The sequence below is a fragment of the Roseovarius confluentis genome (genome assembly GCF_002917925.1).
Taxonomy (GTDB): domain Bacteria; phylum Pseudomonadota; class Alphaproteobacteria; order Rhodobacterales; family Rhodobacteraceae; genus Roseovarius; species Roseovarius confluentis.
In genome coordinates, this window is record NZ_PPFE01000008.1 from 1 (window position 1) to 112707 (window position 112707).

The window sequence follows — 112707 nt, forward strand, 5'->3', positions numbered from 1 at the left end:
TGATGGAGACGTTCCCGTAGGTGTAATCGACATCCTTCACTTTCGAGTAAGGCTTGATCCAGTCGACGCGCTTGCCCTCCTTGCCCCAGAACGCCTCGGGGTCCTTGATCGAGGCGGCGTACATCTCGTCGTACTTCGCCGCGTCGACATGGGCATTCGCCGCGAAATCGGCACTGGGCGCATAGGTTTTATCGGACATGGTTCCTCCCTCGGTGGTCTTGAATGTCTTGCAGGCCCGCTCCGCCTTTGAGACGGCGGCGGGGCGGGCGTTCTCCTGGCGGCAGCCTAGGGAGGTTGGCGTCAGATGGCCAGATACTCGGCGCGGAGACTTTCGTTTTCCAGCACCTCTGACGCGGTCCCGTCGAAGGCGATGCCACCCGTATCGAGGATGATGCAGCGATCGGCGAGTTCAAGGGCACGTACCGCGTTCTGTTCGACGAGGATCGTGGTGATGCCCTGTTCCTTGATGATGCGCAGGGTCTTTTCGATCTCGTCCACGATGACGGGTGCGAGGCCCTCGTAGGGCTCATCGAGCAGCAGGACCTTGATGTCCCGGGCCAGGGCGCGGGCGACGGCGAGCATCTGTTGTTCACCGCCCGAGAGCGTCACGCCTTCCTGGCGGCGGCGTTCCTTGAGGCGCGGGAAAAGCTCGTAGAGCCGGTCGAGGGACCAGCCGATGGGCGGGGCGATCTGGGCCAGTTGCAGGTTTTCCTCGACGGTCAGGCCGGGGATGATGCAGCGATCCTCGGGGACGAGGCCGATGCCGGCGGCCGAGGCTTCGTGACTTTTCATATTGTGAAGGGGCTGGTGGTCCAGCCAGATTTCGCCGTGGTTGACCTGCGGCGTGTCCATGCGGGCGATGGCACGCAGCGTGGTGGTCTTGCCCGCGCCGTTGCGGCCCAGAAGGGCCAGGATCTCGCCCTCGTGGACGTTGAAGGAGATGTCCTGAACGATGTAGCTTTCGCCGTAATAGGCCTGCATGCCCCAGACCGACAGGAAAGCGGGCGCCGTTTCGGCGTGGTTGCGGTGCTTGGAAAAGTCGGGTTTGACGTTCATTTTTCGTGTCCTCCCGTCCCGGACCTGATCCGGGACCTCTTGCAGTGGGGGCGAGGCCCCGGATCAGGTCCGGGGCAGGCTCCCGGATCAAGTCCGGGGCGTTCGTGGCATGGCGGTCAGGCGCTTTCGCCCAGGTAAGCTTCGCGGACCTTGGGGTGGCCCTTGATCTTGTCCGGTGTATCCTCGACCAGCGGCGTGCCCTGGGCCAGGACGGTGATGCGCTCGGCCAAGGAGAACACCACGTGCATGTCGTGTTCGATGATGCAGATGGTGATGTCGCGCTCGTCCTTGATCTGCTTCAGCAGGTCGATGGTATTGTTGGTATCGGCCCGCGCCATCCCGGCGGTGGGTTCGTCCAGCAAGAGCAGGCGCGGGTTCTGTGCCAGGCACATGCCGATTTCCAGCCGCCGCTTGTTGCCGCGCGACATGGCGGCCGCATGGTCGTGGCGGGCGTCGGCGAGGTTCAGGCTTTCGAGCATGTGCTCGGCCTGCTCGACGATGTCCTTTTCCTTCGTGGCCTGCGCCAGCGCGTGCATGCGGAAGGCGCCGTCGCGCTTGGCGAAGATCGGGATCATCATGTTTTCCAGCACGCTCAGGTCGCCGAAGATCTCGGGCGTCTGGAACACGCGGGAAATGCCCATCTGGTTGATCTGGTAGGGCTTGCGGCCCAGTACCGACTGGCCGTCGAACATGACCGAGCCGGTATCCGGGATGAGCTTGCCGATCAGGCAGTTGAGCAGGGTCGACTTGCCCGCCCCATTGGGGCCGATGATGGCGTGGCAGGTGTTTTCCGCCACGCTGAGGTTCACGTCACCCAGGGCCTGCAGGCCACCGAAGCGCTTGTTGACGTTCTTGACTTCAAGAATACCCATTGTCGTCGCTCCTTATTCGGCCGGTGTGGATTGGGTGGCTTTTTCGTCGTCCGGGTTCGCTTTCTTGCCGCGAAGCAGACGCCCGATGCGTTGTCCGCCCTCGACGAGGCCGCCGGGAAGGAAGATCACCACGGCCATGAAGATGAGGCCCAGGGTCAGGTGCCAGCCCTTGCCGATGAAGGGATAGACGAGGGTGATGACGAAATCCTCGAGCCCATCGGGCATGAAGGCGAACCATTCGTGCAGGATGTCCTTGTTGATCTTGCTGAGGATGTTTTCCATGTACTTGATCGCGCCCGAGCCCAGCACCGGGCCGATAAGCGTGCCCGCGCCGCCGAGGATCGTCATCAGGACGACCTCGCCCGAGGCCGTCCAGAACATGCGTTCGGGGCCGGCCTGCGTGTCCATCGCCACCAGAAGGCCACCCGCGAGACCGGCATACATGCCCGAGATCACGAAGGCCGCCAGCGTGTAGGGCCGCGCGTTGAGGCCGGTGTAGTACATCCGGGTCTGGTTCGACTTCACCGCGCGCAGCATGGTGCCGAAGGGCGAGCGGAAGATGCGGATCGAGAGGTAGAATGCGATGATCATGAAGACCGCCGCGATGTAGTATCCGGCGTTGATCGTAAAGAGCCAGTCACCCATGGAGATGTCGAAGCCCGCCCGCATGTCCATGCCGAACAGGTTGGCGCGGCCGATCTCGCCGTCGGCGAGATTCGACAGCAGCGGGCTGTCGGTGGACTTGATCTGAAGGCCCGTCTCGCCGCCGGTGATCGGCGTCAGGACCGAGTAGGCCAGGGCATAGGACATCTGCGCGAAGGCCAGTGTCAGGATCGAGAAGTAGATCCCGGAACGGCGCAGCGAGATGAACCCCACCGCCAGCGCGAAGAGGCCCGCGATGATCACGCCGAGGATGATCGCCGGGATGACGTTCAGCGTGACCAGCTTCATCATCCAGATCGCCGCGTAGGAACCGACCCCCAGAAAGGCCGCGTGGCCGAAGGAGAGGTAGCCCGTGAGGCCGAAGAGGATGTTGAACCCGATGGCGAAGATCCCGAAGATCACGAAGCGCTGCATCAGGTCGGGATAGCCCGCGTTGAACTGCGCCAGGCCGGAGCCTTCGGGAAAGGGGTTCAGGATGAAGGGCGCCAGCATGGTGATGATCAGCACGATCAGAAGCAGGCGGAAGTCTTTCTTGTCGAGACCGAGCATGGCTTAGTCCTCCATGACGCCCTTGCGGCCCATGAGGCCACGCGGACGTGTCAGTAGAATGATGATGGCAACCAGGTAGATGATGATCTGGTTGATGCCGGGCAGGATCTCGAGCACTTCTCGCATGGAGGCAAAGCTTTCCAGGATGCCCAGGAGGAACCCGGCCAGAACGGCGCCCGGAAGCGAGCCCATGCCGCCGACCACGACGACCACGAAGCTGAGCACGAGGAAATCCATCCCCATGTGGTAGTTCGGCGAGTTGATCGGGGTGTACATGACGCCTGCAAGGCCCGCCACCGCGGCGGCAAGGCCGAACATGATGGTAAAGCGGCGGTCGATGTTGATGCCCAGCAGCTGCACGGTCTCGCGGTCGGCCATGCCGGCGCGGACCACCATCCCGAAGGTGGTGAATTGCAGGAAGGCGAAGACCGCGCCGATGATCACGGCGGCGAAGGCGAAGTAGATGATCCGCCAGTAGGGGTAGATCACCACGTTGGGGTCAAGACCCATCATGGCGCCGAAATCGAGCGACCCGCGGAAGGCATCGGGGGCCGGCGTGGGGATCGGGTTGGCGCCGTAGTAGAACTTGATGATTTCCTGCAGCACGATGGCGAGGCCGAAGGTCACGAGGATCTGGTCGGCATGGGGGCGGTTGTAGAAATGCTTGATCAGCCCGCGTTCCATGATCACGCCGATCAGCATCATCACCGGAATGGCGAAGAGGATCGACAGCGGAACGGCCCAGTCGATGATGGCATCGCCCGTGGCCTGACCGAACCAATCGTAGACATACGGTACCTGGACTTCGAGCGGGTTTCCGAGGAAGTCGGTTTGCGTTTCGTCGACGACGGTGCGGGAGAGCGTGAGTATGCGGCTCAGCGTGACGGCGCAGAACGCACCGATCATGAACAACGCGCCGTGCGCAAAGTTCACGACGCCCAATGTGCCGAAGATGAGCGTCAGGCCGAGCGCGATCAGCGCATAGGCCGAGCCCTTGTCCAGCCCATTGAGAACTTGCAGGATGATGGCTTCCATCGGGGTGCCCCTCGGGTTTGCAGATATACCGGTTTTGATCACGGACGCGCGCGGGGCGCGTGGTCCGGCTTGGTGGTGGACGCGGGCGCGACAAGGGCGCCCGCGTCGGATCTTGTCAGGTCAGACCTGTGCGATCAGGCGCCGTCGTTGCACTCGCCCAGGCTCGCCTCCGCGCCACCCATCTGCGGGTGATCGGGGGCGTAGGTCACCTGGTCGACCGGGGTCACCTCGACGATTTCGAGCAGGTCGAATTCGCTTTCGGGGTTCTCTTTCCCTTTCACGACCAGCACGTCCTTGAAGCACTGGTGGTCGTCGGCGCGATAGAGCGTCTTGCCGTTGCCCATGCCGTCGAATTCGAAGCCTTCCAGGGCCTCGGCGACCGCGCAGGGGGCAAACGAACCGGCACGCTGCACGGCATCGGCGTAGAGCATCGCCTGGACGTAGCAGGTGTGTGCGGCCTGGCTCGGCGGGAAGCCGTACTTGGTGCCGAACGACTTGACGAATGCCTTGGAGCCTTCGTCCTGCAGCGACCAGTGCCAGTTGGTGGAGCCGAAGATGCCCTTCACGTTGGCGCCGGCACCCTTGGCCATCAGGCGGCTGTAGAGCGGAACCACGATCTGGAAGTCCTTGCCGTTCACCTGCTTGTCACGCAGGCCGAACTGCACGGCGTTGGTCAGCGAGTTGACCATGTTCCCGCCGTAGTGGTTCAGGATCAGCGTATCGGCACCCGATTGCAGCACCGGCGCGATGTAGGACGAGAAGTCGGTCTGCGTCAGCGGCGTTTTCACGGCGGCGACGGTTTCCCAACCCATGGCCTCGGTCGAGGCGCGCACGGCTTCCTCGGTGGTGTAGCCCCAGTTGTAGTCGGCGGTCAGGTGATAGGCCTTGCGGTCTGTGCCGTAGGCGTTGGCCAGCACCGGCGCAAGCGCGGCACCCGACATGTACGAGTTGAAGAAGTGACGGAACCCGTTGGCCTTGCGGTCCTTGCCGGTGGTGTCGTTGGAGTGCGTGAGACCGGCCATGAAGATGACGCCGGCCTCCTGGCAGAGCGCCTGCACGGCCACGGCCACGCCCGAGGACGAACCGCCGGTGATCATCACCGCGCCGTCTTTCTCGATCATCGACTTGGCCGATGCGCGGGCGGCGTCCGCCTTGGTCTGGGTGTCGCCGGTGACGTATTCGACCTTCTTGCCGAGGATGCCCGCACCTTCGAGCACCTTGGACGAGAAGGTGTTCATCATGCCGCCGTCGCCGCCACCGTTCAGGTGCTCGACCGCCAGCTCATAGGCGCGCAGTTCGTCCGCGCCTTCGTCGGCATAAGGGCCGGACTGCGGTACGTTGAAGCCCAGCGTGACGGTGTCGCCCGTGGGTTCGTTGGTGAAGGCGGCGGCGGAGCTTGCCGTGAAGATGGTCGGCAGCGCGACGCCGGCGCCGGCGATGGCGCTGGTCTTGAGCAGGCCACGACGCGTGAGGTCAGTTTTGGACATTGAATCCCTCCCTAGAGTTTCTTCCTGGACGGGCCTCCTCAAGCCCGGCCGGATGCACATGTGTGCTATCGGCATTATTGGAGGGGGTCGAAAACCGTTCAACAAGCGCCTTGGGGCAAACGCTTTTTTTGTAAATAAAATCTTCAACGCAGTGCAGAAATCTGTAAATTAGTTTTCAGGCAGAAACGAAGACGATTGATTCAAAGGGCAAGTGCCAATGGCAGAGACCGGTATGGCAGGCACGCGCATCCGCCAACGGCGGCTGGTGGCCGGGTTGAAGCAGGCCGAACTGGCCGAGGCGGCGGGAATCTCGGCCAGCTACCTCAACCTTATCGAGCATAACCGGCGTCGAATCGGCGGGCGCACGCTGTTGCAGATCGCCGAAGCCCTGAATGTCGAGCCCGCAACACTGACCGAAGGCGTGCAATCGCACCTTCTGGCGGCTTTGCAGGAGGCGGCGGGCGAGGCCAAGACCGGCGGCGATTTCTCCGTGACTGCGCCTGAACTGGACAGGGTCGAGGAGTTCGTCGGACGCTTTCCCGGCTGGGCGGGGCGGCTGGCGGATCTTGGCCAGCAGCGCGACGCGCTTGAACGGACAGTCAAGGCGTTGAGCGAGCGTCTGGCGCATGACCCGGAACTGTCGGCAACGCTGCACGAGGTGATTTCCACGGTGACGTCGATCCGGTCGACCGCCTCGATCCTGGCCGAGACGCGGGAACTGGAGCCCGAATGGCAGATGCGGTTTCACCGCAATATCAATGAAGACGGCGCGCGGCTGGCCGAGGGGGCCGAGGCGCTGATGCGTTACCTGGAGGCCGCACCCGAGGCCGGCGCGGAGGTGACATCGCCGCAGGACGAAATGCACGCGTTCCTGGAACGCCACGACTTTCACTTTCCCCAGCTGGAGGGCTGGGGCGCGGAAGCGCGGATCGAGGCGATTGTTTCGGAGGTCGAGAACGAAGCGGCGCGGGCGCTGGCCCGGGTGGCGCTGACGCAAGTGCTTGAGGATGCCCGCGCGCTGCCGCGTGACGAGATGGAGGCGCAGCTGGCGGCCCATGGCCCGGCGCCCGACGCTATCGCGCGCGCCACCGGCAGGTCGCTGGCGCAGGTGTTCCGGCGCCTGGCCTTGCTGCCCGAAGAAATGGTGGGGCCGGTGGGATTGATCGTGGTGGATGGCGCGGGGGCGCTAATTCTGCGTAAGACGGTCATGGGGTTCGCCACGCCGCGCAGCGGGGCGGGGTGTGCCATGTGGCCGCTTTACGAGGTACTGGGTCAGCCCGCCCGCCCGGTGCAGGCGGTGCTGTTGCAGGGCGATTTGCGGGTGAGGGCCTTGGCGGTGGCCGAAGAGACGGTGCCGGCAGGGTTCGATAACCCGCCGCTGACGCGGGCCTACATGCTTTTGCTGCCCGAGCGGCGCGGGCCTGATCGGGCTGAGGCACGGCCCGTGGGGGTGACCTGCCGGATCTGTCCGATCGAAGGCTGCCTGGCGCGGCGAGAGCGATCGGTTCTGAAGAACGCGTTCTAGGATATGTTCTTTTGACAGAGCCAAAGAGTTTCGCAATAGTCGGCGGACGGGAGAGGATATTGATCGGAGGGGAGGCCGGTTGGATGGGCAAGACCGTGCTTCTGATCGAGGACGAACAGAATATCATCGAGGCCGTGAGCTTTATCCTGTCCCGTGACGGATGGGAGGTGAAGACCCACGCCAACGGGCAGAACGCGATGGAGGCTGTCCGCGCGCGCGAGCCGGACGTGGTGATCCTGGACGTGATGCTGCCGGGCAAGAGCGGTTTCGACATCCTGTCCGAGATCCGGGCCGAGGCGCAGTTTGCAAGCCTGCCTGTGCTGATGCTGTCGGCGCGGGGCCAGGCCAAGGACCTCGAGATGGCCGAGCGGGCCGGAGCCAACCGGTACATGACCAAGCCGTTTTCCAATGCCGAGGTGCTGGACGCCGTGCGTGCGCTGGTGCCGACATGAGCCCCAAGCGCGGATCGGTTTTCCTAGCGCGGCGGGCCTACTTTCAACGCCGTGCCATGGATGCCGCCCGGCTGTTGCCCGTGCTGGGCGCGGGAATCTTCGTGTTGCCGCTTCTGTGGAAATCGGGCGACGGCGCGCGCACGGTGATGGTGATGTTCTACATATTCCTGTGCTGGACAGCGCTGATCGGGCTGGGCTGGATCGTGTCGCGGCGGTTGTCGGGGCCCGATGCGGACGTAAATCGAGATCCCGCCGGCGACGCGAACGAGCAGGTGCATGTGTCCCGGGAGGGATGAATGGGTGCTCTGAACGTCATTGTCCTTGTCAGCCTTGTATATGTGGCGATGTTATTCTGCGTGGCGTTCGCCGCGGACCGGGCGGCGGCACGGGGGCGAGGCACCTGGCTGCGCTCTCCCATCGTTTACACGCTTTCGCTATCAATCTACTGCACCGCCTGGACATTCTATGGCGCGGTGGGCTTTGCGGCGCGGTCGGGGCTTGAATACCTGACGATCTATCTTGGCCCGACGTTGGTGATGGTGGGCTGGTGGTGGACCCTGCGCAAGATGGTGCGGGTCGGCCGCAGTCAGCGGATCACCTCGATTGCCGACCTGATTTCCAGCCGCTTCGGCAAGTCCAACGCGCTGGCGGTGTTCGTGACCGTGCTCGCCGTCATCGCGTCGACGCCCTATATCGCCCTGCAATTGCAGTCGGTGACGATATCCTTTGCCGCCTTTGCCGCTGTTGATCCGACCCATACCGGGGAGATCAGCGAAACCGGCGTGGCCCTGTGGGTGGCCATCGGCCTGATGGTGTTCACGATCCTGTTCGGCACCCGGAACCTTGACGCCAACGAGCGGCATCACGGCTTGGTCATGGCCATCGCGCTCGAGGCGGTGGTGAAGCTGTGTGCCCTTCTGGCGGTCGGTATCTTCGTGGTCTGGGGGCTCGCGGGCGGTGTCGAGCAGACGCTGGCCCGGATCGACCAGAGCGCCATCGCACGGTGGGAGGTTCCAGGTAGCCGCTGGGTGGGCCTGACGCTGTTGTCGGCGGCGGCCTTCATGTGCTTGCCGCGGATGTTCCAGGTGATGGTGGTGGAGAACGAAGAGGAGGGGCATCTGCGCACCGCCTCATGGGCTTTCCCGACCTACGTGATGCTGATGAGCCTGTTCGTCGTGCCGATCGCGGCGGTGGGCCTCGACCTCAGCCCGGCGGGCGCGAACCCGGACCTTTTCGTGCTGACGCTGCCGCTGGAGAACGGGCAGGAGGGTCTGGCGGTTTTGTCGTTTCTGGGCGGGTTCAGCAGCGCGACCTCGATGGTGATCGTGGCGGCCATCGCCCTGTCGACGATGGTGTCGAACCACGTGGTCATGCCCGTGTGGCTGCATATGACGGGGGGCAGCGCCGTCGTCTCGGGCGACGTGCGGGCGGTGGCGATCCGGGCGCGCCGGCTTTCGATCATGGTGATCCTCTTCCTGGGGTATCTCTATTTCCGGGTGTCGGGCGGCGGCGCAGCGCTGGCGGCGATCGGGCTGATTTCCTTTGTCGGCGTGGCGCAGTTCCTGCCGGCGCTTCTGGGCGGCCTGTTCTGGCGCGGGGCCAACCGGCGCGGGGCGCTGGCAGGGCTGGCGGTCGGCTTTGCGGTCTGGATGTACAGCCTGTTTCTGCCCAGCTTCGGCGCCTCGGCGGTGATGCCGCAGGGGGTGCTCGAGAACGGGTTGTTGGGCCTGGCGTGGCTGCGCCCGCAAGCTCTGTTCGGTGCCGCGGGGATGGATCCGGTGGTGCATGCCTTCATGTGGAGCCTGTCATTGAACATCGTGGTGTTCGTCTTTGTCTCGCTGATCAGTTTCCCGCAGCCGGTGGAGCGGTTGCAGGGCGCGCAGTTCGTCAACGTGTTCGACCATTCGGCGCCGTCGGGTGGCTGGACCGGGGGCCTGGTCCAGAGCGAGGACCTGATGATCATGGCGCAGCGGATCATGGGCGCCCAGGAGGCGCAGGCGCTGTTCGGCGAGGTGGCGCGCGAACAGGGCATGAGTGGCTACCTGCCGGAACCCACGCCCGATTTCCTGAGCCGGCTGGAGCGGTCGCTGGCCGGCTCGGTGGGCGCCGCGACGGCCCACGCGATGATCAGCCAGATCGTGGGCGGCGCCAGCGTGTCGGTGCAGGACCTGATGGCGGTGGCCGACGAGACCGCGCAGATCATGGAATATTCCAGCCAGCTGGAGATGAAGACCGAAGAACAGGCCCGCACCGCCCGGCAACTGCGGCAGGTCAACGAGAAGCTGACCCAGATCTCGGTGCAGAAGGACGCGTTTCTCAGCCAGATCAGCCACGAGTTGCGCACGCCCATGACGTCGATCCGGGCGTTTTCCGAGATCCTGCGCGACGGGGGCGAGATGCCGCCCGAAGGACAGCGCCGCTATGCCTCGATCATTCACGACGAGGCCATCCGGTTGACGCGGCTCCTGGACGACCTGCTGGACCTGAGTGTGCTGGAGAACGCACAGATCGTGCTGAACCTCGAGGAGGGGAACCTCGGTGCACTGCTGGACCGGGCCGAGACGGCTGCCGGGCTTTCGGACAACAGCATGACGGTCGGCCGCGACGCGGGCGCGGACCAGGTGAGGCTGTACACCGACACCAACCGGTTGGCGCAGGTGTTCATCAACCTGATGTCGAATGCACGGAAATACTGCGATGCCGACGCGCCGCGGCTGGATATCCGCGTGGCCGAGCGTGACGGTATGCTGCTGGTGGACTTCATCGACAATGGCAGCGGTATCCCGGCGGGTCAGCAGGGGACGATCTTCGAGAAATTCTCGCGCGTGAGCGAGAACAAGGCCGGTGGGGCCGGGCTGGGGCTGGCGATCTGCCGCGAAATCATGGCCCGGTTGGGCGGCGGAGTGGAGTACCTGCCGGGGCAGACGGGCGGGGCATTCCGCGTTTACCTTCCGGTGGCCGAAGCGGGCGCGGCGGAGGCGGCGCAGTAGCGCGGCCATAAATCCAATCGTAACCTTCTTGCAGTTAACTGCCGCAAATCGTCCGGACCTGGCCGGGGCGAAACATGGCGCGCGGCCGCGTTTCCCGCGTGGGTGCCGGGCGCAAGAGAAGGGGGCAAAAACAGGTCATGAGCGCAGAGCCCGCCAGCAGCGCATCGGTCATTCATCGCAAGGCCAAGGTGGCCCGTGACGAATTCGACGCGCGCGAGATGTCGCCGACGAAGGCGCTGCGCCTGGCACTCGCCAAGGAAGCGGCGGCGCAGTTCGAACTGCCGCTGGTCGTGCGCATGGTCGAACATGAAAGCGTGGCCCTGACGGGGATCGAGGCACTGGCGGGCGACGACGGACTGCTGATCCTGCTGGACGGGCTGGAGGGACCGCCCGGCGCGATCAAATTGAACCTGCAGTTCGTCATGGCCCTGATCGAGGTACAGCTGATGGGGGAGGTCCGGCAGGGTGAGGCGAAACCCCGCTCCTTCACCCCCACCGACGCGGCCATCGTGCAACCGCTGATGGATGCGGTGCTGGACAGCTATGCCGAGCAGGTGAATGCCTGTGACAGGATGCCGGATGCGGCCCGCTTCCGGTTTGGCGACCGGGTGGAGAACGGGCGCGCGCTGGCGTTGGCGCTGTGGGCCCCGGACTATGACCTGTACCGCCTCAGCGTGGATTTCGGACCTGGTGCAAAGACCGGGATGATGGAACTGATCCTGCCTGAACCCCCACCCGTGCCGGAGGTCGAGGAGCCGGGTGGCAACACGTTGGCGCGAAAGTTGGAAGAAAACGCGATGAACGCACCGGTTATGCTGGATGCGGTGCTTGCGCCGATCCGCCTGCCGCTGAGTGACATCTGCCGCTGGACTCCGGGCACGGTGCTGAAACTCTCACCTGATACGGTGACCGGCGCGCGCGTGATCGGCGCGAAAGGTCACAAGGTGGCCGCGGCCAAGCTGGGCCAGCTCAACGGGTTTCGCGCGGTGCGACTGGTGCTGAAAAGCGATGCGGAGGAAGGCGCGATCAATGGCGCGCGAGGCTCTGCGCCCGAGACAGGCGGCCCGGCCACGCTGTCCGCGCCCTTGGAGGGTGGTATGACGGGGTTTGATGGTTCGGACGGGGCACTGCCCGATTTGCCGGGTGGGGGGATGGACTTGCCGGATCTGCCCGGCATCGAGGGACCGGACCATATGAGCGGTCTTCCCCACCTGCCGGAAATGGGTGGTCTGCCTGATCTGCCCTCGCCGGACGGCGACGATAATGTTGGTCTCGATACGTTGGTGGAGGAGGAGCTTGCCCGCGCCGCCGCCCGGTTCGAGGCTGACGGCGGGGATGAAGACTTGCCGATGCCCGGCGGCCCGAGCCTTGGATGAACCCATTGGGCGCCCGCGCCGTGGGACCCGTTTAGCCATCGCTCGGCCGCGGCGTCGACGTTGTCTCGTGACCAATCGCAGGCGTTACCTTCGCGAACGGGCAGGGGGAAAACCTGCCGTTGCGGCGCTGCTCTGACGTCCACAATCTGACACCCGTTCCGGCGCATTTGCCCAAATACTGCCCAAGACGCGCGGAAAGCTGCAAATACCGTCGATATCGGGTCCGCGATGCTTCTATTGCGAGCCCGCTTCATGTTATGGTTGTGGAGCAAGGCCTGCGGTTACATGGACCGGATGCGGCGGGCTGCACTTGGGAGGAGACGCCATGACCAGTTTGACACAGGAAATCAAGCAGTTGCACCGACAAATCCTGGACCTGAGCGAGTGCGAGCGCTATCGGCTTCAGCCGCGGCTGGCGGGGCTTCTGGGCCAGATGCGCGAGGCCGGTGAGCAGGTGCCTTCGGAGATGCGGCGTTTGAACGAGACGCTTCTGGATGAGGCGATTGAGGCACAGTTCGAGAATATGCCGGTCTGAACGCTGCCGCTTCGGATCAAAACAATTGCGCAGCCCCCCGCCGAGAGGGTCTAATCCGCGCATGGTTTGAGGCGCACCGGGGCGCAAAAGAGCAGTGTCCGAAGTCATTTACGAGCTGGCCGATGGGGTGGCCGTCCTGCGCTTGTCGCGGGGCGAGGCGAACGCTTTGTCACCTGGCATGCGGCGCGACCTGGCCGCGGCCCTGGACCGCGCCGCCGAAGACTCCGGTGCGCGCGCGGTGGTTTTGACCGGGGCCGGAGACACGTTCTGTTCCGGCGTCGACCTCTCGGAATACGATGGCCCGCTGGCCACCCCCTGGATCGATGCGTTGACGCGCAAAATCGAAACCCACCCCAAGCCTGTTGTCGCGGCGCTGGAGGGAATGGCCCTTGGCGCGGGATTCGAGCTGGCGCTGGCGGCACATGCGCGGGTCGCGCGCAACACGTGCCGACTGGCCCTGCCCGAGGCCAGCCTGGGCCTCATGCCGAGCGGCGGCAGCACGCAGCGCCTGCCGCGGTTGCTGGGAGCGCAAGTGGCGCTGGAGTTCCTGTTGTCGGGACGGTCAATCGAAGCGGGGGAGCCGCGCCTGGCCAAACTGTTCGCCGAAGTGACGCAGGAGGCGCCGATGGCAGCCGCGCTGGCCACGGCGCGGCGTTTTGCGCAGGCGCCGGATTTTGCCCGGGCCAGCCAGATCGACCGGGGATTTTCCGACCCGGCCGCTTATCGCGGCGCGGTCGCGGACGTCTCTGCCCGACTGCGGAAGGGTGACACCGCCGAGGCCGACATCCTGCGCTGTGTCGAGGCGGCGCAGCTTTTGCCCTATGAACAAGGATTGCAGTTCGAGACCGCGGCCTTTGAAGCGTGTCTGGCGCGTCCGGATGCGCGCGCGTCCCGGCATCTATACACTGCCGAGCGGCGCGCCCGAGCCTGGCCCGAGGCGCAGGAGGGCAGGGCAAGTGAAATCGGCACCGTTGTGCTGGCCGGATCGGACCCGGTGCTGGCCGAACTGGCGGTGCATTGCCTTGATCGCGGTCAGCGCGTGGCGGTGCTGGCACCCGGCCCGGCGAGCGCGGCGGTCGCGGCGCGTGTGCGGGCCGTTTACGAAGGCGCGGTGGCGCGAAAGCGGATGGCGCCGGACGAGCGCGATGCGCGGCTGGCCCGGCTGAGTCATGGAAGCAATCCGGTCGTGTTGATGGCCGCCGACCTTGTGCTGGACGATGGTGGCGGCGATCCCGGCGCGGCGGCCGTGCGCAAGGGAGCGGTATGGTGCCTGATATCGGGGCGCGACGGCGCGTCGAAGCGACGCGCGCAACTGGGCGCGGCGGTCGAGGTGCTGGCGCTGCGGGCCTATCGCCCGGCCTATGCGCTGCCGCTGGTCGAACTGGCGGTGCCCGACGGCGCGGCGCCGGATGCGGTCATGACCGTCATGCGGTATTTCGCGGGGTCCGGGCGCGTCGTGCTGCGCAGCGCGGACCGTCCCGGCATGATTGGGCACCGCCTGATGGGGGCGGTGCAGCGGGCGGCGTTGGCGTTGATGCGGGCCGGGGCCGATCCGCATGCGGTCGAGGAAGCGGCGCGGCAGTTGGGCTTTGCCCGCGGGCCGCTGGAGCTGATCGAGACGGATGGGATCGGTGTGACGGTTGCGCGTCTGCGTCGGGTTTTCGGCAGCGTGCCGGAGTTGGCCCTGCTGGACGCGCGCGCCGACGCGGTGGCTGCTGGCAAGACACCTGGACAGGGGTTCCATGCCGCCCAAGGCCAGGCGCTGGCCCCTGATCCGGGGCTGGCGAGGTGGCTGGAGGCCTGGCGCGAGGGCCAACGCGACCTGCCCGAGCTGCCGGATGTTGCCTTGGATCGGGCGCTGCACGCGGCGTTGGTGGCCGAAGCCGCACGGATGATCGCCGACGGCACCGTGGCGCGGGCCTCGGACGTGGACCTGTGCATGGTCAAGGGTTATGGCTTTGACATCGCGCGGGGCGGGCCGCTGCTCTGGGCCGATATCGGGCCGGAAACGGGCGGGCCGCTGGGCCTTGTGCGGACGATGAAGGCGCTGGCACCGCTGGGGCCGGAGCTGTGGACGCCGCCCGCGATGCTGGAAGACATGGTCAAGTTCGGCCGGCGCTTTTTCGGCGGCGCAGTCAGCTGAGCACGATCCCGAGCACCACCAGCATCAGCCCGATCACGGACAGGAAGAGCGCCCCGGTATTGACGGGCAGGATCTTTTGCAGCGTGGCGCGCAAATCGTCGTCGGACAACCCGGCGCGACGGGCGCGGATCACGCGCAGGATGCACCAGACAAGCAGGGCCAGACCGGCCAGCGTGACCGCCGCCCCGAGCCAGATAAGCATTTCCATCAGGTGCCTCCGCGATAGACCTTCATGGGTGCGACCGCGGGTAGCGCATCGGGCGTGGCATCGCAAGCGACAGAGCGCGAAAACGGGCTTGCGGGACGACTGACGCGCTTGTAGTCAAGAGGCCCAGCCCAGACCTTGGAGAGCCTTCATGGACGACCAGAACCCCCAACCCGGCCCCGACAGCAGCTACCGTGTAACCGCCGACGAGCTGCGCCAGTTCATCGAACGGTTCGAGCGTCTGGAGCAGGAAAAGAAGGACATTGCCGAGCAGCAGAAAGAGGTGATGGCCGAGGCCAAGGCGCGCGGATACGACACCAAGGTCATGCGCAAGGTGGTCGCGCTGCGCAAACGGGACAAGGACGACATCGCCGAGGAAGAGGCGGTTCTGGAGATGTACAAGGAAGCGCTGGGGATGTGAGTGTTCGGGCCGGCGTGTCGGCGGGTGGGTTTCCACCCATCCTACGATAGCGACACGCGAGACGGCCTCAGGGCGCGATGAAGTTCACGCCCTGGATGCGTTCGATCTCGTAGGCGTCTTCGTCATAGGCCTCGGACAAGGTATCGACCAGTTCCTCGGTCCAGCCGGGAAGGTCCAGTTCCTCCTCGATTTCCTCGTCCTTGACGAATTTGTCGAGGAAGGCCGAGATCACGCGGCGCTTCTGGGTTTCCGTCATGCCGGGATGCGAGGCAAGATAGGCCTCGAAGCGTTTCATGCCGGCGGTCGTCATGATCTCCTGCAACAGTGCGAATTCACCTTCGAACCCGGCATGCGGGTCAAGCCCGGCCATCTCGCGCAGGACCTGCGCCCAGACCAGAGGGCTGTCCTCGTTGCACCAGACAGTGATCGGCATGTCGGGAAAGTTCCGGCGGAAGCGGGCGATCGTCTCGGACCAGCGGAACTGTGCCGGGTCGACGCCATTCAGGAAGTCGGCCATCGTGTCGTGCGGTGTCTTTGCAAAGAGCGCAGGCAGGTGCGTGGCCGGGTCGCGCAGGCCAAGGAACAGTTCCAGCCCGTCATTGGCAAAGATCTGGCGGAACGCCTCGATCCGCATTTCGGCCGCAGGATAGAACATACCCTGACCCACGGCCATCTTGGGCGTGCCGAAAAAGGCCTGGTTGGACAGGACCAGCCGGTCGTTGCCCGCCTCATGGTTGATGGCCGAGAGCACGTCATCGCGGGTTTCCGGGCTGATCCCGCTTTCGGTCACGTCGTTTAGGATGTCGCGCAACAGCTTGCGATAGGATTTCGGTTCGGGCACGTCGGTGCCGATTTCGGACAGCAGATCGTGGTTCGCCAGCAGGGTATTTATCAGACGATCCTCGTCCGTCATGTGCGCGCCGGCGTGGATAACGACCTGCATCCTGAACACTCCCCTTGTTGCGTTCGCGGGCGCAATATAGAGGCTTTCTCCGGCAGTTAAACCGCTTTCGGTTACGCAGGGTCGAGTCCAGATTTCATCTTGCGGATCGTGCCGGGGATGCGTAATCAAGCGGTCAGTGCCCCTATAGCTCAGCTGGTAGAGCAACTGATTTGTAATCAGTAGGTCCGCGGTTCGAGTCCGTGTGGGGGCACCATTTTCGACGGGCCTTTCGTTCTCGGCGATTTCAGGCCGGTTTGGCACGAATTTGATACTTCCACCTGCAACGTTCTGCATTGGCAATTCTCGGCAAGAGTCTCGAAGCATGCGTGTGGCAGGCCCGGCCGCCGCCGCATTTCACGCTGTCCCAAAAAAACGTGATTGGACCTGTGATCGGCGCTCGGGGCTTAATCGCGGCATCGGATAAGAAAGTCATTTTGCAAAGGATCAAGGGATGGGACGAATTTCACGACTTGCGGCGCTGGCCGGCCTGTTGCCGGGCGTCGGGCTGGCGGCCGAGGGCGAACGGATCGAGGTCAGGGGCGAGATCATCGACACCTGGTGCTATTACTCGGGTGTCATGGGCGGGCCCGACGCGGTGGTGGGCACTGCACACCACACCTGTGCGTTATGGTGTTCGGCGGGGGGCATCCCGGTGGGCCTGTTGGGCGAGGATGGCGAGGTCTACATGGTGCTGAAGATCGAAGGTGACGACCAGTCGGCCAGCGGGGACACGCAGCTGCGGTTGGCCAGCCACGAGGTGACGGCGGACGGAATGCTGTATCGGCGCGACGGGCTGAATTACCTGGTGGTCGAGGAGGTGGTGACGGATCACGGGATCACCAACCTGAGCCACGACATCTATGGCCCGGTGCCGGGCTTTGCCATCCCCGAACCTGCGGAATGAGGAATGTGACCATGAAACGGATTGCCATGACAACGGCCGCACTCTGCCTCTGCCTGCCGGCGGCGGCGCAGGACTTCTCGGAAGGCTCCGAGGCCAAAAGCTGGAACCTGGCCGCCGAGAAACCGGCGCGGTTCGAGGCGACGGTGGTGGACATGCTGTGCGAGTTGACCGGCGACTGCGCCGAGGATTGCGGCGGGGGCAAGCGGCAGCTGGGGCTCTTGCGCGCGGCTGACGGCGTGCTGGTCTATCCCAACAAGAACAGCCAGCCCGCCTTTACCGGCGCGGCGCTGGAACTGGCGCCCTATTGCGGGGCAGAGGTCGAAGTGGACGGGCTGATGATCGAGGACCTGGAGCTGGGCGCCACGAATATCTACCTTGTGCAGAAGATCCGCGAGGTGGGCGAGAGCGAGTGGGTTACGGCCAACAGCTGGACCAAGAAATGGGCTGAAGCTAACCCGAATGCGGATGGCAAGGGCCCTTGGTTCCGACGCGATCCGCGGGTGAACGGCATGATCGAGGAGAGCGGGTACCTGGGCCTCGGGCTCGAGGCGGACGCGGCCTTTATCGAGGAGTGGTTCTGATGCGGGGAAAGCTGGCAGCCGCGGTGTGCCTGCTGGCCGGAGCGGCGCTGGCCCATGACGGAGAGGATCATGGGCAGGACGCGAAGCCTGTTTCCGATGACAGACTTGCGGCCGCGCTGAAAGACGCGCCGACCGCTCTGCCGTGGGAGGTTGGCGGGCCGTTCGAATTGACCGATCACATGGGCCGAACGCGGACGCAGGCGGACCCGCAGGGCCGGCATCAGTTGCTCTTTTTCGGCTATGCCAACTGTCCCGGCATTTGCAGCGCGGCGTTGCCGCTGATGGCCGATGCTGTGGCGCAGTTGGAGGCGGACGGCGTGGAGATGTCGGCGCTGGTGGTGACGATCGACCCCAAGCTGGACACTGTCGAGACGATGGGGCCGTCGCTGGCAGAGGTGTCGGATGATCTCTTGGGGCTGACCGGCACGCCCGAGGCGCTGGACGTGGCCTATGACGCGTTCCAGGTGGAGTTCGAGCACCTGTTCGACGACCCCGAACACGGGCCGATCTACAGCCATGGCAGCTTCATCTACGTGCTGGACCCGGAGGGCGAGGTGCTGACGCAGGTGCCGCCCGTCCTGCCGCCCGGGCAGGTGAGTGCGATCGTGCGGAAATACGTGGGGGGCTAGGAGGTCCCGGATCGAGCCCGGGACGGGTGGTGCAAGGTGGCGGGGAGGTCCCGGGATCGAGTCCGGAACGGATGGTGCTGGGTTGCCAGGAGGTCCCGGGTCAAGCCCGGGACGGAGTCTTGGCGCGGATGCGCCAAGACTCCGCTTGCACGCCCCAGCCTCCATCAATAGATAGCCGGAGTGATTTTGACCGCCGCGGACGCCTCCGCGGCCTTTTTGCAATGGAAGGACGAACATGCAGGTCACAGAGACGCTCAATGAAGGGCTGAAACGCGGCTACACGATGAAACTGTCGGCCCAGGAGCTGGACGACAAGGTCATGGACAAGCTGAAGGAAGCGCAACCCGATGTCGAGATGAAGGGGTTCCGCAAGGGCAAGGTGCCGCTGCCGCTGCTGAAAAAGCAGTTCGGCGAGCGTGTCATGGGCGAGGCCATGCAGGAAGCCGTCGACGGCGCCATGAGCCAGCACTTTGAAGACAAGGGCGAGCGCCCTGCCGCAGAGCCCGCCGTGAAGATGGTCAACGAGGACTGGAAACCGGGCGACGATGTCGAGGTCGAGATGACCTACGAGGCGCTGCCGGACATCCCTGATGTGGACCTGTCCAAGGTGAAGGCCGAGAAACTGGTCGTGAAGGCCGGTGACGCGGAAGTCGACGAGGCGCTGCAGAACCTGGCGTCCAGCGCGCAGGACTTCAAGGACCGCAAGAAAGGCACCAAGGCCAAGGATGGCGATCAGGTCACGATCGATTTCGTGGGCCGTGTCGACGGCGAGGCGTTCGAGGGCGGCAGCGCGGAGGATTATCCGCTGACGCTCGGTTCGAACAGCTTCATCCCCGGGTTCGAGGAACAGCTGGTCGGCGTGAAGGTGGACGAGGAGAAGGTGGTCAAGGTCAGCTTCCCCGAGGAATACCAGGCGCCGCACCTGGCGGGCAAGGACGCCGAGTTCACCTGCACCGTGAAGGCGGTGAAGGAGCCCGTGGCGGCCGAGGTCGACGATGCGCTGGCCGAGAAGTTCGGGGCCGAAAGCCTTGACGCGCTGAAGGAACAGATCGCCGAGCGTCTGGAAGCCGAGTACGCCGGTGCGGCCCGCGCGGTGATGAAGCGCGGCATCCTCGACCAACTGGACGGGCTGGTCAGTTTCGAGCTGCCGCCGAGCATGGTCGAGGCCGAAGCGGGCCAGATCGCGCACCAGCTGTGGCACGAGGAAAACCCCGACGTCGAGGGCCACGACCACCCCGAGATCGAGCCGACCGACGAGCACAAGACGCTGGCCGAGCGCCGCGTGCGTCTTGGCCTGCTGCTGGCCGACCTGGGCCAGAAGGCCGAGGTCGAGGTGACCGACCAGGAAATGACGCAAGCCGTCATGGAGCAGGCGCGGCAATACCCGGGGCAGGAGCGTGAATTCTTCGAGTTCGTGCAGAAGAACCCGCAGATGCGCCAGCAACTGCGCGCGCCGATTTTCGAGGACAAGGTCATCGACCATATCGCCGATCAGGCCGAGATCACCGAGAAAGAGGTGTCCAAGGACGAGCTTGAGAAAGAGGTCGAGAAGCTGGAAGACTGATGTCTGCCGGTTTTCGCTTTAGGGAAGGGGCCGTCCGGTGGGGCGGCCCTTTTTTCTGGGGCAGGCGACGGGTCTGATAGCGATGGCCGCTTCGAGCCCAACTCGGTCGTTGCTTCAGGTTGCAGCATCCGTCGCGAAGGGCGGGAATCTGATATTCTCTGCACGTGCGGAATCACAGGGTGACTTCTGTGGAAGCCGTCATTCAACTCGATCAAACCATAGTTTGAACCCAGTTCGATTGGGAGGAAGGGAAGCGTGGCCTACGCGGTGTAAGCAAAAACCGAATATGGGACTGCCTCACTTTCCTTTCTGAGTGGGGTTGGCATGGATACCCGAACCGTCGCCGTTCGGACGCAAGCTCCTTCATCCTGGCGCGCAACGAGGTGCGCCAAGCCTATGCGCGTGGCGCGTTCTGAGATGAACGGGTGGAGATGGCCCAAAGGTGGGCTGACTTGCTTGATGACTTGCAATGGGGTGCAAGTAGATGAACCCCAGTCTTTCGACCGAAGATGACGTCAATTCATCGGCTTGACGCCAATGTTCAAACTTAGGTTGCGCCTTGAATTTATGAGTAATTTTTCAACAGCGGCTCCAGTTTTCTAAGCCTGTTGAATAGACCAACGCGCCCGCATATCGCGCGGTCCTTCGAGTATGCGTCGGCTGCACAATCCCCAAAAAACATTGCCGAGAGGCGTTCGCGTCTGCATGATGCGGTCCATCTAACTCAACCTCGGAGAAAATACCTGTATCGAAACACATCCCGCTGGGAGGACCAGAAATGACCTACACTATAGATTGGAGTTTAAAACAGGATTTTGGTGGCGGTGAAAGCAGCTTGACTGCAATAGCGCCTGACGGAACTGAATTTTTAATCGAGGACCCTGATGGCGTCCTGCCGCCGGGTTTTCTGCGCGTTATGTTTGAACTGGTGATATCCGGCTACACCGATGGATTTTCCATCGAGGTCGACGAAAACGGCGACTACATGACCTTCGAGTTGGAGCAGGTAATTATCGCGTCTTATGATACCAGCGGCGGCAGCACCGAAGGCGACACCACCGTTGGAATAAATGTAAACTACGGGTTCGATATTGTTCCGGTCGGCGATTACGACGTCGACGAAGCCGGTGCATCGGGCTTTGCCGCAGCTTTAGACCAACTTGACGCGCTGCTCGCAGACATAGCCAACGAGCCCGACGGTTCAGACGATGGCACCACGGACAAAACCCCGTCCACTGGGCCAGAAATCGAGATACTCAGCTGGAGTTGGGGCGCCACCAGTGGCAGTACGCCGGGCGGCTTTGACGTGGATCTGACGGCTGAGACCGATGGCGGCACAAAGGTTGTTATGGACTACGACGAGGTAGACGGTGCTGGCATACCGCTATCGCACCTTGTCGCGCTCGACGCTCTGATTGATCTAGACACGCTGGCCTTTCATCCGAGCATTCATGGAGGCTTGGACCCGGTGGACGTGGAGACGATCGAGATCAGCCGTCAGCCGTTTTCCGCTAACCTCGACGAGTACATCTGGTCTATCGAAATGGCCGCGGCGCCGACGGCGGACGGCTCCGTAGTGAGTTCTGGCTTAAGTTTTTCTGAAAGCCTTGCCAGTGGTACGGGACCTATCGTTCCGCAGGACCTTGCCGAGATATTGCTTGCTGAGACCGGGGCTGGCGCTGATCTCGAGGCGAGCTTCTTATAACACCCCCGCCGACAGGCGCGACTAAAGTTGACGAAATACGGCGTTTGAACGCGGCGTTATGAGGTCGTGAGTGATCGGTTTAAATAACTGAGTCTCCCCGGCGATGTCATCCTTCTGGCTTGCAAACGAGGTAACAGCGCGGCGGACGTGTTGTCAGCGGCGCATCAAAGCGCTGAAGAAAAAGCCCGACGTGACGCAATAAGCTGTCTAACGTCAGCACATACCGGACAGATTTAGGTTTTTGAGTAATGGAGGGTTTCTGGTTGCTTGCACCATTTGAATAAATCTTCTGCGCGACCGCTTTGTCCTGCCTTGCGGACCTTCGTGCATCTTGCGGCGAAGGTCCGGACTGAGCCCATGGCCGAAGTGCTGCGGCGCACAGGTTCGGTGGAGTAAGAAACCGAAAAAACCTAAGAATTGTGAACGCCATCACAGCGAGTCACCTGTTTTTCATTAATACTAGAAAATAGAACGATGGTGTCTTTCTCTTGGTTCTCTTGTTTGGGCTCTAAGATTTATGGCGGCCTCGAACCAAACCAAATAGGCAATAATGACCATCGTTCACGCGTACTGTTTTCCCAGTTTGGCGTGAAGACTCTCTATCGTACGCCCGTTTAAGACAATTTTTTCAAAACTCAATTCTAGGAGGAGACGTACAATGCACACGTTAAGTATTTTAAGATTCATCGGAACAACTTTCATTGCCGCTTTCGTTTTCTTTGGCCCCACCCAGTTGCTGGCCGAGCGCGATTCTGGAGTGGAAGCCCTGCGCTCGGGGTCAACCGCCGGACATCACAAAGGCGAAATCTGTGACGTAGACATCAAGCGTCCGCCGCTGAAAACAAAGACCGAGCGCGATAAAGGGGACCTCTGTGATAACGTCCAAAATTTTCCGAGGCTTAATGCGGAGCGCGACCCCGGCGATAATGCGGGCCCCGAAAACCCTCAGCCTTGGATGACAACCGAACGCGACCCCGGCGATAATGCGGGCCCCGAAAACCCTCAGCCTTGGATGACAACCGAACGCGACCCCGGCGATAATGCGGGTCCCGACAACCCTCAGCCTTGGATGACAACCGAACGCGACCCCGGCGATAATGCGGGTCCCGACAACCCCCAGCCGTGGCTGACAACCGAGCGCGACCCCGGTGATAATGCGGGTCCAGACACCCGCCAGCCGTGGCTGAACGCATAATATTAGACCCGTGCATACGACTCAAAGAGACTGAAAGATGCGGCGCCGTGTCAGGCGCCGCGTTTTTCTTTCGGGCTGGTATTCTTCTCTCTTCTGGGCGGACAATCTTGACCAAAGGTTTTGATGTTTGGGCTCCGCATGTCGGCCGCTAGCTGCCGTCACAACATCGCGAACCCAAGCTTTGAAACGAAGCAAACTCGGTAATCTGCAAGACCTTCTCTTTAGAACAAGACCTTTACCGTCTTCCTATGTTGTTTCATTTTCTGAGCCAGTTTCGTCAGAACTCTCTATTTTCCGATGCCCTTCGAGGAACCTGCCGATATTTGCGGTTCCAGGATTGGCGTCCAGCAACCGCTTGACGACAATAAGTATCGGGATGGCGACGATCATGCCAATGAATGACCAGATCCAAGCAAAGAACGCGACCGCGATGAAGACGACAGGCGCATTCAGCCGAAGGCGGCTTGCAATCACATAGGGGGTTATGAATTGCCCTTCGAGAGCGGTGGCTCCGTAGTACGTCGCAGCTACCCCGAGAGCGGGCCAGATGTCGTAGAAGGTGCCGTAGCCATGAAGTCCGGCAATCGCTGCCCCTGCGATTGCACCGAGATAGGGGATGAAGTTCAGCGCGAAGCCGAGGAAACCGAGCACGAGATATTCCGGGATACCCCATAAGTACATCAAGACCGCGATAGTGGCACCGAGGCAAATGTTAATTAGTGTGATTGCGCCTAAGTAGTTGCCAAGATCGTCTTGGGCTTCATTCAAGAGCTTAAGCGAGCGTTTTTTGTCCTCGAAGCGGTCGAAACTCTCGACGATCTTTCGCGAGAAAAGGTCGCCGGACGCGAGCAGAAAGAAAAGCAGGGCCAGCGAAAGCACTACCTGCCCAAGCAGGGACGGTCCAATGCTTACCAACTGCTCGACCGTCCTATCCTTTTCAACGACTTCCACCTTTAAAGCCTTACTTTCCTCCGTTTCATCTGCGTTGCCTTCCTCGACCGCTTCACGTGTTTCCTCGGCCGCCTCAGCAATCTCAGAAAAGATGCCGGGCGATCCGCTGCGCATGACCGACTGCGCATCGCGGATGGCCGTCGGAAGAAGTCGCACGCTTTCAGACACAGGCCTCGACAGCCACGCGGCCCCCACAAAAAGAAGGACTGAGACGCCGACGATTACGAAGGCAGCAAATATTCCTCCGCCCACGCCGCGACGGGCGAGCCACTTTTGCGGCGGTCGAAGAGTGAGATAGGAAAGGAGTGAAGCGACGACGGGAATTAGAAAGTCGTTAGCTGCGATCAGCATGTGAACGAGCAGTATCAGGAATATCCCGACGACCGCTCTTCGAACGACCTTTTCTGCGATCATATCCTTACCCCGACCTTGTCGACACAAAGACCTCGTATCTAAAACGGTTCACCTTGGACCAAGCCAAGACGAAGAACGACGCGATACATTGCGTGATGCGATGCAATACAACACTTCACGACGTTTGAAACTTGAGAATGATAAGACCAGATCGGATTTTCTCATACGCAGCGCTCGGTTTCTTCAAACGCCGAGGGGCCGATGGAAGGCAGCGAACGGCAACTTCGTCCCGCCGAGCCGACCTTGCGAACGAAGCACCCGCGCGGAACCAAGGTGCAGCTTGCTGCACCGCCGCGCATCGACGGGCCGCCCCACCGGCACGTCGATTTGGTGAGGCCGGGAGCGCCGCTCGGAGGTTTTGCGGAGTTGGCGGGAATAAAGTGCTGTGGAACCGTCGTTGAATCGCCGCGCCACGGCCCGTCGATGCGCGGCGATTCAACGAACCACCATCAACTTCTTCCCTCACTGCCGACCCGTCCCGGACCTGATCCGGGATGACGCCCGGCTTTCGCCTCAGGGTCCGCGCAGAACCCGACCATCGACGCAAAAGGCCGCCCACACGCGGTGGGCGGCCCTGGGTCGCGGCGATGTGCCTGCGATTACTTGTCTTCGCTCTCGTCGTTCGAACCGGCGTCGTCCGACGCGGTCTCTTCCTCGACGGCCTCGGCGAGATCGTCGTCTTCCGAAGCGGCGGCGCCGATGTCGTCGAAAAGCTCGGCGATCTCGAAATCGGCGGCTTCTTCTTCCTCGGCGGCCACGTCCTGGATGGTGCGGCCCGACGCCTGAAGCTCGGCCTCTTCGGGCGAGCGGGCGACGTTGAGGACGATATGCGCCTCGACCTCGGGGTGCAGGTGCACCTCGACGTCATGCAGGCCCAGCGTCTTGATCGGCTGACGGATCAGGACCTGTTTGCGGTCGACCGAGTAGCCTTCCTCGGTGGCGACGGCGGCGGCGTCACGGGTCGAGACCGAGCCGTAGAGGTTGCCGCCATCGGAGGCTTGGCGAATCACGATGAACTTCTGTCCGTCGAGACGGGCCGCTAGGGATTCGGCTTCTTTCTTGGATTCGAGATTGCGCGCTTCGAGCTGGGCCTTCTGGTCTTCGAAAGAGGCGATATTCTCTTTCGAGGCGGTCAGCGCCTTGCCTTGCAGCAGCAGGTAGTTGCGGGCGAAGCCGGGCTTCACCTCGACCACATCGCCCATCTGGCCCAGCTTGGCCACGCGTTCGAGAAGGATGACTTGCATGGGTCTTTCTCCTTATTTGACGGCGTAGGGCAGCAGGGCGAGGAAGCGGGCGCGCTTGATGGCGCGGGCCAGTTCACGCTGCTTCTTGGCCGAAACGGCGGTGATACGGGAAGGCACGATCTTGCCACGCTCGGAAATGTAGCGTTGCAGGAGCTTGGTGTCCTTGTAGTCGATCTTGGGTGCATCGTCGCCCGAGAAGGGGCAGACCTTGCGACGACGGAAAAACGGTTTCGCAGCCATGGTTTAGTGTCCTTTCTTCAAGCGATCAGGGGCGACGTTCGCGGCGGTCGCCACGCTCGTCACGTTTCTGCATCTGGACCGAGGGGCCTTCCGCGTGCTCGTCGACCCGGACGGTCAGAACGCGCATCACGTCCTCGTGCAGGCGCATCAGGCGTTCCATTTCCTGCACGGCTTCCGACGGGGCGTCGGTGCGCAGGAAGGCATAGTGGCCCTTGCGGTTCTTGTTGATCTTGTAGGCCATCGTCTTGACACCCCAGTACTCGGATTCGACGATCGTGCCGCCGTTATCCGTGATCACGGTGCTGAAATGTTCGACAAGGCCTTCGGCTTGCGTGTTGGACAAGTCCTGACGCGAGATAAAAACATGCTCGTAGAGCGGCATGTGAGTTCCACTTCTGTCTGGGCGCATTTCAAAGGCGGGCCTTGGATCCTTTCGCGGCCCGTCCACGAGAGACTGCGCGGTTCGATATACGTGCGAAAGGAAGTGGGCGTATACGACGCATCCCCATGTTTGGCAAGGGGTGTCGGGGGCCGTGAAATTGCCCGCGCGCCGCCCCGGTGCAGTCCCCGGTCCGCCGCATTTTGGTCTCGATCGCTGCGCAGTCTGGGCACAACCGAAATCGGGCGAGGAACTAGCAATGGCACATGCATTCGATGGGCGTTTTCAGAACACCAAGCTGACCGACGACACCGTGGCGGTTGATGCCCCTCAAAGCGCGCCCCGCCGGGCGCTGATCGCCTGCGCCGGGGCGGCGCTTTGCATGTCGGCGGGCGGGCTGTGGCTGGTGCCGTCCGAGGATGCGGCAATGCAGTTGATCAAGCTCTTCGCGTCGGTCGTTCTGCTGCTGGGCGGGCTGATCCTGTTCAACGGACTGAACCGCGACGCGCCCGCGCCAGAAGTGCAGATCGACCCGGTAAAGCGCCAACTGCGGGTCTACGAATATGACACGAAGGGCCGCTCGACCTTGAAAGCCTGCCATGACATCGACGCGTTGCAGGAGCTTTCGGTGAACAAACGCCAGCTGCGCGCCAAGGATGCGTCCGGCGTGCTGGTGCTGGAAATGCCGCTGGGGTCGGACGAAGAGGCCAGTGCCATCCGCAGCGCGATGCCCCGGACCAGCTAAGCCGGTGTCAGCCCGCGCAGGGTGGGCTGTTCATCGCTCAACACGATCTGTTCAATTCTTGCAACTTGCTCGATGCGAGAAATGCATCATCTTCCGTCGGGAGCGATTAACGCACCACGGAAGGATTACATTCATGAAAACCATCGCATTCGCCACCTCGATGGCCCTTGCCGGCTTGTCGACCGCCGCACTGGCCGCGCCGGAGCAGTACAACCTCGACCCCAGCCACAGCCAGGTCGTATTCACCTATGAGCACCTGGGCTTCTCAACCACCTACAACGTCTTTACCGGGTTCGAAGGTGAAATCATGTTCGACCAGGAAGAGCCGGCGAACTCCAGCGTGTCGGTGTCTATCCCGGTCATGTCGATGTACACGGGCTGGGAAAAGCGGTTCGAGCACTTCATGAGCGAGGACATGTTCGGCGCGGCAGAGGGCGACATGATCACCTTCACCTCGACCGGCATCGAAGTTACCGGCGATACGACCGCCGAGATAACCGGCGATCTGACGATCAACGGCACGACCAAGTCGGTGGTTCTGGATGCCGAACTGAACAAGGCGGACGCGCACCCGATGCAGGAAAAGCAGTGGGTTGGCTTCGACGCGACGACGACACTGCTGCGCTCGGATTACGGTCTGGACTACGCCGCGCCGGCGGTAAGCGATGAGCTTCAGGTGATGATCTCGATCGAGGCTGAGAAGGCCGAATAAGCCTGAGCGACGTTCGTCGAATTCAAAGGCCCGCATTCCGAGATGCGGGCCTTATTTGTGCGTGGCGCTTTTGACGGTCGGAGGTCCCGGGTCAAGCCCGGGACGAGTGAACCGACCCGTCCGGCCCTAGCGCTCTGCCGTCAGGTCGAAGCGGATATCTACCGAGGCGCCGACATTGCCTTCGCTTTGTCCGCCCACACCGAAATCGCGCCGGTCCACCGTCAGCCCGCCCGATGCGGTGGCGGTGTCGCCGTCGATGTTCAGGTCAAAAGGCATCTCGACAGGGACCGAGTTGTCCTTGATCGTCAGCGTGCCGGTGGCGACATGGCCGCCGTCGCGCGACACGATGTCGGCGGAGAAGGTGGCCGTGGGGTGGGTCTCGGCGGCGAGATAGTCCGATCCCTTGGCGTCCTTGGTGACCGATCCCAGCGTCAGCGAGGCGATGGTGACGGTCACGTCGACGCTGCCGTGTTTGCCGGCGCTGTCGGCGGCTTCGTCATAGATGATATCTGCGGTCCAGTCCTCGAACTGGCCTTCGACCTCCGACCCCATCTGGATAACGGTCAGGCCAAGCGTCCCGTCCGTGACGGTCCAGGCGTTCTCGGTCGGGGCGGTGGTTTCCGCGGCGGCCGTTTCCGTGGCCGGTTCGGCGATTTCGGCATCTGCTGTCGGCGCGCCTTGGGTTTCGTGCGAGAAATAGCCCAATGCGCTTCCGGTGCCGAGGGCCGCGGCCCAGATCACCAGCGCCGCAACGGCGGGGAGGACATGTCCGGGCTGACGCGCCGAGGGTTCCGCTGACGTTCGGCCGGGCAGCATACGCCGCAGGGTGGCGTCGCGGTCGATGACGTGATGCTTGAGCGCCCCGGCGACATGTGCCGCAAGGCTGAGCCACAACACCCAGTTCAGAATGTAGTGTAGAGAGGCGAAGGTGTGCGCGAGCCCCTCATCCTTGGGAACGAAGGGCAGGGATTGGCCGAACGGCCACCAGATCGGGGCAAAGCCGGTGGTGGCGGCATGATGGATCCAGCCGGTCAGGGGCACCAACAGCAGTGAGCCGTAGAGAAGCCAGTGCACGGTTTCGGCGGCCCGCGCCTCGAGCGGCTTGTCGCCGTTCAACAAGCCCGGCTTGGACTGGCCCATGGCCCACAGAATGCGCAGCAGTGCCACGAAGAACACGGTCACGCCGATGGTCTTGTGCAGGGAGAACAGGAAGGCCGCACGCGAGACGTCGGCCTCGGTCGTGACGATGTCCGGGTTGCGGACCGCGTGGGCGATGTCATTGGCGAAGAGACCGAGCGGAATGGCTGAGAGAATCAGCAGCGCGGTCAGCCAGTGAAAGCTTTTGGTGACGGTGCCGTAACGGTCGTGGGCGTTGGCGAGGGGCATTGTGCAGGCTCTGATGTGGCGAAAACTTGCGCTGCAATTTAGCCGAGCGCGTGGCCGGGGCAATATCCGCCTGCGCACAGGGGGCGTGCGGCAAGGGCGGTTTTTCGGCCCCCGACATTGCACCGCCCGTCGCGTCACGCTATCCGAGGGCATTGAATGGGAGGGGCAAGGCACCATGAGCAAGGCATTCGTATTTCCCGGGCAAGGGGCCCAGACGATCGGGATGGGCAAGGCGTTGGCCGATGCCTATCCGGCAGCGAAGGCGGTCTTCGACGAGGTCGACGAGTCGCTGGGCGAGAAGTTGAGCGACCTGATCTGGGAGGGCGATCAGGAAACACTGACGCTGACGCAGAATGCGCAGCCCGCGCTGATGGCCACGTCACTCGCCACGATGCGGGCTCTGGAGGCCGAAGGCGTGAGCATCGAGGCGGCGTCGCTGGTGGCCGGGCATTCGCTGGGCGAATACTCCGCGCTGGCCGCGGCCGGGGCTCTGAGCGTCAGTGACTGTGCGCGCCTGTTGCGCACGAGGGGTCAGGCGATGCAGGCTGCCGTGCCGGTGGGCGAAGGCGCAATGGCTGCGATCCTGGGACTTGATTTTGCCACTGTGACCGAGGTAGCCCTGGCCGCCGCAGCGGATGGCGGCGTGGTGCAGGCCGCCAATGACAACGACCCGGCGCAGGTGGTGGTCTCGGGCAATGCCGCCGCCGTGGAAAAGGCGGTGGAACTGGCCAAGGAGAAGGGGGCCAAGCGCGCGATGCTGCTGCCGGTCAGTGCGCCGTTTCATTCTGCCTTGATGGCGCCCGCCGCCGATGTGATGGCGTCCGCATTGTCGGAGGTTACGATCACGGCGCCGCGCGTGCCGGTGGTCGCCAACGTGACCGCCAGCGGGGTGCAGGACCCGGCGGAGATCCGCGCGTTGTTGGTCAAGCAGGTGACCGGGTCCGTGCGCTGGCGCGAGTCGGTGGAATACATGGGCGCGCAGGGCGTGGACGACGTGTGGGAAATCGGCGCAGGCAAGGCGCTGATCGGCATGGTTCGCCGCATCAACCGCGACATCGCCACCCGCGCAATCGGCACGCCCGAGGATGTGAAAGCGGCCGCCGAGTCGATGGCCGGCTGAGACGGGGCCAGGAAAATGGGATTTTCTTGTCAAATTTCTTCGCAAAGAAATTTGGCGCCAGACGAGAAGGATCAAGATACATGTTCGACCTGACGGGAAAGATGGCGCTGGTGACCGGCGCATCCGGAGGCATCGGCGGAGAGATTGCCAAGGCGTTGCATGGCGCGGGCGCGACGGTGGGCCTGTCGGGCACACGGGTCGAGCCGCTGGAGGCGCTGGCCGGGGAGCTGGGCGAGCGGGCGCATGTACTGCCCTGCAACCTGAGCGATCCGGAGGCCGTCGACGCACTGCCGAAACAGGCCGCCGAGGCGATGGGCGGGGTCGATATCCTTGTCAACAACGCCGGGATCACCCGCGACCAGATCTTCATGCGTATGTCCGACGAGGAATGGCAGAGCGTGATTGACGTGAACCTGACTGCCACCATGCGCTTGTGCCGGGGCGTGATGCGCCCGATGATGAAGGCGCGCTGGGGGCGGATCATCAACATCAGCTCGATCGTGGGCGCGACGGGCAACCCCGGACAGGTGAACTATGCCGCCTCCAAGGCCGGGATGGTGGGCATGACCAAGTCGATCGCCTATGAGGTCGCCAGCCGCGGGATCACCGCCAATGCTGTGGCACCCGGCTTCATCGCCACGGCGATGACCGACAAGCTGACGGACGACCAGAAGGACAAGATCAACGCGCAGATTCCCGCAGCCCGCATGGGCACGCCGGAGGAAATCGCGGCAGCGGTCCTATACCTCGCAAGCCCCGAGGCGGGCTATGTCACGGGGGCGACGCTTCATGTCAACGGCGGCATGGCGATGCTTTGAGGCATCGCGCCGCGTTGAAGAAACAAGGGCAGGGGAATCCATTTGCCAATCGCGTCGCATATGCTATAGGCGGCGCAGTTTACGCGGGGGTGATACTGTATTACCCCGTAAATGCCCGTTATACGGGTCATGCAAGCCGCCCGGTCAAGGGGCACATTTAGCCGCTAGTCCAAACGGGCGAGGGCACAGAAAACGGGCGAATGACCCGGCTGAAGATGAGGAACGAAACATGAGCGATATCGCAGACCGCGTAAAAAAGATCGTGGTGGAACACCTGGGCGTCGAGGAAGACAAAGTAACCGAGAACGCCTCTTTCATTGACGACCTGGGCGCGGACAGCCTGGACACGGTCGAACTGGTCATGGCGTTCGAAGAAGAATTCGGCATCGAGATCCCCGATGACGCCGCCGAGAACATCCAGACCTTCGGCGACGCGGTGAAGTTCATCAAGGAAGCGTCGTAACCACGACGACGCACAAGAGATTTTCGAAAGACCCTGCCGGCGCGGCGGGGTCTTTTCATTTGCGCGGTCGAAAATTTCGGGAACAGACTGTATCATGCCGATTTGAGACCATCGTCAACGAAGCAGGGGTCTAAGAAGGGCAGACCCCGCAAACAAGGCGGAACCAGCCCGAATCAGAAGGTGACTGTCGCATGATCATCTACCCCACTCTCGAACTGCGTAACGGCAAATGCGTGTCCCTGACGCGCGGTCGGCTCGAAGAGCCCGTCATCTGGCATGTCGACCCTGTCGAGACAGCGAAATCCTTTGCCGCCGCCGGCGCATCGTGGATGCATCTGACCGACATCGACGCGCTGGCCGGTGACGGCGACAACAGTAGCCTGATGGAAGAGATCATTCGCACTGTCGGGATCCCGGTCCAGCTGGGCGGCGGTTTCCGGTCGCGTGACAGCGTTGCAAAATGGATCGACAAGGGCGCGGGCCGGATCGTGGTTGGCACCATGGCCGCCTACGACCCCGATACCCTGCGCGAACTGGCCAAGTTCTATCCCGACCAGATCGTGCTGGCCGTCGATATCTTCCAGGGTTCGGTGATGACCGAGGGCTGGCGCACGAAAAGCGCGTTCTCGCCTGAAAGCTATATCGCCGCTTTCGATGATGCGCCGCTGGCTGGCATCATCCTGACCGATATCGACGCCGATATCGAAGACAGCGACGGGACGCTGGGCGTGATCAGCGGGCTGGCCGGTCTGACCCGGCATCCGGTCATCGCACGCGGTACCGTGCGCAGCGTCGATGACGTGTCGCGTCTGAAATACGTACCCAACATTTCCGGCACGATTATCGGCCGGGCGCTGTTGTCCCGCGACGTGTCGCTGCAAGAGGCGCTGGAAGTGGCACAGGGCGACCGCGAACCGATCGCCGAGTTCCAATAAGCTGAATGACAGGCTTGAAAAAAGGGGCGCGGAAGACCGCGCCCCTTTGCCGTTGGCCTTGCCCCCGATAGGCAAGGCGCGGTATGGAAGCCGACGAAGGTAGGACAAGAGGGCAACATCATGCGTCGAGTGGTTGTGACGGGTCTGGGTCTTGTGACCCCGCTGGCATCTGGCGTGGAGGAGAGCTGGAGCCGCATTCTGGAAGGGAAGTCAGGAGCGGGCACCATCACGCGGTTCGATCCCACGAACGTGGCCACGAAATACGCCTGCGAAGTGCCCTTGGGCGACGGCAGCGACGGCACCTTCAACTCCGAAGATTACATGGAGCCCAAGGAGCGCCGGAAAGTGGATGATTTCATCCTCTATGGCGTTGCGGCGGCCGAACAGGCCGTGCGGGACGCCGATTGGCTGCCCGAGGACGAGGAAAGCCGCCTGCGCACTGGTGTTATGATCGGGTCCGGCATCGGCGGGCTGCGCTCGATCGAGGAGACGACGCTGCTTATTCGCGACCGTGGCGTGCGGCGGGTGTCACCCTTCTTTATTCCCGGCGCGCTTATCAACCTGATCAGCGGGCAGGTCAGCATTCGCTACGGCTTCAAGGGGCCGAACCACGCGGTTGTGACCGCCTGTTCGACGGGGGCGCATGCCATAGGCGATGCGGCGCGGTTGATCCAGCACGGGGACGCGGACGTGATGATCGCGGGTGGTGCCGAAGCGGCGATCTGCGAGATCGGTATTGCCGGCTTCAACGCCTGCAAGGCACTGTCCACAAAACGCGCCGACGACCCGCAAGGCGCCAGCCGCCCCTACGACGCCGACCGCGACGGCTTCGTGATGGGCGAGGGGGCTGGCATGGTCGTGCTGGAGGAGTACGAGCACGCCAAGGCGCGCGGTGCCAAGATCTATGCCGAAGTCCTTGGCTATGGCCTGTCGGGTGACGCCTATCACATCACCGCACCCGCAGAGGATGGCGATGGCGGGTTCCGCGCCATGCAGGGTGCGCTGCGCAATGCCGGGATCGAGCCTGCCGACGTGGATTACATCAACGCCCACGGCACCAGCACCATGGCCGACACTATCGAACTGAAGGCGGTTGAGAAACTGCTGGGTGATGCGGCCTCGAAAGCGACCATGAGTTCGACCAAATCCTCGACCGGGCACCTGTTGGGTGCGGCCGGGGCGATCGAGGGCATCTTCTCGATCCTGGCCATTCGTGACCAGGTGGCGCCGCCGACGATCAATCTGGACAATCCGGCAGTGGAAACGCCGATGAACCTGGCCGCCAACGCCAAGCATGAACGCGAGATCAAGGTGGCACTGTCCAACAGCTTCGGTTTCGGCGGCACCAATGCCTGTCTCTGCATCGGGGCCGTACGCTGATGTGGCGGCACATCGCGTCGAATTTCCTGACGTTTCTTGTTGTCGTGGTCTTCCTGTTGGGCGGGGTAATCCTTTGGGGCCAGAACGAATACCAGGCCACGGGTCCGCTGGAAGAGCCGATCTGCCTTCAGGTACCGCGCGGCAGTTCGATGCGCGGTATCTCGGCCGATCTGGCCGAGCAGGGCGCGATCACCAGCGAGCGGATCTTCCGCATCGGTGCGGACTACACCGACAAGACGCAGCTTCTAAAGGCTGGTAGCTGGCTGATCCCCGAAGGCTCCACCATGGGCGAGATCACCGATATCGTGACCCGAGGCGGGGCCAGCACCTGTGGCACCGAGGTGGTGTACCGCATCGGCGTCAATGCGAGCGAGGTCGAGGTGCGCGAACTGGACCCGGCCACCAATCGCTTTGTCGAGGTTGCGGCCTTCGATCCGCAGGCCGAGGAGGTCACTCCTCCCGCCGAATTCACCGAGGTGCGTGATCAGGCCGACACCCGCTACCGCGTGGCCGTCGCCGAAGGCGTGACCAGCTGGCAGGTGGTGAACGCGCTTGGTGCGTTCGACGCGCTGGATGGTGAGGTGGCGGCGGTGCCGCCCGAGGGCAGCCTTGCGCCGAACAGTTACGAGTTCAGCGTGGGCGACACCCGCGAAAGCATTCTGACCCGGATGCGCGAGGCGCAGGAATTGATCCTGACCGAGGCCTGGCAGAACCGCGCGTCGGACATTGCCGTCGAGACGCCCGAAGAGGCGCTGATCCTCGCCTCGATCATCGAGAAGGAAACCGGCGTGCCCACCGAACGCGGGCAGGTTGCGAGCGTCTTTACCAACCGGCTGCAAGAAGGGATGCGGCTGCAGACCGACCCCACCGTGATCTATGGCATCACGAATGGCGAGGGCGTGCTGGGCCGCGGCCTGCGCCAGAGCGAGCTGCGTGCCGAGACGCCCTACAATACCTACGTCATCGACGGGTTGCCGCCGACGCCCATCGCCAATCCCGGCCGCGCCAGCATCGAGGCGGCGGTAAACCCCGAGGATACTGACTATGTGTTCTTCGTGGCTCGCACGCTGGACCCGCGCGACGGGCACCTCTTCGCTGAAACGCTCGAAGAGCATAACCGCAACGTCGCGGCCTACCGCGCGCTGGAGGCCGAACGCGCCAACCAGTAGGCGCACGAGGCAAGCTGCCACGGCACCGCACGATGCCGCGACGAATGCTTAACCGAGATCTCTGAAACTGCAGGCGACCCGTGGGATGACCACCGGTCGCCTGTTTGCTTTCTGAGATGAATCTTCCGCGATGCAAGAACTTCGAGGTGTTGGCCCGCATGCCATTGATCACGCAAGATCGGACCCCTTCCCAGGTCACGCTGTCGATAGACGCGCTCGAGAAGCAGCTGTCGGCCATGCGCGCCGATCTGGAGGCGGTCTACGCCCAGATCAGGCGTGGGCAATTCGGTGACCTGAAAGACGCCAGGCGCGCCACGTCGGAAATACGGCAATGGCTGAAGATCGCGATAGATGCGGAGACACAACTTGCAAAAAGAAGAGAAAAAGAGCTTGGCGTCGCGGATGGATACGCCCTCGACCTCGAAGAAGCCCGGGAAAGTATCGGATGTCGACTGGCTCGTCTCCGCAGGGCCCGAGACGCAGAAAGAGTTTCTGGACAGCCTGAGTGACGGCGAAATCCTGTCGCTGCCGTACCTGTTCGATTTCTGGGCGATGGAGCACCAGCGCCCGCCCGAAGGCGACTGGCGCACATGGGTCATCCTGGGCGGGCGGGGCGCGGGCAAGACACGCGCAGGGGCCGAATGGGTGCGCGGCCAGGTCGAGGGGGCCAGGCCGCTTGACGCGGGCCGGTGTCATCGCCTGGCCCTGGTGGGCGAGACCATCGACCAGGTGCGCGACGTGATGATCTTCGGTGAAAGCGGTATCATGGCCTGCTCGCCGCCCGATCGTCGCCCTGTCTGGCAGGCGACGCGCAAGCGGCTTCAATGGCCCAACGGCGCAGTCGCGCAGGTTTTCTCGGCACATGACCCGGAGAGCCTGCGCGGGCCGCAATTCGACGGCGCCTGGGTGGACGAGTATGGCTGCGCAGCCGTGGACAAGGGCACCAACCAGCCCAACAAGTTCCTCGATCCGAAATCCTCGGAATCCACCCTGCCGCATTTCTCGGACGGGCGCCGCGACGAGCTGATACAACAGCAATACCTGCGCGCTTTTCTTGGCTATTGGAACGATCCCGCCAACAACCCGCAATCGGACGTCTACGACGGCGCGATGCTGGACATGGATCACGCATATGCCTGGGCCTGGGACATGCGGCCCTATCCGAATTTCCCAAACAATCGCGACTTATGGAGCGATGGCGCCAATTACACACGAGGTCACTGGCTCAACGGGCGCATCTCGTCCCGCACGCTGGCCTCGGTCATCGAGGAAATTTGCCTGAGGTCAGGCCTGAACGCCTGTGACACGTCCGGGGCCCACGGGTTGGTGCGCGGCTACACGGTCGACCAGGTATCCGAAGCCCGCAGCGCCCTGCAACCGCTGATGCTGCGCTATGGCGTCGACGCGGTGGAACGGGACGGGCGTCTGCGTTTCATCATGCGCGACGGCGGGACCGATCGCGTGATCGACCTTGATACGCTGGTGCGTGACCCCGAGATGGACAGCGTCCTGGAGGAGACGCGCGGCAGCACCGTGGAACTGGCGGGCCGCGTCCGCCTGCGCTTTATCGAGGCTGACGGGGATTTCGAGGTCATCGCCGAAGAGGCGATCCTGCCCGACAACGCCACCAATGGTGTTTCGATTTCGGAATTTCCGCTGGCCATGACCCGCGCCGAGGGCCGCCAGACCGTTGAACGCTGGCTGTCCGAGGCGCGCCTCGCCACGGACACCCTGCGCCTGACCCTGCCGCCCTCGCAACTCGAGACCGGCGCGGGTGATGTCATCGCGATTCCCGAAGGACAGGGCAGGGGACTTTTCCGCATCGACCGGGCCGACCAGATGGCCGGGGCGCAAAAGCTCGAAGCGGTGCGGACTGAACCCGAAAGCTATCGCCCGGCCGAATTCGAGGACGAGGCCGTGACCCTGCGTCCCTTCGTGGCGCCGTCGCCGGTGGCACCGTTCTTTCTCGACCTGCCGCTTTTGACCGGCGACGAGGTGCCTCACGCACCATATCTCGCGGTCACCGCCAACCCCTGGCCCGGCTCTGTCGCACTGTATGCCTCGGACGAGGATTCGAACTATGCCCTCAACAGCCTTGTGACGGCCCGCACCCCCGTGGGTGTGCTGGAAACGCCGCTCTTTCCGGCCCACGCGGGCCGCATCGACCGCGGACCCGCCGTGCAGGTGCGGATGCTGGGCGGCAGTTTGGAAAGCATCAGCGACCTGGCGCTCTTTAATGGCGGCAACCTTTGCGCCATCGGCGACGGCACCCCCGACGCGTGGGAGCTCATCCAGTTCCGTGATGCAGACCTCGTCGACATCGACACGTACCTGCTCAGCCACCGCCTGCGCGGACAGGTCGGCACCGAGCGTGCCGAGGCCTGGCCACAAGGCAGCTATCTGGTGCGCCTCAATGGCACCGCCAAGCAGATTGAGCTGTCCAAGGCCAAGCGCGGGCTGGCGCGCTACTACCGGATCGGCCCCGCCGGGCGCCCGGTGGACGACCCCAGCTTCAGCGCGGTGCGGCTGGCTTTCGACGGGCTGGGCCTGAGGCCGCTGTCGCCGGTGCATCTGAGGCTTTCGGCGGGCGCGGGCGGCGCCCTGTCGATCAGCTGGATCCGGCGCACCCGGATTGACGGTGACCGCTGGGACACCGCCGATGTGCCGCTGGGCGAGGACCGCGAGGAATACCTCGTGCGCGTGGTGCAGCAGGACGCGGTGATCCGCCAGACCAGCACGACGTCGCCGGTCTGGACCTACAGCGCGGCGGATCAGGCCGCCGACGCACTGTCAGGTCTTTACGAGATTCAGGTCGCGCAGGTTTCCGCGCGCTTCGGGCCGGGCCGCTTTGCGCGGATCGAGGTGACCGCATGATCCGTCCCGCCTGAACGCGAAGCCTCAGCCGCGCGCGCACTCCACGCAGCGCGTCGCGGCCGGGTCCAGTTTCAGGCGGCCAAGGACAATCTCCTCGCCGCAATCCTCGCAATAGCCGAACTCGCCCTCGTCCATCCGGGCAAGGGCGGAGGTCAGCCGCGCCCGCTCCCCGGCGCGGCGCGCATCCGTGGCCCTGGCCATCGCCTGGTTCTGCAACGCGTCCATCCGGCTCAGACGACCGACCGATTGCTGGTCCAGCTCCACCGTGGCCTTGCCCGCCGCGCCACGGACGTCTTCGTCGTCGAGTTCCGCCAGACGCGTCTCGATCAGTGCGCGAAAATCCCTGATATCTGCTTCATTCATTTTCGTGAACCCACCCATGACGCCTTTGCATTTTACGGATCGAGCTTATCTGGTATAAGCGATACTCGCACCAAGGAGCATGCACATGGCGAACACACATGCAAAGCTGGCCGAGCTTGACCCGGTCTGGGCCCGGATCAACACCGAGGCGGAGACCGCGATAAAGGACGAGCCGCTGCTTGGCGGGCTCATCCATTCGTCGATCCTGCACCACAAGACCATCGAATCCGCGTTGGCCTACCGCACGTCGATGAAACTGGGCTCGCACGAGATGCCCGAGCAGCTTCTGCGCGAAATCTGCGACATGGCCTATGCCGACGACCCCGAACTGGGGCAGGCCGCGCGCGCCGATATCGTCGCCGTCTATGACCGTGACCCGGCCTGCGACCGCTTTATCCTGCCGATGCTGTTCTTCAAGGGCTTCCAGGCGGTCCAGGCCTACCGCGTGGCGAACTGGCTGTGGCGCACCGATCGCCGCGACATGGCGCGTTTCTTCCAGATGCGCTGCTCCGAGGTGTTCGGCGTCGATATCCACCCCGCCGCCCGCATCGGCAAGGGCATCATGATCGACCACGCCCACTCCATCGTGATCGGCGAAACCGCCGTGGTGGGCGACAACGTTTCGATGCTGCACTCCGTGACCCTCGGCGGCACCGGCAAGGAAGAGGAAGACCGCCACCCCAAGATCGGCGACGGCGTCCTGATTGGCGCTGGTGCCAAGGTCCTTGGCAACATCAAGGTCGGCCATTGCAGCCGCATCGCCGCCGGTTCGGTGGTGCTGCAGGAGGTGCCGCCCTGCAAGACGGTCGCGGGCGTGCCGGCCAAGATCGTCGGAGAGGCGGGCTGTGATCAGCCCTCCGTCGCGATGGATCAGCTTCTGGGCGTTCGCTGAACGTCCCCGCCTCGGCAGTCGAACCCTGGATTCGCCCGGTCCGCACGTCGGTCCGGGCTTTTCTTTGCCCGGATTGGTGCAAAAATGCTGCAACCGACAGCCATAGCCGCGCGTTACTCCGCTTGTTCAGGTCGACAACCCGAAAGGGCAGGTCTAGATACGCCTGACAAGTTAGAACAATTCGCGACTGTCTGCCCGGGGGGCCACGCTCCATGCGATCACAACTGCTGAAACTTCTTCCGTGCCTTGCTCTTGCCGCCCTCACAGGTTGCACGGAGGTTTCCGATGACGGCAGCTCGCAGTCCTTCGCGTCTTCGCGGAACGCAACCGCCAACATCAGCCTGCCGCCCGGTGCCCTGGCCGAGGCCATTTCCATGCCCGACGCCGTCTGGCAACGCTCGGCGCAGCTGGCCCGCTATGGCCACCGCTTCGACAAGGCGTTCTACCAGGCCGCGGCACAACGCGAGGCGGCCAACATCGCCGCGCTGAAACAGGCTTTCCTCGACCTCGGCCCCGGCGTCGACCCCGAGGAAGCTGGACGCGCCGCCTACGTCGCCTATACCTACGTCGCGCAACTGGTTGTAGAGTACGAGATCGACAGCGGCCCGCTGGCGCATAACACCGCCGTCAACTTTGGCAACAAGCCGCGTGGCCTGTGCTGGCACTGGGCGCATGACATGGACGCCCGCCTGCAACGCGAGAACTTCAAGACGCTGCAAATTCACCGCGCCATCGCCAATTATGACAGTATCCGGCTGGAACACAGCACAACCATTCTCGGCCGCCGGGGTGACTCGATGGAAGACAGCCTCGTCTTGGACCCGTGGCGCGACGCCGGCGACCTCTACTGGAGCCTCGTGCGCGAGGACGGCCGCTACGACTGGACCGAACGCAGCAAGGTTTTCGCGTGGAAAAAGGCGCAGAAGGCCAAGCAGACCGGCACGCCATCGTTCTGATCTGATCGCGCGCCGGAACAGGCGGCAAACCCGTCGCGTTGACCACGCAAGTGGGAACCGACGCGATGAATTTCTTTCAAACCTGGGCCGACGCGGCCCTGACCACACTCGGATATTTCTGGGTGGCCTTCTGGGCCTTCGGACTGGGTTATCTCGTCAGTGCGGTCATCCAGCTTTTTGTCAGCCGCGACCGGATGCGGCATGCGATGGGGGATGAGGACCTCGGATCCATGTCGCTGGCCGGGTTCTTCGGTTTCATCTCGTCTTCCTGCAGTTTCGCGGCCCTCGCCACGACGCGGGCGCTCTTCGCCAAGGGCGCGGGCTTCGTTCCGTCGATGGCGTTCCTCCTGGCCTCCACCAACCTTGTCATCGAGCTCGGCATCGTCATCTCGGTCTTTCTCAGCTGGCAGTTCGTGGTCGCGGAATACGTGGGCGGCCTCATCCTGATCGTGGTGATGTGGGGCCTCGTGGCTCTCTGGCGGCCGCAGAGGCTGATCGAGAACGTGCGCCAATCGCTCGAAGCGGGAGAAGAGGACGATCCCGAGGACCCCGCCGACCTCACCCAATCGCCCGCGCTCTGGTCCAAGATGGCCAAGGCATACCTGATGGAATGGCAGATGGTGTGGAAAGACGTCACCGTCGGCTTCACCATCGCCGGAATCATCGCCGCCTTCGTGCCGGCCGAATTCTTCACCTGGCTTTTCCCCGGCACCGGCGAGGAAGGCGCGCGCAGTTTCTTCGAGGTGCTGTCGCACACCGTCATCGGCCCCATCGCGGCCTTCTTCACCTTCATCGGCTCGATGGGCAATATCCCCCTCGCGGGCCTGCTTTTTGCCAACGGGGTTAGCGTGGCGGGAATCATGGCCTTCATCTTCTCCGACCTCGTCGTGTTTCCCGTGATCCGCGTGAACGCCCAGTTCTACGGCTGGAAGATGGCGCTCTACATCGCCGGGCTGTTCCTTGGCGCGCTGATCCTGACGGCCCTGGCGATTCATTACGGCTTCGCCCTGCTGGGGCTTGAACCTCAAAGTGCTGCCAAGGGTATGATGGAGCCGTCCGAGCGCTTCAAGATCGACTACACTTTCTGGTTCAACATGGGCTTCCTGGCCCTGACGGCTGCCTTCGGCTGGCTCGCCTGGCGCGGCTCGGGCGGGCACGAGGGGCATGACCACGATCACGGCGGCTGGCTCGACCGGGTGCTCTTCTGGCTGGCGCTCCTGGCCTATGGCTGGTTGGCCGTGGGGCTGGGGATATACGCGCTGTCGTAAGTGCGGGGCGCTGCGCGACGAGACGTTCGAACGGACCCGTAGGGTGGGTGACAACCCACCCCTCGCAACGAAAAAGGCCGGGGAAATCCCCGGCCCTAACTATCGCAACGCCAAAACCCTCAGGCCAGCATCACCATCGGGTTCTCCAGGTTTTCCCGGATCTTGTCCAACAGCTCCGCCCCAAGCGCCCCGTCGATCACCCGGTGATCCACGCTCAGCGTCACCGACATCACAGTGGCCACGGTCAACTCGCCATCGTCACCCACGACAGGCTTCTTCACGCCCGCGCCCACGGCCAGGATCGCGCCATGCGGCGGGTTGATAACCGCGTCGAAATTGTCGATCCCGAACATCCCGAGGTTGGAAATGGCGAATGTCCCGCCCTGGTATTCCTCGGGCGACAGCTTGCGCTCCCGTGCGCGGGTGGCAAGGTCCTTCATCTCCGCCGACAGGGCCGACAGCGACTTCATTTCGGCATCCTTCAAAACAGGCGTGAACAGCCCGCCTTCGATCGCCACGGCCACCGCCACGTCCGACGGTTTCAGCTTCAGCACCCGGTCCCCGGCCCAGACCGCGTTGCAATCGGGCACCGCCTGCAAGGCCAGCGCGCAGGCCTTGATGATGAAGTCGTTCACCGACAGCTTCACGCCGCGCCCTTCAAGTTGCTTGTTCAGCTGTCCGCGGAATTTCAGCAACGAGTCCAGCTGGATATCCCGCCGCAGGTAGAAATGCGGAATGGTCTGCTTGGCCTCGGTCAGGCGGGCGGCGATGGTCTTGCGCATCCCGTCGAGCTTCACTTCCTCGAACTCGCGGTTCTGGTACATCGCCACGACCGCGTCGGTGCTGGGGCCCGCCGGGGCAGGGGCCGCCTGTCCCGCACTCGATGCGGGACCTCCCGCCGCGGTCTCCTCGGCAGGCTTCGCCGCTCCGGCCTTGGCACTCTCCACGTCCGCCTTCACGATCCGCCCATGCGGGCCCGAGCCCTTCAGCTCGGTCAGGTCGATGCCCTTCTGCTTGGCGATCCGCCGCGCCAGCGGCGAGGCGAAGATGCGCTCGCCGTCCTTCACAGGCGCCGCCGGGGCAGGGGGCACGTCGCCGCTCTCGGGCTTGCTGGCTTCGGCCTCTTTCTTCGGGGCCGCATCCTGCTTGTCTTCCTTGGCTTCGGCCTTGTCGCCTCCACCGCCGGAGCCGCCGGACGCGCTCACGTCACCGATATCGTCGGCGCTCTCGCCTTCCTCCAGAAGGACGGCAATCGCGGTGTTCACCTTCACGCCTTCGGTGCCTTCCTCGATCAGGATCTTGCCGATCGTGCCTTCGTCGACCGCCTCGAACTCCATCGTCGCCTTGTCGGTCTCGATCTCGGCCAGAAGGTCGCCGGAATTCACCGTGTCGCCTTCCTTGACCAGCCATTTCGCCAGGGTGCCTTCCTCCATTGTCGGGGAAAGGGCGGGCATGAGTATTTCCGTGGGCATCGCGCTCTCTCCTTACCGGTAGGTCACTTTGTTGACGGCCTCGATCACTTCCTTGGTCGAGGTCAGCGCCAGTTTTTCAAGGTTCGCGGCATAGGGCATCGGCACATCCTTGCCCGTGCAGTTGATCACCGGCGCATCGAGATAGTCGAATGCCCGCTCCATGATCACCGCGCTGAGATGGTTGCCCATGCTCGCCACGGGGAAGCCTTCCTCGACCGTGACGCAGCGGTTGGTCTTCATGACGCTCGCGAGCACCGTGTCATAATCCAGCGGCCTCAGCGTGCGCAGGTCGATCACCTCGGCGCTGACGCCCTCTTCGGCCAGCTTGTCGGCGGCCTCCAAAGCATAGGTCATGCCGATTCCGAAGCTGACGATGGTCACGTCGTCGCCGGGCCGGGCAATCCGCGCCTTGCCAAAGGGAATGGTGAAATCATCCAGCACCGGCACCTCGAAGCTGCGCCCGTAAAGGATCTCGTTTTCGAGGAAAATCACCGGGTTCGGGTCGCGGATCGCGCTCTTGAGCAGGCCCTTGGCATCGGCCGCCGAATAGGGCTGCACCACTTTCAACCCGGGCACGTGGGAATACCACGCCGCGTAATCCTGGCTGTGCTGCGCGGCCACCCGCGCGGCGGCGCCGTTCGGGCCGCGGAACACGATGGAACAGCCCAGCTGTCCGCCGGACATGTAATTCGTCTTGGCGGCCGAGTTGATGATCTGGTCGATCGCCTGCATCGCGAAGTTCCAGGTCATGAACTCCACGATCGGCTTCAACCCGCCCCAGGCCGCGCCCACGCCGATCCCGGCAAAGCCGTGCTCGGTGATGGGCGTGTCGATCACCCGCTTGGCGCCGAACTCGTCCAGCATGTTTTGCGTTATCTTGTAGGCGCCTTGGTACTCGGCCACCTCCTCGCCCATGATGAACACGTTCTCGTCGTTGCGCATCTCTTCGATCATGGCGATGTTGATCGCCTCGCGCACGGTCATATTCTGCATCTCGGTGCCCTCGGGCCAGTCGGGGCTGGCGTCGGGCTGCGGCACGGGCGCGGCGGGCGAGGCGGCAACCGGCTCGGCCTTGCCGCGGCTCTCGTCCCCATCGCTGTTATCATCGTCTTCCTTGGCAGAAGTGGCACCGCCGCCCGACGAGCTTTCGCCGATATCGTCCGCGCTTTCGCCCTCTTCCAGCAGCACCGCGATGGGCGTGTTCACCTTCACCCCCTCGGTGCCTTCCTCGATCAGGATCTTGCCGATCGTGCCCTCGTCGACGGCTTCGAATTCCATCGTGGCCTTGTCGGTCTCGATCTCGGCCATGATGTCGCCCGAGTTGACGGTGTCCCCTTCCTTGACCAGCCACTTGGCCAAAGTGCCTTCTTCCATCGTTGGCGACAGGGCAGGCATCAGAATTTCAGTTGGCATTGTCGGCTTTCTCCCTACTGGCTCGTGCCCTGGCACAGTGCCGCCAGGTTGCGGAACGCGTCAGTGGCCTGTTTGGCCTCGGACGCGGTCATGATGTCTGTGACTAAAAGTCGAAAAAAAGGTTGGTCCTCGTCATCGCGGACCAGTCGTGTCATTTCGCAGCCCTGCGCGGTGCACGTGGCAGGCATCAGCGGGCCGAAGGTTTCCGGGTTGGACACCAGTTGGTCGTAAAGCGCATTGCCCGCCGCGATCCGGGTCGTGGCCTGCCAGTTCGGCACAGGCGGCGTCAGGTCGAACCGTATCGCGACGGCCTCGCTTTGCGTCTCCAGCGAGATATCCCCTGGCGCCACGCTGCGAAGGTCGCCAGACATGACAACGCGTGCATTGACGCCCTGCATCGTGCCCTCAGCATTCTGGGCAAAGGTACAGTCGGGGCGGATATCAAGGCTTGTTTGCGTCAGCCCAGCCGCGGTCGGCGGACCGTCATAGCGCACGAGCGCGCGCAGCGCCGCCGCCTGATCGGTGAAATCCGTCGCGGCCACGGACGGCGCACCGAGGGCGGCCAAAAACGCGCCAATCAGCATCGGTCGCTTGCGCATCAGGCGTCCTCACGCGTGTCTTCGACGTAAATGTCTGTCCAAAGCTCGGACACGTCCGGCTCTGCGCTTTCCTTGGCGAAATCGGCGGACTTGTTCACCACGTCCTTGATTTCCTTGTCGATCGCCTTGAGGTCCTCTTCGCTGGCGTGCTTGCCCTCCAGAAGCAGCTCGCGCACGTGCTCGATACAGTCCTTCTCGTCGCGCATCTTCTGCACTTCCTCGCGCGTGCGGTACTTGGCCGGGTCGGACATCGAGTGCCCGCGATACCGATAGGTCTTCACTTCCAGGATATACGGCCCGTCGCCCTTGCGGCAGTGCGCCACCGCCTTCGCACCGGCCTCCTTCACGGCCAGCACGTCCATCCCGTCGACGGCCTCGCCGGGGATGCCGAAAGCCTCGCCGCGGGTGTAGATGTCGGGGGTCGAGGTCGAGCGTTTTTGCGAGGTGCCCATGGCGTACTGGTTGTTCTCGATGACGAACACGACCGGCAGTTTCCACAAAGCGGCCATGTTGAACGTCTCGTAGACCTGGCCCTGGTTCGCCGCGCCGTCCCCGAAGTAGGTGAAGGTCACGCGGTCATTGCCCTTGTACTGATCGGCCAGCGCCAGCCCCGCACCCAGCGGCACGTTCGCGCCCACGATCCCGTGCCCGCCATAGAAATCCTTCTCGCGGCTGAACATGTGCATCGAGCCGCCCTTGCCCTTGGAATAACCGCCCTCGCGGCCCGTCAACTCGGCCATCACGCCGTCGGGGTCCATGCCACAGGCCAGCATGTGCCCGTGGTCGCGATAGGTGGTGATGCGCTTGTCACCCTCTTCGGCAGTGGCTTCCAGCCCCACGACAACCGCTTCCTGTCCGATGTAGAGGTGACAGAACCCGCCGATCAGGCCCATCCCGTACAGCTGGCCGGCCTTCTCCTCGAATCGACGCACCAGCAACATGTCGCGGTAGTACTTTTTCAATTCATCGGCGGAAACGTTTGGTTTCTTTGTGGTTTTTCTGGCAGCCATGCGGGCGGGCTCCTGTGCTGAAAAAGGTAGTTTAGCCTTAAACTATCTTATACAGGACTCGCCCGGATTTTTCGAGGGGGATTTTGACGCAGCGTCAGATCACGCCGGCTGACCAGGTCAACGCTGCTGTTCGGGGGAACCGCTAGGCGCGGTCGTCCTCCTTGATATCCGGATCGTTGTAGTTGCTGGGATCGAACTCTTCGGGATCATAGGCTGTTTCGTCTTCGCCGATGCCGGTCACGTGGGTCGTGCCGCTCTCCTCGTCATAGGCCAATCCATAGGTCGCCCGGCCCTCGGACTTGTAGCGCGAATACTCGTGATATCCCGCATAGACGAAGGCCAGCGCGAAGGGCGACACGATAAGGGCTGCCACCAGTTGCGCACTCATGATTGCACTCCTCTCCTTGCCGTTCTTGCGCACGGGCCGGTCGGACCGGCCCGACATGCGCTCTTGCTCGTACCAAAACACCTAGCCTAGGTTTGCGGCACGTCCAACAATCGGCCGGGTCCGCACACCGCTCAAGCCACACCGAAGGTGACATCATGTGCCCATCCTCCGCAAGCCCCGACGGCGCAGAGGCGCCCTGCGGTCCGGACGAACATGTCGTTTTCCTTGGCCGGCTTGCCGAAACCGGGGAAACGCTCTGCGTCTCCCTGCAACCGGGTCTCTTCTACGGCTTTCACCTCGGCGCGCCGGATCAAGTGCCGCGTGTCGCGTTCAGCGTTGACGCAATGCAGGTTACCGGCGATTTCGACTGGGTGCGGAGCGATGGCACCGCGTCGGCGTCCCTCTCGCTTTGGCATGCAGGTGTGACCTACCGCATGGGCGTCAGTCGTGCCGAGCCCGGAGCGGCGCCGCCAATGGGCGTGCTGGAAATCGAGGGCGCCAGCCGGGAAACCCTTGCGCTCGTGCCCGCCTCGATCATCCATGATCTGCCGCTCGCGTGAAGCCCTCGCCAAGATTGCCCGGACCCGGGGGAGGGGGGCTCAGCGGATGACGATCTCATCGGCGCGCAGCATCCCCAGAACCTCGCGCGCCTGCTGGTCCAACAGGTCGAGGTCCAGGTAGGTGTCCGACAGACGCCGGGTCAGGTTCTCCATCCGGTCCACCTGTCCGTCCAGCACCGCCAGTTGCTTGCGAAGTTCGGCCTCGCCCGATTCGATCTCGGCGCGGCGGAACAGGCCATAGTCGCCCTGCACCGCGGCAAAGGTGAAATACGCCCCCAGCCCAAAGGCTATGGCGAAATAGATCAACACACCGAATGCGGGGCGCTTGCGCGATTTCATGACTGCTCTTTCTGCCTCTGCCGCCCGCCTCTTTTCGGGCGGTGCCCGCTCACAATGACACAGGCGATTCGCTTTGTGAATCCCCTTTCACATCAAACCTCTTAAAGGCTACTACTCGTCCTCAAGGAGAGTCATTCATGCCACAACTGCCCCCCGACGCCGCGCTGCTCACCCATGACGTGACCAATCAGCCCGACGCCCGTGGCGATGTGGACCTTTATGCCACCGATCCGGCGCTGGCCGACCATGCCGGCGCGGCGGGTGCGGACACCGCGCATCTTGCGGCCTACGGCGAAACCATTGGCACCGCCGCCATGGCCGAGGCGGGCCGCGCGGCCAACCGCAACCCGCCTGAATTGCTGCTCTTCGATGCCGGTGGCCGCAGGCTCGACGAGCTGCGCTTTCACCCCGCCTATCACGACCTCATGCGCAGCGGCATCGGCGCGGGCTATGCCGCCATCGCGTGGGAAGGGGCGGCGGGCGGCCACGCCACCCACGCCGCGATGGTCTATCTGACATCGCAGGTCGAGCCGGGCGTATGCTGCCCCATGACCATGACCTACGCCGCTGTCCCCGCGCTACAGGCCGACACCGCGCTCTTCGACACGTGGGCGCCCAAACTGCTCAGCCGCGCCTACGACCCGTCGCCGAAACCGCTGGCGCGCAAGCCCGGCGCGACGCTTGGCATGGCCATGACCGAGAAACAGGGCGGCTCGGATGTGCGCGCCAATACCACCCGTGCCGCGCCCGATGGCGACACCTATGTGCTGCGCGGTCACAAGTGGTTCTGCTCGGCGCCCATGTCCGACGGCTTCCTGACGCTGGCGCAAGCGCCCGGAGGCCTGACCTGTTTCCTCGTGCCCCGGTGGCTGGAGGGATGGCGCAACACGATCCACATCCAGCGCCTCAAGGACAAGTTGGGCAACCGCGCCAACGCGTCCGCGGAAATCGAATATGCCGACGCGGTGGCCTATCGGCTGGGCGACGAAGGCGAGGGCGTGAAGACCATCGTCGAGATGGTGCACCACACGCGCCTCGACACCGCCATGGCCCCCGCGGGCCTGATGCGCGCCGCCCTGGGCCACGCCGCCCATTGGGCCCGCCGTCGCACGGCCTTTCAGAAGACACTGATCGACCAGCCATTGATGCGGTCGGTGCTCTCGGACCTGGCACTCGACTGGGAAGGCACGCTGGCGCTGGGGATGTTCGTCGCCGGGCAGTTCGACCGCGACACAGACGAGGCCCGCGCCTTTTCCCGCGTCGCCGTCGCGCTGGCCAAGTACATCGGCAACAAGCTTTGCCCGAACGTGGTCTACGAGGCGATGGAGGCGATGGGCGGCATGGGCTATGTCGAGGACACGCCCCTGCCGCTCCTCTACCGCGAGGCGCCGCTCAATTCGATCTGGGAAGGCTCGGGGAACGTGATCTGCCTCGACATCCTGCGCACCCTGCGGAAAGTGCCTCTGTCGGGCGAGGTGCTCAGCCGCGAGTTGGGCGCCGTGGCCGGGCAATACCGGCACTACGACGCGGCGCTCAATGCCCACATCACCCGTTTTCCGCGCCTGCCGGACGAGGCGCAGGCCCGCTGGTATGTCGAAAGCCTCGCCACGCTGCTGACCGCCTCGGTGCTCATCCGTCACGCGCCGCCTGATGTGGCCGAAGCCTACGTGGCCACGCGACTGGCGGGCGAACGGGGCCGCACCACCGGTGCCATCGGCGCTGTCGACACCGACGCGATCCTGTCGCGGTTATAGAACGTCGCGCGGCCCAGCATGCCGCCCGTCCCGGGCCTGACCCGCGACCTCTACGCCTTCAGATGAATCGCGAACTTCCGCCGTATCTCCGCATCCAGCATCGGGTTCAACCGGGCCGCCGACGCCTGAGCCAAAATTTCTTCTTTCCGCGCCACGGCCTTCTCCACAAGGTCCGGCTTGCCCAACTCCACCCATTCCTTGGGCGACGACCTGTCCCCCAGCGTGGGGTAACAATGATCCCGCTGCATCCGCGCCAGCGTCGCTTCGGTCCCCAGGTAATGCCCCGGCCCGCCGATACAGACCGCTTCCATCTGGTCCAGCGCCAGCGTCTCGTCATCCACCTCGATCCCGCGCACGCAGCGCAGCGCCTGACCAATGAGGTCATCGCTCAGGATCAGGCTCTCGTGACAGAACCCCAAGAGCGAGGCGTGCATCCCCGCTGCCTCGTAGATCATGTTCACGCCCGCAAGCCCGGCCATTACGTTCGAGCACATCTGCTCCCACCCGGCCTGCATATCTGGCAGCTTGGCATCCGACGCACCGCCCGCCGCCCCGCCGGGCAACCCATAGAACTGGTGCATCTGCGCGCAGCCCGCGCTTAGCAATGCCTGCTCGCCCGACCCGATCGACATCGCGCCGGTCCGCAGATCCAGCCCGAAGGGCCAGGTGCCAAAGATCGCCGGATGCCCGGGCTTCACCGCGTTCACGTAAACCAGTCCCGCCAGGCATTCCGCCGTGGCCTGCATGATCGCCCCCGCGATGGTCGACGGCGCGGTGGCCCCGGCCATTCCGGCCGACAGCAGCAGCACGGGCATCCCGCCTTCGATGCACCGCTCCATTACCTCGCAGGACTCGGTCGCGAACCGCATCGGCGGCACCACGAAGCAGTTTGAGTTGCTGACGAACGGCCGCGTGCGGAATTTATCCTCGCCGCCCGCGATCATGTAGAGCATCTCCAGCGCCGGACCGACATGATGCGGCTCGGTAAAGGATGTGCCCACATGCTTCGTCGTGCCGGTGCAGCAAGCATAGACGGTGTTCAGCTCCATCTCCATGTTGTCGGGAATGTCCCGCGCCACCATGGGCCGCTGACAGAAATGCACGTTGTCCAGGACGTCGACAATGCGGGCGGCATCATGCAAATCCTGCAGCGTGCTTTCGCGGTAATTCCGCCCGTTCACATCCACCATGTTCACGGCGGCTCCGGCCGTGCCGTAATGCACCCGGGCGCCGCCAAGACGCAGGTCGTTGACCCCGTCGCGGCTATACAGGGTGATCTCCCGGTTGGCCCGCGCGATGGTCTCCTCCACCAGCGCACGGGGAAAGCGCAGGCGCCCGTCTTCGCCGAGCTCGGCCCCCGCGTCGGTCAAGTAAGCGATCCCGCTCGGCGGCGCGCCCGACAACCCGATGCGTTCCAGCGCATCGAGCGCCGCGTCGTGGATGCGCCCGATCTGCGCGTCCGTCAGCACCTTCAGCGTGCCGCCCTCCATACCGGCGCGGACCGGGCGGATCGTGGCATCGAGCGGGGCCGCCCGGTTGGCGCGACGCGCGGCGCGGCCTCCGGTACGGCGAGGGGAAAGATTGTTCATGTCGGGGTCCTTGGATAAAGGGAAAGGGCAGGGGGGAGCGGTGTCTCAGCCCCGTCCCGGCCGCCCCCGCGCGGCCCGCCCTCGGTCAGCCCCGATCGTGCGGACCACCCGTGTTATCTTGCAGCGCTGCGCCATGCGCGGCCCTCCATCGCCAGCCCGCATGCGCTTGACCGCATCGCTGGGCCCAATGGTCGATTTAAGGCCGCGCGCCGGCGTCCGATCTGTCCCGAAAGCGACGCATTGTCCAGAAACGACAAAATCTTACGCCGCAGGGCAGCGAACGTAAAAAGGCCCGCGTGCGTGTCGCGGGCCTTTATATCGTGTGTCTGGTCTCTTACAGCGCCGCCAGGATCGTGGCCGGCAGACCGACCATGCCTCCAAGGATAAGCGCCATGGACAGTCCCAGTCCCTTGAACATCTCTTTCCTCCTGTTTGCTTTTGTTGCAGGCAGGAAATGTGTTGCATTGTAAGGGCTTCGACGCGACCGGCGGTCGCAGAGGCGCGTTGGTCAGAGCGACGCGCGCCGTCCGGCCCGACCGCGCGGCAGTTCAATAGCCACCCGTCCCGGGCCTGACCCGGAACCTCTCACCCCTCCGTCAGGCCGCCACGCCCGCCAGCTCCGCGGCCATCTCCACCAGCCGCGCCAGCGCCTCGCTCAGCCGGTCGTCCGGCACGGTCAACGCGACGCGCACATGCCCCGCCGCGGCTTTCCCGAAACTCTCGCCCGGCATCACCGCCACCTTGTGCCGGTCCAGCAGGCGCAGGGCAAACTCTTCGCCCGACAGCCCCGTCGCCCGCACGTCCAGCATCACGAACATCGCCCCCTGCGCCGGGATCGGGCGCACAACGTCCTGGCCGTCCAGAAGCCCCAGCACCAGGTCACGTCGCCGCCGGAAAGGGGCCGCGACCTCTTCCTCGAAATCCGCGCCTTTCCCAAGCGCGTAACAGGCCGCCTCCTGCACGAAGCCCGCCACGCCATAGGTCGTATGGGTCGACAGGTTGCCCATGTGCAGAATCGCCTCTTCCGGCCCCACGACCCAGCCGATCCGGCTGCCGGTCATCGCGTGGCTCTTGGACAGCGAACCGATCACCATCGTGCGCTCGGCCATACTGTCCAGCATCCGGGGGCTGACATGGTCGCCCTCCCAAAGCTGCGTGTCATAAACCTCGTCCGAGATCAGCCACATATCGTGATCCCGGCAGACCCGCGCGATCCCCTCCAGCGTCTCACGGCCATAGACCGCGCCGGTCGGGTTGTTCGGCGTGTTGATCAGCAGGCTTTTCGCGCCCTGCGTCGCCGCCGCCGCGATATCCGCGGGGTCGGGCTGGAACATCCGTTCGGGCCGCGCGGCCACCGCCACGTCCCGCGCGCCCACGGCCCGGATCGTGCCGGGGTAGGTGGCATAGAACGGGTCGATATAAAGCGCCCGGTCGCCCTCGTCACAGGCGGCATGATGCGCCGCAAAAAGCCCCGCCTGTCCGCCCGGCACCACCAGCACGTTGTCCGGCGTCGTCGTGATACCTGTTCGCGCCGTCACCCGCTCGGCGACCGTCTCGCGCAGGTTCAGGTTGCCGTTGAACATGGAATAGCCCACGTGCCCCGCCTTCGTGGCGGCGTGCATCGCATCGAGGATGCTGTCATCGGTGCCGACATCATGCTCGCCGATCGTCAGCATGGCGACATCCTCGCCCGCCTCGATCATGTCCTTGGCCTTGTAATAGACGTCCCAGCCGTCCGACCCGCCGCCCGTCAGCCCCGTGATCCGCTTCGACAATGCCATGCCTGCTCCCATTACCAGTCTGGGCCACTTGGCCGAGAGGGCAGGGGACTGTCAAGCGGACCGGCGTCAGAACACGCGCACGCTGTGACACGAGAAAGAGAAAACTTCTATGCGTCGTAGGTCAGCCCGCGTCGTTGCTCGTGGGGCGCGCTGCATTTGTGTTGATCACGATCGGGTCCGAATGCCCGATCCCGAGGGCCGTGCGCAGGTTGATATGGGCAAGCGCAAGGTCGCGCAAATCCGCCGCAAGCGTCGCCCGCGCAGCGGAGAGCGAGCGTTCCCGGTCGATAACGTCCAGAACAGTAGCGTTTCCCCCCTGAGTGAGAAGTTCCCGCGAGACGGACAATGCTTCCTGGTTCAGCGCAACCAGTTGACGCGAGGCGGCCACCGCCTGGCGGGCGGCCCGCAGCGCGGCAAGCTCATTTTCCACCTGCTCCACGGCCTCCAACACCGTGCGGAGCCATTGCAGATAGGCTTGCCGTGCCCGCGATTCCGCGGAATCGGCCGCAGCGGCCAGCCCCGGCTGGTCAAAGACGGGCAGGACCAGCCCGGCGGCCAGGCTTTCGGTCGAGGACCCACCACTCAATGGAGCCGTGATGGCACCCGACAGCGACAGGCTGGGATAGCGCGAGGCCTCGGCCACACCCAGGTCGGAGACGGCGGCGGCATATCGACGTTCGGCGATGCGGATATCCGGCCGCGCTCGCAGCAAATCCGCAGGCACACCGGGTTGCGTTGCTCCGATAGGGCGCGGTTGCGAGCCTGTATGGCTTAAATCAATTCCCAGGCTGCCGACCGGTACGCCCAGCAAGGTCGAGATCCTGTTGCGCTGCTGCACGATACGCGCGCCGACCTGCGGGATATCGGCCTGTGTCTCTAGAATCAGTGCTTCTGCGCGCAACGTATCCAAACGTGTTCCCTCGCCAACTTCCAACTTGGTGTTGAGATCGCGCAGCGTTCTTCGGCGAGATGCCATGTCCTGGTTCCGGTATGTCAGGCTTTCCTGCAGGAACCGTAGCTCGATATATGCTGATCCCAGCTCCGCCAAAAGCAGGCGCCGGGCCTCTTCCACGCCGATTTCGGCCGCGTTGAGACGCTGGCTTGCAGCGCGACCCGCCCAACCAGCTCTGCCGGCCAGGTTATATTCCGCCGACAGTCCGGCAGAAGCCGTGTCTGATCCACGGCTGTTGTCGCGGATTGTCGCCGTGGCGTCCCCCGACAGAGGGACACCGGCGCGTCGCGCCTCCGCCTGTGCTTCCGCCACCCGTTCACGGGCCTCGGCAATGCTGATGTTGTCGACCATCGCGCGCGCGATCAGCCGATCCAGAACCGGATCGTTGAAGTCACGCCACCACTCAAGGTCGCTGGTGCCGGCCTTCGTAACCGGCGCAAGAAGGGAATAGCGATCTGGAAGATCGGTCGAAGGAGGTCGATAGTCAGGTCCGACCGAGCAGGCGGTCAAAAAAAAGCCCGCTAAAATAGAAGACGTTACCCGCATAATAAGGTTTCGCTCGCTGCCTCTTGGACCGTTTATTATTCGCGCTCTTCGGCGCTTTCGGCCCGTCGAGACGAAGTATTACCAGAAAAATGATGAATTTTCTCGATCTACCTAACTTCCGGTACGTCAACAGGCAGCACTGTGGCGCATGGGTATCAGTGCGCAGTGCATCCGATGTTTCGGCAAAAGCCACGTTTTGCTCCGTCCGCAATGGTTCGCCGGCTTATCCCATCGCGCTTGACCATGCCGGGGGCCGTGGGTAATGCTCAGCGGCATGACGACGACCTGCACCATCATTTGCTGCATTACCCGCTGACATCTTCAGGCGGGCCGGTCTTCTATTCCATCCTTGAATGTTAGTTGCTAAGCCCGCCGCGGGACCACGCGCGCGAGGACGCCATGACGACTATAAAACTGCACAACACCCGTACCCGGAAGAAGGAGGATTTCGAGCCTCTGAAAAAAGACGATGTGCGCATGTATGTCTGCGGCCCCACCGTCTATGACCGCGCCCACCTGGGCAACGCGCGTCCCGTGGTGGTCTTCGACGTGCTTTACCGGCTCTTGCAGTATGTGTATGGGCCCGACCACGTCACCTACGTCCGCAACTTCACCGACGTCGATGACAAGATCAACACCCGCGCCGCCGAGACCGGGCGCGATATCTCGGACATCACCGCCGAAACCACCCAGTGGTTTCTCGACGACATGGGCAGCCTCGGCGCACTGGAACCCGATCAGATGCCCCGCGCCACGCAATTCATCCCGCAAATGGTGACGATGATCGAAAAGCTCATCGCCGATGGTCACGCCTACGCGGTCGAGGGCCACGTCCTCTTCCGCGTCCGCTCCTACCAGGACTACGGCAAGCTTTCCGGTCGCTCCGTCGACGACATGGTCGCCGGTGCCCGTGTCGAGGTCGCGCCCTACAAGGAAGACCCGATGGACTTCGTCCTCTGGAAGCCGTCGGACGAGACGCAACCGGGCTGGGACAGCCCGTGGGGCCGGGGCCGGCCCGGCTGGCACATCGAATGCTCGGCCATGAGCTATGAACTACTGGGCGACAGCTTCGACATCCACGGCGGCGGGAACGACCTGATGTTCCCGCACCACGAGAACGAGATCGCCCAAAGCTGCTGCGCCCATCCCGAGGGAAACTTTGCGCAGGTCTGGATGCACAACGAGATGCTCCAGGTCGAGGGCAAGAAGATGTCCAAGTCGCTCGGCAATTTCTTCACGGTGAAGGATCTGCTCGATCAGGGCATTCCCGGCGAGGTGATCCGCTTCGTGTTCCTCAGCACGCATTACCGCAAGCCGATGGACTGGACGGCGGAAAAGGCGCGGGAGGCAGAGAAAACCCTGCGCAAGTGGTACGCACAGGCGGCGCAAGGCACCGGAACCGGAAAGCCTTATGAGGCTGTCGTAACCGCGCTTGCGGACGACTTGAACACGGCACGCGCAATTTCCGAATGCCACCAGTTGTCGCTTGCCGACGACATCGCCAAACTGCGGTACACGCTTCAATTTCTGGGCTTGATGAAAGACACCGTCCCGGATTGGGTTTCATCCTCACAGGTGGACCTCTCCGGCATCGAAGAGAAATTGATGTCAGCGCGTGAAACCGCGATGCAGACAAAAGACTTCTCTGAAGTTGACCGCATGAAATCGCACCTGAGCGATGCCGGGGTGGAGGTTCGCATGAGCAAGACGGCTGTGGAACTCGTGCCGACCGTCGACTTCGATCCTTCCAAACTGGAGGCTCTCAAATGATCCTCCTCTCCTTCTGTTTCGCCCGGCCTCAGGCCGGGCCGCGCCCGACCCTCCCCCCGGGAGGGCGCTTTGCCGACGTCACGCGCCGAACCCGTGTGCGACTTGATTGCGCCGCCTCGCACCGCTCGAGCCAGGCACATGCCCTCCCAGGGTCCGGCGCGGCCCTTCCCTCCAAGGGAAAGAACCAATGACCAAGACCCGCCTCAGCCTCTACGACACCACGCTGCGCGACGGCCAGCAAACCCAGGGCGTCCAATTCTCCACCGCCGAGAAACAGGCCATCGCCACCACGCTCGACCAACTCGGCATCGATTACATCGAGGGCGGTTGGCCCGGCGCCAACCCCACTGACAGCGCCTTTTTCGACGCCGCCCCCGAAACCCGCGCCCGCCTCACCGCCTTCGGCATGACCAAGCGGGCCGGGCGAAGCGCGGAAAACGACGACGTTCTGGCGGCGGTGATGAACGCCGGCACTTCCTCGATTTGCCTCGTCGGCAAGACCAACATCTTCCATGTCGAAACCGCGCTGGGCATTACGGCGCAGGAAAACCTCGAAAACATCTCCGCCTCCATCGCCCATATTGTCAAACAGGGCCGCGAGGCGCTTTTCGACGCCGAGCATTTCTTCGACGGCTACGCCCGCGACCCCGCCTATACGCTCGACTGCCTGAAGGCGGCGCATGACGCCGGCGCCCGATGGATCGTGCTGTGTGACACAAATGGCGGCACGCTTCCCCATCGCATCGCCGAAGTTATTTCGGACGTCATCGCCGCGGGCATTCCCGGTGAGCGCCTCGGCATCCACACCCATAACGACACCGAGAACGCTGTCGCGGGCAGCCTCGCCGCCGTGGATGCAGGTGCGCGCCAGATCCAGGGCACCCTCAACGGCCTCGGCGAACGCTGCGGCAACGCCAATCTTACGTCTCTCATCCCCACGCTGCTGCTCAAGGAGCCTTACGCCAGCCGCTACGCCACCGGCGTCACGGCGCAGGCGCTGGAAGGCATCACCATGGCGTCGCGCCAGCTGGACGAAATCCTCAACCGTGTCCCGATGAAGCAATCCGCCTATGTCGGCGCCTCCGCCTTTGCCCACAAGGCCGGTCTGCACGCCAGCGCGATCGTCAAGGACCCGACGACCTACGAGCATATCGACCCCGCCAAGGTCGGCAACGCCCGCATCATCCCCATGTCAAACCAGGCGGGCCAGTCCAACCTGCGCAACCGCCTTGCCGAGGCCGGGCTGGAGATCGAAAAGGACAACCCGGCGCTGCCCCGCATCCTCGAAGAGGTCAAGACCCGCGAAAACCGCGGCTACACCTATGACATGGCGCAGGCCAGTTTCGAACTGGTCGCCCGCCGCGAACTGGGCCTTCTGCCCGAGTTCTTCGAGGTCAAGCGTTACAAGGTCACGGTCGAGCGCCGCAAGAACAAGTACAACAAGATGGTCTCCCTGTCCGAGGCCGTCGTGGTGGTCAAGGTCGACGGCGAGAAGAAACTGTCGGTCAGCGAGTCGATGGACGAGACCGGCACCGACCGTGGCCCCGTGAACGCCCTGGCCCAGGCGCTGGCCAAGGACCTCGGCCGCTATCAGGATGCCATCGCCGACATGCGGCTGGTGGACTTCAAGGTGCGCATCACGCAAGGCGGCACCGAGGCCGTCACCCGCGTCATCATCGATAGCGAGGACGGGCAGGGGCGGCGCTGGTCCACGGTGGGCGTGTCGGCCAACATAGTCGACGCGTCGTTCGAGGCGCTGCTCGACGCCATAAACTGGAAGCTTTTGTGCGACGGCGGAGAGGTCTGAGCGGTGGACGAGGCTTTCCTGACGCTCCACCGCGAGATGACCCGGCAGGGCCCCGGCACATCCGAGGATGTCCGCTGGGCCCTCAGCCAGCTTGACATGCCCGACGCGCCCCATGTGATCGACGCCGCCTGTGGGCCGGGCGCCGACCTTGTGACGTTGGCCGAGTGCCTGCCCCGGGCGCGGATCGAAGGCATCGACCAGTTGCCCCACCTCGTCGAGGAAGCCCGCACGGCCACCGCCCACTTTACCAATGTCACCGTCTCCACCGGCGACATGGCGCAGATCAGTGGCTTTTACGACCTCATCTGGTGCGCCGGTGCGCTCTATTTCCTTGGCGTGACCGAAGGGCTGACGCTCTGGAAACGCGCCCTCACGACCGATGGCGCGGTCGCCTTTTCCGAACCCGTGCTGCCCCCCGACGCCCCGCAGGCCGCCGGCGATTTCTGGGCCGATTACCCGGCGATTTCCGACCTCGACGGCATCACCGCGCGGGTCGAGGCGGCCGGCTACGTCGTGCAGGATCACCGCCTCATCACCGGCATGGCCTGGGCGGATTATTATGCCGAACTCGGCGGCCGCATCGCCAACCTGCGCCCCGGCGCGGACGACGCCCTGGCCCAAGTGCTCGACGACGCCGCCCGGGAAATCGCCCTCTGGCGGCAAGCCCCGGGTGATATCGCCTACGCGCTCATCCTTGCGCGCCCCGGTTTTGGGCCTACCTGACCGGCATGGCGCTCGACCCCGACATCATGGCCTGCGCGGGCCTCGTGCAGCGCGGCGACCCCGAGCGTTTCGCCGCTACCATGGCCGCCCCGGTGCCCGTGCGCGAAAAGCTCTTTCCACTTTACGCGTTCAACGTCGAGGTTTCCCGCGCCCCGTGGGTGACACAGGAATCCATGATCGCCGAGATGCGCCTGCAATGGTGGCGCGACGTGCTGGAGGAGATCCGCACGGGCACCGACGTGCGCCGCCACGAGGTTGCCACGCCGCTCGCTTTGGTGCTGGACGCAGAGATGGCAGAACGGCTCGACGCGCTGGTCGAGGCGCGCCGTTGGGACATCTACCGCGACCCGTTCGAGGACATGAGCGCCTTCCGCACCCACCTCACCAACACCTCCGGTCTGTTGTTGCTCGCCGCCACACGTACCCTCGGCGACGCGCCCGAAGCACCGATCCTCAAGGCAGGCTACGCCCAGGGCGTGGCCAACTGGCTCCGCGCCGTGCCGGAACTGGAACGCCAGGGCCGCATCCCGCTGGTCGAAGGCACGCATGCCGCGATCCGCGCGCTGACCGACGACGCTCTGACGGCGCTGACCGAGGCCCGCCGCACGCGCCTTGCACCCAATACCCGCCCCGCGATGCTCGCCCTCTGGCAGACCGAGGCGATCCTGAAAAAGGCAAGCCGAGACCCTGCGGCCGTCTCGGAAAATCGCCTTGCGCTTCCGCCTTTCCGCTCCCGCCTCGGGCTGATGCGCCGGGCAATAACCGGACGCTGGTAAGCGGAGCGCCTGCGGCGCGCTCTTCAAGCGCGTTGGGGGTTTCACCCCCAAACCCCCGAGAGTATTTCCGGCAAGAAAAAGCCGCCGTCAGACCAGCTCGTTCGGCGGGCGTTCAAGCTTCCGCCGTCAGCTAGGGGCAATGCCCCTTGAACTCCCCGGAATATACCCGGCCGAAAAAACCTCAAGCCTCCTTCGGCCGCATCACCAGCCAGATCAGCGCTCCGCCCGCCAGCGTCAGAAGCGGCACCATGGCCAGGTTCACCGCCGTCCACCCGGCCTCCGCCGTGCCGCCCGAGCAGTTCATCAACCCGCCCGAGGCCAGCGACGCCAGCGTCACGCCGCCAAAGACCAGAAGGTCGTTCATCCCCTGCATCCGGCCGCGTTCATGCACATCATGCGCACCGGCCAGCATCGTGGTCGCCCCGATGAATCCGAAATTCCACCCCAGCCCCAACAGGATCAGCGCGATGAAGAAATTCTCGATCTCGACCCCCTGCAGCGCCACGACCCCCGCGGCGGCTAGGATCACAAGCCCCGTGCCCACGATCTTCTCCACCCCGAACCGCGCGATCAGGTGCCCGGTAAAGAAGGACGGCGCGAACATGGCCAGCACGTGCCCGGTGACGATGTCCGCGGCGTTGCCTTCGGTAAACCCGCAGCCGACCACCGCCAGCGGGGTCGAGGTCATCACCAGGTTCATCAGCGCATAGGACACCATCGCGCAGATGACGGCCACGGCGATCCGCGGCGTGGTCAGCAGTTCCCACCGCGTGCGTCCCCTGGGGCTGTCGGGTGCCGGCGGCGGCGGCCTGGGGATGTCCAGGAAAAAGAACAGCAGCGCACCGAGCAAATTGATCGCGATAACCGCCAGGTACGTGCCCAGGAACGGGACCACCATCGCCTGGCTCGTGACCTTCACCAGTTGCGGGCCGATGATCGCGCTCGCCAGCCCGCCCGCCAGCACATAGGAAATTGCCTTGGGTCGGAAATCATCGCTGGCCGTGTCCGCGGCGGCGAAGCGATAGAATCCCTGCGCCGACATGTAGATCCCCGTCAGGAAACTGCCCGCCAGGTACACAGGAAAGGACGCAAGATAGAGGCCATAGCCCGCAATCGCCGCCCCGGCGGCGCCGCCCATCGCCCCGATCAGGAACCCGGCCTTGCGCCCGAACCGCTGCATCACCATCGAGAGGGGATTGGCCGAGATCATCGACCCTAGCACGATCAGCGAAATCGGCAAGGTGGCGAAACACACGTTGCTGGCAAGGCTCTGCCCAGCCAGCCCGCCCACCACGAAGATCATTGCCATCTGCGCGCCCAGCACCGCTTGCGCCAGCACCAGCACGGTCACGTTCCGTTTCGCGCGGCGGTCGTTGTCATAGGGCAGGGCGGTCTCACTCATGCCGCCTTGCTAGACCCCTCTTGAGAGGCCCACAAGACCCCAAATCGCCACCACGGCATGCTTTTCCTCTGGCCATAAATATCCCGGGGTGCGCGAGGGGCGGCGCCCTTCGCATCGGTCGTATGGCGCAAGGCGCAATGCGAAATTGCCGATTGGCGCGAAGGGCTTGCCCGCCTATAGTCCGCCCGACCATGTCCAGACGACCTTTCCTCCTGTCTCCAAGGCCCGCCCCGTGACCATCCTTCTTCTTGCCGGAACGGGCGAGGCCAAGGCCATCGCCACCCAACTGCATGAAGAGGGCATCTCGGCCACCGCGTCGCTCGCCGGCGCGTCCCGCGCGCCTTCGCCGCTGGCACTTCCCACCCGCACCGGCGGCTTCGGGGGCGAGCCCGCGTTCCGCACCTACCTTGCCGAACACGCGATCACTGCCGTGCTCGACGCCACGCATCCCTTTGCCGACAGTATTTCACAGCGCACCGCCCGGGTCTGCGCCGACCTTGGCGTTCCCTATTGCCAGCTTCTGCGCCCGCCATGGACACCGGGGCCGGGCGATAACTGGACCCTGATCGACCGCGAGGAGGAGGCCGCCGCCCACATCGCCCCCGGCTCCACGGTCTTTCTCGCCACCGGCCGCCAGACGCTCGACCGTTTCGCCAACCTCTCGGACTGCACGGTGATCAGCCGCCAGATCAATGTCCCCGACACGCCCTTTCCCTTCTCGAACGGCCGCTTTCTGCCCGGCAACCCGCCGTTCTCTGAACGCCAGGAATACGACCTTTTCAAATCGCTCGGCGTCGACTGGCTCATTGCCAAGAACGCCGGCGGCCCCACGCCCCGCACCAAGCTCGACGCCGCGCGCCGCCTCGGCGTCCGCGTGGCGCTCATCAACCGTCCGCCCCAGCCGGACGCCCCCCGCGTCGAAACCGTGGACCACGCCCTTGCATGGGTCCGCGCCCTGTGACCGGGCGTATCATCGAAACCCAAGACGACGTGGCAGAAGGCGTGGCGCATCTTACCGCCCTCTGCCCGCGCATGGCCCATGCCCACGCCCAGACCGGCCCGCTTCCCCTGCGCCGCAAGCCGGACGGATTTGCCGAGCTCCTGTCGGCCATCGTCAGCCAACAGGTCTCCACCGCCTCCGCCGCCGCCATCTGGGGCCGTATGAAAACCGCAGGCCTCACCGGCCCGCGCAAGATCAAGTGGGCCTCGGATGACGACCTCCGCGCCGTGGGCCTCAGCCGGCAGAAGATCCGATACGCCCGCGCACTCTCGGACGCCGGGATAAACTTCACGGCCCTCCGCGGCGCGCCCACAGACGAGGTCATCGCCACCCTCACGCAGGTGCCCGGCATCGGCACCTGGACGGCCGAGATCTATGCCATGTTCTCGCTCGGCCGCGCGGACGTCTTCGCCCCCGGCGACCTCGCCCTGCAAGAGGCCGCGCGCCTCCTCTATGACCTGCCGGAACGCCCTCGCGACCGCGCCCTGCGCGAGATGGCCACGGCCTGGAGCCCGTGGAGATCGGTTGCAGCCCGCCAGCTCTGGGCCTACTACCGTGTTGCGAAACAAAGGGAAGGCATCAGATGACCCGCGTACTTCAGGCCGGCCGCAAGGAACCCATGTCGGGCACGACCCGCTCCGTCGTCGTCTTCCTGCACGGCTACGGCGCCAACGGAGCCGACCTTCTGGGCCTCGCCGACCCGTTGGCCGAGCACTTGCCGGATACACTCTTCGTGGCTCCCGACGCGCCCGAGACGATTCCGATGATGCCCACCGGCTACCAGTGGTTCCCGATCCCCTGGATCGACGGCTCGAGCGAGGAAGAGGCCCACCGCGGGCTCGTCGCGGCCGCCGAGGACCTCAACGCCTTTCTCGACGCGCTGATGGTGGACGAGGACGTGCTGCCCGAACAGGTCGTGCTCTTCGGCTTCTCGCAAGGCACCATGATGGCCCTTCACGTGGCCCCGCGCCGCGAGGACGAGATCGCCGGCATCGTCGGCTTCTCGGGCCGCCTGCTACAGCCCGAACTCCTCGCCGACGAGGTCGTTAGCCGTCCGCCGGTACTGCTGGTTCACGGCGACGCCGATGACGTCGTCCCGCCGCAGTCGCTTCCCGAAGCCGCCGAGGCGCTGCAATCGGCCGGCTGGAAAGAGGTCTATGCACACGTGATGAAAGGCACCGCCCACGGCATCGCTCCCGACGGCTTGTCCGTCGCGCTCGCCTTCCTGCGCGACAAGCTTAGCCTTTGAACCAAAGGTGGTTCCGCCAATTCCCGCGTAGGGTGGGTGAAAACCCACGCGCCCCCCGGTCACTTCACCGGGCATGCGTTCGCCGCCCACATGCCGAGGCCCGGCCCGGTATGATGCGCCACCGGCACGGCGAAATGCCGCGGCAATACTGCGGGTGCGTCCCTACCCAGCCAATGATCCCCCTGTCGCCAGCAGGAACATAAGGTTAACGATAGGCTCCATACCTTTCCCCGTGGTCTCAAGCCCGTCACGGACGCCAGGCGGGCCGACCCATTTTGAGGCGCGATTGCGGTCAGTGCATGGAAATCGACACCACGAAATTTGATATCCTGTCCCAAGGCTACGTGCGCGACGCCGACACGATCTACCTCGTCATGGCTCGCAAGCTAAAGCCCATCAAGTCCGCCGACGCCGACAGCTTTGCCGCCCTTGGCACTTCTCATGGCCGGGACGCCACCACCGGCTATTTCCGCGACAAGCGGATGCGACTGGCAAAGGGCAGGGGGCCTGCGGACCTGCGCCCACTGGGCCATGTCTACGCCACCGACGGCACGCAGCTTTATTTCACCACCCAAAAGGTGCCGCCCCCCGACGGCATTGACTTGTCCGGGCCAGGCCTGCGCCTGCGCTGGTTCGACGAGAACGAGGTGAACATGCCCCATGTCGCGCTGACCGACGGGGCAGGGGTCTGGATGTCGCTGACGACCGGCCCTGATCGTTGGGTCCGCCTCGACGGCGCGGATTTCGACACGCTGGCACCCCTGGGCGAGGACGTGACGCTGCCCTGGTGCGCGCCCTATTTCCGCGATGTGTCACGCGTCTGGTACCGGGGCTTGCGGCTGCCCGATGCGTCCCCCGATGCGGTCCGGGTCTGCGGCGCCCCGATGCTGACCGATGGCACCCGTGCCTGGGTCGGCGCCCGGCTGTTGGACGCGCCTGCCACCGGCCTCGCCTATATCGACCGATATCATCTGCGCGAAGACGCCGGTTCTGACGGTGTCCTTCTACATCACGGCGACCGCGTCGCTTTTCACGCCGAGGCGGACATGACCCGCACGCTCGCCACCGCACGCTCCGCGACCGAACGCGCCGACCTCACGCAGATCCTGCGCGATCTCTTCACCACCATGGCCACGCTCTTTGCGCATTACCCGCCTCTTGTCAGCCGGGTCGGCAAGGCGCTCTCGCACATGCAGGAAAACACACCCCCGGCGCCGGACCTGCCGGATTTCACCGCGAGGCTCACCACCGAGGGCCAGATCGCGCTCGATTTCGCGGACGGCACCACGCTCAGCCAGCCCGCGACCGCGTGGTACACGCTGGGCTGTCACCTCTGGGCGCACACCACCGGGCGCCCCGCCGCCCTGCTGCCCTATCCGCCGCTCGGCACGATGCTTCCGCGCAGCACCGACGCCCAAACGCAGCTGATCACGGCGCATAGCGCGGCTTTTCACGCCCTGATCGCCCGACTTTGGCAGGCAGGCCATACCGATGCGGCCCGCACGCTGGCGCATTTCACGCTCTGCCTCGCGCGTGATTATCGCGACCTGACCGAAGATGCCCTGCAACACCTCGCCGACCTGCCGCGCGACCTCATGTCTTCGCTGCACTACCGTCCCGCGCATTATCACTTCGGCTCCACCACCAACCTTGCCGTCGCGCGCCTGATCGTCGCCGATGGCTGGCTCGATGCGCCGGATATACGCGACCGTATCGACGTCACCAGCACCCTGCACGGCGCGCTTCTGTCGACCAGCAAGACCGCGCTTTTCTTCAAGGTAATTCTGCACGCGGTGCAGAACCGCTTCACCGCCGAACCCGACGCTGCCGTTCGTGAACAGCTCGCCACGCTGCTCGACGCCTTCCTCGTCAAGGGACAGGTCGACGCCGAGGTGAACCGCGTGATGCACCACGCCGCCATGCTGCCCGTCATTGAGTTCTGCATCGCCAACGCCATCAACACGGTCTTCAACCGTGCCCGCCTTGCCGAAACCCTCTGGGCGCTGAACCGCGACCCCGAGGCCGAGGCCACAGCCGAAGCCCTCATCGCCGAGATCGGTGAGGATGCGCACCTGCCGGGCGTCTATGCCAACCGCCACATCTATCGCACGCCGCGCCTGTGGTTTCTGCGTGGCCGCGTCGACGCAAGCTGGCGCAAGGCTCCCGATCTCGATACCCACAAATCCCGCCTCGACACGCTCGAAGCGGAGTATTCCGCGCTTCTCGACCGCTACGGCAAAGACGCCGCGCAATGGCCCGAGATGCAGGACATCCGCGCCGCCATCGACCGGTATGCCGCGGGCATCCGCGCCGCGTAGGGTGGGCGAAAGCCCACGCGCCCGGATCGCTAGAACTTGTTCGCCGGGATCTTGAAGTAGCTCTTTCCGTCTTCCTCCGGCTCGGGCAAGCGCCCACCGCGCAGGTTCACCTGCAACGCCGCCAGCATCCGGTCGGGCAGGGCCAGCGTCGCATCCCGCTTCTCGCGTCGCGCCACGTACTCGGCCTTGCTTGCGCCGTCCTTCAGGTGGATATTCTCGCGTTTCTGCTGGCCCACCGTGCTCTCCCACGCGGGCTCTTCTCGCGTATCGGTGCCGTAATCGTGTCCGATGAAGACACGCGTGTCGTCCGGATGCTCCAGTATGCGCATGATGCTGTCATAAAGCTCCGCCGCCGTCCCGCCGGGGAAATCCGCGCGCGACGTACCGGCATCCGGCATCATCAGCGTGTCATGGGCAAAGATCGCGTCGCCCACCACGTAGGTCACGGACCCCAGCGTATGGCCCGGCGACAACATAACCTCCACCTCCAGATTGCCGATCTTGAACGTGTCGCCCTCCGCGAACAGCCGGTCGAAATGCGGATCGACCGGAAAGGCGTGCGGCGCGTTGTAATAGCCGCGCCAAAGCTCCGCGATCTCGTGAACCTTTTCACCGATGCCCGTGGGCGTGCCGGTCTGCTCCTTCAGCCACGCCCCCGCCATCAGGTGATCCGCATGCGGATGCGTATCGAGGATCCACTCCAGTTCCAGCCCGCGCTCCGCGATGACGTCCAGCGCCCATTGCGCGGGCGCGAACCCGGTGGCGAAGGATTTGGGGTCCAGCGTCTGCACCACGTCGATCAGCGCCGCTTTCCGGGTCTCGGGGCAGATGCAGATATACTGGCAACTGCCTGTATCTTCGTCATAAAACCCGATCACCTCGGGGCTTCCCGCGCCGGTCGAGGCCGAAGTTTTGCTCAGGATGTCGTCGCGCATGCGATCCCTCCGAATGCTTTTGAATGTGCGGTGCCTTACAGCCCGTTAACCGGCACCTTCAGCACCGGGTTCCCGTCCTTGTCCGTCGGCACCTTGCCGGCCCGCATGTTCACCTGCAGCGACGGGATGATCAGCTTGGGCATCGCCAGGGTCGCGTCCCGCTCGGTGCGGAACTTGACGAACTCCTCGCGGCTCTTGCCGCCGCCGACGTGGATGTTGTGCGCTTTCTCGTCGCCGACACTGGTCTCCCACGCGATATCCCGGCCATTCGGTCCGTAGTCGTGACACATGAACAGGCGCATGGCGTCGGGCAGGGCCAGCACCTTCTGGATGCTGTCGTAAAGCTGCCCCGCATCCCCGCCCGGAAAATCCGCCCGGGCCGAGCCACCGTCGGGCATGAACAGAGTATCCCCCACGAACGCCGCGTCGCCCATCACATGCACCATGCAGGCCGGCGTGTGGCCCGGCGTGTACATGGCGAAACATTCCATCTCGCCCACGCGGTAGGTATCGCCGTCCTCGAACAGCGCGTCGAACTGCGACCCGTCGCGCTGAAACTCCGTGCCTTCGTTAAACACCTTGCCGAACGTGTCCTGCACGACCATGATCTTCGACCCGATCCCGATCTTGCCACCCAGCTTCTCCTGGATATAGGGCGCGGCGGACAGGTGGTCGGCATGGACATGCGTCTCGATGATCCATTCCAGCCGCAGGCCCTGCTCCTCGACCTGCCGGATCAGTTCGTCGGCATGGTCATAGGTGATCCGCCCGGCGGCATAGTCGATATCCATCACGCTGTCGACGATGGCACAGGCGTTACTGGCGGGGTCCTTCACGATATAGCTGATCGTGTTGGTGGCCTCATCGAAGAACCCCTGCACCTGCGGGTGAACACTCATATTCACGGGATAATCGGTCATGTCATGCCTCCTTTACGCCTCGGCCTTTCGTGGGAACAGCGGCAGCCCCTTGGCCAGTCGCGCCAGCGCCAGCCCGACACCCACCGCGGCCAGAAACAGGATAACCTCCCAGCGGCCCGTGCCAAGCGCCGGAATGGCCGCACCAGGGCAGAACCCCGCGATCCCCCAGCCGATCCCGAACAGGGCCGATCCTCCCACTAGTCTGCTGTCGATCACCGTCGAGCCGGGCACCTGGAACCCCCCGGCGAAAAGCGGCGCGGACCGCCGCCAGACCAGCCGATACCCGACAAAGGTCACCATGACGGCGCCCCCCATCACGAAGATCAGGCTCGCATCCCAAGTCCCTGCGATGTCCAGAAAATTCAGGACCTTCGCCGGGTTGATCATCCCCGACAGCGTGATCCCTGCGCCGAACACCATGCCCGTCAGCACCGCGAACAAAAGCTTCATCGCTCAGCCTCCCACCACATGACGGATGATGAACACCGTGATCGCCGCCGTGCCCATGAAGACCGGCACCGCCACGATCGAGCGCCGCGACAACCGCGACAGCCCGCAGACGCCATGCCCCGAAGTACAGCCCGACCCGAGGCTCGCGCCGAATCCCACGACGATTCCTCCGATCACGATCATTGCCGGACTGACTGGCACGTCGATCTGCGGCCAGCGCCCGGTCGTCAGAAACATCAGCCCGGGCACCAGCACCATGCCCAGGATCAGCGCCGCGCGCCACGACAGCTCTTCGCGCCCTTCGGCAAAGACGACCCCCGACAGGATGCCGGTCGCGCCGAAAATGCGCCCCAGTCCCAGCATCAGCAGTACCGCCGCCAGCCCAATGAGTGCCCCGCCGCCCAGCGACGCGAATGGTGTAAACGCCGTCTCCATGATTTACCGCGCGCAGGTCCGGACGCCGAGGATGGAATAAACGGGGCAGACCCGCACCGCCGCGACGATCAGCATCACGACGCCCACGAACGCGGCAAGATACCTCCAAACCGGGGCTTCGAACGCGGGCAACCCGCTGAAAAACGCAAGATACAGCAGCACGACGCCCAGGGCGGCGCGCAGGATACGGTCGATGGTGCCGACATTGACAGTCATGGTGTCCTCCATGGAAAGTATGCCCCGATCCTGCACCTCGGACCTTGCTCATGTCAGTGACATTGTCACCCAGCCTGCACAATTCGGTCCGAAGACAGGGCGACTTTCATGATCAAACCGGACACGCGCACGCCTCCGGGCCACACAGCAAAACAGCCGCCGGTTCCCCGGCGGCTGCGTCTTCAATCATGGATATCGCCACTTGGCCTCAAAGAACGGCGCGTGCGACGCGCAGCAGTTGCAGCAACTCGTAATTCTCGTTGTTCATCTGCACCACTTGACCGTTTACCACGGCATAGTTCCGGTCGTTCCCAAGCTGTGGCAGGCGGTACAGGTCGATCAGTTCGCGCTGCGTCAACGCCGCCGTCGGTGAAACCGGCACGCCCCCGGTCACGTCGGTCACCTGCGCCAACTGGTTCACCAGCATGAACGAGCGGTAATCGTCATCGCCCAGCAGAACCGGCATCCCGTCGATCAGCGCATAGCGCTGGCCGCGCGGCGCGGGGTCAAGGCCGTAGAGGCGTGCAATCTCGTCCGATCGCAGCAGCAGGTAGCCGGGGTCGGGCTCCACGTCGTACCCGCGGCCCAGCCAATCGTCGCGGCGGTCGATCCAGATACGGTCATAACGGTCCCGGTCATAAGACACCCATTCGTCGTACCCGATGCCGTCCCGCGCCAGGCCCGGCGGCACGCAGGGCGGGTTTTTCTTGGCCAGCCCCGGCGGGCAGTTGGCATAGGTCACCAGCTCGTTACCGGGGATGTTCGACACCGCCATGTCCGGCGTCAACAGCGCAAGGCCCGCGCCGGTCAGGATCCGCGTCATGTCACGTCCGTCCGGGGCAGGGGCCTGGAAAATGCGCTCCACGACGTTTTCGCGCTCTGCCGTGGTAAAGACCTTGCGAGCCTTGTCGGGCTTACCGTTGGCCTTCGCCGCGCGTTCCGCACCGTTGCCGTTGGAATTGCCCTTCGGTTGGCTGTTGCCGGCCTTTTTGGCGTTCCCGTTGCCCTTGCCGGGATTGCCATTACCAGCCTGCTTATTCCCCTTGTCGGGCTTAGCCTTTGCATTGCCTTTGCCGGCGTTGGCATTCGCGTTGCCGGCATTGCCTTTGCCGGCATTGCCCTTGGCCTTTTTCTGTGCGTTGCCGCCGCCCTTGGCCTTGCCGTTGCCCTTGCCGCTGTTGCCCTGCGCCAGCCAGACCTGTGCGTCGGGCGCGGTACCAAGGCCCGTGGCCGTACCTGCCCCGTGTATCGGAGCGGCGGTCAGGGATGTCGAGGAAAGCGCAAGCGCCAATGCGCCGCCGATGAAGAAATTGGTCATGTCATGCACCTCTTGTTTCGCTGTCCAACGCCGGAATCAAGCGCCCCGTTCCATCGCTCTACTCGGCCGGACCTTGGACTGCATCGCGGTGGCACATCGTATCGCCGATATTGTCGTGCGCTTTCAGGTGCTTGGCTGCCAATTGGCGGAACGCCGCACGTTCCGGTCCAGCCCGGTCCACTGGATTCAGACCCGCGCCCGGATCAGCAACCACAGGCACAGCGCACTCTCGGCGACCATCGGCACCACGTAGGCGGGCTCAATCACGGCCATCCACTCAGGCGCCACAAGCCGCGCAAGGCTGCCTGCTCCGTAGACAACGCCGGACACCGCAATACCACCCGCGATCACGTTCGGCACCGCCGACCGCCACAACAGGACGGACATGATCGCGCTGTTCACCGCGAACAGGATCAACCCGACATCATACCCGATCGCGTGCAGGTCGGTCATATGCACCGCGAGGCGCGGCGCATCGGCCAGCACCATCGGCACGCTGCCAAGCGCCATCAGGCTCGCGCCGATCAGCACCGCCTGTCCCAGGCGGAATACCATCGCGGCCAGAGCCAGCGAGGCCGAAATATGACGCAGCAGGCCAAAGAACACCAGCGCAAGCGCCACATCCGCCAGCAACATCACGGTATCGGCCAACAAACTGAGCCGCAGTTGCGAAATACCGGCGCCGAGCGCCCGGACGACCTCTTCGGGCGATCCCGCAAGCAACGGACCACGCAGCATCAGCTCCGCGGTCAGCCCACAAAGGATGATTACGAGATACAGCGCCCCGGCAAGCCGGACGAGACGGGGGTCATCATGCGATGCCGCCATGCCAGCATCCTTTCATAAAAACGCGCGCGTTCCGGCGTCTATATCATAAAACTTGGCATCGGGACGGCGTGCGACTTGCACCTCACGCGCTCTCCGCCAGCGCCCGCAGCCCGGCTTTGTCTGCCAACGTGATCCGTCCCCGCGATTGCTGCACCAGCCCGCGTTTCTGGAAATCCGCCAGCACGCGCGAGATCACCTCGCGTGCTGTCCCCAGCTCGCTCGCCAGGTCCTGGTGCGTGGCCGCGACCTCCTTCATGTCGCCCGCCAGTGCCAGCAGCCGCTCGGCCAGCCGCACGTCGATCCGGCCAAAGGCCACGTCGTCCACCACCCGCAGCATGTCGATCAGCCGCCGCGAATAGGCATCGAAGACGAATTTGCGAAACGGCTCTTCCTCGGCAACCAGCCGGTCGAAATCGGGCTTGGGCAGGACCACGGCGGTCACGTCCGTCTCGGCGATCCCTTCGGCGTTATAGGCTTCCTCGGCCAGCATGCAGGCGGTGGTCAGCACACAGCTGTCCCCGGCCTCCACGCGGTAAAGCACGATCTCGCGCCCGCCTTCCGACGTCTGCGAGACCCGGATGCGCCCGTCGTACAGGAAAAACAGCCGGTCCGGCACGTTGTCCGGCCCGAAGACCTGTGTGCCTTTCCCGATCCGCACGATCCGCGCCGCCCGGATCAGCCGGTCGCGCACGGCGCGGGGCAGGGCGCGTGTCCCTTGGAACCGCTCGGTCCAGTCCTCGATCCGTGTCGCCCCGTCCGCGCTCATCTATTCGCCTCTTGCGTGACTTTGTCACCGACACCGCACCAGACCCCGCCTAGCCTCGGGGTCACTCCCTGCCGGGCTCGCGGCCGGTTCCGCCACCAAGTTGCGCATGGCGGCGCGGCGCTGCAAGCCCGACGGAAAGCAAGAGGCGGGGCCACGCATCCCGGCCCCGCCTCGAAATCACCCCAGCTTGCGCAGCCGCTTGATCAGGCTCGACGTGTCCCAACGTCCGCCGCCCATATTCTGCACGTCCTTGTAATACTGATCCACCAGCGCCGTCACCGGCAGGGACGCACCGTTCTCGTCCCCGGTCTTCAGGCAGATCCCGAGGTCCTTGCGCATCCAGTCCACGGCAAAGCCATGCTCGAACTGGTCGTCCAGCATCGTCTCGTAGCGGTTGGCCATCTGCCAGCTTCCGGCCGCCCCCTGGCTGATCACCTCGACCACCGCGCGGCCGTCCAGCCCCGCCTTCTCGGCGAAATGCAGCGCCTCGGACAGGCCCTGCACCAGCCCGGCAATGGCGATCTGGTTGCACATCTTGGTCATCTGGCCCGCGCCGCTCTCGCCGATCCGGCGGCACAGCTTGGCGTAGATTTCCATCACCGGCTCGGCCTTGGCATAAACCTCCGCGTCGCCGCCGCACATGATCGACAATTGCCCGTTCTCGGCCCCCGCCTGACCGCCCGAGATCGGCGCATCGACATAGCCGATCCCGGCCTCCTTGGCGGCGGCATAAAGGTCTTCGGTCACCTGCGCCGACACCGTCGTGTGGTCGACAAAGGTCGCGCCCTTCGCCATACCCGCGAACGCCCCGTCCTCGCCCAGACAGACCGACCGCAAATCGTCGTCATTGCCAACGCAGGACATCACGAACGCCGCGCCTTCCGAGGCCTCCCGCGGGGTGGGCGCGTGGCGCCCGCCATGCTCCTTAACCCAGGCCTCGGCCTTGACCCCCGTCCGGTTGTAGACGCAGACGTCATGGCCCGCCGATGCCAGGTGCCCGGCCATCGGATACCCCATCACGCCCAGTCCCAGAAATGCCAGCTTCGTCATCGTGATCTCCCTCGTGCCTTCGGGCCGCATTGTGAAGATCGGCCCATTGTCTATACCGGGATTTGTGACTATCCCCACCGGAATGGCAACCTAACGTGGGTGGGGCATGGCGCAAGTGTTCAAATGGCTGGTGCGGATCGCGGGCGGGATGATCCTGCTCGGTCTGGTCGCGCTGCTGGGCGTCTATTTCCTGCTGTCGCGCTCGCTGCCCGACTATTCCAAGGATCTCGAGGTCATCGGCATCCTCGAACCGGTCGAGATCGTGCGCGACAACGCCAACGTGCCGCACATCTTCGGCACCAACGACCCCGACACGTTTTATGGCCTGGGCTATGCCCACGCGCAGGACCGGCTGTGGCAGATGGTGATGATGCGCCGCACCGTGCAGGGGCGCCTCTCCGAGGTGTTCGGCACCCGCACCGTCGAGATCGACAAGATCCTGCGCCGCTTCGACCTCTACACGCTGGCCCAGCGGTCGGTCGAGGCGCAGGACACCCAGACACTCGCCGCCCTGCGCGCCTATTCCGCCGGGGTGAACGCACGTCTGCAGGAAATCAACGAATCCGCCCTGGGCCGCGGCGCGCCCGAGATGTTCCTGTTCAACAATCCCGTCTCGCCCTGGACGCCCGCCGACTCCATTGCCATCGTCAAGCTGATGGCGGTGCAGCTGTCGGCCCACCTGGAAGAGGAAGTGCTTTACGCCCACGCAGCGCTCGAGCTCGACGATTCCGACCGGATGGAAGACATCATGCCGCTCGCCCCCGGCACCGGCATCGCCGCGCTGCCCGATTACGCCAGCCTCTTCCCCGAGGGTACGCAATTCGCCCACAGCACAGGCGCAGGCATCCCCGACCACCCGCTTTCGCCTTTCAAGAAGCGCGCCTTCGCCGGCGCCTCCAACGCCTGGGCCGCCGCGCCCAAACGCTCGGCCTCGGGGGGCACGCTGCTGGCCAACGATCCGCATCTCGGCCTGACCGCGCCCGCAATCTGGTACCTCGCCCGGCTGGAGCTTCAGACCGGCGGCGTGATCGGCGCCACCATCCCCGGCGTGCCCATCGTCATGGCCGGGCGCAGCGCCGACCTGGGCTGGGGGGTCACTTCCTCCTACCTCGACGATCAGGACCTGTTCATCGAGCGCCTCAACCCAGACAACCCGCAGGAATACCTCACGCCCGACGGATACAAACCGTTCCGCACCGAAAGCACGATCATCCGCATCGCGGACAACGCGCCCATCACGCTCACCCTGCGCTGGACCGACAATGGCCCGGTGCTGCCCGGCTCGCATTACAACCTCGCCGATGTCACGCCACCTGGCCATGTGGCCTCGCTCAGCTGGACGGCGCTGTCGGACAGCGACACGACGCTGTCCTCGGCCATGGCCCTGATGCGCGCGGCCTCGGTGGACGAGGCCATCGCGGCGGGCGAAAGCTACATCGCGCCGTCGCAGAACCTCACGCTTGTCGATCAGTCCACCATCGCCATGAAGACCATCGGCGCCATGCCCCGCCGCGACGCCGAGCATGAAACGCGCGGTCGCTACCCTTCGCGCGGGTGGGAAGACACCAATCGCTGGCAAGGCACGCTGGCCTATTCCGCCAACCCCGAGTTCACGGCCCCGGCCGGCGGCGTTCTGGGCAATACCAACAACAAGGCGGTGGACCGTCCTTTCCCCAACCATGTCAGCTACAAATGGGGCGACACGCAGCGCGTCTTCCGCTGGCGCCGCCTGATGCAGAACCGCGAGGTTCACACCCGCGACAGTTTCATCGAGGCGCAGCTCGACACCGTCAGCTTCACCGCCCGCTCGCTGCTGCCGCTCATCGGCAAGGACCTGTGGTTCACCGGCGAGGCCGCGCCCGAGGGCACGCCCGAACGCCAGCGCCAGCGCGCGCTCACGCTGCTGTCGGAATGGAACGGCGAGATGAACGAGCATCTGCCCGAACCGCTGATCTACGCCGCCTGGCTCCGCGAGTTGCAACGCCGCCTGATTGTCGACGAACTCGGCCCGCTGGCCGACGACTTCACCCATCCCGACCCGGTTTTCATCGAGCGCGTCTACCGCGACATCGACGGCGCGTCCGCGTGGTGCGATATCCGCCAATCCACGGCCCAGGAAACCTGCTCGGACATCGCCCGCATCGCGCTCGATGCGGCGCTCATCTGGATCGACGAACGCTATGGCAGCGCGCTGGAAAGCCTGCGCTGGGGCGACGCGCACCAGGCGACCCACGATCACCAGACCCTGGGAGAGGTGCCGTTGCTGCGCTACTTCGTCAACATCCGCCAGTCGACCTCGGGCGGCGACAACACGCTCCTGCGCGGGCGCACCAAGGGGCAGGGACCCGACCCGTTTCAGAACGTCCATGGCGCGGGCTATCGCGGGGTCTATGATTTCGCCGACCCCGACAGCAGCGTCTTCATCACCGCCACCGGGCAATCGGGCCACTTCCTCAGCCGGCACTATGACGACATGGCCCAGCTCTGGCGCCGGGGCGAATACATCCCCATGTCGCTCGACGCCGATTTGGCGCGCGCCGCCTCGGTCGGAATCACCCGCCTGACCCCCGCCGCGCCCTGAACCGGGGGCGGCATTTTCCGGCTCCAGAATTTTAACAAACTCTGGCCACCACCGTCCGGTCCGTTCATTCGGGACGCCTGACAGGAACACCGTCGCGATACCGTAGCACATACCGACGCGATACCGACGCGGTTTTCAGCCACCGATTCGCCGTTAACCTTTGCCATTTGACCTCGCCGGACGCGGCGGGTTAACTCGGTTTCATGCGCGATATGCCCTTGGCCCGGATCGAAAACCTGCGCGTCTCGTTCCGCACCGACGCGGGCGATATCGACGCCGTGCGCGACGTCTCCTTTGAAATCGCACCTGGAGAAACCCTTGCAATCGTTGGAGAATCCGGCTCCGGCAAGTCCGTCACCTCGCTGGCCCTGATGCGCCTCGTCGGCTTCGACGGCGGACAGATCACCGACGGGCAAATGCTCTTCGACGCAGGGCAGGGTCCGGTCGACCTTGGAAAACTCACGCAAAATCAAATGCGTGACCTGCGTGGTGCCCGGATCGGCATGATCTTCCAGGAACCCTCCACGGCCCTCAACCCGGTTTTCACCATCGGTTTCCAGCTGGCCGAGGGCCTGCGCAAGCACCGCCGTCTTTCGCGCGCCGCCGCGCGGTCGAAGGCATTGGAATTGCTGCACGAAGTCCGGCTGTCCGAACCCGCCCGCCGTCTCACCCAATACCCCCATGAACTCTCGGGCGGCATGCGACAAAGGGTCATGATCGCCATGGCGCTGGCTTGCGAGCCGCGCCTGCTGATCGCCGACGAGCCCACCACCGCGCTCGACGTCACCACCCAGGCTGAAATCCTCGCCCTGATCGACCGCCTGCGCCACGACTTCGGCACCGCCGTTCTGTTCATCACCCACGACATGGGCGTCGTGGCCCAGGTGGCCGATCGCGTCGTGGTGCTCAAGGATGGCGAGAAGATCGAGGAAGGTACTGTTTCAAAAGTGTTTTCCGCGCCGTCCCATCCGTACACGCGGCACCTCCTTGCCGCTGTTCCGCGTCTTGGCGACATGCGTGGCAAGCCTGATCCCGAGCCATTCCCGCTCGACCCCGATAGCCCATCGAAACCGATCCCGGGGCAGGGCACCGAGCTTCTTCGGGTCGAGCACCTGAGCACCCGCTTTCCTGTCAGAGGCGGCCTGCTGCGCCGTACCATCGGACATGTTCACGCGGTCGAGGACGTGTCCTTTGCGATCAATGCGGGTCAAACTCTTGCACTTGTTGGTGAATCCGGTTGTGGCAAGTCCACCGTAGGCCGCTCGATTTTGCGGCTGGTGGAGCCGGACAGCGGGCGCATCATGCTGGACGGCCAAGACATCACGGCTTTTCAATCGGCTCAACTCCGTCGCATCCGGGCGCAGATGCAGATGATCTTTCAGGATCCTTACGGCAGCCTAAACCCCATGCTGCGCCTGGCCGAGCAGGTCGCCGAGCCCTTGCGAAACTTCACCAATGAAAACAAAGCGCAACGCACCGAACGCGTGGCGGCGCTCTTTGACCGTGTCGACCTGCCGCGCAGCTATCTCGACCGCTACCCGCACGAACTCTCGGGCGGACAGCGTCAACGGGTCGCCATCGCCCGCGCGCTTGCGCTTAACCCGAAATTAATCGTCGCCGATGAAGCTGTTTCGGCGCTGGATGTCAGCGTCCAGGCGCAGGTTCTGAACCTGTTGATGGAATTACAGGCCGACTTGGGGCTTTCGTACCTGTTCATCAGCCATGATATGGCGGTGGTCGAACGGGTCAGTCATCACGTCGCGGTCATGTTTGCCGGGCGCATCGTCGAACGCGGCCCCCGCGCCGCGGTGCTGGAAAACCCCCAGCACCCGTATACCCGCGCCCTCTTGCGTGCGGTGCCGGTCGCCGACCCTGCCCATAGGCACCGAATAAGTGATTTGAGTTTCAAACCGATCCCGTCCCCTATACACCCCAAGGGTCACGCGCCCGGTCCGTCGCTCTATCGCACCGTCGCGCCGGATCACGTCGTTCTGACCTCGGATTGTGGATACTGAAAGGACCGCCCATGCCCATCAAGAATCGCTTTGCAGAAATGCAGGATGAGATCACCGAGTGGCGCCGTGACATCCACGAAAACCCCGAGATTCTGTTCGATACCCACCGCACCAGCGCCCTGGTCGCCGAAAAACTGCAAAGCTTCGGCTGCGACGACGTGGTCACAGGGCTGGGCCGCACCGGCGTTGTGGCGGTCATCAAGGGGCACGAGGCAACGTCTGGCCGTACGATCGGCCTGCGCGCCGACATGGACGCGCTGCCCATTCACGAGGCGACGGGTCTCGACTATGCCTCGAAGACTCCGGGCGCCATGCATGCCTGCGGTCATGACGGGCACACCGCCATGCTGCTCGGCGCCGCCAAGTACCTTGCGGAGACGCGCAATTTCAACGGCACAGCCGTGATCATCTTCCAGCCCGCCGAAGAAGGCGGCGGCGGTGGCAAGGAAATGTGCGACGACGGGTTGATGGAGCGGTTCGGCATCCAGGAGGTCTACGGCATGCACAACTGGCCGGGGGTGGAGTCGGGTCAGTTCGCCATCCGTCCCGGCCCGTTCTTCGCCGCGACCGACAAGTTCGACATCGTCGTCGAAGGCAAGGGCGGCCACGCCGCCAAACCCCATGAAACCATCGATCCCACGGTCGTCACCGGCCATCTGGTGACTGCGCTGCAAACCATCGTCAGCCGCAACGCCGACCCGATCCAGCAGATCGTCGTGTCGGTGACCTCGATGGAAACCTCGTCGCACACCTTCAACGTCATTCCGTCGCGCGTCACGCTGATGGGCACAGTCAGAACGCTCAGCAATGAAACGCGAGAGCTGGCCGCGACCCGGATGAAGGGCATCTGCGACCATATCGGCGCGGCGTTCGGGGCCGAGATCTCGCTGGACTACGAATACAATTATCCGGTGATGGCCAACCATGATGAACAGACGGACTTTGCCGCTGAAGTGGCGAAATCCGTGTCAGGTCAATGTGATACAGCACCCCTGGTGATGGGCGGAGAGGACTTTGCCTTCATGCTCGAGGAACGCCCCGGCGCCTATATCCTCGTCGGCAACGGCGCCTCGGCCCCGGTGCACCACCCCGAGTACAACTTCAACGACGAGGTCATCCCGGCGGGGTGCAGTTGGTGGGCCGGGATCGTGGAACAGCGCATGCCGGTCTGACGCGGTCAGTCCGCGCAGGACGTGCAGAACGGGGTGTCCGGAAGAAATTCCAGCCGGGCCTCCGTGATAGGGTCGCCGCAAATGGTGCAGGTTCCGTAGGTGCCTGCTTCGATCCGCGCCAGCGCGGCGTCGATGCGCCGAACTTCGGCCAGCTCCGTCAGGCCGAGCGCTTCGAGCACCTCGTCGCCCTGCCGTTCCGACGCGCGGTCTTCCCAGTCCTTGGACGGCGCCTCATCCAGCGTATGCTCGACTTGGGTCATATGCGTGGTCAATGCCTTGCGCCTTTCGATCAGGGCGGTCTTCTGGTGAGCGAAATTCATGTCGGCCTCCTGTTGCTGCGCCGTCAGCCTATCAGGCCGGGCAGGGCGTTCCTTGATCGGGATCAAAGCGGCGCCGCGCGTCCGCGCAACTTGGGATCAAGCGCATCGCGGAGGCCGTCGCCCATGAAATTCACGCTCAGCACCGTGAGCGAGATCATCACGCCGGGCCAGAACACCCGCCAGGGAAACTCGGACAGATAGACAACCCCGTCGCTCAGCAAACGACCCCAGGTGGGAAAATCGGACGGGAAGCCAAGCCCTAGAAAGCTGAGCGCGCTTTCGGTGATGATGGCGTTGGCGATGCCCAGCGTGGCTGAAACGACGATCGGCGACAGGATGTTGGGCAGGATATGCCGCGTGATCTGGCGCAGTTGCGTGGTGCCCGAGGCGCGCGCGGCCAACACGAACTCGCGCTCCCGCACGCTCAGGACATCGCCGCGCACGATCCTGGCGACCGGCATCCAGCTTGTGACGCCAATGGCCGTCACGATCAGCAGGAAGATGCCCGTGTTGGTGCCGACGGCACTGCTCAGCGCCTCGCGGAACAGCATCATGATGACCAGCAGTAGTGGTAACAGGGGCAGGGACAGGAACAGGTCCGTCAGCCGCATGAGCGGCCCGTCGAGCCGTCTGAAGACCCCGGCCGCCACGCCGACAAGAGTACCAAGAAGGACCGACAGCACCATCGCCGTCAGTCCCACGGCAAGAGAAATGCGCCCGCCCGCCAGTACTGGGCAAGCAGGTCTCGGCCCAGTTGATCGGTGCCGAAGGGATGCGCCATGCTCGGTCCTGCGTTGAGCGACGAAAAGTCTGGCGTATCCGGCGGAACGCGCCACAGAAGCGGGCCAGCAAGCACGGCAAAAATGATGACTGCGAACAGGCCGGCGCCGAACACCGCGCCCTTGTGCCGCATGAACTGGCGCCACATGTCGCGCCAGGGACCGGAGGAAACGACGCGCCGCTCAGCCATAGCGGATCCTCGGGTCGAGCAGGCCGTAAAGCAGGTCTGCCAGCAGATTGGCCAGCACGATCAGCACCGCGAACAGGAAAGTGAGCGTATGCACAAGCGGTACGTCATTCGCCTTGATCGCGCTGATCAGCTGCGCCCCGATCCCGTTGATCGCAAAGACCTGTTCGGTGATGATCGCCCCGCCGAAAATAGCCGGTGCTCCCAGTGCAATCACGGTCACCACAGGGATCATCGAGTTGCGCAGGACATGCACCATCAAGACGACCCATTCGCTCATGCCCTTGGCCCGCGCCGTCCGTACGTAATCCTGCCCCAGGTTGTCCAGCACCGCCGATCGCATGTAGCGGCTTATCTGCGCCGTGGTTTGGACCGACAGTACCATCACCGGCAGGACCATCTGACGGACCTGATATGTGAAGCTTTCCCAGTCGGTGACACGATGCGTGGTCTCGTAGATGAATGGAAAGACGTCCAGTTGAACGGAGAACACGTATATCACCAATGGCCCGGTCAGGAACGGTGGCAGGGAGTAGCCCAGCATTGTCACCAGGGTTCCTGCGTTGTCGAACACCGAATACTGGCGGTAAGCCGAGTATATGCCGATGGGCAGAGCCATCAGTATCCCCACGACATAGGCCGTCCCGACCACCCAAAGCGTTTGGGGCAGGGCCTGCGCGATCTCGAACATCACTGGCGCACGGCTTTGCCAACTCAGAACGCGCGGCTTGTCGACAGCCATGGAGGTGCCGAAGATGTTGTCGATCAGCACCTGCGGCTCGACCCAGAAAATCTGCACCATCCAACGCCAGAACCGCACATGCAACGGCTCTCCAAGGCCGAGCGCCTCGCGCATCTGGGCCTTCACCTCGGGCGAAATCGTCTGCGGCAGGTTTCCCATCGGATCGCCGGGCGCGAGGTCCAGCAAAAGGAAAATGATCAGCGCTATCACGATCAGCAGCGGGATCGAAACCAGCAGTCGGCGCAGCGCGAATGTCAGCATTCCACCCGGTCCATTTACGCCACGCCTATCCCGGTTGCCGGATCATTCGGCCGATAGGCGGTGCCAGTCTGCCACGTTCCAAAGCTCGCTGTCCCATGTGTTAAGAACGACGCCACCAAGCGAATTGACATGCGCTGATACGCGACCGCGATGAACAAGCGGCAAGATAACGAAGTCCTGCACCAGCATGTCGTTCATGGCGCGGGCCAACTTCGCGCGCTCGTCACGACCGCCGGTCTCTCGCAGCTCGACCGACAGCGCGTCGAAAGCCTCGTTGCAGTAACGGGGCATGTTGGTGCCCTGCCACTGGTTCTCTGGTGTTGGGATGCGCTCACAGGTCCAACTGGCCATGTACGCCTCGGGATCTGTTCCATCGAACATCTGGGCGTACATTTGAACGTCGGCATAGAATTTCTGATAGGTGTACGGGCTGTTCGCGTCGCTACCGAAAAAGATGTTGCCGTCGATATTGCGCAACTCGGTTTCCACGCCCAACTGGGACCACCAGCTTTTGATCGCGGCCTGGAAGGTCTGTCTCACGGCGTTGGTGGAGGTCTGGAAGATCATGCGCAGCGGCACGCCGTCCTTGTCGCGGACACCGTCGCCATCGCTGTCGGTCCACCCGGCACTGTCCAGAAGTGCCTTGGCGCCTTCGATATCCTGCACCTTGCAGGCCTCGTTGGCGTCGGAGGCATAGACCTCGGGGGCGGGCAGGATGTTGCAGGTAACGCGCCCGGCCTCGCCATAGCCGATCTGTACCAGGATTGACCTGTCGATGGCCATGCTCAGCGCCTGACGCACCGCGATGTCGTCCAGGAACGGATGCGGATGTGCGAGGGTCGAGCGTTCTTCGCCAAGATCCGCATCGGGATTTGTCATGTTGATCACGATCCGTTCGACCAGCGTTCCGAAGGCCGATACCACCTCCCCATTGCCGGCCGCCTGCATGCCGTCCAGCACTTCGGGGGGCAATTGCAGGTTCCAGGCATAATCGTAATCCGCGGTTTCGAGCACGGCGCGAGCAGCATTTTCTGCCGTGCCGCCGCCTTTGATCAGGAGGCTGGCAAAGGCGGGCTTGGCGGGGTCGCGATAATTTGGATTGGCCGACATCTTGACCGTATCGCCGGTGCGGAACTCGTCCACCACGAAGGGACCGGTGCCGATGGGATAGAAGTTGGCATCGGTACAGGTCGGGGCCCGCTCGCCCAGGCAGTCAGCGAATTGGTCGGCCTGCAGGATGGGGGAGGAGGCGCCGACGAATGCGTCGTAGGGAAACGGCTTTGGCTCGTCAAATCGGACAACGACGGTGCGGTTGTCGGGCGTTTCGATATCGGTAATGCCCGCGAACTTGTCGACATGCGCACAGCCGCCGCCCTCGGCGGTGCAATAGGACCATGTGAACTTGACGTCTGCCGCAGTCACGGGCGTGCCATCGGACCATGTGAGGTCGTCGGAAAGACGCCAGGTGATCGACTTGAAGTCGTCGCTCACACCGCCGTTTTCGACCGTTGGGATCTCGTCCACCAGCCATGGCACCATATCGCCGGTCTCGTCGTATCGAGCCAGTGGTTCAAGAACGAGGCTGGCTGACTCGATATCCTTGATGCCGCCGGAAAGATAGGGGTTCAGGATCGACGGTGCTTGCCAGAAAATCAGGTTGACCTGGCCGTCGCTCGCCCGTTCGGCAAAGGCGCCCTGTGCGACAGTACAGGCAAGAAACCCTGCGACCACAAGCCGTCCACACTGCATCCCCAAGTCCCCTTTTGATCCGTATCACCACGCACGACGTCGGCTACTATGGCGTATCGTGAACCCTTGATTTTTGTGAGTGACGGGTTCCGGGCGGGTGATCCAAATGTCATCAGACCATCTGACCGCCAGAAAATCAAGCGATCAGACTGGCCCGGTCAGACCGCGCAAGCGGCTGACCCCGGCGGCACGAATTCTGACGGTCTACTTGGCTCCCGGGGCGATGATCATGATCATCTGGCGGCCTTCCATCTTCGGCATGTTCTCGACCTTGCCGATTTCCTTGATGTCCTCGGCCACCCGCTGCAACAGTTCGCGGCCCAGATCCTGGTGCGCCATTTCGCGACCGCGAAACCGCAGGGTAATCTTCACCTTGTCGCCATTCTCCAGAAAGCGGAACACGTTGCGCATCTTGACGTCGTAGTCATGCGTGTCGGTGTTGGGGCGGAACTTCACCTCCTTCACCTCGATGACCTTTTGCTTCTTGCGCGCCTCGGATTCCCGCTTTTGCTGTTCGTACTTGTATTTGCCATAGTCCATGATCTTGCAGACCGGCGGGTTGGCGTTCGGCGAGATTTCCACCAGGTCCAGACCGGCCTCTTCTGCCATGCCCATGGCGCGTTCGGGCGTCACGACGCCGACGTTTTCACCTTCCGCGCCGATCAGGCGGATTTCCGGAACGCGGATCTTGTCGTTGATGCGGGGGCCGGTGTCGCGCGTCGGGGGCGCGTTGTGTGGTCTGCGAGCTATGGTTTTTGTCCTTCGATCGTTCAGCGAGTTTGAGGTCGCAAGGTAACCGCGCGTAGGGGGTGTTTCAAGCGGCAAAATCGGGGGTCAGAGCCTTGACCGGCGGTAATTTCCCCTTGCATGCACCGTTTTTACGCTTCATCTCGAAGCAACTGTGAGGCAGGCTGTGAAAGTCTTCAGAAACCTGCCAGTTGAGAGGAATACCAATGAGAAACATTTTGTGGCTGATCGTGGCCCTTGTCATCCTTGCCGGGGGCTACATGCTCTTCACCGGCAAGTCACCGCAGGAAGTCGTGGACGAGGTGTCCGAAACTGTTTCCTCGCCCGAGGAACTGGAAAGCGCCGCGGATGCCGCCGGCGAGGCAACCGAGAATGCCGTTCAGGAAACCGGCGAGGCCCTGGAGGCTGCTGGCGACGCAACGGCCGAGGCCGCCGAGGATGCCGGTGAGGCCGCGGAAGATGCCGTTGAAGCGACCGGGCAAGCCGCCGACGAAGCAGCGCAGGAGGCCGTGGAGGCGGCCGACGATGCGGCCAATTTCGCCGAAGAGACCGCTGCGGATGCAGCCGACACGGCCAGTGACGCCGCAGGTGCTGCTGCCGAAGCCGCGGCGGACGCAGCAGATGCGACCGCAGAGACAGCCGAGGAAGTGGCCGAGGAAACCACGCAAGCCGCTTCTGACGCGGCGGACGCGGCTGCCGATACGGCCAGCGATGCGGCGGATACAACCGAGGCTGCCGCCGAGGACGCGGTTGAGGAGACCGCGGATGCCGCGGGCGATGCCGCGACCGCAACTGAAGATGCGGCCGAAGATGCGGCACGCGCGACCGAAGAGGTGGCAGACGACGCTGCCGATACCGCCGACGCCGCAGCCGACGGCACCGAAGCCACAGCGGAAGAGGCTGCGACTGAAGCAGCGGAGGCAACGGACGAGGCCGTCAATTCGACTGAAGCGGCGGCATCCGAGGCTTCCGAGACCCCCATCACCGAGCTGCTGACACCCGAGGGGTTCGATTACGACAAGGTTACCGAGTACATCGACAACTCGGACCTCGGGACGGTGCAAAAAACGGGTCTGAAGTCGAGCCTGCAAGCCGCACGGGACAATCCCGATATGCTGGAAAGCGCGCTGGATGCCGTACGCGAGGCGCTGAACCTCTGATCGGATCGGACTTGCTGCAAAGACAAAACCCGCGCTGCGATCAGCGCGGGTTTCTTATTTGAGGCTCGAAAGAGGGTCAGTCGAGAAACGCTTTTTCGACCACGTATTCCTTGGGATCGGAATTGGCCCCCTCGCGCAGGCCGTATTCCTCGAGCATCTCCTTGATCTCGAGGTTGAAGGCCAGGTTGCCGCAGACCATCGCGCGGTCGATCTCGGGAGTAAGGGGCTCGACGTCCAGGTCCTCGAACACTTCGCCCTTGCGCATCAGGTCGGTGATCCGGCCCATCTTGGCGCTCTCTTCGCGGGTCGTCGTGGGATAGTAGCGCAGTTTCTCGTGAAAGCCTTCGCCGATCAACTCTTCCAGCAACTCGTCTTTGCGGATGCCGTCGATCATCTCCTTGCCATAGGTCAGTTCGCCCACCTCGCGGCAGGTGTGGGTGATGATGACCTCGTCGTAGTCGGTATAGGTCTGCGGGTCGCGCAGCAGCGAGGCGAAGGGCGCAAAGCCGGTGCCCGTTGCAAAAAGCCACAGCCGCTTGCCCGGCAGCAGCGCGTCATGCACCAGCGTGCCCACGGGTTTGGGGCGAAGGATAATCTCGTCTCCCGGTTCGATATGCTGCAGGCGGCTGGTCAGGGGCCCGTCCTGCACCTTGATCGAATAGAATTCCAGTTCGTCGTCCCATGACGGCGAGGCGATGGAATAAGCCCGCAGGAGCGGCTTTTCCTTGCCGGTCTTCTCGTCTTTCTGCATCAGCCCGATCATCACGAACTCGCCCGAGCGGAAGCGCAGGCTGGCAGGGCGGGTGGTGCGGAAGGAAAACAGCCGGTCGGTCCAGTGTTTGACCGCCGTCACTGTCTGGGCGTCGGGCAGGGTGGGGACTTTGACGGGTTTCGCTTCGGTCACGCTTACGGTCTCGTTCATCAGAAATCATCGTCCGGGGTCTTAATCCGGGCGTCTCCTCGTATACTTTGATTCAGGTCAGATTACAGGGGTCATTCGGCGGGAATCTTGCCGCGCCCGGTGCCGCGCAGACGGGCCTGGTAGTCATGCGCCTGCCAATTCGCCCGGAACAGCCACTGGTCCTCGGGCTGCCGTTCCGCCAGATCGTCGGAGATTTCCACCTCGTCGAAGCCGGACCTGCGTGCCATCGCATATTGATCGGCAATGACGTGGCCGCGGGCCCGCAGGCGTCCCTTGAAGCCCATCAGTCGCAACTGGCGCGCGATGGTAAAGCCGCGCCCGTCGGAAAAGCTGGGAAAATCGACACGGATCATCGGGATGTCCGAAATCCGCCCGGCCAGCTCGTTCGGGTCGTTGCTGGACGCAAGATCGATGGCGCAGCCCGGATGCGCGTCGTTCAGCGCGGCGATGGGGCCGTCCCAATCGTCGTTTGCAAAGCCTTGATCGGTCACGATAACGCTCATGCCGTTTCTCCTGTTCTGACGGGTTTTCCGTTGACGAAATGAATGCCGCATTCGGACTTGTCGGTTCCGCGCCAGCGGCCCGCGCGGGAATCTTCACCGGCCGCCACGCGGCTGGTGCAGGGCTGGCAGCCGATCGAGGGGTAGCCCTGTGCCACCAGCGGGTGACGGGGCAGGCGGTTTTCTTCCATGTAGGTCTGCACGTCCTGACGCGTCCAATGCGCCAGCGGGTTGACCTTCATCCGGCCTGTGGCCTCTTCGGTCTCGAAAAAGTCAAGCGCAGCCCGGTCGCCGCCGTGATAGCGTTTGCGGCCCGTGATCCAGCCATCAAAACCTTGTAACGCGCGTTGAAGCGGCACGGTTTTGCGCAGTGTGCAGCAAGCATCGGTGTCGGACTGGTGCAGGTCTCTGTTGGGGTCCTGTTCGGCTACCGCGTCGGCGTTGGGGCGAATGATCCGCAGGTCCTTCAGGCCCAGTCGCTCGGCCAGATCCTGTTGGTAGACCAGGGTTTCGGCAAAGAGCATTTCGGTGTCGAGAAAGATCACCGGCGTGTCGCGCTTCAGCACAGAGATCATGTGCAGAAGCACCACGGATTCCGCGCCGAAACTTGACACGAGGGCCAGTTTTCCGGCGTCCGGGCTTGCTAGTGCATGGCTCAGAACGGCGGTCGCCGAATTCAGGCGATACCACTCGTTGAGGCCCGAGACGCGGGTCGGCAGGCTGGTGTCTATCTTACTCTGCAGCATAGGATTTCTCCTGCTCGTAGAGTGCGGTTTTGAACGGCGCCATGCCGACGCGGCGGTAGAATTCCAGGAACGTCTCGTCCCGGTCCTGCCTTTGATCGAGATAGGCCTCGACGATCCGCTCGATGGCCGGAATGATCTCGTCTGCCGAAAAGCCCGGTCCGGTACGGTCGCCGATGGTTGCGTTCTCGGTATGGTCGCCGCCCAGTGTGATCTGGTAGTTCTCGACGCCGGCACGGTCGAGGCCAAGGATGCCGATATGGCCTACGTGATGGTGACCGCAGGCATTGATGCAGCCCGAAATCTTGATCTTCAGTTCGCCGATATCATGCTCCAGCTTCAACTCGTCGAAGCGGGTTGCGATCTGCTGGGCGATCGGGATGGACCGCGCCGTGGCCAGCGCGCAATAGTCCATGCCCGGGCATGCGATGATGTCCGAGATCAGGCCGATATTCGCCGTGGCCAGACCGTGCTTTTTCAAAATGGCGTGCAGCGCGGGCAGGTTGGACTTGTGCACATGCGGCAGGATCACGTTCTGCTCGTGGCTGATGCGCAGTTCGTCATGGCCGTAGAATTCGGCAAGGTCGGCCATCACCCGCATCTGGTCCGCCGTGGCGTCGCCCGGCGTGGCGCCGTGGGCCTTGAGGCTGATCTGCACGATGGCGTATCCCGGCGCCTTGTGGGCGATGAGGTTGGTGTCGGCCCAGGACCGGAAGATCGGGTCGGTCTTGTACGTGGTCTCGAACACCTCGGTGCCGTCCTGCCGAAAGGCAGGCGGTGCGAAAGCGGTCTTGATGTCTTCGAAGAGGGCAACGTCGATGCCGCTGAACGCGGGGCGGATAACCTCGAACCGCTCCTGCACCCGGGCGCGGATGTCGTCGATGCCGTGTTCATGCACCGTGATCTTGATGCGCGACTTGTACTTGTTGTCGCGCCGTCCGAGCAGGTTCCAGACGCTGACCGTGGCCTCGACATAGGGCAGCAGGTCTTCCTGGCTGACGAAATCCGACAGTACCTTGCCGATCATCGGCGTCCGGCCAAGGCCACCGCCGACGAGAACGCGATAGCCGATCTCGCCATCACGCTCGACGATCTGCAGGCCGATGTCGTGCGCCTTGATCACAGCGCGGTCGTTCGGGCTGCCGGTGACGGCAATCTTGAACTTGCGCGGCAGGAACTGGAATTCCGGGTGATCGGTGGTCCATTGCCGCAGCAGTTCCGCCACCGGGCGCGGATCGGCAATCTCGTCCTCGGCGGCGCCCGCGAAATGATCGGCCGTCACGTTGCGGATGGTGTTTCCGCTCGTCTGGATGGCGTGCATCTCGACCTCGGCCAGCGCATCGAGGATTTCCGGCACATCGCGCAGTTCCGGCCAGTTGAACTGGATGTTCTGGCGGGTGGTGAAATGGCCATAGCCCTTGTCCCACGTCTCGGCGATATGGGCGAGCTGGCGCATCTGGGCCGCGTTGAGCGTGCCATACGGGATCGCCACGCGCAGCATGTAGGCGTGCAGTTGCAGGTAGAGGCCATTCAACAGGCGCAGCGGCTTGAACTCGTCCTCGGTGAGGTTGCCGGCGATGCGGCGCTCGACCTGGGCGCGGAACTGGTGGTTGCGCTCGGCCACGAAGGCGGCGTCAAATTCGGAATAGGAATACATCAGTTTACCTCGGCTTGTTTGCCATGGTGATAGTTGGACGGGCCAGTGCGGCGGAATTCCTCGCGGAAATGCGTCGGCTGGGGGCCGTCATCAGAGGGTTTCGCATCGGCCAGGTACGGCCCGACGACCAGTTCAGGCTGCCCTTCGGCCTGCGCCAGCCGCAGCTTGGCGAGCGCCTCGTCGCTGATCAGTTCAGCCTCGGAAAGATGCCGCGACCAGCGGTCATCGACAGTCTGGTAGACGACGTCGCCTTCCAGCAGGGCGTTGGCGGTGACGACCTTGGGGGTGAATTCTTTGGGCATCAGGCGAACTCCTGCGACGTAAGGGTCAGATTTGCCTCTGCGGCACGGGGCGCGAGGCCGATGAAGGTCAGGGCAGGGCCGGAAAGATCAGACGCTTCCAGGTCCTGCGCCATGCGGGCTACGGTGGTGGCGACGATGCGCTGTTCTGGGCGCGACGCATTCTCGACGATGCTGACGGGGGTGGCGCGGTCCGCGCCGTGCATCAGCAGGCGGCCCTGGATGAACCGGCTGGATTTTTTGCCCATGTAGATCGCGGCGACCTCGCCAGGTTGGGCGAGGGCGGTCCAGTCCTGCTCGGCATAACCTTTCATGTCGTGGCCAGTGACAAAGCGGACAGCGGCGTTGCGCTCGCGCTTGGTCAGGCTTTGACCGATGGCGGCCACTCCGGCAGATGCGGCGGTGATCCCTGGCACGATGTGCCAACCGACCCCGGCGGCGTTGACCGCGTCCACCTCTTCGTCAAGCCGGCCAAAGACGGTCGGATCGCCACCTTTCAGGCGCACGACCTGCGCACCGGTGGCGGCGTGTTCGACGATCAGCGCGTTGATAACCTCCTGCGACATCGCGGGACCGAAACCGGTCTTGCCCGCGTCGATCAGTGTCGCCTCGCGGCGGGCCAGCTCAAGTATCTCGGGCGTAACCAGGCGATCGTGGATGACCACATCGGCGGCGTCGAGCGCCTTGCGGGCCTTGAGTGTCAACAGTTCGGGGTCGCCGGGGCCCGCGCCGACGAAGGCCACGTGGCCTTGGCGTTCTTCGGCGTTCACATGGCTGTCCAGAAGCTCGGGAAGAATCTCGTTGACGGCCTCTTCGCCGCCTTCATCCATCGCGCGCGGGCCGGCTCCGAAATAGTACTCCGACCAGAAATCACGGCGCTTGCGGCCCATGGGCAGCACCTCGACCGCCTTGCGGAACGCTTTGCCAATGCGGGCGAGGGTGCCCAGCGTGGCGGGCAGGCGTTCTTCCAGATCGGCCTTGATCGCGCGGGCCAGAACAGGGGCCGCGCCCTCGGTACCAATCGCGACAGTCACCGGGTCACGATCGACGATGGCCGGCGTGATGAAGGCACTGTCCTGAAGGTTGTCGACGATGTTCACCAGAGCGCCGTCCGCGCGAGCGATGGCGGAGGTGCGCGCGTCCTCGGCCTCGTCCTCGTCCGCGGCATAGAACAGCACGGCACAGGTCGTATCGCCCGGTTCCATCGCGCGGCGCACGAGGCGCAGCTTGCCGGCGGTATGCCAGTCCTCGATCTCTTTCGCCGGCGCTGGTGCGAAGACCGTCAGTTGCGCTTCGGTTTTCAGAAGCAGGCGCAGCTTGGCGAGTGCGGCGTCGCCACCGCCCGAAAGCACCACGCGGCGCCCTTCCAGTGCGACGAAGATGGGAAAATGTTTCACGGCGGCTTGCCTCCGGCTGCGATTGACTTGTGTAATAATATAGAAAATATTCCCGGTATTGCGCCACCTGACGGCGTGAATAAGGACGCTTGTTCCAATTTGCTTTCGCTGAGTTGGGAATGTCCCGGGAAAAGGAAAAATAGAGAATGAGTGTTCGCCTTGACGAACTGGACCGGAAAATCCTCTCGGAGCTTCAGAAGGACGGGGGGCAATCGCTGGACGATATCGCGAAAACAGTCGGCAGTTCCAAGACCCCGGTGTGGAACCGGATTCGAAAAATGCGCGAGGGCGGCGTGATCCGGCAGCAGACCTTTCTGCTGGATCCCGAAGCCCTTGGACTGGAGGCGTGCTTCTTCGTCCTGATCCGAACGTCTGAACATGACAAGGAATGGCAGGACAGGTTTCTCGATGCGCTGAGAACACGGCCGGAAGTGATGGAGGCGCACCGGCTGGCGGGCGATATCGACTACATTCTTAAAGTCGTGGTCAGCAACGCGCGCGCCTATGACATCTTTTACCAGGCACTGATTTCAGAGGTGAAAGTGCACAACGTGACGGCGCTGTTGTCGATGGAAGAGATCAAGTCAACCACGATGCTGCCAGTCTAGGCGCCTACGCTTTGCCCTCCAGCGCCTTGATAATGGGGGAAAAATCCGTGGCCTTGAGGCTGGCGCCTCCGACCAGCGCACCGTCGACATTGTCGGTGGCGAAAATCTCGGCCGCGTTGTCGGGTTTGACCGATCCGCCGTAGAGCAGCGGGATGGCGCGCCCCTCGTTTTCTCCGAAGCGACGGATCATGCGGGCGCGGATGAAGTCGTGCACCTCGTCGATCTGCTCGGTCGTGGGGACCTTGCCGGTGCCGATGGCCCAGATCGGCTCGTAGGCGACGACCGTGTTGGCAGCGGTGCACCCATCGGGCAGGGAGGTGGCCAGCTGTTCACCGATGATATCGAGCGTATTGGCCGCCTCGCGCTGAGACAGCGACTCGCCCACGCAAACGATGGCGACAAGCCCTGCGGCGTGGGCCGCGCGGGTCTTGGCGTTGACGTCGTCGCTGCTCTCGCCGTGGTCCTCGCGCCGTTCGGAATGGCCGAGAATGACGCTGGTGGCGCCGGCGTCGAGCAGCATCTCGGCAGAGATGTCGCCGGTATGGGCGCCACTGGCCTGAGCGTGACAATCCTGTCCACCGATCTGGATGGGCCCATTGGCAACGGTTGCCGCCGCTGTCTGAACCAGTGTTGCGGGCGGACAGATCAGGATATCAACGCTGGGGTCGGGATGCGCCTGTGCGAGCGCAGACAGTTCTTCCAAGGCAGCACGTGTGCCGTTCATCTTCCAGTTACCTGCCGCCAGTTTGCGCGCCATTCGTTACCTCCGGGTTAATTGACCGGAGTGGTAGCGGCTCGCGCAGGGCGGGGCAACGTTTACATGCCTTCGAACTTGATCGACTCGCCGCAGCCGCAGGCCTCGGTCACGTTGGGATTGTTGAACACGAAACCCGATTCCAGAAGCGAGGTCTGATAGTCGATTTCCGTTCCGAACAGGAACATCTGCGCCATGGGGGCGATCATCACGCGCGCACCGTCCTGCTCGACCACCTCGTCATTGGGGTCGACCTCGGTCACGTAATCCATGGTGTATTCCATGCCCGCGCAGCCGCCTTTCTTGACGCCGATGCGCAGGCCCTGGTGGCCATCCTTGTCCATCAGGCGGGCAATCATCGACGCCGCTTTCGGGGTCATGCTGACCGCCTGTTTGCCTGGAATTCCGAACATGGTGCTGCCTTTCTCGCTGCGATGTCCCCAATCTATGCAAGCCAAACGGCAATCTCAAGCGGGGGCAGCAAATCCATCCAGGCGCGCGTGGCCTCGGACACCAGGAACGCCCATGCAAAGGAGGCCAGCGTGCCGATGATCACGTATTCCGCCGTTTTCTGGTCACGCGCGGCGGTGCCGAAGCGCAGGATGGATTTCGCGGTGATCAGGAAGCCCACGCCAAGCGGTTGATTTGCCATGACGAAAAAGAAGATCAGCCCACGCTCGATCAGCCCGATCTGGCGGCCGCCGTTGCGCAGTCCGCGTTGCTGGATCAGCACACCGTGCGAGCGCATCAGCAGGCCGACGGCGTACTGACCGGCGACCAGGGTGGTGACCAGCCCGGCCAGAAGCGCCATGAGCGGCAGCAGGGTCGGCGTGTCGGCCCATGCGCCGGTGGCCCAAAGGGTGGGGGCGTGGAACGCGACGGCGATGATCACCAGAAGATGCAGGGCCTGATCGGCGAGAAACGCGGTCAGCCCCTTGAAATTGCCGTAGGTTTTCGCGCAGTCGATGGCCACGTGCGCGGCGGCGAGGGCCAGCACGGGCAGCGCGGCGACCTGGCCCAGCGCGGCCAAGGAGGCCACCAGTACCAGCGCCCCGTGGAGGAGCATGACGCCGAAGTGACGCTTGTTGCGGTGAATCCAGTCCGTTTGCAGGACGAAATCGGACAGGACATGGGCGAAGAGGAGGGCGGTGAAGGTCTCGATCATTCCGACGCCTCCAGGAGTGTCAGGGCATCATGCAGGGCCGGGTAGCCGGCGGCGTGCAGGGCCTGGTCAATGGCTTGGCGGGAGATGCCGAGGCGGTCGGCGGCGACGCGGCGCGGCCCGGTCCCGGGGGGCAGCATCGCGGCCACGGCGCGGGCCTGGGCCTGTGTCCAGCCCTGCGCGATGTGGTCGGCAAGGCGGTAGGTGGCATCGAGCGGGCCACCGGCGGCGTGCGCGAGAAGCGTGTTGCCCGTGAGCGACTCCAGCAGGCGGCCCGAGGCGCTGAACGCGGGGCCGTGGGCGCTGTTGGGGTTGGCGTCAGGCCCGTCGGGCAGGGTGCCTTCGCCGATCGCCACGGCGATGCGGGATTGCACGGCCGGGTCCAACGCCATCAGGCTGGATTGCAGGTAAAGCGTTGATCTGAGGTCATATTCGGATGCGTTGACCGCCAGTTGCCAACCGTCACCTCCGCGCCGTCCGAAGGCCGCACTAGCGTCTTGGCTCCAAGCGGAAATGTCATCTGACAGCCGATCGAGGCAGGCCATGACATCGTCGAGACGCTTTGCCGAAAGGGCAGTGGAATCGACGATATCGCCGGTGAAGACGGTCCAGATCATGTGCAAGTAATATTACTTGCTTTTGCAAAATGCAAGCGCTTTTGCTTGCCTTACATGAATCCGAGTTCGAGGCGGGCCTCGTCGCTCATCATGTCCATGCCCCAGGGCGGCTCCCACGTCAGATCAACATCAACTTGTTTCACACCTGCTAACGGCTCGATCGCCTCGGCAACCCAGCCCGGCATCTCGCCGGCAACGGGGCAGCCCGGGGCGGTCAGGGTCATGATGACGCTGACCTCGTTCTCGGCGGTGATGTCGATCGTGTAGATCAGGCCCAGATCGTAGATATTCACAGGGATTTCAGGGTCATAGACCGAGCGGCACGCCTCGACGATCTGATCGTAAAGCGGGTGATCCGTGCTGGAGGGCGCGATCAGCGGCGCGCCTTCGAGGGGTTCTGGCTGCTGGGTCATGTCACATCCTGTGCGGTTATCCGACTGAATATATAAGGATACGAGAGCGGCGCGTCCAGAGGGCGCGCGGTGGATTAACACCTCGATTTCGGCCGGAAGGGCGGGGGTGACACGCGTGCACCCCCCGTGCACCGGGCGTGCACCGCCCCGGCGCGCCACCAGACGGCGCGCATTGCTTAACGCGCGGCGGATGACGTTGCGTGGCCGGCCCTATTTGCCGGAGCGGCGGCGGCGGATCGGGGCGGGGCGCACGCGGCTTTCGATGTCGTCGTAGAGCATGCCGACGATGTTCTTGCCGGTGGAGGTCTCGATGCCTTCCATGCCGGGCGAGGAGTTGACTTCGAGCACCTTGGGCCCGGCCTCGGCCCGCAGAAGGTCGACGCCCGCCAGCCCCAGGCCGAAAGCGCGGGCGGCGCGCAGGGCGGTCTCGCGCTCGGTCTTGGTGATGCGCACCGACTTGGCCGAGCCGCCACGATGCAGGTTGGAGCGGAAATCGCCCTCGGCCCCGGTGCGTTTCATAGAGGCGACGACCTTGCCGCCGATCACGAGGCAGCGGATATCCTCGCCCGCGGCCTCCTTGACGAAATCCTGCACGAGGAAGTTGGCCTTGAGGCCGCGGAAGGCGTCGATCACGCTCTCGGCGGCCTTCTTGGTTTCGGCGAGGACAACGCCCTTTCCTTGCGTCGACTCCAGCAGCTTGACGATCAGGGGCGCGGTGCCCACGAGGCCGATGAGGTTGCCGGTGTCCTGCGGCGAGGCCGCGAAGGCGGTGTTGGGCATCCCGACCTTGGCGCGGGCCATCAGCTGATGCGCATAGAGCTTGTCGCGGCTGGAGGAGATGCCGGCCGAAGGGTTCACGCAATAGGTGCCGATGGTCTCGAACTGGCGCACGACGGCGGCGCCGTAGGACGTGATCGAGGCGCCGATGCGCGGGATGACGGCGTCGTAGCGGGGCAGGCGCTTGCCGTCGTAATGCACTTCGGGTGCCAGCGTGTTGATCGCCATGTAGCAGCGCGTGGTGTCGATGACCTCGACGGAATGGCCGCGCTTCTCGCCCTCCTCGACGAGGCGGCGGGTGGAATAGTTGTTTTCCCGCGACAGCACCGCGATGCGCAGGGAGCGGTTGGGCTGGGCCTCGCGCATCTTCTTGGTGTGATAGACCTCGTAGTTCAGTTCGGGCTGAAGGAAGCGGTCGGTGGCGACGATCGAGATGTGATCCTTGAGCGCCGTGCGGCCCAGCAGCATCCGGCTGTTCATGGTCGAGCGGTTGGTCAGCGTGATCTCGATGGGCCAGGACTGGCCCGCGACCTCGAGCTTGCTTTCGATGACGTAGCGCAGTTCCTTCTCGCCGTTCGAGGACGCCACCTCGCGCCGGTCCACGATGGGGGCGGAGCAGGGGATCACCAGGTCGTCGCGGCCCGGGATCGGGTGGACGGTGAAGCGAACCTTGGGTTTCGAGGACGGCCCGAAGGTTTCGATGTCAAAGGCGTGCAGCGCGGAGGTGCGCGCGCCGGTATCCACCTTGGCCCGCAACGCCGGCACGCCCAGTCCGGGCAGGGAAATCCATTCTTCCCAGCCAAAGTTCAGGATCTCGGGGCTGTCGGCGGAGTCTGTCATGGAACGGCCTTCTGGTTGTGGATCGGTCGGCGGTGGAACTGTAAGTTTCACCACGTAATGCATGTCGGCACAAGGTTACGGTAAGGTGACGGTCGCGGGGGCGGCGCGTGGAGCTACTTGTTGATGTCTTCGTCGAAATAGCGGGTCTGGTCGTCAGACGCCCGGAAGACGCGGCGCAGTATCAGCCATGCCACCAGCGAGATCCCCGCGAAGAGGGCGAGGAGCGTCGGCGGCGCGAAGGGGCCGAACAGGGCAACCAGCGGGGCCATGACCGCGGCCCCGACCGCGATGCCGAGGAAGATGTAGCCCGGCATCAGCAGTTCGAGAATGGCGATGGCAAGCGCGGCGCAGAGCCAGACCCACCAGTGCGACAGCAGGTCGATCATGGCTTGCCCTTGAGCATGGTAAAAGCGTTGGCGAAGGCCTCGACCGCGTGGGCGGGCACGATGACGGTTTGAGATGACGGTCCCTGGCCCAGGGCGTTGAGCGCCTCGACCTGCTTCAGGGCGACCTGGTATTGCGCGGCTTCCAGCCCGTTATCGGCGATGGCGCGGGCCACGACGCCGGTGGCGTAGGCCTCGGCGTCGGCCTGGATGCGGCGGGCCTCGGCGGTCTTCTCGGCGGCGTAGAGATCGGCGTCGGCGGCCAGTTCGACGGCGCGTTTCTGGCCCTCGGCCTCGGTCACCTGCGCGCGGCGGGCGCGCTCGGCGTTGAGCTGTTGCAGCATGGCTTCGCGCGTGGCCTGGTCGAGGTTGACGTCGAGGATCTCGGCCCGGGTGACCTCGATCCCCCAGTTGTCGACGGCGTCCTCGACATGCTGCTTGATCGTGTCGATCAGTTGCGAGCGGTTGGCCTGCACGTCGTCCAGATCCATCTTGCCGATCTCGGCGCGCACGATCCCGGCGACCGTGGTGGCGATGGCGGCGTCCACGTCGCGTATGCGGTAGACGGTCTTTTCGGGATTGGTGATGCGGTAGAAAACGGAGGTTTCAACCTCGACCAGCACGTTGTCGCGGGTGATGGCGTCCTGGCTGGCATTGGGCAACTGGCGTTCGAGGATCGAGACGCGGTGCCGGATCTTGTCGAGGAAGGGCACGATGAAATTGATCCCCGGCCCCAGCACCGAGCGCAGGCGACCGAAGCGTTCGACGACATGCTGTTCGGATTGCGGAACGATCTTCACGCCCTGGAAGATCACGATGAACAGCAGCAGCGCGAGCAGGATGTAGGACAGGTTGGAAGAGAGCAGGTCGATAATCTGGTCTTCGGTCATCGGGATCCCCGTTGAAAAGGTCCCGGTTTAATAGGGCCAGCGCGCGCGCCAATGCAAGGCTTTGGTGGCGGTGTCGGGCGCGCGGGATCAGCCGTCGGGGTAATCCTGCGCGGGGCCTTGCGGCAGGAACGGCTTGCCGGTTTCCTTTTCCAGCTCGGCCGCGCGGGCCAGCAGGCGTTCGCGGCAGGCGGTTTCGAGATCCCAGAAGGTGGACTGGTCGGGCGTGGGCAGGCCGAAGAGGACCTTCTTGCCGAAGACGTCCTGGTCGGCGACCCAGACGCCCGCGTCCTCCTTGGACCCCAGCGTGCCGTCGTCGATCTCGTCCATGATCTCGAAGAACGCCTTGCGCAGGGCCTCGACATCGGCGGTCTGGGCAAAGGTCATGCGGATGGGGCGGGTCATCTCGCGGTCGCCGGCGGAGAGGTTCTCGAAAGGGTGTTTGACGAAGTGGCTGACCGGCACGATGAAGCGGTTGCCGGTCCAGATTGCCAGCTGGACATAGGTGAAGTGGATGCGCTCGACGGTGCAGAAGCGGTCCTCGAAGATGATCTGGTCGCCGATGCGGGCCGAGCGGTTCAGCGCGATCTGCACGGCGGCGAGCAGGTTGCCGAGCACTTCGCGGGCGGCGAAACCCAGCACGATGGTGATCGCACCCGCGCCGGCCAGAAGCGTGTAACCCAGCGAATTGAAGACCTGCACAGAGCTGAGCAGCGTGGCGGCGCCTGTGATCACCGCCAAGATGATGACGAACTTGCGGAAGCCCGACAGCATGGTGGCCATGTTGCGATAGTGCGAGTTGCCGGGGATGGCCAGTTCCTCCGGGCTGTTGAGGCTGACACGGTCGAAAATCTCGTCGGCGACGCGCACGGCGGCCAGGGACAAGCCCACGACGTAGCCCAGCAGCACCAGCGGCCCGACGATGACGCTGATCGGGCCGGTGACCACCAGAAGGCGGTTGGTGGCAAAGCCGATGATGGCGGAGATCACGATGATGGTGGCGGGCAGGCGGAAGGCGCGCACGCAGGCCTGAACGATCCTGCGGCTGGAGAACTTCCCGAGCCAGCCGACGAGGTGATACGCGAGATAGCCCAATAGGAAGGCAATGACGGTGATGACGGGCAGCACCAGCCATTCCCAGACATACATCCCGAAGGGTCCGCGTTCACGCGCCCAGGGGGGCATCGCCATTTCCAGCCTGGTCGGCTTGAACCGTTCGTAGAGCGCCGGGATATCGCGCACGCTTTGGCGCGAGATGACCCAGACGGGATCGCCGTTCGCGGGTTTCACGCGGTTCAGGCGCAGGGGCACGGGCCGCTTTTCCAGCTCCAGCATGTTGAGCAGGATCGAGCGGCGCACGCGGCCGGCACCGGGGTCTTCCTGGGCGCCGTCAAGCCAGCCGTCGGGCCGGTCCGAGAGGTCAGTCCACGGGATCAGCACCTGCCGGTCGATGATCATCTTCAATTGCCGCGCGAGGTTCGCGCCGCGGTTGGCCTGCGCGTCGAGTGGCAGGTCCCCGAGGTCCAGCAGGTGGGCCGCGGCGCCGTACTGGTCGTCGTCGAAGAAAGACAGAAGCGATTCCATCGCCGAGCGGGGCGTGTCGCGGTCGAGCGCCGCGGGAGGCTCGGGCAGACCGGGGTTCAGCAGGTCGATCTCGAAATAGGGCTCTTGCGCCAAGGCCGCGGATGCGCCGGACAGTATGACAAGAAGCGCCGCCAAGAGGCTGCGCAACGAGGCGGCGATGTTGTGCATGTGTATCTTCACGTGTCCCGTCGTTTTTGTTTCACCATAACCCAGCCTGTCTCGGTTTGGTTCATTTTCTTCTGCGTGCCGTGGCGTCGGGCCCATATGCGGGATGATTGAAGCTTTCGTCAAAGGCGTTATGGAGGGCGCATCGAGGTCAAAGGGTGATGACATGACGAACGGGGTCGCATTCGAGTTGGGCGGAACGGACGGGCAGGCGCGGACGGGGGTGATCCGCACGCCGCGGGGCGAGGTGCGCACGCCGGCCTTCATGCCGGTGGGGACCGCCGCCACGGTCAAGGCGATGATGCCCGGATCGGTGCGCGAGACCGGCGCGGATATCCTGCTGGGCAATACCTATCACCTGATGCTGCGCCCCACGGCAGAGCGGATCGACGCCCTGGGCGGCTTGCATCGGTTCATGAACTGGGAGCGGCCGATCCTGACAGACAGCGGCGGGTTCCAGGTGATGAGCCTTGCGGGGTTGCGCAAGCTGACCGAGGAGGGTGTCACGTTCAAGAGTCACATCGACGGGTCGAAGCACGAGCTGACGCCGGAGCGGTCGATGGAGATCCAGCGCCTCTTGGGCAGCGATATCGTGATGTGTTTCGACGAATGTCCCGCGCTGCCGGCGAGCGACGACGAGGTGGCGCGGGCGATGCGCCTGTCGATGCGGTGGGCGGCGCGGTCGAAGGACGCGTTCGGCGACCGGCCGGGGCATGCGCTGTTCGGGATCATGCAGGGCGGCGTGACGCAGGAGTTGCGCGAGGAAAGCGCCAAGGCGTTGGTCGAGATCGGGTTCGACGGCTACGCCATCGGCGGGCTTGCGGTGGGCGAGGGGCAGGAGGCCATGTTCGGCGTGCTGGATTATGCCACCGGGTACCTGCCGCAGGACAAGCCGCGCTACCTGATGGGGGTGGGCAAGCCTGATGACATCGTGGGCGCCGTGAAGCGTGGCGTGGACATGATGGATTGCGTTCTGCCGTCGCGGTCGGGGCGGACGGGGCAGGTGTTCACCCGGCACGGCGTGCTGAACATCAAGAACGCCCGGCACCAGGACGACCCGAGGCCCCTGGACGAGGCCTGCACCTGTCCGGCATGCAGAAACTATTCCCGTGCCTACCTGCATCACGTGTTCCGCAGCCAGGAGATCATCAGTTCCATGCTGCTGACCTGGCACAACCTGCATTACTACCAGGAGATCATGGCGGGGATGCGCGAGGCGATCGCCGCCGGAGCGTTCGACGCGTGGGAGGCGGAGTTTCATGCCCGGCGGGCTGAAGGGGATATCGCGCCGATTTGATAAAGATCTCTGATGTTTAGCCAGGGCGCCGGTTTTCGGACCCAGATTGTTTCCAAAACGTGATCTAAATTCGTTAGGCGGTGGGCGGATTTTCGCTTATACTGGTTCTATCATTTTGGGAAGTGATATATATTACAATGACTTACGCTGCCTTTACTTTTAGCTGGATGTTTGTCGCACTTTTCGCGGCAATGTTGCTCGCCTGACTTGAATCACGCGTCAGGCATGTTGTGTGCCATGAAATGTACCGGTCCCGTAGCAGGGGCCGGTACATCTTTTTTGAACCCGGCGGCGGTAGAGCGCGACCCAGAGGCATCACGACACTGTGACAGACTGGGAGCAATGAAATGACCTATGCCGCATTCACCTTCAGCTGGGCCTCGGTGGCTGTTCTGGCCGCGATTTTTCTGGCCTGAAGCGCTGTCGATTTCAGGGCCAGGTCGTGGGGGGGGGGCGAACCTCGGACTTCGACCTTGGCCGCCCAGCCTTTTCCAGCCCGTCTCTTCAGGGTGGGGACGTGCAGGCCGGGGCCGCCACCTTGTCAAATCGAAGCGTTCTAGAAGGCCTTCTTCGCGGCGCCAGCGGTAAGACTGCGCATATTTGATGCTTGTACCCTTGCGTGGCGCAAGGCATTCTGCACGCGACCTGGCCGGGGGCGAGGTTGAATCCGGGCCGCGAGCGCCCAGATTAACAGTATCGAAACGGAGAAGGACGGTGGTTGCCGCAATGTCGGGACCGGAGCCTTCTTGCCAATACAGGATAACGAGCATGTTAGAACCCCTTAACGCCTCTTACCCGGTCTTGCCGCTACGCGACATCGTCGTGTTCCCGCACATGATCGTGCCGCTTTTCGTCGGGCGCGACAAATCCGTGCGTGCGCTTGAAGAGGTGATGCAGGACGACAAACAGATCCTGCTGTCGAGCCAGATCGACCCGGGCGAGGACGATCCCAATGCCGACGGTATCTACAATTCCGGCGTTCTGGCGAACGTGCTCCAACTGCTGAAGCTGCCCGACGGCACCGTGAAGGTGCTGGTCGAAGGTGTGGCGCGGGTCAAGATCACCGAGTACCTCGAGAACGAGAATTTCTTCGAGGCGCGGGCCGAGTACCTGTCGGAAATGCCGGGCGACGCCGCGACGATCGAGGCGCTGTTGCGCACCGTGTCGGACGAATTCGCACGCTATGCCAAGGTCAAGAAGAACATCCCCGAAGAGGCGCTGGCCGCCGTGACAGAGGCCGACGATGCCGCCAAGCTGGCCGACCTGGTGTCGGGGCATCTGGGCATCGAAGTGGCGCAGAAGCAGGAACTGCTGGAGACGCTGAGCGTCAGCGAGCGGCTCGAGAAGGTCTATGGCCTGATGCAGGGCGAGATGAGCGTTCTGCAGGTCGAGAAGAAGATCAAGACGCGCGTGAAGAGCCAGATGGAGCGTACGCAGCGCGAATATTACCTGAATGAGCAGATGAAGGCCATTCAGAAGGAGCTGGGCGATGGCGAGGACGGCGAAGGCGAGATTGCCGAGCTGGAAGAGCGCATCGAGAACACCAAGCTGTCGAAAGAGGCGCGCGAGAAGGCCGAGGGCGAGCTGAAGAAGCTCAAGAACATGAGCCCGATGAGCGCCGAGGCCACGGTGGTGCGCAACTACCTGGACTGGATGCTGTCGATCCCGTGGGGCAAGAAATCCCGCGTGAAAAAGGATCTGGGCCGGGCGCAAGACGTGCTGGACAAGGATCACTATGGCCTTGAGAAGGTCAAGGAGCGGATCGTCGAGTACCTGGCCGTGCAGCAACGCTCGAAAAAGCTGAAGGGCCCAATCATGTGCCTTGTCGGCCCGCCGGGCGTGGGCAAGACGAGCCTTGGCAAATCCGTGGCGCGGGCGACGGGCCGCGAGTTCATCCGCATCAGCCTGGGTGGCGTGCGCGACGAGTCCGAGATCCGCGGGCACCGCCGGACGTACATCGGCTCCATGCCGGGCAAGATCATCCAGTCGCTGAAAAAGGCGAAGACGACCAACCCGCTGATCCTGCTCGACGAGATCGACAAGATGGGCCAGGATTTCCGTGGCGACCCCGCGTCGGCCATGCTGGAGGTGCTGGACCCCGAGCAGAACGGGACCTTCGTGGACCACTACCTCGAGGTCGAGTACGACCTGTCGAACGTGATGTTCCTGACCACGGCGAACTCCTACAACATGCCGGGGCCGCTGTTGGACCGGATGGAGATCATTCCGCTGGCCGGTTACACCGAGGATGAAAAGCGCGAGATCGCCAAGCAGCACCTTCTGGCCAAGCAGATCAAGAACCACGGTCTGAAGCAGAAGGAGTTCAGCCTGGACGACAGCGCGCTGACGGCGATCATCCGGCATTACACCCGCGAGGCGGGCGTGCGGAACCTCGAGCGCGAGATCAGCAAGGTGTGCCGCAAGGCGCTGACCAAGATCATCAAGAAAGAGGCCGAGCGCGTCGACGTGACATCGGAGAATATCGACGATTTCCTTGGCGTGAAGAAGTTCCGCTATGGCCTTGCTGAAGAGAAGGACCAGGTCGGTGTCGTAACCGGGCTGGCCTATACCTCGGTCGGTGGCGAGCTTTTGAACATCGAGGCGCTGCGCCTGCCGGGCAAGGGCCGGATGAAGACCACCGGCACGCTGGGCGACGTGATGAAGGAGTCGATCGATGCCGCGTCTTCCTATGTGCGGTCGATCAGTCCTCAGATCGGGGTGAAACCGCCGCGGTTCGAGAAGTGGGACATCCACGTGCACGTGCCCGAAGGCGCGACGCCCAAGGACGGGCCGAGTGCGGGTCTGGCGATGGTGACGTCCATCGTGTCCGTTCTCACCGGTATTCCGGTGCGTAAGGACATCGCCATGACCGGCGAGGTCACGCTCCGTGGTAATGCGCTGGCCATCGGCGGGCTGAAGGAGAAGCTGCTGGCGGCCTTGCGTGGTGGCATCAAGACGGTGCTGATCCCGCAGGAGAACGAAAAGGACCTGGCCGAGATCCCCGACAACGTGAAAGAGGGGCTGGAGATCATCCCCGTCGAACACGTGAGCGATGTTCTGAAACTGGCGCTGGTGGACACGCCCGAGCCGGTGGAATGGGACGAGGCAGCCGAAGAGGCTGCCGCCGCGGAAGCTGCGCGGAAGTCCGGCGAAGACGGGGCAGGGGCCGTGACCCACTGAGCCTGCCGCACCCGTCGAACAAAGGGCGCCCAGAGTGACGCTAGTCCCTTACCGGACGTGTTGAGGACGCAAGCGCGATCTTGGGCGCACCACGGCACTGAAAATGCGAATGCCCCGCAGAGACCTGCGGGGCATTTTCAGGTTCCGGAGGTCGGCATTGCGGGACTTTGCTGCCGTTCCCGACGGCGGCAAACGCCAGCCCGAAGGCGGGGCTGACGATCGCCGGGCCGCTGCAAATGACGACTAGACTGTGCCCCTCGCGGTCTGCATCAACGCGCTTTGGCTGCTCCCGCACCAATCGAGAACAGCGCGCAAACGGGCGGTTTGGGGGAACTCGGGATGCATCGGCGACCAAAGGTCGATAGCGAGTCCGCCCAGGCGATCTGCGGAACTGTCTGGCACTTGTTCCAGTCAAGCGTGCTGTTCATCTGTGCAAGATTCATTTTCATTAATGTCTGATGAAGTATCAAAAATGAAAACCTATTCTCAGACACGACCGGAAATAAGCACGGAGAGCAGCGCACATGCATACCCATATCGTTCATGCCCATCCCGAGCCGTTATCCTACAATGGCGCCCTCACGCGCGCCGCCGAAACCCAGATGAAAAAGCAGGGCGGTACCGTCACGACGAGCGATCTCTACGGCGCGGAGTTTGATCCGGTCGAGGCGGGCCGGCATTATTCGAACCGCGCCGAGCCGGAGCGCTTTGTTCCCCTCGCGGAGCAGCGCCACGCCTGGCGCAGCGATACCGTGCCCGAGGATATACGCACGGAGATCGCCAACCTTGAACGCGCGGACCTCGTGATCCTTCAGTTTCCGCTATGGTGGCACGGTCCGCCGGCAATCCTTAAGGGCTGGATGGACCGGGTCTTCATGAATGGCGGTCTCTATACCAGCCGGATGCGCTATGGCGCGGGATATTTCAAAGGGCGGCGCGCTCTCGTTTCGGTGACCACAGGCGCGCCCCGCGCAGCTTTTGGCCCGAAAAGCCGGGGCGGCGATTTCGAGACCATGTTATGGCCCGTTCAATACTCGATGCACTACATGGGTTTCGCGGTCCTGCCGCCCTTCATCTCGTATGGCGTGCAGGGGCATGGCTACAGCTACGAAGATCGGGAAACGCTCGAAGAGAGATTGAGCGACAACCTCGGGAACTGGGCGTTACACTTGTCGAGGTTGGACGACGCAGAGCGACTTCGCTTTCCTGACTGGCCGGATTGGGATGAGGATGGACGCGCGACTGGATAGACGGGCCGGTATCCAAACCCGAGTGATGGCGCGCGCGATGCGGTCGCCGACATGGGGGGGCGCGGGCTGCAAGCCGCGCGCCGTCAATCCGGTTGTTTTCGTTCGCTGAGGTGCGGCTTAGAAAGCGCCGCCGGCGATCGCCATGGTGAACACGTAGATCAGCGTTATCATCAGGATATCGATTTTGGCCGTGGAATCCTCGACAGCGGCGTCCATGACGATCTGCTGATCGAGAACGGGGTCCGAGAGGTTTCCGGCGACGGCGGGTTCGATCAGGACAAGCGATGCGAAGGCGGCTGCGGCAATGATTTTTTTCACTTTGCAATCCCCGAATTTGAGATGACCGAATCTTATGCGTCGAAGCCGAACAAAGGTCAACTCGGCGGTAGCAATCGCCGCATTTTCAGGTATCGTGTTGCAAAACTTCACTGAAAGAGGCCCAAAAATGGCATCGCGCAGTACAGCCAGCACTAAATCCGGAGCGTCCACGAAGGAAACGGACCCCGCGGCCAAACCGGAGCTGGAACTGGTCACCGAAACCTCCGGTGCCGATATCCTGTCGACCGAACTCAAGAAGCAGGAACTCTTCCAATTGGTGGCAGAGCGGGCCGATCTGAACAGGAACAAGGTCAAGCCGGTGGTCGAGGCCATGCTCGAGGTTCTGGGCGAGGCGCTCGCTGAGGGGCGGGAACTGAACCTCAAGCCATTCGGCAAGGTCAAGATCAACCGGCAGAAAGATGTTGGCAACGCGCGCGTCACGGTCGCCAAGATCCGTCAGGCCAAATCGGACAGCCCGGCTGACGGAACCTGACGCTACGGGAGGCGTAAGCCGACGTGGCGAGAAGTCGATCGCCGATCGGATTTCCGTGCAGCTTTGCTATTGCACCGTTGCGAAAGGGGCGCTAAACAGCGGCTCCGGCGGGCGATTAGCTCAGTGGTAGAGCGCTTCGTTCACATCGAAGATGTCAGAAGTTCGAATCTTCTATCGCCCACCATCTTCCGCCCGGAAAACCGCAGCGTCAGAGCGTTACCATACGCCAGACGCCGAAGCCGATAACCAGTAGCGTCACAAGCACCACGGCTGGCCAGCTCCATCCCGGCCAGTGCGGGGGGAAGCTGCGGCGCAAGACCTGTAGCGACGTTGCGAGGAACCACGCGAGGCTGAGCGCCAGGAGCATGAGGAAGGCCCTGATCTGGGCCGTGTCCTCGCCGCGCGCGCGGTACCCCAGAAGGTCAAGGTAATGCACAAGCCAAAGACATACCAAGACGCCGGCCGACAACAGCGCGGCCGTCAGCGCCTTGCGTCCATAGGGAAGCAAGGCCAGGGAAAGGAACAATGCCGCGGGAACGGCGGCGGCCAGAAGGGGTGTTGCCATGCTTGGGGGCCGGTTGTCTTTCGTCTGTTCGAGACACTATTCCTGATTGTCGCGATCCGGATACCTTTTCAGGCAAACACGACGCGATTGACCAGAGATGTTGCGTAAAAGTTATGTTTGAGGTCGCGGCAGGTCGGGACCTGCTGCAGAATGCCGTGTCGCGGGCGCTGATGCGTCTTGCAAGGCGTTGAAGGTGTTGCTAGAGGATGCCGGCGAGGGGCGGTTAGCTCAGTTGGTAGAGCGCTTCGTTTACACCGAAGATGCCGGGGGTTCGAGTCCCTCACCGCCCACCATTCCTCCTTGCTTTCGCGCTTTTTCTTGATCCGGGACAACTGTTTCTTTGACAGAAACATACCGTTTTTGAGGATCGGAGTCATTTTAACCTGCATTCCGGGCTGCTAACCATGTCTGGCAGCCGGGAACGAACCCGACGCGGGGATGTAGGTTGGCGCGGGGAAACAAAGCCAGATGCTGAATTCACTTGATGTCATCAAAGTCGGTGGCGCCTGTGTCGCCGGGCTTGGCCGCAACGGCTATCGCATTGAGACGGTTTCCGACTTCGAAGAGATGGAGCAGCTGGTGCGCACGCACGGAAAAACCAGCGTGACCGCGAAGCTGTCGTCCCATTACAACGACTTCACCGAAAACTCGGGCTTCTGGCTGGTGCTTTGGGAAGGCGAGACATTCGTCGCAGCGGTCGCCACGCGGTACGACGATGTCGGTCGCGAAAGCATGGGAGACTACATGCGCCGCACCATGCGCCGGCATTATCCCCATCCCTCCGGCGACACGTTGCTTCAGTTCACCACGGCGCTGCCGCCGGGGTTTCACGGACGCATGGCCTATATCGGTGAGCTGTTCGTGGCGCCGGGGCAGCGCGGATCACGGCAGCGGCTGCGGCAGATGATGTTGCTTTTGCATTGCTGCATCGCCACCAAGTGGCCGATCGACTGGACCTACGCGATGATGCGGGACCGGGACGTCATGGCAGGGTTCGCCACGACATACGGTTTTACCGTGCAGCTTCCCGGCGTTGCGAAATGGGCCGACCCGGCGCCGCCGGGACGGGCCGACAGCGAATGGCTCGTGGCGCTGTCCTCCGAGCATCTTGCCCACATGATGTCGTATTACGCCGGCTCACTCGAGAGCTTGTGAATAGTTCAGCACGAACTTGTTGCCCTGTCCGTCACGCACCGGCAGCAGCAGGCGCTTGTAAGTGAACCGCGGCGGAAAGCTGTGGCCGGGCAGCATCACGTCGATCTCCTCGATCGTCAGCTTGGGTTCGCCGCGCGTCGCCTCGACATGGGCCAGCCGGACGCTTTCGCAGAGATTGTCGTCGAAGGTGGTGAAGAGATAGCGCAGGTGCTCGGCCGTCTGGATGCCGAAGCTCTGGGCGGCAAGGCTCTGGTGGCCGATCTTGTAGGGCTCGGGCAGGCGGGAGTGTTCGTCGGGCGCAAGGTAGAGATCGACATGTTCGCTGAGCGTGTCGAAATTGGTCAGGACGCCGCCTTGCTGGTGCCACCAGGTCAGGACATCGTCAAGCAAGGGCCGCGCGCCACGCTGGGACAGCTTGCGGTGCGCCTCGCGGGTGACGGAGGTCAGGATGCGTTCGGCCTGAGCGGTGACGATACGGTTGTCGATCTCGCCGCCGGCCAGAGTGATCTGGTCGTTGAGGCCTGCGATCTGGTTCGGCGTGATCCCGAGGGCCGAGCAGATTTTGACGACGCTGGAGTAACCCGGGTCACTTTTCGATGACAGGAGGTTGGATATGTAGCGTTCACCCTGACCGATCTCGAGCGACAGGCCTTTGTAATCGTAAGACGAACCTTTGATGTATGTTTTCAGTCGGTCATGAAAATCCAGCACGGGGTCAAAATCCTGTTTTACGGATCAGTAGTCACATATAAGAGGTCGCTCGCATTCTCGTCAAATAGCGATTGACCTTGCACCAGTAAAGGATCTTAGACCCTTTCACCGCTCTACCTGTGCGGGAATCGGGGAAAAACACTGTTTCCCGGAACTGACGCAGCGTCACATAACCGGATGAAAGCCATGCCGGCAGCGCCCCGGAAAAACCTGTAGCTTTGGCGCGGTGACCGCTTGACGAGGCGCGGCGTGCCGCCTAAACAGCACCTCACGCTCGGGCACGGTTCCGGGCTTGCAGCGGGCGGTTGTAGCTCAGTTGGTTAGAGTGCCGGCCTGTCACGCCGGAGGTCGCGGGTTCGAGCCCCGTCAACCGCGCCACTGCTGCAGAATAATACGACCTTTGCGCGGTTGTAGCTCAGTTGGTTAGAGTGCCGGCCTGTCACGCCGGAGGTCGCGGGTTCGAGCCCCGTCAACCGCGCCACGTATCCCCCTTGAATTCAAAGAAAGAAATTGCGCAGCGCCGCAATGGTCGCGTCGGGCGCGGTGTCGATGAAAAAGTGCCCGCCCGGTATGGTGTCCGCCCGCATGTCGGTGCATTTCGAGGCCCAGGTGGCCGGCACGTCATAGGCGCGGGCCATGGCGCCGCTCGCACCATAGAGAATCAGCGTGGGGCAGCTGACGCGGGCCCCCAGATCATCGGCATCGTCATGCACGTTATGGGCAATGGCGGCGCGGTAATCGTTGCACATGCCCCGGATCGTGTCGCGCCTGCGCCAGCTGTCGCGATAGGCGGTCAGCTGATCGGGATCGAAATCCGACAGGTCGGCAGCACCCCAGCCAGTGAGGCAGGAGTGGAAATAGGCGTCCGGGTCGGCGGCAATCATGTCCTCTATAAGGGCACCGGGCTGGGCCAGGAAGAACCAGTGGTAATAGGCCTGCGCCACGTCCATCCGCAATTCCGTCAAGAGCGTGTGGGTGGGGACGATATCCATCAGGCAGGCAGCGGTGACGGCCTGGGGCGCATCGAGAGCCAGCCGGTGCGTCACGCGGCCGCCCCGGTCATGCCCGGCCACCGCGAACTGCGCATGTCCGAGGCTGGACATCAGCGCAACCTGATCGCGCGCCATCTCGCGAAAGCTGCAGGCGGCGACATCCTGCGGCTTCGCGCTGTCGCCGTAGCCGCGCAGGTCGGGGCAGACCACGGTGTGGGTTTCCGCCAGCGCCGGGGCCACGCGGGCCCAGAGCGCGCGGGTCTGCGGGAAGCCGTGCAACAGCAGCAGCGGCGGGCCGGAGCCGCCGATGCTGTAGGCGATGTCTATGCCGTTGACCTGCGCGGTCGCGTGGCGAAAGCCGGGGATGGGCATGGTCTAGCGCGACAGCCGGTCGAGCACGCGCGCCCAACTGCGGATGCCCTTGTGAAAGCTTTCGACGTTGTATTTCTCGTTGGGCGAATGGATGGCGTCGTCTTCCTGGGCGAAACCGATCAGCATGGAATCGAGCGACAGGATGTCCTTGAAAAAGCCTGCGATGGGGATCGAGCCGCCCATGCCGACGAACACGGCCTCGCGGTCCCATTCATCGGACAGCGCCTGGCGGGCGGCCTCGAATTCGGGGCGGTCGATGTTCATCACCGCCGCAGGCGAGCCGTCGAGGTCGTCGTTCCAGGTGACGCGGGCGTCGGGTGACAGGCGGTCCTCGACATGTTTGCGGATGTTCACGCGCAGCGCGTCGGGGTCCATGTCGTCGACCAGCCGGCAGGTCAGCTTGCAATGCGCCTCGGCGGGGATGACGGTCTTGGTGCCCGCACCCTGGTAGCCACCCCAGAGGCCGTTGATTTCCAGTGTCGGCCGCGCCCATTGCTGGACGAGGGTGCTGTAGCCATTCTCGCCGTGGGGGCGGGTGAAGCCGACCGAGGACAGGTATTCCTCTTCATCGAAGCCGCAGCCTTCCCATTGGCGCAAAAGCTCTGCCGGGACCTCGCGCACGCCGTCATAGAAGCCGTCGACGGCGACGCGGCCGGTGTCGTCGTGGAAGGAGGCGATGATGTGCGAGATTTCCTTGAGCGGGTTCAGGGCCGGGCCGCCGTAATGGCCCGAATGCAGGTCGATGCGGGGGCCGTGGATGGTGAACTCGTCCTTCATCATGCCGCGCAGCTGCGAGGCGATGGAGGGCACGCCGGGCGCGACCATCGAGGTGTCGCAGATCAGGGCGAGGTCTGCCTGAAGCTCTTGGGCGTTCTCTTTCATGAAGGGGATGAGGGACGGCGAGCCCGATTCCTCTTCGCCCTCGAAGAAGAAAGTGATGCGGCAGGGCAGTTCGCCGGTGACGTGCTTGTAGGCGCGGCAGGCCTCGACAAAGGTCATGAGCTGGCCCTTGTCGTCGGAGGCGCCGCGGCCGCGGATGACCTGGCCTGCATCGGTGTCCTGAATTTGTGGATCGAAGGGATCGGTCTTCCACAAGTCGAGCGGGTCGACGGGCTGGACGTCGTAATGGCCGTAGAACAAGAGGTGCGGGCCGGTGCCGTCCGAAGGCCCGTCGACGTGGCCCACGACCATCGGGTGGCCGGTGGTGGGGCGCTTCTCGGCCTTGACGCCAAGGCTTTGCAGGTCGGCAACCAGCCAGTCGGCAGCGTCTTCGGTGGGTTGCTTGAAGGCCGGGTCGGTGGAAATGGAGGGGATGCGCAGAAGTTCCTTCAGGCGGTCCATCGCGTCGGGCATTTGAGCGTCGATACGGGTGAGAATGGCGTCGAGGGACATGCGCGGGCTCCGGTCTGAAGGGGTTGTTGCGCGGACCCTACCACCGCGCGCCGCACTGTCCAGTGGGATCGGGGCGGGGCCGTGCCATTGCGACCAAAGGAGGGGCCGGGCCGCTGTTGCCAGTCGGGCAGGGGCGTGGCAATTTGTAACCTGTTGCGCGGGATGGCTTAAACTTATATCCGGCGCACCAAAGGCGAAGCTGGACGCCTCCGCGCCGCGCTCTCGTCAGACTGCCAGGAGGGGATCCGCGTGGATTACACTGCCAAGCTCGACGCCGCATTGAGCCGTCTTCACGAGGAAGGGCGTTACCGCACCTTCATCGATATCGAACGGACGAACGGCCAGTTCCCGCACGCGGTGTGGAAGCGGCCCGACGGGGTCGAGCAGCCCATTACCGTGTGGTGCGGCAACGATTATCTCGGCATGGGTCAGCATCCTGTCGTGCTGGAGGCGATGCACGAAGCGCTGGACGCCACCGGCGCGGGATCGGGCGGCACGCGCAACATCTCGGGCACGACGGTCTATCACAAGCGGCTGGAAGCGGAGCTTGCAGATCTGCACGGAAAAGAGGCAGCGCTGCTTTTTACGTCGGCATATATCGCGAATGACGCGACGCTGTCGACGCTGCCCAAGCTGTTCCCCGGGCTGATCATCTATTCGGATTCGCTGAACCACGCCTCGATGATCGAGGGCATCCGCCGCAATGGCGGCGACAAGCGGATCTTCCGGCATAACGACCTGAACCACCTGCGCGAGATGATGGCGGCGGACGACCCCGATGTGCCGAAGATGATCGCCTTCGAGTCGATCTATTCGATGGACGGCGATTTCGGCCCCATCGCCGAGATCTGCGACATCGCCGACGAGTTCGGTGCGCTGACCTACCTCGACGAGGTACACGCGGTTGGTATGTATGGCCCGCGTGGCGGCGGCGTGGCCGAGCGTGACTGGCTGATGCACCGGATCGACATCATCAACGGCACGCTGGCCAAGGCCTTTGGCGTGATGGGCGGCTACATTGCCGCAAGTGACAAAATGTGTGACGCCATAAGGTCTTATGCGCCGGGCTTCATCTTCACGACATCGCTTCCGCCGGCCGTGGCCGCAGGAGCAGCGGCGTCCGTCGCGCATCTGAAGCGTGACCAGGATCTGCGCGAGCAACACCAGACGCAGGCGAAGATCCTGAAGCTGCGCCTGAAAGGGCTGGGGATGCCGATCATCGACCACGGCACCCATATCGTTCCGGTGATCGTCGGGGATCCGGTCCACACCAAGCAACTGTCGGACATGCTGTTGGACGGTTACGGCATTTATGTCCAGCCAATCAACTTCCCGACCGTGCCGCGTGGCACGGAACGTTTGCGGTTCACGCCGTCGCCCGTGCATGGTCCGAACGAGATGGACCACCTCGTTAACGCGATGGATGAGCTTTGGAGCCATTGCGCGCTGAATCGTGCCGAAATGTCAGCATAATGTCGTCACAGGTGCATTGTTTCTTGTGCTGTGATAATACAGCGTAAACAAGAAGGGCATCGTGCGAATCGGACAGACCCGGAATAGGGTTTTCGCGCGGCGGGACAAACACAGGCACGAAGTTAGAGGGCAGAACCTGATGATAGGGTTCCGATCCAAGCGGAGTACGGACGAGACCGGGGGTGAGCCGCGCGGCTTCGACGCCTTCGAGCTTCGTCTTGGCGACCTCATGCGCGGCGAACGCGCGACCATCGGTAAATCCCTTCTCGACGTGGAGCGCGAGCTTCGCATCAAGGCCTCGTATATCGCGGCGATCGAGAATTGTGATCCGGACGCTTTCGACACGCCGGGGTTCATCCCCGGGTACGTCCGGTCCTACGCTCGTTACCTGAACATGGATCCCGACAGGGCCTTTGCGGGCTTCTGCGCGGAAAGCGGCTTTTCCATTGCGCACGGCATGTCTGCCGAGGCCAGCAGTATCCGCCGCCCGGATGCAGGGCCGCTGCGCCGGCAGCCGCGCAAGGAAGACCCCATCGCCCTGCCCAAGACACCCTTCGTGCCGGCCACGGAATCGTTTCTGGCGCGGATCGAGCCCGGTGCGATCGGTTCGGTCATGGTTCTGGCCCTGCTGATCGGTGGGCTGGGATATGGCGGATGGAGCATTCTGAACGAAGTGCAGCGCGTCCAGTTCGCGCCGGTGGAAAATACGCCCGCGGTTCTGAGCGACCTTGACCCGCTCGACGGGGCCGGTGTCGCGGCTGCGGACAACAGTGGCGAGACGCAGGAGAATGACCCTGCAACGACCGCATCGGTGTTCAACGCCCCGCGGGACGAGCGGCTGGATCGGCTGTACCGTCCCGAGGCGCTTGAGGTTCCGGTCATGATCGCGCGGGATGCGCCGATCTCGACTCTCAACCCGGCCGAAATGGGCGCGTTCAGCGGCGACCTGCCGGAAGCGGACCGGACATCGCCCGACTATGCCTCGGCAACGGCGGGCGCGACCCAGGTCACCGAAGTTCAGGAGCCTCAGCCTCAGAACCAGCCGCGTCAAAGCCCGCAGGTCCTGGCCGAACAACCGGCGGGCGTGAAGATGGTTGCCGTGCGCCCCGCCTGGGTGCGCGTGCAGGCCCCGGACGGCAGCGTGATCTACGAAACGATCATGAATGCGGGCGACACGTGGGATGTGCCTGTGATGGAAGACGCGCCGACGATCCGGATCGGCGAAAGCGGTGCCATATATTTCGCGGTCAACGGCGTGCATCACGGCCCGGCCGGGCAACGCGGGCAGGTGACATCCGGTCTTCCGCTCGATTCCCAGATGCTTGCAGATGCCTTGCCTGTTGCAAACCTGGAGGCGGACCAGGACCTGTCGCGTTACGTCGCCGAGCTTGAGGCCCGCGCCGAGACGCCGATCCAGGATTGATCGCGCAGGGGCGGCAAATCTTGGCGACCGCATTGTCATCCACGATCGGCCTGCTTACGTTTGGCGTGACAAGCACACTTGGCTGAAGGCGCAAAGATGTCCCTGAACCACATTCGTCCATGGCGTAACATTTACCGTCGCACAAGCCGCCGGATCATGGTGGGCGATGTCCCCGTCGGGGGCGATGCGCCGATCAGCGTGCAGACGATGACCAATACCGCCACGACGGACATCCCGGGCACCATCGCGCAGGTTCAGGCCGCCGCGGATGCCGGTGCCGACATCGTGCGTATCTCGGTGCCGGATGAGGACAGCTCGAGGGCTTTGAAGGAAATCGTCCGCGAAAGCCCGGTGCCGATCGTGGCGGACATCCACTTTCACTATCGCCGCGGCATCGAGGCGGCCGAGGCGGGTGCGGCCTGCCTGCGGATCAACCCCGGCAATATCGGCAGTCAGGACCGTGTGCGCGAAGTGATCAAGGCGGCGCGCGACCACGGCTGTTCCATGCGCATCGGCGTGAATGCCGGGTCGCTGGAAAAGCACCTGTTGGACAAGTATGGCGAGCCCACGCCCGAGGCGATGGTGGAATCGGGGCTGGACCATATCAAGGTTCTGGAAGACAACGATTTTCACGAGTTCAAGATCAGCTGCAAGGCGTCGGACGTGTTCATGGCTGCCGCCGCCTACCAGGCGCTGGCGGAGGCGACCGACGCGCCGATCCACCTCGGGATCACCGAGGCGGGGGGGCTGACCTCGGGCACGATCAAGAGCGCGATCGGTCTTGGCAACCTGCTGTGGATGGGCATCGGCGACACGATCCGGGTCAGCCTATCGGCCGATCCGGTCGAAGAGGTCAAGGTCGGCTACGAGATCCTGAAGTCGCTGGGCCTGCGGCATCGCGGGGTCAACATCATTTCCTGCCCCAGCTGCGCGCGGCAGGGCTTTGACGTGATCAAGACGGTCGAAACGCTGGAACAACGGCTGGAGCACATCAAGACGCCGATGAGCCTGAGTATCATCGGATGCGTGGTCAACGGGCCGGGCGAGGCGCTGATGACCGATGTCGGCTTTACCGGCGGCGGCGCGGGCAGCGGCATGGTCTACCTGGCCGGCAAGGCCAGCCACAAGATGTCGAATGACCAGATGATCGAGCATATCG

At 63.7% G+C, this 112707-nt stretch carries 106 protein-coding genes, 5 tRNA genes and 1 pseudogene (1 of these 112 only partly in view); 54 read left to right on the forward strand and 58 right to left on the reverse strand.

The window, feature by feature from the left end; genetic code table 11:
- From C2I35_RS16200 to C2I35_RS16225, 6 genes are all read right to left on the reverse strand, one after another.
- On the reverse strand, positions 1 to 199 hold a 199-nt coding region (locus C2I35_RS16200; protein WP_281255074.1), incomplete at its 3' end, for an acetyl-coenzyme A synthetase N-terminal domain-containing protein.
- 101 nt (positions 200 to 300) lie between these two features.
- Positions 301 to 1056, reverse strand: coding sequence for an ABC transporter ATP-binding protein (locus C2I35_RS16205; protein WP_103764110.1), 756 nt, complete (start codon positions 1054 to 1056; stop codon positions 301 to 303).
- Between the two features lie 116 nt (positions 1057 to 1172).
- Complete coding sequence (locus C2I35_RS16210) at positions 1173 to 1928, reverse strand: ABC transporter ATP-binding protein (protein WP_103764111.1); 756 nt, start codon at positions 1926 to 1928, stop codon at positions 1173 to 1175.
- Positions 1929 to 1940: 12 nt separating this feature from the next.
- Positions 1941 to 3140, reverse strand: coding sequence for a branched-chain amino acid ABC transporter permease (locus C2I35_RS16215; RefSeq protein ID WP_103764112.1), 1200 nt, complete (start codon positions 3138 to 3140; stop codon positions 1941 to 1943).
- A gap of 3 nt (positions 3141 to 3143) precedes the next feature.
- Positions 3144 to 4175 carry a branched-chain amino acid ABC transporter permease gene (locus C2I35_RS16220; protein ID WP_103764113.1) on the reverse strand — a complete coding sequence of 344 codons (1032 nt, stop codon included), beginning with the start codon at positions 4173 to 4175 and terminating at the stop codon, positions 3144 to 3146.
- Positions 4176 to 4309: 134 nt separating this feature from the next.
- Positions 4310 to 5662, reverse strand: a complete 1353-nt coding sequence (locus C2I35_RS16225; protein ID WP_103764114.1) for a substrate-binding protein — start codon at positions 5660 to 5662, stop codon at positions 4310 to 4312.
- Between the two features lie 217 nt (positions 5663 to 5879).
- On the opposite strand from C2I35_RS16225, the gene C2I35_RS16230 reads away from it, so the two are divergent.
- The 7 genes from C2I35_RS16230 (at position 5880) to C2I35_RS16260 (ending at position 14683) form a co-directional block, all read left to right on the forward strand.
- Entirely contained in the window at positions 5880 to 7187 is a 1308-nt protein-coding gene (locus C2I35_RS16230) for a helix-turn-helix domain-containing protein (protein ID WP_103764115.1), read from the forward strand.
- A gap of 83 nt (positions 7188 to 7270) precedes the next feature.
- On the forward strand, positions 7271 to 7639 hold the full coding sequence (locus C2I35_RS16235; protein ID WP_103764116.1) for a response regulator transcription factor: 369 nt from the start codon (positions 7271 to 7273) through the stop codon (positions 7637 to 7639).
- On the forward strand, positions 7636 to 7935 hold the full coding sequence (locus C2I35_RS16240; RefSeq protein ID WP_103764117.1) for a hypothetical protein: 300 nt from the start codon (positions 7636 to 7638) through the stop codon (positions 7933 to 7935). Before C2I35_RS16235 ends, C2I35_RS16240 begins: the two co-directional genes overlap by 4 nt.
- The gene (locus C2I35_RS16245) at positions 7936 to 10629 is read left to right on the forward strand and encodes a sensor histidine kinase (protein ID WP_103764118.1); all 2694 of its coding nucleotides are present in this window, start codon (positions 7936 to 7938) and stop codon (positions 10627 to 10629) included.
- 137 nt (positions 10630 to 10766) lie between these two features.
- Positions 10767 to 12005, forward strand: coding sequence for a FliM/FliN family flagellar motor switch protein (locus C2I35_RS16250; protein ID WP_170067243.1), 1239 nt, complete (start codon positions 10767 to 10769; stop codon positions 12003 to 12005).
- 325 nt (positions 12006 to 12330) lie between these two features.
- Positions 12331 to 12540, forward strand: coding sequence for a hypothetical protein (locus tag C2I35_RS16255; protein ID WP_103764120.1), 210 nt, complete (start codon positions 12331 to 12333; stop codon positions 12538 to 12540).
- A 94-nt stretch (positions 12541 to 12634) separates the two neighbouring features.
- Entirely contained in the window at positions 12635 to 14683 is a 2049-nt protein-coding gene (locus C2I35_RS16260; RefSeq protein ID WP_103764121.1) for an enoyl-CoA hydratase/isomerase family protein, read from the forward strand.
- Here the strand turns inward: C2I35_RS16260 and C2I35_RS16265 are convergent.
- A complete protein-coding gene (locus C2I35_RS16265) occupies positions 14676 to 14891 on the reverse strand; it encodes a hypothetical protein (protein WP_103764122.1) in 216 nt (71 codons plus the stop codon). The genes C2I35_RS16260 and C2I35_RS16265 overlap by 8 nt on opposite strands.
- Before the next feature lie 148 nt (positions 14892 to 15039).
- Here C2I35_RS16265 and C2I35_RS16270 point away from each other — a divergent pair, with 148 nt between their 5' ends.
- The gene (locus tag C2I35_RS16270) at positions 15040 to 15309 is read left to right on the forward strand and encodes a DUF2312 domain-containing protein (RefSeq protein WP_103764123.1); all 270 of its coding nucleotides are present in this window, start codon (positions 15040 to 15042) and stop codon (positions 15307 to 15309) included.
- 67 nt (positions 15310 to 15376) lie between these two features.
- On the opposite strand, the gene C2I35_RS16275 is transcribed toward C2I35_RS16270, so the two are convergent.
- On the reverse strand, positions 15377 to 16252 hold the full coding sequence (locus C2I35_RS16275) for a hypothetical protein (RefSeq protein ID WP_103764124.1): 876 nt from the start codon (positions 16250 to 16252) through the stop codon (positions 15377 to 15379).
- A 138-nt stretch (positions 16253 to 16390) separates the two neighbouring features.
- Here C2I35_RS16275 and C2I35_RS16280 point away from each other — a divergent pair.
- The 7 genes from C2I35_RS16280 (at position 16391) to C2I35_RS16310 (ending at position 22830) form a co-directional block, all read left to right on the forward strand.
- A tRNA-Thr gene (locus C2I35_RS16280) sits at positions 16391 to 16466 on the forward strand.
- 237 nt (positions 16467 to 16703) lie between these two features.
- Entirely contained in the window at positions 16704 to 17156 is a 453-nt protein-coding gene (locus tag C2I35_RS16285) for a hypothetical protein (protein ID WP_103764125.1), read from the forward strand.
- A gap of 11 nt (positions 17157 to 17167) precedes the next feature.
- A complete protein-coding gene (locus C2I35_RS16290; RefSeq protein ID WP_245890520.1) occupies positions 17168 to 17737 on the forward strand; it encodes a hypothetical protein in 570 nt (189 codons plus the stop codon).
- Positions 17737 to 18366 carry an SCO family protein gene (locus C2I35_RS16295; RefSeq protein WP_103764126.1) on the forward strand — a complete coding sequence of 210 codons (630 nt, stop codon included), beginning with the start codon at positions 17737 to 17739 and terminating at the stop codon, positions 18364 to 18366. Before C2I35_RS16290 ends, C2I35_RS16295 begins: the two co-directional genes overlap by 1 nt.
- A gap of 235 nt (positions 18367 to 18601) precedes the next feature.
- Positions 18602 to 19930 carry a trigger factor gene (gene tig, locus C2I35_RS16300; RefSeq protein ID WP_103764127.1) on the forward strand — a complete coding sequence of 443 codons (1329 nt, stop codon included), beginning with the start codon at positions 18602 to 18604 and terminating at the stop codon, positions 19928 to 19930.
- Between the two features lie 778 nt (positions 19931 to 20708).
- Positions 20709 to 21635 (forward strand): hypothetical protein, encoded by a 927-nt coding sequence (locus C2I35_RS16305; protein WP_103764128.1) that lies wholly within the window; start codon positions 20709 to 20711, stop codon positions 21633 to 21635.
- A gap of 658 nt (positions 21636 to 22293) precedes the next feature.
- On the forward strand, positions 22294 to 22830 hold the full coding sequence (locus C2I35_RS16310) for a hypothetical protein (protein WP_146050057.1): 537 nt from the start codon (positions 22294 to 22296) through the stop codon (positions 22828 to 22830).
- Positions 22831 to 23076: 246 nt separating this feature from the next.
- On the opposite strand, the gene C2I35_RS16315 is transcribed toward C2I35_RS16310, so the two are convergent.
- From C2I35_RS16315 to rpsF, 4 genes are all read right to left on the reverse strand, one after another.
- Positions 23077 to 24195: an AI-2E family transporter gene (locus C2I35_RS16315; RefSeq protein ID WP_103764130.1), complete on the reverse strand. Its 1119-nt coding sequence runs from the start codon at positions 24193 to 24195 to the stop codon at positions 23077 to 23079.
- Positions 24196 to 24794: 599 nt separating this feature from the next.
- The gene (gene rplI / locus C2I35_RS16320; protein ID WP_103764131.1) at positions 24795 to 25439 is read right to left on the reverse strand and encodes a 50S ribosomal protein L9; all 645 of its coding nucleotides are present in this window, start codon (positions 25437 to 25439) and stop codon (positions 24795 to 24797) included.
- Positions 25440 to 25451: 12 nt separating this feature from the next.
- Positions 25452 to 25679 carry a 30S ribosomal protein S18 gene (gene rpsR / locus C2I35_RS16325; protein WP_093029287.1) on the reverse strand — a complete coding sequence of 76 codons (228 nt, stop codon included), beginning with the start codon at positions 25677 to 25679 and terminating at the stop codon, positions 25452 to 25454.
- 25 nt (positions 25680 to 25704) lie between these two features.
- Entirely contained in the window at positions 25705 to 26061 is a 357-nt protein-coding gene (gene rpsF, locus C2I35_RS16330) for a 30S ribosomal protein S6 (protein WP_103764132.1), read from the reverse strand.
- 256 nt (positions 26062 to 26317) lie between these two features.
- Between rpsF and C2I35_RS16335 the strand changes: the two genes are divergently transcribed.
- Together C2I35_RS16335 and C2I35_RS16340 are read left to right on the forward strand one after the other, a co-directional pair.
- A complete protein-coding gene (locus tag C2I35_RS16335; protein ID WP_103764133.1) occupies positions 26318 to 26803 on the forward strand; it encodes a hypothetical protein in 486 nt (161 codons plus the stop codon).
- 133 nt (positions 26804 to 26936) lie between these two features.
- Complete coding sequence (locus C2I35_RS16340; protein WP_103764134.1) at positions 26937 to 27515, forward strand: YceI family protein; 579 nt, start codon at positions 26937 to 26939, stop codon at positions 27513 to 27515.
- A 126-nt stretch (positions 27516 to 27641) separates the two neighbouring features.
- Here the strand turns inward: C2I35_RS16340 and C2I35_RS16345 are convergent, their stop codons facing one another.
- Positions 27642 to 28901: a cytochrome b/b6 domain-containing protein gene (locus tag C2I35_RS16345; protein WP_103764135.1), complete on the reverse strand. Its 1260-nt coding sequence runs from the start codon at positions 28899 to 28901 to the stop codon at positions 27642 to 27644.
- A gap of 175 nt (positions 28902 to 29076) precedes the next feature.
- Here C2I35_RS16345 and fabD point away from each other — a divergent pair, with 175 nt between their 5' ends.
- The 7 genes from fabD (at position 29077) to C2I35_RS16385 (ending at position 37660) form a co-directional block, all read left to right on the forward strand.
- Complete coding sequence (gene fabD / locus C2I35_RS16350) at positions 29077 to 30021, forward strand: ACP S-malonyltransferase (protein ID WP_103764136.1); 945 nt, start codon at positions 29077 to 29079, stop codon at positions 30019 to 30021.
- Between the two features lie 80 nt (positions 30022 to 30101).
- The gene (gene fabG / locus C2I35_RS16355; RefSeq protein WP_103764137.1) at positions 30102 to 30839 is read left to right on the forward strand and encodes a 3-oxoacyl-[acyl-carrier-protein] reductase; all 738 of its coding nucleotides are present in this window, start codon (positions 30102 to 30104) and stop codon (positions 30837 to 30839) included.
- Positions 30840 to 31068: 229 nt separating this feature from the next.
- Positions 31069 to 31302: an acyl carrier protein gene (locus tag C2I35_RS16360; protein ID WP_057794165.1), complete on the forward strand. Its 234-nt coding sequence runs from the start codon at positions 31069 to 31071 to the stop codon at positions 31300 to 31302.
- 191 nt (positions 31303 to 31493) lie between these two features.
- Entirely contained in the window at positions 31494 to 32237 is a 744-nt protein-coding gene (locus C2I35_RS16365; protein ID WP_103764138.1) for a 1-(5-phosphoribosyl)-5-[(5-phosphoribosylamino)methylideneamino] imidazole-4-carboxamide isomerase, read from the forward strand.
- A 120-nt stretch (positions 32238 to 32357) separates the two neighbouring features.
- Positions 32358 to 33617, forward strand: coding sequence for a beta-ketoacyl-ACP synthase II (gene fabF, locus C2I35_RS16370; RefSeq protein ID WP_103764139.1), 1260 nt, complete (start codon positions 32358 to 32360; stop codon positions 33615 to 33617).
- Entirely contained in the window at positions 33617 to 34786 is a 1170-nt protein-coding gene (gene mltG, locus C2I35_RS16375) for an endolytic transglycosylase MltG (RefSeq protein ID WP_103764140.1), read from the forward strand. Before fabF ends, mltG begins: the two co-directional genes overlap by 1 nt.
- A 552-nt stretch (positions 34787 to 35338) precedes the next feature.
- On the forward strand, positions 35339 to 37660 hold the full coding sequence (locus C2I35_RS16385) for a phage tail protein (RefSeq protein ID WP_425442940.1): 2322 nt from the start codon (positions 35339 to 35341) through the stop codon (positions 37658 to 37660).
- A gap of 24 nt (positions 37661 to 37684) precedes the next feature.
- Here C2I35_RS16385 and C2I35_RS16390 read toward each other — a convergent pair whose 3' ends face one another.
- Positions 37685 to 38023 carry a TraR/DksA family transcriptional regulator gene (locus tag C2I35_RS16390; protein WP_103764268.1) on the reverse strand — a complete coding sequence of 113 codons (339 nt, stop codon included), beginning with the start codon at positions 38021 to 38023 and terminating at the stop codon, positions 37685 to 37687.
- 85 nt (positions 38024 to 38108) lie between these two features.
- Between C2I35_RS16390 and cysE the strand changes: the two genes are divergently transcribed.
- The 3 genes from cysE to C2I35_RS16405 all read left to right on the forward strand — a co-directional run bounded on the left by cysE (position 38109) and on the right by C2I35_RS16405 (position 41139).
- Positions 38109 to 38915: a serine O-acetyltransferase gene (gene cysE / locus C2I35_RS16395; RefSeq protein WP_103764269.1), complete on the forward strand. Its 807-nt coding sequence runs from the start codon at positions 38109 to 38111 to the stop codon at positions 38913 to 38915.
- A 212-nt stretch (positions 38916 to 39127) separates the two neighbouring features.
- On the forward strand, positions 39128 to 39871 hold the full coding sequence (locus tag C2I35_RS16400) for a hypothetical protein (protein ID WP_103764142.1): 744 nt from the start codon (positions 39128 to 39130) through the stop codon (positions 39869 to 39871).
- A gap of 65 nt (positions 39872 to 39936) precedes the next feature.
- Positions 39937 to 41139, forward strand: a complete 1203-nt coding sequence (locus C2I35_RS16405; RefSeq protein WP_103764143.1) for a permease — start codon at positions 39937 to 39939, stop codon at positions 41137 to 41139.
- A 119-nt stretch (positions 41140 to 41258) separates the two neighbouring features.
- Here the strand turns inward: C2I35_RS16405 and C2I35_RS16410 are convergent, their stop codons facing one another.
- From C2I35_RS16410 to C2I35_RS16430, 5 genes are all read right to left on the reverse strand, one after another.
- Complete coding sequence (locus tag C2I35_RS16410) at positions 41259 to 42611, reverse strand: pyruvate dehydrogenase complex dihydrolipoamide acetyltransferase (RefSeq protein WP_103764144.1); 1353 nt, start codon at positions 42609 to 42611, stop codon at positions 41259 to 41261.
- 12 nt (positions 42612 to 42623) lie between these two features.
- Entirely contained in the window at positions 42624 to 44024 is a 1401-nt protein-coding gene (locus tag C2I35_RS16415; RefSeq protein WP_103764145.1) for a pyruvate dehydrogenase complex E1 component subunit beta, read from the reverse strand.
- Positions 44025 to 44038: 14 nt separating this feature from the next.
- Positions 44039 to 44623: a hypothetical protein gene (locus tag C2I35_RS16420; RefSeq protein WP_103764146.1), complete on the reverse strand. Its 585-nt coding sequence runs from the start codon at positions 44621 to 44623 to the stop codon at positions 44039 to 44041.
- A complete protein-coding gene (gene pdhA / locus C2I35_RS16425; protein WP_103764147.1) occupies positions 44623 to 45633 on the reverse strand; it encodes a pyruvate dehydrogenase (acetyl-transferring) E1 component subunit alpha in 1011 nt (336 codons plus the stop codon). Before pdhA ends, C2I35_RS16420 begins: the two co-directional genes overlap by 1 nt.
- A gap of 142 nt (positions 45634 to 45775) precedes the next feature.
- Complete coding sequence (locus C2I35_RS16430) at positions 45776 to 46021, reverse strand: hypothetical protein (protein WP_103764270.1); 246 nt, start codon at positions 46019 to 46021, stop codon at positions 45776 to 45778.
- A 155-nt stretch (positions 46022 to 46176) separates the two neighbouring features.
- On the opposite strand from C2I35_RS16430, the gene C2I35_RS16435 reads away from it, so the two are divergent.
- Positions 46177 to 46581: a hypothetical protein gene (locus C2I35_RS16435; protein ID WP_103764148.1), complete on the forward strand. Its 405-nt coding sequence runs from the start codon at positions 46177 to 46179 to the stop codon at positions 46579 to 46581.
- A 39-nt stretch (positions 46582 to 46620) separates the two neighbouring features.
- Here the strand turns inward: C2I35_RS16435 and C2I35_RS16440 are convergent, their stop codons facing one another.
- The gene (locus C2I35_RS16440) at positions 46621 to 46920 is read right to left on the reverse strand and encodes an FtsB family cell division protein (protein WP_103764149.1); all 300 of its coding nucleotides are present in this window, start codon (positions 46918 to 46920) and stop codon (positions 46621 to 46623) included.
- Between the two features lie 137 nt (positions 46921 to 47057).
- Between C2I35_RS16440 and C2I35_RS16445 the strand changes: the two genes are divergently transcribed.
- On the forward strand, positions 47058 to 48674 hold the full coding sequence (locus C2I35_RS16445; protein ID WP_103764150.1) for an acyl-CoA dehydrogenase family protein: 1617 nt from the start codon (positions 47058 to 47060) through the stop codon (positions 48672 to 48674).
- Between the two features lie 50 nt (positions 48675 to 48724).
- On the opposite strand, the gene C2I35_RS16450 is transcribed toward C2I35_RS16445, so the two are convergent.
- The 3 genes from C2I35_RS16450 to C2I35_RS16460 all read right to left on the reverse strand — a co-directional run bounded on the left by C2I35_RS16450 (position 48725) and on the right by C2I35_RS16460 (position 53542).
- Positions 48725 to 50263, reverse strand: a complete 1539-nt coding sequence (locus C2I35_RS16450) for a trimethylamine methyltransferase family protein (RefSeq protein ID WP_103764151.1) — start codon at positions 50261 to 50263, stop codon at positions 48725 to 48727.
- A 596-nt stretch (positions 50264 to 50859) separates the two neighbouring features.
- Complete coding sequence (locus C2I35_RS16455; protein WP_103764152.1) at positions 50860 to 52044, reverse strand: pyridoxal phosphate-dependent aminotransferase; 1185 nt, start codon at positions 52042 to 52044, stop codon at positions 50860 to 50862.
- Between the two features lie 121 nt (positions 52045 to 52165).
- The gene (locus tag C2I35_RS16460) at positions 52166 to 53542 is read right to left on the reverse strand and encodes an efflux transporter outer membrane subunit (protein ID WP_103764153.1); all 1377 of its coding nucleotides are present in this window, start codon (positions 53540 to 53542) and stop codon (positions 52166 to 52168) included.
- A 399-nt stretch (positions 53543 to 53941) separates the two neighbouring features.
- Here C2I35_RS16460 and cysS point away from each other — a divergent pair, with 399 nt between their 5' ends.
- The 4 genes from cysS to C2I35_RS16480 all read left to right on the forward strand — a co-directional run bounded on the left by cysS (position 53942) and on the right by C2I35_RS16480 (position 58618).
- A complete protein-coding gene (cysS, locus tag C2I35_RS16465; protein WP_103764271.1) occupies positions 53942 to 55312 on the forward strand; it encodes a cysteine--tRNA ligase in 1371 nt (456 codons plus the stop codon).
- A gap of 187 nt (positions 55313 to 55499) precedes the next feature.
- Positions 55500 to 57119 (forward strand): citramalate synthase, encoded by a 1620-nt coding sequence (gene cimA / locus C2I35_RS16470; RefSeq protein ID WP_103764154.1) that lies wholly within the window; start codon positions 55500 to 55502, stop codon positions 57117 to 57119.
- A gap of 3 nt (positions 57120 to 57122) precedes the next feature.
- On the forward strand, positions 57123 to 57842 hold the full coding sequence (locus C2I35_RS16475; RefSeq protein ID WP_245890521.1) for a class I SAM-dependent methyltransferase: 720 nt from the start codon (positions 57123 to 57125) through the stop codon (positions 57840 to 57842).
- Between the two features lie 5 nt (positions 57843 to 57847).
- A complete protein-coding gene (locus C2I35_RS16480; RefSeq protein WP_103764155.1) occupies positions 57848 to 58618 on the forward strand; it encodes a squalene/phytoene synthase family protein in 771 nt (256 codons plus the stop codon).
- Between the two features lie 181 nt (positions 58619 to 58799).
- Here the strand turns inward: C2I35_RS16480 and C2I35_RS16485 are convergent, their stop codons facing one another.
- Positions 58800 to 60020: an MFS transporter gene (locus C2I35_RS16485; RefSeq protein ID WP_103764156.1), complete on the reverse strand. Its 1221-nt coding sequence runs from the start codon at positions 60018 to 60020 to the stop codon at positions 58800 to 58802.
- 232 nt (positions 60021 to 60252) lie between these two features.
- On the opposite strand from C2I35_RS16485, the gene C2I35_RS16490 reads away from it, so the two are divergent.
- The 4 genes from C2I35_RS16490 to C2I35_RS16505 all read left to right on the forward strand — a co-directional run bounded on the left by C2I35_RS16490 (position 60253) and on the right by C2I35_RS16505 (position 64587).
- A complete protein-coding gene (locus tag C2I35_RS16490; RefSeq protein WP_103764273.1) occupies positions 60253 to 60981 on the forward strand; it encodes a cobalt-precorrin-6A reductase in 729 nt (242 codons plus the stop codon).
- Positions 60963 to 61607: a DNA-3-methyladenine glycosylase family protein gene (locus C2I35_RS16495; protein WP_211286167.1), complete on the forward strand. Its 645-nt coding sequence runs from the start codon at positions 60963 to 60965 to the stop codon at positions 61605 to 61607. The genes C2I35_RS16490 and C2I35_RS16495 overlap by 19 nt, the downstream gene beginning before the upstream one ends.
- The gene (locus C2I35_RS16500; protein ID WP_103764157.1) at positions 61604 to 62269 is read left to right on the forward strand and encodes an alpha/beta hydrolase; all 666 of its coding nucleotides are present in this window, start codon (positions 61604 to 61606) and stop codon (positions 62267 to 62269) included. Before C2I35_RS16495 ends, C2I35_RS16500 begins: the two co-directional genes overlap by 4 nt.
- A gap of 299 nt (positions 62270 to 62568) precedes the next feature.
- On the forward strand, positions 62569 to 64587 hold the full coding sequence (locus C2I35_RS16505; RefSeq protein WP_103764158.1) for a hypothetical protein: 2019 nt from the start codon (positions 62569 to 62571) through the stop codon (positions 64585 to 64587).
- Positions 64588 to 64616: 29 nt separating this feature from the next.
- On the opposite strand, the gene C2I35_RS16510 is transcribed toward C2I35_RS16505, so the two are convergent.
- The 9 genes from C2I35_RS16510 to C2I35_RS16550 form a co-directional block, all read right to left on the reverse strand.
- Positions 64617 to 65522, reverse strand: a complete 906-nt coding sequence (locus C2I35_RS16510; RefSeq protein ID WP_103764159.1) for an MBL fold metallo-hydrolase — start codon at positions 65520 to 65522, stop codon at positions 64617 to 64619.
- A 35-nt stretch (positions 65523 to 65557) separates the two neighbouring features.
- The gene (locus C2I35_RS16515) at positions 65558 to 66442 is read right to left on the reverse strand and encodes an MBL fold metallo-hydrolase (RefSeq protein WP_103764160.1); all 885 of its coding nucleotides are present in this window, start codon (positions 66440 to 66442) and stop codon (positions 65558 to 65560) included.
- A 12-nt stretch (positions 66443 to 66454) separates the two neighbouring features.
- A complete protein-coding gene (locus tag C2I35_RS16520; protein WP_103764161.1) occupies positions 66455 to 66892 on the reverse strand; it encodes a DUF6691 family protein in 438 nt (145 codons plus the stop codon).
- A gap of 3 nt (positions 66893 to 66895) precedes the next feature.
- Entirely contained in the window at positions 66896 to 67327 is a 432-nt protein-coding gene (locus tag C2I35_RS16525; RefSeq protein WP_103764162.1) for a YeeE/YedE family protein, read from the reverse strand.
- A gap of 3 nt (positions 67328 to 67330) precedes the next feature.
- Entirely contained in the window at positions 67331 to 67543 is a 213-nt protein-coding gene (locus C2I35_RS16530) for a YgaP family membrane protein (protein WP_103764275.1), read from the reverse strand.
- A 208-nt stretch (positions 67544 to 67751) separates the two neighbouring features.
- Positions 67752 to 68861: a hypothetical protein gene (locus C2I35_RS16535; RefSeq protein WP_103764163.1), complete on the reverse strand. Its 1110-nt coding sequence runs from the start codon at positions 68859 to 68861 to the stop codon at positions 67752 to 67754.
- 186 nt (positions 68862 to 69047) lie between these two features.
- Entirely contained in the window at positions 69048 to 69689 is a 642-nt protein-coding gene (locus tag C2I35_RS16540) for a DUF4386 domain-containing protein (protein ID WP_103764164.1), read from the reverse strand.
- A gap of 82 nt (positions 69690 to 69771) precedes the next feature.
- Positions 69772 to 70455: a Crp/Fnr family transcriptional regulator gene (locus tag C2I35_RS16545; RefSeq protein ID WP_103764165.1), complete on the reverse strand. Its 684-nt coding sequence runs from the start codon at positions 70453 to 70455 to the stop codon at positions 69772 to 69774.
- A gap of 177 nt (positions 70456 to 70632) precedes the next feature.
- A complete protein-coding gene (locus C2I35_RS16550; protein ID WP_103764276.1) occupies positions 70633 to 71505 on the reverse strand; it encodes an NAD(P)-dependent oxidoreductase in 873 nt (290 codons plus the stop codon).
- Between the two features lie 106 nt (positions 71506 to 71611).
- On the opposite strand from C2I35_RS16550, the gene C2I35_RS16555 reads away from it, so the two are divergent.
- The 3 genes from C2I35_RS16555 (at position 71612) to C2I35_RS16565 (ending at position 77273) form a co-directional block, all read left to right on the forward strand.
- Positions 71612 to 74086, forward strand: a complete 2475-nt coding sequence (locus C2I35_RS16555) for a penicillin acylase family protein (RefSeq protein ID WP_103764166.1) — start codon at positions 71612 to 71614, stop codon at positions 74084 to 74086.
- Between the two features lie 203 nt (positions 74087 to 74289).
- Positions 74290 to 76101 carry an ABC transporter ATP-binding protein gene (locus tag C2I35_RS16560; RefSeq protein ID WP_103764167.1) on the forward strand — a complete coding sequence of 604 codons (1812 nt, stop codon included), beginning with the start codon at positions 74290 to 74292 and terminating at the stop codon, positions 76099 to 76101.
- A gap of 11 nt (positions 76102 to 76112) precedes the next feature.
- Positions 76113 to 77273, forward strand: a complete 1161-nt coding sequence (locus C2I35_RS16565) for a M20 aminoacylase family protein (RefSeq protein WP_103764168.1) — start codon at positions 76113 to 76115, stop codon at positions 77271 to 77273.
- Positions 77274 to 77278: 5 nt separating this feature from the next.
- On the opposite strand, the gene C2I35_RS16570 is transcribed toward C2I35_RS16565, so the two are convergent.
- From C2I35_RS16570 to infC, 5 genes and pseudogenes are all read right to left on the reverse strand, one after another.
- Positions 77279 to 77593 (reverse strand): TraR/DksA family transcriptional regulator, encoded by a 315-nt coding sequence (locus C2I35_RS16570; RefSeq protein WP_103764277.1) that lies wholly within the window; start codon positions 77591 to 77593, stop codon positions 77279 to 77281.
- A gap of 62 nt (positions 77594 to 77655) precedes the next feature.
- A pseudogene (locus C2I35_RS16575) lies at positions 77656 to 78563 on the reverse strand (ABC transporter permease).
- Complete coding sequence (locus C2I35_RS16580) at positions 78556 to 79563, reverse strand: ABC transporter permease (protein WP_103764169.1); 1008 nt, start codon at positions 79561 to 79563, stop codon at positions 78556 to 78558. The pseudogene C2I35_RS16575 and the gene C2I35_RS16580 overlap by 8 nt, the downstream one beginning before the upstream one ends.
- Positions 79564 to 79605: 42 nt before the next feature.
- On the reverse strand, positions 79606 to 81312 hold the full coding sequence (locus C2I35_RS16585) for a peptide ABC transporter substrate-binding protein (RefSeq protein WP_103764170.1): 1707 nt from the start codon (positions 81310 to 81312) through the stop codon (positions 79606 to 79608).
- 204 nt (positions 81313 to 81516) lie between these two features.
- Positions 81517 to 82137: a translation initiation factor IF-3 gene (infC, locus tag C2I35_RS16590; RefSeq protein WP_103764171.1), complete on the reverse strand. Its 621-nt coding sequence runs from the start codon at positions 82135 to 82137 to the stop codon at positions 81517 to 81519.
- A gap of 128 nt (positions 82138 to 82265) precedes the next feature.
- Here infC and C2I35_RS16595 point away from each other — a divergent pair, with 128 nt between their 5' ends.
- Positions 82266 to 83219 (forward strand): hypothetical protein, encoded by a 954-nt coding sequence (locus tag C2I35_RS16595; protein WP_245890522.1) that lies wholly within the window; start codon positions 82266 to 82268, stop codon positions 83217 to 83219.
- A 76-nt stretch (positions 83220 to 83295) separates the two neighbouring features.
- Here the strand turns inward: C2I35_RS16595 and C2I35_RS16600 are convergent, their stop codons facing one another.
- The 6 genes from C2I35_RS16600 to cysG form a co-directional block, all read right to left on the reverse strand.
- The gene (locus tag C2I35_RS16600; RefSeq protein ID WP_103764172.1) at positions 83296 to 84141 is read right to left on the reverse strand and encodes a ferredoxin--NADP reductase; all 846 of its coding nucleotides are present in this window, start codon (positions 84139 to 84141) and stop codon (positions 83296 to 83298) included.
- 71 nt (positions 84142 to 84212) lie between these two features.
- Positions 84213 to 84644 carry a DUF934 domain-containing protein gene (locus tag C2I35_RS16605; protein ID WP_103764173.1) on the reverse strand — a complete coding sequence of 144 codons (432 nt, stop codon included), beginning with the start codon at positions 84642 to 84644 and terminating at the stop codon, positions 84213 to 84215.
- A complete protein-coding gene (locus C2I35_RS16610) occupies positions 84641 to 85387 on the reverse strand; it encodes a phosphoadenylyl-sulfate reductase (RefSeq protein WP_103764174.1) in 747 nt (248 codons plus the stop codon). The genes C2I35_RS16605 and C2I35_RS16610 overlap by 4 nt, the downstream gene beginning before the upstream one ends.
- On the reverse strand, positions 85374 to 87041 hold the full coding sequence (locus tag C2I35_RS16615) for a nitrite/sulfite reductase (protein WP_103764175.1): 1668 nt from the start codon (positions 87039 to 87041) through the stop codon (positions 85374 to 85376). Before C2I35_RS16615 ends, C2I35_RS16610 begins: the two co-directional genes overlap by 14 nt.
- The gene (locus C2I35_RS16620; RefSeq protein ID WP_103764176.1) at positions 87041 to 87343 is read right to left on the reverse strand and encodes a DUF2849 domain-containing protein; all 303 of its coding nucleotides are present in this window, start codon (positions 87341 to 87343) and stop codon (positions 87041 to 87043) included. Before C2I35_RS16620 ends, C2I35_RS16615 begins: the two co-directional genes overlap by 1 nt.
- Complete coding sequence (cysG, locus tag C2I35_RS16625; protein ID WP_103764177.1) at positions 87343 to 88737, reverse strand: siroheme synthase CysG; 1395 nt, start codon at positions 88735 to 88737, stop codon at positions 87343 to 87345. The genes C2I35_RS16620 and cysG overlap by 1 nt, the downstream gene beginning before the upstream one ends.
- Before the next feature lie 146 nt (positions 88738 to 88883).
- Here cysG and C2I35_RS16630 point away from each other — a divergent pair, with 146 nt between their 5' ends.
- Positions 88884 to 89345, forward strand: coding sequence for an Lrp/AsnC family transcriptional regulator (locus tag C2I35_RS16630; protein WP_103764178.1), 462 nt, complete (start codon positions 88884 to 88886; stop codon positions 89343 to 89345).
- 4 nt (positions 89346 to 89349) lie between these two features.
- Here C2I35_RS16630 and tpiA read toward each other — a convergent pair whose 3' ends face one another.
- From tpiA to C2I35_RS16675, 9 genes are all read right to left on the reverse strand, one after another.
- Positions 89350 to 90102, reverse strand: coding sequence for a triose-phosphate isomerase (gene tpiA, locus C2I35_RS16635; protein WP_103764179.1), 753 nt, complete (start codon positions 90100 to 90102; stop codon positions 89350 to 89352).
- Positions 90103 to 90161: 59 nt separating this feature from the next.
- A complete protein-coding gene (locus tag C2I35_RS16640; RefSeq protein WP_103764180.1) occupies positions 90162 to 90512 on the reverse strand; it encodes a HesB/IscA family protein in 351 nt (116 codons plus the stop codon).
- A 32-nt stretch (positions 90513 to 90544) separates the two neighbouring features.
- Positions 90545 to 91264, reverse strand: coding sequence for a DUF3307 domain-containing protein (locus C2I35_RS16645; RefSeq protein ID WP_103764181.1), 720 nt, complete (start codon positions 91262 to 91264; stop codon positions 90545 to 90547).
- Positions 91261 to 91878: a hypothetical protein gene (locus C2I35_RS16650; RefSeq protein ID WP_103764182.1), complete on the reverse strand. Its 618-nt coding sequence runs from the start codon at positions 91876 to 91878 to the stop codon at positions 91261 to 91263. Before C2I35_RS16650 ends, C2I35_RS16645 begins: the two co-directional genes overlap by 4 nt.
- 50 nt (positions 91879 to 91928) lie before the next feature.
- Positions 91929 to 92291: an SUF system Fe-S cluster assembly protein gene (locus C2I35_RS16655; RefSeq protein WP_103764183.1), complete on the reverse strand. Its 363-nt coding sequence runs from the start codon at positions 92289 to 92291 to the stop codon at positions 91929 to 91931.
- 210 nt (positions 92292 to 92501) lie between these two features.
- Positions 92502 to 93908, reverse strand: a complete 1407-nt coding sequence (gene rimK, locus C2I35_RS16660; RefSeq protein WP_103764184.1) for a 30S ribosomal protein S6--L-glutamate ligase — start codon at positions 93906 to 93908, stop codon at positions 92502 to 92504.
- 113 nt (positions 93909 to 94021) lie between these two features.
- A complete protein-coding gene (locus C2I35_RS16665) occupies positions 94022 to 94294 on the reverse strand; it encodes an NfeD family protein (RefSeq protein WP_103764185.1) in 273 nt (90 codons plus the stop codon).
- Complete coding sequence (locus C2I35_RS16670) at positions 94291 to 95181, reverse strand: SPFH domain-containing protein (RefSeq protein WP_103764186.1); 891 nt, start codon at positions 95179 to 95181, stop codon at positions 94291 to 94293. Before C2I35_RS16670 ends, C2I35_RS16665 begins: the two co-directional genes overlap by 4 nt.
- An 87-nt stretch (positions 95182 to 95268) precedes the next feature.
- Positions 95269 to 96930 carry a mechanosensitive ion channel family protein gene (locus tag C2I35_RS16675; protein WP_146050058.1) on the reverse strand — a complete coding sequence of 554 codons (1662 nt, stop codon included), beginning with the start codon at positions 96928 to 96930 and terminating at the stop codon, positions 95269 to 95271.
- A gap of 163 nt (positions 96931 to 97093) precedes the next feature.
- Here C2I35_RS16675 and tgt point away from each other — a divergent pair, with 163 nt between their 5' ends.
- The 3 genes from tgt to C2I35_RS16690 all read left to right on the forward strand — a co-directional run bounded on the left by tgt (position 97094) and on the right by C2I35_RS16690 (position 102654).
- Positions 97094 to 98224, forward strand: coding sequence for a tRNA guanosine(34) transglycosylase Tgt (gene tgt / locus C2I35_RS16680; RefSeq protein ID WP_103764279.1), 1131 nt, complete (start codon positions 97094 to 97096; stop codon positions 98222 to 98224).
- 768 nt (positions 98225 to 98992) lie between these two features.
- Positions 98993 to 101404: an endopeptidase La gene (lon, locus tag C2I35_RS16685; protein ID WP_103764188.1), complete on the forward strand. Its 2412-nt coding sequence runs from the start codon at positions 98993 to 98995 to the stop codon at positions 101402 to 101404.
- A 524-nt stretch (positions 101405 to 101928) separates the two neighbouring features.
- Positions 101929 to 102654 (forward strand): NAD(P)H-dependent oxidoreductase, encoded by a 726-nt coding sequence (locus tag C2I35_RS16690; RefSeq protein WP_103764189.1) that lies wholly within the window; start codon positions 101929 to 101931, stop codon positions 102652 to 102654.
- Between the two features lie 117 nt (positions 102655 to 102771).
- Here C2I35_RS16690 and C2I35_RS16695 read toward each other — a convergent pair whose 3' ends face one another.
- Positions 102772 to 102972, reverse strand: a complete 201-nt coding sequence (locus C2I35_RS16695; protein ID WP_103764190.1) for a hypothetical protein — start codon at positions 102970 to 102972, stop codon at positions 102772 to 102774.
- Between the two features lie 127 nt (positions 102973 to 103099).
- Between C2I35_RS16695 and C2I35_RS16700 the strand changes: the two genes are divergently transcribed.
- A complete protein-coding gene (locus C2I35_RS16700; RefSeq protein ID WP_170067245.1) occupies positions 103100 to 103465 on the forward strand; it encodes an HU family DNA-binding protein in 366 nt (121 codons plus the stop codon).
- 109 nt (positions 103466 to 103574) lie between these two features.
- Positions 103575 to 103649 (forward strand) — tRNA-Val (locus tag C2I35_RS16705).
- Between the two features lie 24 nt (positions 103650 to 103673).
- On the opposite strand, the gene C2I35_RS16710 is transcribed toward C2I35_RS16705, so the two are convergent.
- Positions 103674 to 104030: a hypothetical protein gene (locus tag C2I35_RS16710; RefSeq protein WP_103764192.1), complete on the reverse strand. Its 357-nt coding sequence runs from the start codon at positions 104028 to 104030 to the stop codon at positions 103674 to 103676.
- Between the two features lie 217 nt (positions 104031 to 104247).
- On the opposite strand from C2I35_RS16710, the gene C2I35_RS16715 reads away from it, so the two are divergent.
- Both C2I35_RS16715 and C2I35_RS16720 read left to right on the forward strand, forming a co-directional pair.
- Positions 104248 to 104323 (forward strand) — tRNA-Val (locus C2I35_RS16715).
- A 175-nt stretch (positions 104324 to 104498) separates the two neighbouring features.
- Positions 104499 to 105185, forward strand: coding sequence for a hypothetical protein (locus C2I35_RS16720; RefSeq protein ID WP_103764193.1), 687 nt, complete (start codon positions 104499 to 104501; stop codon positions 105183 to 105185).
- Here C2I35_RS16720 and C2I35_RS16725 read toward each other — a convergent pair.
- Positions 105168 to 105896 carry a helix-turn-helix domain-containing protein gene (locus tag C2I35_RS16725; protein ID WP_103764194.1) on the reverse strand — a complete coding sequence of 243 codons (729 nt, stop codon included), beginning with the start codon at positions 105894 to 105896 and terminating at the stop codon, positions 105168 to 105170. The genes C2I35_RS16720 and C2I35_RS16725 overlap by 18 nt on opposite strands.
- Before the next feature lie 301 nt (positions 105897 to 106197).
- Between C2I35_RS16725 and C2I35_RS16730 the strand changes: the two genes are divergently transcribed.
- Both C2I35_RS16730 and C2I35_RS16735 read left to right on the forward strand, forming a co-directional pair.
- Positions 106198 to 106274, forward strand: a tRNA-Asp gene (locus C2I35_RS16730).
- 26 nt (positions 106275 to 106300) lie between these two features.
- Positions 106301 to 106377, forward strand: a tRNA-Asp gene (locus tag C2I35_RS16735).
- A gap of 16 nt (positions 106378 to 106393) precedes the next feature.
- On the opposite strand, the gene C2I35_RS16740 is transcribed toward C2I35_RS16735, so the two are convergent.
- Both C2I35_RS16740 and C2I35_RS16745 read right to left on the reverse strand, forming a co-directional pair.
- Entirely contained in the window at positions 106394 to 107260 is an 867-nt protein-coding gene (locus tag C2I35_RS16740; RefSeq protein WP_103764195.1) for an alpha/beta fold hydrolase, read from the reverse strand.
- 3 nt (positions 107261 to 107263) lie between these two features.
- A complete protein-coding gene (locus C2I35_RS16745; protein ID WP_103764196.1) occupies positions 107264 to 108652 on the reverse strand; it encodes a dipeptidase in 1389 nt (462 codons plus the stop codon).
- A gap of 249 nt (positions 108653 to 108901) precedes the next feature.
- Between C2I35_RS16745 and hemA the strand changes: the two genes are divergently transcribed.
- From hemA to ispG, 3 genes are all read left to right on the forward strand, one after another.
- Positions 108902 to 110125, forward strand: a complete 1224-nt coding sequence (hemA, locus tag C2I35_RS16750; RefSeq protein WP_103764197.1) for a 5-aminolevulinate synthase — start codon at positions 108902 to 108904, stop codon at positions 110123 to 110125.
- Positions 110126 to 110264: 139 nt separating this feature from the next.
- Positions 110265 to 111548 (forward strand): helix-turn-helix domain-containing protein, encoded by a 1284-nt coding sequence (locus C2I35_RS16755; RefSeq protein WP_103764198.1) that lies wholly within the window; start codon positions 110265 to 110267, stop codon positions 111546 to 111548.
- A 96-nt stretch (positions 111549 to 111644) separates the two neighbouring features.
- A protein-coding gene (gene ispG / locus C2I35_RS16760) for a flavodoxin-dependent (E)-4-hydroxy-3-methylbut-2-enyl-diphosphate synthase (protein ID WP_103764199.1) crosses the window boundary here: on the forward strand, positions 111645 to 112707 show its 5' portion. The gene runs 71 nt beyond the window's last position; 1063 of the gene's 1134 nt are visible here — the first part of the coding sequence; its start codon is at positions 111645 to 111647; its stop codon lies beyond the right edge, outside the window.

Excerpts from the sequence above, each read along its gene's own strand:
- tgt (WP_103764279.1), top strand. The coding sequence starts at position 97,094 with ATGACGAACGGGGTCGCATTCGAGTTGGGCGGAACGGACGGGCAGGCG.
- C2I35_RS16615 (WP_103764175.1), bottom strand. The coding sequence starts at position 87,041 with ATGTATTCCTATTCCGAATTTGACGCCGCCTTCGTGGCCGAGCGCAAC.
- lon (WP_103764188.1), top strand. The coding sequence starts at position 98,993 with ATGTTAGAACCCCTTAACGCCTCTTACCCGGTCTTGCCGCTACGCGAC.
- C2I35_RS16400 (WP_103764142.1), top strand. The coding sequence starts at position 39,128 with ATGCGATCACAACTGCTGAAACTTCTTCCGTGCCTTGCTCTTGCCGCC.
- C2I35_RS16295 (WP_103764126.1), top strand. The coding sequence starts at position 17,737 with ATGCGGGGAAAGCTGGCAGCCGCGGTGTGCCTGCTGGCCGGAGCGGCG.
- C2I35_RS16215 (WP_103764112.1), bottom strand. The coding sequence starts at position 3,140 with ATGCTCGGTCTCGACAAGAAAGACTTCCGCCTGCTTCTGATCGTGCTG.
- C2I35_RS16670 (WP_103764186.1), bottom strand. The coding sequence starts at position 95,181 with ATGACCGAAGACCAGATTATCGACCTGCTCTCTTCCAACCTGTCCTAC.
- C2I35_RS16675 (WP_146050058.1), bottom strand. The coding sequence starts at position 96,930 with ATGCACAACATCGCCGCCTCGTTGCGCAGCCTCTTGGCGGCGCTTCTT.
- C2I35_RS16220 (WP_103764113.1), bottom strand. The coding sequence starts at position 4,175 with ATGGAAGCCATCATCCTGCAAGTTCTCAATGGGCTGGACAAGGGCTCG.
- C2I35_RS16430 (WP_103764270.1), bottom strand. The coding sequence starts at position 46,021 with ATGAGTGCGCAACTGGTGGCAGCCCTTATCGTGTCGCCCTTCGCGCTG.
- C2I35_RS16585 (WP_103764170.1), bottom strand. The coding sequence starts at position 81,312 with ATGCAGTGTGGACGGCTTGTGGTCGCAGGGTTTCTTGCCTGTACTGTC.
- C2I35_RS16555 (WP_103764166.1), top strand. The coding sequence starts at position 71,612 with ATGGCGCAAGTGTTCAAATGGCTGGTGCGGATCGCGGGCGGGATGATC.
- rpsR (WP_093029287.1), bottom strand. The coding sequence starts at position 25,679 with ATGGCTGCGAAACCGTTTTTCCGTCGTCGCAAGGTCTGCCCCTTCTCG.
- C2I35_RS16650 (WP_103764182.1), bottom strand. The coding sequence starts at position 91,878 with ATGATCTGGACCGTCTTCACCGGCGATATCGTCGATTCCACTGCCCTT.
- C2I35_RS16245 (WP_103764118.1), top strand. The coding sequence starts at position 7,936 with ATGGGTGCTCTGAACGTCATTGTCCTTGTCAGCCTTGTATATGTGGCG.
- C2I35_RS16520 (WP_103764161.1), bottom strand. The coding sequence starts at position 66,892 with ATGAAGCTTTTGTTCGCGGTGCTGACGGGCATGGTGTTCGGCGCAGGG.
- fabG (WP_103764137.1), top strand. The coding sequence starts at position 30,102 with ATGTTCGACCTGACGGGAAAGATGGCGCTGGTGACCGGCGCATCCGGA.
- C2I35_RS16580 (WP_103764169.1), bottom strand. The coding sequence starts at position 79,563 with ATGCTGACATTCGCGCTGCGCCGACTGCTGGTTTCGATCCCGCTGCTG.
- C2I35_RS16240 (WP_103764117.1), top strand. The coding sequence starts at position 7,636 with ATGAGCCCCAAGCGCGGATCGGTTTTCCTAGCGCGGCGGGCCTACTTT.
- C2I35_RS16225 (WP_103764114.1), bottom strand. The coding sequence starts at position 5,662 with ATGTCCAAAACTGACCTCACGCGTCGTGGCCTGCTCAAGACCAGCGCC.
- C2I35_RS16550 (WP_103764276.1), bottom strand. The coding sequence starts at position 71,505 with ATGACGAAGCTGGCATTTCTGGGACTGGGCGTGATGGGGTATCCGATG.
- tig (WP_103764127.1), top strand. The coding sequence starts at position 18,602 with ATGCAGGTCACAGAGACGCTCAATGAAGGGCTGAAACGCGGCTACACG.
- C2I35_RS16565 (WP_103764168.1), top strand. The coding sequence starts at position 76,113 with ATGCCCATCAAGAATCGCTTTGCAGAAATGCAGGATGAGATCACCGAG.
- C2I35_RS16270 (WP_103764123.1), top strand. The coding sequence starts at position 15,040 with ATGGACGACCAGAACCCCCAACCCGGCCCCGACAGCAGCTACCGTGTA.
- C2I35_RS16285 (WP_103764125.1), top strand. The coding sequence starts at position 16,704 with ATGGGACGAATTTCACGACTTGCGGCGCTGGCCGGCCTGTTGCCGGGC.
- C2I35_RS16710 (WP_103764192.1), bottom strand. The coding sequence starts at position 104,030 with ATGGCAACACCCCTTCTGGCCGCCGCCGTTCCCGCGGCATTGTTCCTT.
- C2I35_RS16530 (WP_103764275.1), bottom strand. The coding sequence starts at position 67,543 with ATGACTGTCAATGTCGGCACCATCGACCGTATCCTGCGCGCCGCCCTG.
- C2I35_RS16420 (WP_103764146.1), bottom strand. The coding sequence starts at position 44,623 with ATGCGCAAGCGACCGATGCTGATTGGCGCGTTTTTGGCCGCCCTCGGT.
- C2I35_RS16510 (WP_103764159.1), bottom strand. The coding sequence starts at position 65,522 with ATGCGCGACGACATCCTGAGCAAAACTTCGGCCTCGACCGGCGCGGGA.
- C2I35_RS16310 (WP_146050057.1), top strand. The coding sequence starts at position 22,294 with ATGCACACGTTAAGTATTTTAAGATTCATCGGAACAACTTTCATTGCC.
- fabF (WP_103764139.1), top strand. The coding sequence starts at position 32,358 with ATGCGTCGAGTGGTTGTGACGGGTCTGGGTCTTGTGACCCCGCTGGCA.
- C2I35_RS16535 (WP_103764163.1), bottom strand. The coding sequence starts at position 68,861 with ATGACCAATTTCTTCATCGGCGGCGCATTGGCGCTTGCGCTTTCCTCG.
- C2I35_RS16485 (WP_103764156.1), bottom strand. The coding sequence starts at position 60,020 with ATGAGTGAGACCGCCCTGCCCTATGACAACGACCGCCGCGCGAAACGG.
- tpiA (WP_103764179.1), bottom strand. The coding sequence starts at position 90,102 with ATGGCGCGCAAACTGGCGGCAGGTAACTGGAAGATGAACGGCACACGT.
- pdhA (WP_103764147.1), bottom strand. The coding sequence starts at position 45,633 with ATGGCTGCCAGAAAAACCACAAAGAAACCAAACGTTTCCGCCGATGAA.
- C2I35_RS16450 (WP_103764151.1), bottom strand. The coding sequence starts at position 50,263 with ATGAACAATCTTTCCCCTCGCCGTACCGGAGGCCGCGCCGCGCGTCGC.
- C2I35_RS16440 (WP_103764149.1), bottom strand. The coding sequence starts at position 46,920 with ATGAAATCGCGCAAGCGCCCCGCATTCGGTGTGTTGATCTATTTCGCC.
- C2I35_RS16390 (WP_103764268.1), bottom strand. The coding sequence starts at position 38,023 with ATGAATGAAGCAGATATCAGGGATTTTCGCGCACTGATCGAGACGCGT.
- C2I35_RS16570 (WP_103764277.1), bottom strand. The coding sequence starts at position 77,593 with ATGAATTTCGCTCACCAGAAGACCGCCCTGATCGAAAGGCGCAAGGCA.
- C2I35_RS16410 (WP_103764144.1), bottom strand. The coding sequence starts at position 42,611 with ATGCCCACGGAAATACTCATGCCCGCCCTTTCCCCGACAATGGAGGAA.
- C2I35_RS16540 (WP_103764164.1), bottom strand. The coding sequence starts at position 69,689 with ATGGCGGCATCGCATGATGACCCCCGTCTCGTCCGGCTTGCCGGGGCG.
- C2I35_RS16335 (WP_103764133.1), top strand. The coding sequence starts at position 26,318 with ATGGCACATGCATTCGATGGGCGTTTTCAGAACACCAAGCTGACCGAC.
- C2I35_RS16315 (WP_103764130.1), bottom strand. The coding sequence starts at position 24,195 with ATGATCGCAGAAAAGGTCGTTCGAAGAGCGGTCGTCGGGATATTCCTG.
- C2I35_RS16445 (WP_103764150.1), top strand. The coding sequence starts at position 47,058 with ATGCCACAACTGCCCCCCGACGCCGCGCTGCTCACCCATGACGTGACC.
- mltG (WP_103764140.1), top strand. The coding sequence starts at position 33,617 with ATGTGGCGGCACATCGCGTCGAATTTCCTGACGTTTCTTGTTGTCGTG.
- C2I35_RS16610 (WP_103764174.1), bottom strand. The coding sequence starts at position 85,387 with ATGCTGCAGAGTAAGATAGACACCAGCCTGCCGACCCGCGTCTCGGGC.
- C2I35_RS16210 (WP_103764111.1), bottom strand. The coding sequence starts at position 1,928 with ATGGGTATTCTTGAAGTCAAGAACGTCAACAAGCGCTTCGGTGGCCTG.
- C2I35_RS16620 (WP_103764176.1), bottom strand. The coding sequence starts at position 87,343 with ATGCCCAAAGAATTCACCCCCAAGGTCGTCACCGCCAACGCCCTGCTG.
- C2I35_RS16630 (WP_103764178.1), top strand. The coding sequence starts at position 88,884 with ATGAGTGTTCGCCTTGACGAACTGGACCGGAAAATCCTCTCGGAGCTT.
- C2I35_RS16740 (WP_103764195.1), bottom strand. The coding sequence starts at position 107,260 with ATGCCCATCCCCGGCTTTCGCCACGCGACCGCGCAGGTCAACGGCATA.
- C2I35_RS16290 (WP_245890520.1), top strand. The coding sequence starts at position 17,168 with ATGAAACGGATTGCCATGACAACGGCCGCACTCTGCCTCTGCCTGCCG.
- C2I35_RS16720 (WP_103764193.1), top strand. The coding sequence starts at position 104,499 with ATGCTGAATTCACTTGATGTCATCAAAGTCGGTGGCGCCTGTGTCGCC.
- fabD (WP_103764136.1), top strand. The coding sequence starts at position 29,077 with ATGAGCAAGGCATTCGTATTTCCCGGGCAAGGGGCCCAGACGATCGGG.
- C2I35_RS16700 (WP_170067245.1), top strand. The coding sequence starts at position 103,100 with ATGGCATCGCGCAGTACAGCCAGCACTAAATCCGGAGCGTCCACGAAG.
- C2I35_RS16415 (WP_103764145.1), bottom strand. The coding sequence starts at position 44,024 with ATGCCAACTGAAATTCTGATGCCTGCCCTGTCGCCAACGATGGAAGAA.
- C2I35_RS16235 (WP_103764116.1), top strand. The coding sequence starts at position 7,271 with ATGGGCAAGACCGTGCTTCTGATCGAGGACGAACAGAATATCATCGAG.
- C2I35_RS16655 (WP_103764183.1), bottom strand. The coding sequence starts at position 92,291 with ATGACCCAGCAGCCAGAACCCCTCGAAGGCGCGCCGCTGATCGCGCCC.
- C2I35_RS16605 (WP_103764173.1), bottom strand. The coding sequence starts at position 84,644 with ATGAGCGTTATCGTGACCGATCAAGGCTTTGCAAACGACGATTGGGAC.
- C2I35_RS16600 (WP_103764172.1), bottom strand. The coding sequence starts at position 84,141 with ATGAACGAGACCGTAAGCGTGACCGAAGCGAAACCCGTCAAAGTCCCC.
- C2I35_RS16205 (WP_103764110.1), bottom strand. The coding sequence starts at position 1,056 with ATGAACGTCAAACCCGACTTTTCCAAGCACCGCAACCACGCCGAAACG.
- cysS (WP_103764271.1), top strand. The coding sequence starts at position 53,942 with ATGACGACTATAAAACTGCACAACACCCGTACCCGGAAGAAGGAGGAT.
- C2I35_RS16480 (WP_103764155.1), top strand. The coding sequence starts at position 57,848 with ATGGCGCTCGACCCCGACATCATGGCCTGCGCGGGCCTCGTGCAGCGC.
- C2I35_RS16690 (WP_103764189.1), top strand. The coding sequence starts at position 101,929 with ATGCATACCCATATCGTTCATGCCCATCCCGAGCCGTTATCCTACAAT.
- C2I35_RS16365 (WP_103764138.1), top strand. The coding sequence starts at position 31,494 with ATGATCATCTACCCCACTCTCGAACTGCGTAACGGCAAATGCGTGTCC.
- C2I35_RS16230 (WP_103764115.1), top strand. The coding sequence starts at position 5,880 with ATGGCAGAGACCGGTATGGCAGGCACGCGCATCCGCCAACGGCGGCTG.
- C2I35_RS16305 (WP_103764128.1), top strand. The coding sequence starts at position 20,709 with ATGACCTACACTATAGATTGGAGTTTAAAACAGGATTTTGGTGGCGGT.
- C2I35_RS16250 (WP_170067243.1), top strand. The coding sequence starts at position 10,767 with ATGAGCGCAGAGCCCGCCAGCAGCGCATCGGTCATTCATCGCAAGGCC.
- C2I35_RS16385 (WP_425442940.1), top strand. The coding sequence starts at position 35,339 with ATGGAGCACCAGCGCCCGCCCGAAGGCGACTGGCGCACATGGGTCATC.
- C2I35_RS16545 (WP_103764165.1), bottom strand. The coding sequence starts at position 70,455 with ATGAGCGCGGACGGGGCGACACGGATCGAGGACTGGACCGAGCGGTTC.
- C2I35_RS16755 (WP_103764198.1), top strand. The coding sequence starts at position 110,265 with ATGATAGGGTTCCGATCCAAGCGGAGTACGGACGAGACCGGGGGTGAG.
- C2I35_RS16460 (WP_103764153.1), bottom strand. The coding sequence starts at position 53,542 with ATGCGGGTAACGTCTTCTATTTTAGCGGGCTTTTTTTTGACCGCCTGC.
- cysE (WP_103764269.1), top strand. The coding sequence starts at position 38,109 with ATGGCGAACACACATGCAAAGCTGGCCGAGCTTGACCCGGTCTGGGCC.
- rpsF (WP_103764132.1), bottom strand. The coding sequence starts at position 26,061 with ATGCCGCTCTACGAGCATGTTTTTATCTCGCGTCAGGACTTGTCCAAC.
- C2I35_RS16265 (WP_103764122.1), bottom strand. The coding sequence starts at position 14,891 with ATGGAAATGCTTATCTGGCTCGGGGCGGCGGTCACGCTGGCCGGTCTG.
- cimA (WP_103764154.1), top strand. The coding sequence starts at position 55,500 with ATGACCAAGACCCGCCTCAGCCTCTACGACACCACGCTGCGCGACGGC.
- C2I35_RS16515 (WP_103764160.1), bottom strand. The coding sequence starts at position 66,442 with ATGACCGATTATCCCGTGAATATGAGTGTTCACCCGCAGGTGCAGGGG.
- C2I35_RS16645 (WP_103764181.1), bottom strand. The coding sequence starts at position 91,264 with ATGATCGAGACCTTCACCGCCCTCCTCTTCGCCCATGTCCTGTCCGAT.
- C2I35_RS16640 (WP_103764180.1), bottom strand. The coding sequence starts at position 90,512 with ATGTTCGGAATTCCAGGCAAACAGGCGGTCAGCATGACCCCGAAAGCG.
- C2I35_RS16360 (WP_057794165.1), top strand. The coding sequence starts at position 31,069 with ATGAGCGATATCGCAGACCGCGTAAAAAAGATCGTGGTGGAACACCTG.
- rimK (WP_103764184.1), bottom strand. The coding sequence starts at position 93,908 with ATGACAGACTCCGCCGACAGCCCCGAGATCCTGAACTTTGGCTGGGAA.
- C2I35_RS16255 (WP_103764120.1), top strand. The coding sequence starts at position 12,331 with ATGACCAGTTTGACACAGGAAATCAAGCAGTTGCACCGACAAATCCTG.
- C2I35_RS16505 (WP_103764158.1), top strand. The coding sequence starts at position 62,569 with ATGGAAATCGACACCACGAAATTTGATATCCTGTCCCAAGGCTACGTG.
- C2I35_RS16275 (WP_103764124.1), bottom strand. The coding sequence starts at position 16,252 with ATGCAGGTCGTTATCCACGCCGGCGCGCACATGACGGACGAGGATCGT.
- C2I35_RS16495 (WP_211286167.1), top strand. The coding sequence starts at position 60,963 with ATGGGTCCGCGCCCTGTGACCGGGCGTATCATCGAAACCCAAGACGAC.
- C2I35_RS16595 (WP_245890522.1), top strand. The coding sequence starts at position 82,266 with ATGAGAAACATTTTGTGGCTGATCGTGGCCCTTGTCATCCTTGCCGGG.
- C2I35_RS16560 (WP_103764167.1), top strand. The coding sequence starts at position 74,290 with ATGCGCGATATGCCCTTGGCCCGGATCGAAAACCTGCGCGTCTCGTTC.
- C2I35_RS16525 (WP_103764162.1), bottom strand. The coding sequence starts at position 67,327 with ATGGAGACGGCGTTTACACCATTCGCGTCGCTGGGCGGCGGGGCACTC.
- C2I35_RS16500 (WP_103764157.1), top strand. The coding sequence starts at position 61,604 with ATGACCCGCGTACTTCAGGCCGGCCGCAAGGAACCCATGTCGGGCACG.
- C2I35_RS16435 (WP_103764148.1), top strand. The coding sequence starts at position 46,177 with ATGTGCCCATCCTCCGCAAGCCCCGACGGCGCAGAGGCGCCCTGCGGT.
- rplI (WP_103764131.1), bottom strand. The coding sequence starts at position 25,439 with ATGCAAGTCATCCTTCTCGAACGCGTGGCCAAGCTGGGCCAGATGGGC.
- C2I35_RS16665 (WP_103764185.1), bottom strand. The coding sequence starts at position 94,294 with ATGATCGACCTGCTGTCGCACTGGTGGGTCTGGCTCTGCGCCGCGCTT.
- C2I35_RS16345 (WP_103764135.1), bottom strand. The coding sequence starts at position 28,901 with ATGCCCCTCGCCAACGCCCACGACCGTTACGGCACCGTCACCAAAAGC.
- C2I35_RS16340 (WP_103764134.1), top strand. The coding sequence starts at position 26,937 with ATGAAAACCATCGCATTCGCCACCTCGATGGCCCTTGCCGGCTTGTCG.
- C2I35_RS16455 (WP_103764152.1), bottom strand. The coding sequence starts at position 52,044 with ATGGCATTGTCGAAGCGGATCACGGGGCTGACGGGCGGCGGGTCGGAC.
- C2I35_RS16745 (WP_103764196.1), bottom strand. The coding sequence starts at position 108,652 with ATGTCCCTCGACGCCATTCTCACCCGTATCGACGCTCAAATGCCCGAC.
- C2I35_RS16405 (WP_103764143.1), top strand. The coding sequence starts at position 39,937 with ATGAATTTCTTTCAAACCTGGGCCGACGCGGCCCTGACCACACTCGGA.